The following is an 88,221-nucleotide window of genomic DNA, read 5'->3' on the forward strand; positions in this document are numbered from 1 at the left end:
TCGACGACGTCGCCCTCACCAACACCCAGACCACCCCGACCGCGCCCGCCGCCCCGACCGGCGTGACGGCGACGGCCGGGAACGCCTCCGCCACCGTGTCCTGGACCGCCCCGGCCAACGGCGGCTCCGGCATCAGCTCCTACGCCGTCACCCCGCACGCCGGCACCACCACCCTGGCCCCGGTCACCGTCACCGGCAACCCGCCCGCCACCAGCACCAACGTCACCGGGCTGGCCAACGGCACCGCCTACACCTTCACCGTCACCGCCACCAACGCCGTCGGCACCTCCCCGGCATCCGCCGCCTCGGCCCCCGTCACCCCCACCGCAACGGTGACCGCGCCCGCCGCCCCCACAGGGGTCACCGCGACGGCGGGGAACGCCTCCGCCACCGTGTCCTGGACCGCCCCGGCCAACGGCGGCTCCGGCATCACCTCCTACGCCGTCACCCCGCACGCCGGCACCACCACCCTGGCCCCGGTCACCGTCACCGGCAACCCGCCCGCCACCACGGCGAGCATCACCGGGCTGGCCAACGGCACCGCCTACACCTTCACCGTCACCGCGACCAACGCCGTCGGCACCTCCCCGGCATCGGCCGCCTCGGCAGCCGTCACCCCGACCGGAACAACCACCTCGACGATCACCAACGGCGGCTTCGAATCCGGGCTCAGCGCCTGGACCACCGGCGGCGTCAGGGCACCCGCGGCCTCCACCACCGCCCACACCGGCACCGGCTCCGCGCTCCTGGGCCTCGCGTCAGGGACCGAGCCGCTCGGCGACAGCAGCCTGTCCCAGACCATCACCGTCCCCGCCACCGGGACCACCACCCTGTCCTTCTGGTACCAGCCCCACAGCGCGGAAGACCCCTGCACCGGCAATGCCTGCCCGTACGACTGGATGGAAGCCCAGGTCCGCAGCACCAGCGGCACCACCCTGGCGAGCCTGCTCAAACTCTGCAACAACAACGGCACCTGGACCCAGTTCACCGCCGACCTCACCGCCTACAAAGGCCAGACCATCACCCTCTGGTTCAACGTCCACCTCGACGGCTCCACCCCCGCGGATGACACCTGGATGTACCTCGACGACGTCACCCTCACCACGAGGTAAAGAACCAGACGCCAAAAATCCCCGCCCTCTACTGAGGACGGGGATTTTTGAGTAAGCTCCTCCGACTGGACTTGAACCAGTAACCCTTCGATTAACAGTCGAATGCTCTGCCAATTGAGCTACGGAGGAATGAAGCGTGTACCAGCCTAACAAAGCCCCGGCGGGAAACGAAATCGACTCCGGGGAACGCCCTTAGCTATCCATGCGGAGAGCGCGGCGCTGCATTTCCAGCTGCATGAGTTCCCGGTTGAGGCGCTGGAACTCCTCCGGCTGGGCCGAGGCGTCCAGGCGCTGCAATTGGCCCATCTTGTCCGCTTTGACCCTGGTGATCTGCAGCTCGAAAAGTCGGGCCAAGATGTCGCGGCAATACCGCTGAAGCGCTTCGGGGGTGCTGGCCGGCAGTGGTACGACGGCAAGCTCGGAGACCAGGCCTTGGAGCGGTTCCGGAACCTCTTGGCGAATCCCTTCCACCCAGGCCACAGGGTCTCCCGCGTGTGCCAGCCCGGCAGCCCGGATGGCAGTGTGCACGGCTGAGTAGGCCGGAGTGACAAAATGGCAGGCCTCAAATCGTTCCCATGCTCCACTGTTAGGCACAGCTCCACCTGCAAGCGCAACTTCGCCACCGAGGACAGCGGGGTTCTGGATGACCACTTCGAGGGCCTGCCGCTCCATGGCTGCAATGGGATCCCGGGGATCCGGGCGCATGAAGGCGATGGGAGCGCTCGACGGCGGTGCTGCCGCCGGCTGTCCGGCCTGGCCCGGCAGTGTGCCCTGCCCGGCCCCCTGGGCTCCAGCGGATCCCGCAGCTCCTGAAGCGCCCGACATCCCCACTGCAGGCGCGCCGGAAGCAGCGCGCTTGGCGGCCAAGCCCACAGCCCGGCTCACTTCCTCAATCGGCATGCCAAGCCAGCCCGCCAGCTCGCGGACATACGCCGGACGGATGCCCGAATCACGGATCTGCGCCACCACAGGGGCCGATTCCCGCAGGGCGGCGACCCGGCCTTCCACGGTGTCCAGGTTATGGCGTTTGAGGGAAGCCCGGATGGCGAATTCGAAGAGGGGCCGGCGGGTGCCGATCAAGTCCCGGACGGCCGCGTCCCCCTTGAGTTGGCGCAAATCGCAGGGGTCGGCCCCGGTGGGTTCCACGGCCACGTACGTCTGCGCGGTAAAGCGCTGGTCTTCCTCAAAAGCGCGCAATGCGGCCTTCTGCCCGGCGGCGTCGCCGTCGAAGGTGAAGATGACTTCTCCCCCGGTGCCGTCGTCTGACAGCAAGCGGCGGGCGATCTTGATGTGTTCCGTGCCGAAGGCCGTACCGCATGTGGCCACGGCGGTACCGACTCCGGCAAGATGGCAGGCCATGACGTCCGTGTACCCCTCCACCACCACCAGTTGCCGGTCCTTGGCGATGTTCCGCTTGGCGAGGTCGATTCCGTAGAGGACCTGGGACTTCTTGTAGAGCACGGTCTCCGGAGTGTTCAGGTACTTCGGGCCCTGGTCGTCCTCGTAAAGCTTGCGGGCACCGAAGCCGATGGTGTCACCGGCGATGTCCCGGATGGGCCAGATGAGCCTGCCGCGGAAGCGGTCGTAAATTCTCTGCTGGTTCCCGGGTCCCCCGGCGGAAAACATCCCAGTCAGCTTCAGCTCCGCGTCCGTGAATCCGCGTCCGCGCAGGTGTTTCAGGAGTGAGTCCCAACCCTGCGGCGCGTAGCCCACGCCGAACTGTTCGGCTGCGGTCCGATCGAAACCGCGGCCATGGAGGAAGTTGCGGCCCTCGGCCGCCCCTGCCGTGAGCAATTGGGCACGGAAGAACTCGTCGGCGATCTTGTGGGCATCCAGCAGCCGCTGGCGCTTGCCGACCTCTTCGCGGTTGGGACCCGTGCCGCCGTCTTCATAGCGCAGTTCGTAGCCGATCCGGGCTGCAAGCTTTTCCACGGCTTCGTGGAAGGAGCTGTGGTCCATTTTCTGGACGAAGGAGATGGCATCGCCGTCTTCGCCGCAGCCGAAGCAATGGTAGCGGCCGACCTGCGGACGGACAGTGAATGACGGCGAGCGCTCGTCGTGGAAGGGACAGAGGCCTTTGTAGGTCCCCAGGCCGGCGCCCTTGAGGGTGACGTATCCGTCCACTACTTCCTTGATATCGGTGCGCTGGCGTACTTCGTCGATATCTTCACGTTTGATCAGGCCAGCCACGTCACCATCCTAGTCGCTCCACGGGGGCGCCCCTGAGCGAGCAGGCAACTCGCGCGCGGCCTACCAGAGCGACGGCAGGCTACCCACCAGGCGTTCGTACATCGCCAGCGCCGAAGCGTCCGTCAGGGACGCCACCTGGTCGATGACGACGCGAAGCCGGGCGCCGTCGTCGGGGGCGTCCCGCCAGTCCGCAGCGAACATGGGTTCCAGATGCCGGTCTCCGCTCGCGTTGAGTACGCCGACCAGGGCGTGCAGGACTTCGCGCTGGCGCTCATAGACGGGCTGCCGATGGTCGGTGGAGATCACGAACGTCGTGGCAAGGCCCTTCATGGCGGCGATCTCGGTGACGGTTTCCTCGGGGACCATGAGTTCCGCGGCGTACCGGGTGAGGTGGTCCGGGCCGAAGTGCGCCCTCGTGGTCTCCAAGGCACTCTGGCAGAACCGGCCGATCAACTGGCTGGTCATGTCCTTCAGCGCGGCCATCGACTTGCGGCTGCCGTCGGCCTCGCGGACCCACACGCTCGTGGCTTCGAGGCGGGCGAGGGCGGCGTCGATTTCAGCCGGATCGTTGTGGGGCAGGTACCACTGCTTGGTGTACCCCACCACGCGCGCCCGGTGATCAGGATTGTCCAGCCACTTCAACTGGAAATGGCCGGCAACGATGGCGTCCTCAACGTCGTGGACCGAGTAGGAGATATCGTCGGCCAGGTCCATCACCTGGGCCTCTATGCAGGAGCGGTTGCCCGGCGCGCCATCACGAAGCCAAGCAAACACGGGCAGATCGTCTTCATAGGCACCGAACTTGCTGCTCCGCTGTCCGTGGATGACGGGGGCATCGACGGCGGACCACGGGTATTTGGACGCGGCGTCGAGGCTGGCGCGGGTCAGGTTCAGGCCCGCAGGCCGGCCGTCGGCGGCAAGGACCTTGGGTTCAAGCCGGGTCAGCAGGCGCAGGGTCTGGGCGTTGCCTTCGAAGCCACCGATTCCGTGGGCCACCTCGTTGAGCGCGGATTCCCCGTTGTGCCCGAAAGGCGGGTGGCCAAGATCGTGGCTCAGGCACGCCGTGTCCACAACATCCGGATCGCAACCAAGCGCCCGGCCCAACTCGCGGCCCACCTGGGCCACTTCAAGGCTGTGGGTCAGCCGGGTGCGGACGAAGTCGTCGGTGTCCGGGGCCACCACTTGGGTCTTCGCCCCGAGCCGTCTGAGGGCTGAGGAATGCAGCACCCTTGCCCGGTCCCTTTCGAAGTCCGAGCGGTAGGTATTCTTGCGGGGTTCCTGGACCCAGCGCGCCGAGTCGGCCTCCACATAGCCTGGAATGCCCGTTGCGTTTTCGGCCGGGCGTGCTGCAGACATCGCTTCAGTTCCCATGGGTATCTGCCTCCTCCGCTTGCCGTGCACCGGCTTCTCTTCAGCCTGTGCCTATGCAGCCAGTTTTCCACGACTCGGGCCGTGCGCGTGCACGCGCCGGCCCGGGCGGCGCTTTAGCCGCCTGAGACGTCGAGTTCGGCGGCGGCGATATCGCGCGTCTGGTCCGCGTCCATCTGCCGGCTGAGCAGCCAGTCCTTCGGCAAGGCCGGCTTCTTGGGGGAACCTGCGCGTCCGCGCGGGCCCTCCGAATCGATACCCGGGTACGGCAGGTCCATGTCCAGCTGGTCCAGCAGTTCGCGCAGGACCTCCAGCGTCGGCACCGTGGCCAGTTTCGCGCGCAGTTCCCCGCCAACGACGTAGCCCTTGAAGTACCAGGCCATGTGCTTGCGGATCTCACGCAGCGCCTTGTACTCGTCGTTGCCGAAGGTTTCGATCATGAGCTCGGCGTGGCGGTAGACGCCGTCGGCCACCTCGCGCAAGCCCGGACGGTGGCGCTGGTCGCTGCCCTCAAAGGCGGCCTGGAGGTCCCCGAAGAGCCACGGGCGGCCTTGGCAGCCGCGGCCCACCACGACGCCGTCGATCCCGGTTTCGCGCACCATGCGGACTGCGTCTTCGGCGGACCAGATGTCCCCGTTGCCGAGGACGGGAATGTCCGGGAGGGCCTCGCGCAGGCGTGCGATGGCGGACCAGTCGGCCTGGCCGGAGTAGAACTGCGCGGCCGTGCGGCCGTGGAGCGCGACGGCGGCAACACCGGAGTCGCGGGCGATGCGGCCGGCGTCGAGGTACGTGAGGTGGTCCTCGTCAATGCCCTTGCGCATCTTGATGGTCAGCGGGATGTCGCCTTTGGAGGCTTCCTTGACAGCGGTCTGGACGATCGAGGTGAAGAGGTCGATCTTCCAGGGGAGGGCGGATCCGCCGCCGCGCCGGGTGACTTTGGGCACGGGGCAGCCGAAGTTGAGGTCGATATGGTCCGCCCGGTCTTCTTCGACGAGCATGCGTACGGCCTGGCCAACGGTGACGGGGTCCACGCCGTACAGCTGAACGGAACGGACTTTTTCGTCGTCGTCGTGGGAGATGATGCGCAACGACTCCGGGGTGCGCTCCACGAGGGCACGGGAGGTCACCATCTCCGCGACGTATAGACCGCCGCCGTATTCACGGCACAGCCGGCGGAAGGCCGAGTTGGTGATGCCGGCCATCGGGGCAAGGATCACGGGGGTGTCCACGGTGATCCGGCCGAGCTGCAGCGGGGGCAGTTCGAGCTTGGGCGAAGGGGGTGTTGCTACTACAGTCACCCGTCCATTGTCTCAAAGCGGGGCAAATCGACTGGACCGGCCGGTCGCGAGCCGGGCCGCTAGAGCAGCCAGCCGTTGTCTTCGGCGATCCGCACGGCCTCGGCGCGGGTCCGGCCGCCGGTCTTGGCCATCGCGGCGGACAAGTAGTTCCGCACGGTCCCTTCGGAGAGCATCGCCGACTTCGCGATATCGGCCACCGTTCCGCCGTCGGACGCTGCCTTGAGCACTTCCCCCTCACGTTCGGTCAGCGGGCTGTCTCCCGCGGTCAAGGATTCCGCGGCGAGCACCGGGTCCACCACCCTGAGCCCCTGATGCACGCGGCGCACCGCTTCGGCCAATTGCCGCGCCGGGGTGTCCTTGACGACGAATCCGGAGGCACCGGCCTGCATCGCGCGCTTGAGGTAGCCGGGCCGTCCGAAGGTGGTCACCATGAGGACCCGGCACTGGGGCGCGGCCCGCCGCACGGCGGCTGCCGCGCTGATCCCGTCCAGGCCGGGCATCTCGACGTCGAGCATTGCCACATCGGCGGAGTGCTCGACGACGGCGGCCGCCACCCCTGTCCCGTCGCCCAGTTCCGCGACGACCTCGATGTCCGGCTCCAGTCCCAGCAAAGCCGCAAGTGCACCGCGCACCAGGGCCTGGTCATCCGCGATCACCAATCGGATGCTCATACCTCTACCGCCAATCTGAACCCTCCCAGGTCGCTCGGGCCAATACTGACCGTTCCGCCCGCGGCACCCACGCGTTCGCGGATCCCGGCCAGTCCGTTCCCGGAACGGCCCCCGGAGGCCGGGCCGACGCCGTCGTCCTCCACCAGAACGCTCGACGCCGTCAACCGGACGCGGCAGCGCGCGGCGCCGGAGTGCCGCACAACGTTGGTGACGCCTTCGCGCAGCACCCAGCCGAAGAGCTCTCGGTGCCGCGCCGGAACCTGTTCGACGGTTCCCGGCAATTCGGCGTCGATCCCGGCCGATTCCAATGCCGTCCGGGCGACTGCGAGTTCCGCCAGGACGTTGACGCCGCGGTAGCCGGCCACGGTGGCGCGGACGTCGGCGAGCGCACCGCGGGCCAAGTCCTGCACCGCGGAGATCTCGGCGGCTGCCCGGTCGCGGGCAGGGTAATCGCCCGGGACGGTGTCCAGCATCCTGCCTGCCAATTCGGCCTTCACGGCGATGACCGTCAAGGAGTGCCCGAGGATGTCATGCATGTCCCGGGCCACGCGGCTGCGCTCAGCGGCGACGGCTGCGTCGGCCAGTTCAGTCTGCGCTTCCCGGAGCCGCGCGGTCTGCCGGATCAGCCGCGCGAAGGCGGACATCATGAGGCCGAGGGACAGGATGATCCCGGCCTGGAGCAGGGCCTGCTCCCCGTTGCCCGTCACCAGCTGGGTGGAGAACGAGGCGAGGGACAAGGCGACGATGAGGAAGAAATCCGTGCGCGGCGGAAGGGACGTCATGGCGATGGCGCAGGCGAGGAAAGTCCAGGTCCACAAGGCTTCCCTGCCGATGAGGAGGACGATCACACCGTTCAGCGCCAGCAGGATACCGGCGGACACAATGCCCGCCCGGACGCCCAGGCGCCAACTGATCTGGGGCAGGAAGACGTAGGCAGCGAAGAACACAATCAGGGACGCCGACGCCGCTACTTTCCAGGCCAGCGGCTCGTCCACGGACCACACGATGTTCCACGTCGGCCAGGCCCAGAGCAGGATGGAGAGTCCCGCCCCGATGAACCAGCCCCGTGGTCCGGGACCGCGGAACATGCTGCCGGTGAACAGCTGGCCGCTGAACGCGCTGCCGTTGAGCACATCCCTGAAAGAGCTTCCGCCTGCTTTGTTGGTCATGGTGCTCACCCTAGCGGCCTGTTCAGACACGTTTCGTGTCGCGGCGGAACGCCATCGCAGCCCCGGCCACGAAGATCACGAGCCAGATGAGCACGTTGACGATCCACGCCCAGTCGAACTCGCCTGTGATGGGGCTCCGGGCCAATTGCCCGATCCCGTAGGCGGGCGTGAACTTGGCGATGTTCCCGAAGGTCTCCCCCATGATTTCGATCGGCATGAACAGTCCACCGAGCATGGCAAGGATGGCAAGGGCCGGGCCGAGGATCTGCATGACATTCTGGCTCGGCATGAGGTATCCGACGAACAAGCCGAGCGCCGCGAAGACCAGGGAGCCCAGCCAGGCCACCAGCCCCGCCGTCAGCCAGGTCTGGGCATCCATGGTGACACCAGCCAGGGCACCGATGACGAACTGGGCCACGACGGCAACGAGGGACAGCGTCAGCGCAGCCATGGCTTTCACCGCGATGTACGCACCGGGCAGGAGGGGCGTGAGGCGAAGCTGGCGGCTCCAACCCTGGGCACGTTCCACTGCCACTTGGCTGCCGGCGCCCGTAGCAGCGGTCATCGCGGCATAGACCGTGAGGCTGATGAGGATGTACTGGCCGTAGCTGTGCCCGTTGGGCAGGAGCTTGTCCTTGTTGGACAAGCCGAAAATGAAGAAGAAAACGGCGGGCATGAATACCGTGAAAATGATGGTCCGGCGGTTCCGGAGCATCCGCTTGATTTCGATCCAGAGGAACGTGCGGTTGACCCCGCCGGCGGACGGTTTCCGTTCCTGGACGACTGTTGCCGTGCTCATACGAGGTCTCCTTCAAAAGTGATGCTCGTGGATTCCGGCACGGCATCGTCTCCGGTGAGGGCGACGAACGCCTCCTCGAGGTTGTTGGCCGCCACTTCGACGTCGTGGGCGCCCGTGTTGTTGAGCAGGTACCGCACGACGGCGTCCGAGTCGCCCGTGCGGACGGTGAGGCGGCCGCCGTCGTACTCGACACTTTCCGTCGGCGGCATCCCGGCCAAGAGCCCGCGCTCTGCCGCCGGAAGGGAAGCCTTGACGGTACGGCCCGAGGCAAGGTTCTTGATCTGGGCGGCGGTGCCGTCGGCGACGATGCTGCCTTGCCGGACCAGGACAATCCTGTCCGCGTAGGCGTCGGCTTCTTCGAGGTAATGGGTGGCGAAGATGACGGTCCGTCCGCGCTGGGCGTCGCTCCTGATGGCGGTCCAGAAGTCGCGCCGGCCCGCCACATCCATGCCGGTGGTGGGCTCGTCCAGGATGAGCAATCCGGGATCGGAGACGAGGGCCATGGCGAAGCGCAGCCGCTGCTGCTGGCCGCCGGAGCACTTTTCCACCTTGCGGTCGGCGATCTCCAGGATGCCCGCCCGCGCCAGGACTTCGTCCACGGGGCGGGAGGAATCGAACATGGCTGCGTTGAGCTGCACGGTCTCGCGGACGCTGATGTCCCGCAGCAAGCCGCCGGTCTGCATCACGGCTGCCACTTGGCCGCGGGCGATGGCTCCCCGGGGAGTGTGGCCGAAGATGGAAACGCTTCCCTGGTCCGGGGCGCTCAAGCCGAGGATCATGTCGATCGTGGTGGTCTTGCCGGCCCCGTTGGGACCGAGGAACGCCACCACTTCCCCCGGCTGCACGGTGAGGTCGAGGCCGCGTACGGCGTGGACCTTCCCGAAGCTCTTGTGCAGTCCGGCGGCGTGGACGGCCGGCACACTCGCTGTTGTCATGACTCTCCTTGGCTTTGGTTTACTCCACTACCCATCAAAGCCGGGATCCGCGTCCGGCGCCGGGGCGTGTGTCACCAATGAGGCATGACAAATGTCATGTCGGTTCTACTGTCCGCGTTCGGCTTCCCTGCGTGCCCGCCTGGTCATGACGACGGCGGCGAGCTCGCCCGTGTCGAACGATTCGAAGGCGTCGGCGGACCCGGCAGTTTCAAGCTCACGGACGTCGCCGTCGTCGTGGGCTGGTTCCGGATCCGCGGCAACGGCAGCCGCGAGCCGCCTCGGACCGGTCGCCTTCACCACCAGCACAGCAATCAAGGTGGTCACCGGGATGGCCAACACCAGGCCGATGGAGCCAACCAGCGTGCGGATGACTTCCTCGGACAACTCGGCACTGGTGAGGGCGTCGACCAGCGGGCGGTCGTACAGCATGACAATGATCAGGATGGGCAGTGCGGCACCGGCGTAGGCGAAGGCGATGGTGTAGACCGTGGAGGCGATGTGGTCCCGGCCGATCCTCATGGCCGAGGTGAACAGCTTCCGCGCGCCAGTCTCGGGTGCCAGTTCGTAGAGTTCCCACACTGCCGCGGACTGGGTGATGGTCACGTCGTTGAGGACCCCGAGCCCGGAGATGATGAGCCCGCAGAGGATGATCCCGGAAAGGGAGATCTTGTCCGACATGTTCACGAGCGTGGCGCCCTCGCTCGTGGCGATCCCGGTCAGGTTGGCCGCATCCGTGGCCCAGGCTGCCAGCAGTGCCGTAATGCCGAGCCCGAAGATCGTGCCCAGCAGCGCGGTGGAGGTCTTGGCCGAGAATCCGTGGGCGAAATAGAGGACCCCCATCATGATGGCCGTGGAGCCGACCAAAGCCACGAGCAGCGGCGGCTTGCCTTCCACCAATCCCGGAAGCATGAAGCTGACCATCACCACGTAGGCTCCGGCCAGCCCGAGGAGCGCCCTGAAGCCGCGCCAGCGCGCGACCGCAATGACCACCACGGCATACAGGATCGCCAGAAGGGCCATGGGAACGGTCCGCACGAAGTCCAGGAAAACGTACGACGGCGAGCCGTTGCCCGCCGCTGCGCCCTGCACCCCGGAGAGGTTCAGGTAACGGATGCTGTCCCCGACTTTGACGCCGTGGGACTTGGCGACATCCGGGTTGATGACTACTTTCACGGGGCTGCCGCCGTTATCCGGTTGCGTGGACGCTAAAGTGCATTGGGACCCCTGCGGCTGTGCGCCGCTACTCTGGTTCGTGCCGTTCGTACTCGGCGCCTGCGTCCCTTGCGTGCAGCTTTCCTGGGTGACGGCTTGGATCTTGCCGGTATCGAACGTCACCCCGGGAGCGGCCGTGTAGGGGCTCGCGAAGGTGATGCCTTCCTTGCTCCCCGACGGCCACATGACGAGCATGGCTACGATCGTGAGCACGGCAATCGGAGCCAGCACGGCCACGAGGAGCCAGTTGGCCCGCTTGCGTGCCGCGAGCGCCGTCGGGCTTGGCTCGACATGCTCTGTGTGTCCGTGTGAATGGCCGTGACCCATTAGCTGCAAAACCTCATGCCCACAAGCCTACGTGGGGCAGCGCTGCGTCCCACCCAACTAACTCGCAGTTGTTGTCGTTATGAGGGCTCAAAACGACACTTGCTGCTAGTCAGTTGGGCTCGCTTGATACCCGAGTGCTTAGGCGGGTTTGATGTTTTGGTTCACGTGGAAGAGGTTTCCTGGATCGTACTTGCCCTTGATGGCTTGCAGCCGCTCGTAGTTGACCCCGTAGTTCTCACTGATCCTGCCTTGGTCCTCCGCATCCATGAAGTTGATGTAGCCGCTCGCAGCAGAATGCGGACGGAGCGCCTCCGCGTAGTTGCGGGCCCAGGCTATGTTGGCTTCATTGTCCGCAGGGTCCGGCCATTGTGCTGCGATCACGGGGGCGAACTTCATCCCGCGGTTCGCGAAAGCTGTGTCCTGGGCTCCGACCCGGGCCGCCGCGCCGTCGATCGGGTAGACGTGGACCGCGGTGTTGAGGCTGGTGACCGTGGAACCAAATTCTGCATGCGCGTCGATGACGCCATCGTTGAGTTCACTGATGAAGTTGGCTTTCCAGTACCCTTGCAGGCCTTTGGGATTGAGCCCGTCAAACGCCACGTTGAGTGCCGGATAGGGCATCGGGGTGATCAGGGATCCGGCCACGGGTGCGGCTTCGAGGAACGGCTGCCAGCGGGCTTCGCCTTCTGCCATGTCTCCCGTCCACATCCCGACCACGACGCACACGGGCTTGCCGTGCCATTCTTCTGGAAGGAACGGCACGGGTGGGCCTTGATGGAATCCGAGGAACGCTCCGAACTCTTCGGGAGCGGAGTCAATGTAATCCCGGTAGAACTTCGCGACCGTCTCGGTGTTTTCCGCTCCATAGATGACAATCCCCACGTGGACCATGTCCACCGGGTGCAACTTGTATTCCAGTGACGTCACCACACCGAAATTGCCGCCGCCGCCCCGCAAGGCCCAGAAGAGATCCTCGTTCCGGGTTTCGTTTGCAGTCAGGAACTTGCCGTCGGCAGTCACCACGTCGGCGGAGATCAAGTTGTCACAGGACAGGCCGTGTTTGCGGGCAAGATAGCCGATGCCGCCACCCAGGGTCAGGCCCGCGATGCCGGTGGATCCCACAATCCCGCCGGTGGTGGCCAGCCCGAATGCATGGGTAGCGTGGTTGAAATCTGCCCAGGTTGTTCCCGCCTCGGCACGGGCCGTGCCGGCTTCGGGATCAACACGGACTCCGGTACGGTTGACGAAATCTATGACGAGGGCATCGTCCCAAGTCCCGAAGCCGGGTGCGCTGTGGCCGCCGCCGCGGATAGCCAATGGCAGGGAATTGTCCCGGGCGAAGTTCACGCTCGCGATGACGTCCGCCACCTGGGCCACCCGGACGACTCCTGCCGGACGTTTGTCGATCATCCCGTTAAAGACGGCACGGGCGGAATCATAGTCAGGATCACTTGGAGTGACGAGTTGCCCACGGAGCTGTTCACGCAGTCCGTCGAGGGCTGTTCCATTCATGGGTGTTACCGCCGATTCTCTTCATGAGACCGGATTCGTTCCACCCGCCGCTACCCCACCAGAGCAACGGCCGGGGCTTACGTCGTCATGCCTACACCCAGGGCAGCAGCGCCGTCAAGGCTTCCCTACGACTACCTCGCAGTTGTTGTCGTTATGAGGGCTCATAACGACAACAACTGCGAGTCACTTGGGCCAGCCGCCGGCTATTCGCTGACCACCAGGGTGTCCGCGCCGCGGAGCTTCGCTTTGCCCAGCTCCAGCAAGGGATCGACGACGGCACGGACGGCCGTCATCGAATCGTCCACCTCAAGGAGCACGGGGTGCTGGTAGGCAATGAGCGCGAGCAGGCCACGGACTGCCTCCCTCGCCTCGTCATCCTGCAAAAGCGGATCGTGGCCAAGGAACACCTCCGATGGCTCTTCCGAGCTGCCCTGGGCATAGCTGATGGCGAAGGCCTGCAGCTTGCCCTTGCGGGTGGCCGGAACGCCCGTACCAAAAGCACTGGCCTTCGGAGCACGCAGCACGACCGCTCCGTGCGCCCCCGTCAGATCGTCGAGGAAAAGCCGTTGCACCGTGGGGATGCCCAGCTCGCCGGGGTTGTCCCAGTGGTGTACGGCGGTGTAGTACCGGCCTACGACGTCGCTCAGTTCCACGGATCCCGTGGCGAGGTCTTCGACTTGCTCGGACGCCGCTTCTTCGGAGCCGTCTCCAAACACCGGCAGCCTGAGCGGCTCGGGATCCACCACCACAAGCCGGGAGCGCTGGATCGGTGTTAGTCCCGCCCACTCGGCGAAGGCGGCACCGGCCGTGCCGGGCTCCACTTTGCTGCGCAGCTTGATGACGCCCGACGGCGACTGCCCGGCTTCGCGCCGCAGCATGGTCAGGAGCGTGGCCCCTATCCCGCTGCGTCGGTGGTCCTTGGCAACCTCGATGTAGGCCCAGAGACGTTCCGCGTGCAGGGACGCCTCATGGACCACACCCGCGGCCACCGGGATGCCGACGCCGTCAACGACGTCTTCCGCCACGATGCACCGGCGCCAAGGCTGGCCTTGACCGCTGTTGCTCGACGGTGCCAGGGCTGCGCGGAATTGCTGGGCCGGCAGGGTCTCGGGCCCGCCCCACATTTCCAGGAGCGCGAGGTCGTCGCCCTCACGCCATTCGCGGTACTCGATGGTCACGCTTAGGCGCCGATCAGTCGTGCGGCCAGGTAGCCCTCCACCTTGTCCAGGGACACACGTTCCTGGCTCATGGTGTCGCGCTCACGGATGGTGACGGCCTGGTCATCAAGGGTGTCGAAGTCCACGGTGATGCAGAACGGAGTACCGATCTCGTCCTGGCGACGGTAGCGGCGGCCAATGGCGCCGGCGTCGTCGAAGTCGATATTCCAGTTCTTGCGCAGCTGGGTGCCCAAGTCCTTTGCCTTCGGGGACAGGTCCTCGTTGCGGCTCAGGGGCAGCACGGCTGCCTTGACCGGCGCCAGGCGCGGGTCAAGCTTCAGGACAGTGCGGACGTCGACGCCGCCCTTGGCGTTGGGTGCCTCGTCTTCGGTGTAGGCGTCCACGAGGAAGGCCATGAAGGAGCGAGTCAGGCCGGCGGCCGGTTCAATGACGTACGGCGTGTAGCGCTCGTTGGTGGCCTGGTTGAAGTAGCTGAGGTCCTGGCCGGAGGCCTTCGAGTGGGTGGAGAGGTCGAAGTCGGTGCGGTTGGCGATGCCCTCGAGCTCGCCCCACTCGGAGCCCTGGAAACCGAAGCGGTATTCGATGTCCGTGGTGCCCTTGGAGTAGTGGCTGAGCTTGTCCAACGGGTGCTCGAAGAAACGCAGGTTCTCCGGCCGGATGCCCAGGTCGGTGTACCAGGACATGCGTTCCTTCATCCAGTACTGGTGCCATTCTTCGTCCGTGCCCGGCTCGACGAAGAATTCCATCTCCATTTGTTCGAACTCGCGGGTGCGGAAGATGAAGTTGCCCGGCGTGATCTCGTTGCGGAAGGACTTGCCGATCTGGCCGATGCCGAACGGCGGCTTCTTGCGGGACGTGGTGAGCACGTTGCTGAAGTTGACGAAAATGCCCTGCGCGGTTTCCGGGCGGAGGTAGTGCAGGCCTTCTTCACTGGCCACCGGGCCGAGGAAGGTCTTGAGGAGGCCGGAGAACTCCTGCGGTTCGGTCCATTGGCCGCGGGTGCCGCAGTTGGCACAGGCGATGTCCTTGAGGCCGTTTTCGGCGGGACGGCCCTTCTTTTCCTCGTACTCTTCCTCGAGGTGGTCGGCGCGGTAACGCTTGTGGCAGGAAAGGCACTCGACCAGGGGGTCGGAGAACACCTCGACGTGGCCGGAAGCTTCCCATACCTGGCGGGGCAGGATCACGGAAGAATCCAGGCCCACTACATCTTCGCGGCCGCGGACAACGCTCTGCCACCACTGGCGCTTGATGTTTTCCTTGAGCTCGGCACCGAGGGGGCCGTAGTCCCATGCAGACCGGGAGCCACCATAGATTTCACCGGCCTGGAACACGAAGCCCCTCCGCTTGGAGAGGGAAATGACCTGGTCGAGGACGGATTTTGCTGCCATGGGTACTCCAATGTTCTACAGGGCCGCTGGGTGCGGTCCGTGGCTATGCTCTACGGGAACAGTCATTAAGGGGAAACGCTGTTTTGGGGAAGTGCTGTGCAGGAAGCTGCGTGTCCTAGCCTACCGGCCTTTGACCGCTGTCCTGCCTCCGGGACTGGCCCGAATGGCTCTTGGCGGGACGGCGGGAAGAGAGCGCGCCCTTCGGCCAAGGCAATGTGGCGACAATGATGGCGAACAGGGTCAGCAAGGTGCCAAGGATCGTGGGGAAGGCAACCACGGTTCCGGGAGCCGGCAGGACCAGGTCAAGTGCGAGGGATCCGAGCAGTTGCCCGGCGATCATCCCCAGCCCCGTCACGAGCACACCAAGGCTGCGGACCAACAAGGCCGCCAGGCCGATAAAGACGCAGCCCATCGGGCCGCCCACGTAATACCACCACTCAGCAGGCAGGGCGTGGCCGGGACCAACCACCAACACTTTGATGAGCCAGGCGATCCAGAGAATGACCGTTCCGGCCATGAAATTCACCAGCGTCGCGGCGATGGGGCTGCCGTAGTGCACGGTCGCGGTGCCGTTCATGGCCTGCTGGAAACTCATGAGGCAACCCGCCACGACCGGTAACAGGATCGGGAGCAGCAAGGACCCGACGTCGGCGGCCGCCCCGAGGCGCGGCGACCCGGCCCAGACGACGGCGGCGATCGTCAGGACGCTGCCGAGGATGCGGACCCCGGTGATCGTGCGTTTGCCGCCGGGACCGATGCCGAGCCGGTCCACGAAAAGGCCGCTCACGGTCTGCCCGGTGATCACGGCTACCGTGAACAACGCGACGCCAAGCAGGCCAATAGTGAACGATTGGGCAATCACGTAGAGGGCGCCGATCCCGCCGGCCACCACATAGAACCGCGGAAAGCTGCGCTCCTTTACGGCAGGCACTATCCGGCGCAAACCAGCGCGGCCTTTCGGCAGTGCAAGGCCGATCACGGCGATCAATACCAGCCCGGTAGTGAAGCTGACGACGGCGGCCGCGACGCCGTCGTCGAGCCTGGCCCCCAGCGCACTGTTGATCCGGCCTTGGACCGGAAGCAGGGTACCGTTCGCCACCGCAAGCAGCAGGCCGGTGAGCAAGGGAGGAGAAGTTCGCGGCATTTTCACCACCCTACTTCAGGCATCATTGCTTGTATGAGCAACCCGGAAATCGAAGAAATCCCCATCCGCGACGACATGATCCGACTCGGCCAGCTCCTGAAGCTCGCCAACCTGGTGGAGGACGGCGTGGAAGCCACGGAACTCATCAAGAACGGCCTGGTCAAAGTCAACGGCGAGATCGACGAACGGCGCGGTCGCCAGCTTCACGCAGGCGATACCGTGACCGTCAATGGACAGACCGTGCGGATCACTGCCGCTGCCTAGCAAACGCGGGGTCACTTACGGCCCATTACGCGCCCCAGGATGGGCCGTAAGTGACCCCGCGTTGCTAGGAGAGGACCTTGTGCTCCAAGAATTCGCCCACGTGGCCGATTTCCTGCTGGTTGATGCCGTGCCACATGCCTGTGTAGAGCACCTTGGTCAGATCCGTGTGCTTTCGGACCCAGTCCATGGTGTATTCGATCTTGTCCGGGGTGATAACAGGATCCTGCTGGTCCCGTCCCCAGAAGAGCGGCACGGAACCGTCCAGTTCGGCGTCGCGGAATGCGGGGTCCGCATCGGCGTCGACGGCGAAGCCTGAAAGCCCGACGACGGCGGCAAAGTCCGCCGGGCGCTGCCGCAACAGCGAGGTGGCCATCGCCATGCCCATGGAAAACCCGAGGAGCGTTACCGAGCTGTGGTTGGACTTGAACGAGTCCAACCAGGAAAACACGTACTCTGCTGCGTCCTTGACGGCGTCGAGCGAGTAGTCGATGGACGCCGTGAGCGGGAACCACGTGAAGCCCGGGCCCGTGGCGATCGGTGCGCGGAGCGAAGCGACGACGAAGTCCTGGGGCAACAGGCCGGCAAGGCTGAAGAGGTCCTGCTCGTTGGACCCGTAACCGTGCAGCAGGACCAGCAATGGCTTCCCAGCCCGCTCCTCCTCTTCGTGGGACCACAAAACGACCGGGGCAGGAAAGGCGGAAGCTTGACTCATGGGACTATTCTTACAGTTACCCATGAGTAACAAGCCACGGGCGCGTGGCGTTGCAGCAAGAGGCAGGATATCGACGTGAGTGACATTGATCCCACGGTGGGACCAAAGCCGGACGAACGGATTCATCCGTGGACCCGCTACGTGGCATTGGGTGATTCCTTTACCGAAGGGATCGGCGACCCCGAGCCCAACAACCCCGGGGGACATCGTGGCTGGGCCGACCGCGTAGCCGAGGAACTGAGCCGGGGGCACCGGGATTTCGCCTACGCCAACCTGGCCATCCGCGGGCGGCTCCTGCAGCAGATCCTCGACGAACAACTTAGCCCGTGCATGGACCTCAAGCCGGACCTCGTGAGCATCTCCGCAGGCGGCAACGACCTTATCCGTCCCGGCGGCGACCCCGACGCCTTGGCGGAGAAACTCGATGCCGCCGTGCAGACCTTGAGTTCCGAAGGCGCCACCGTGGTTCTCTTCAACGGCCCGGACACCGTGTCATCAGTACTCCGCCGGATCCGTGGCAAGGTGGCCATCTACAACGAAAACCTCCGCACCGTGGCCGCCCGCCACGATGCCGTGATTGCCGATATGTGGTCCTTGCGGCAACTTTCCAACTCCCAGATGTGGGACGAAGACCGCCTGCATTTTTCGCCGCTTGGCCATCACACCATCGCGGCAATGGTCCTCGATTCCCTCAATGTGCCGCACAACCTCGAGCCGCTGTTCCCGAAGCCGCTCCCCCAGCGCAGTTGGCGCGAAGCCCGCTCGGGCGACCTCGTATGGGCACGCGAGTATTTTGTCCCCTGGGTCATCCGCCGGATCCGGCACCAGTCCTCCGGCGACGGCATCCTGCCGAAACGCCCGACGCCGGGACCTGTCTTCGGTCCTGCCGACGCCATCCTGCCCCGGAGCTGACCGGGAACCACGAGGTGGGTCACAGGGAGCGGAGCTAAGCTGGTGAAAGACAGGGAGGCCCCCACCGTGAACAATTTGATCTTCTGGATCATCGTCTGCTCTTGGCTGATTCCCATGGGGATCCGCATGTACAACCGATCGCGCCAGCGCAGGCTCCGGGACTTCCCTCCGCAGAATTACCCCGCGCCGCCCTATCCTCCACAGAACTACCCCATCGGATACCCGGAGCAGCCTCCGCTAGTGCTCCCGGCTGAACCCCAACTCCCGGTGGCGACGCCCGCGCCGCAGGCCGCTCCGCCGTCGTCGGCTACTCCGCAAGCGAACAGCGCTCCCCAAGGCTACCGGGCACGGAAACTGGCCGAGCTGGACCAGGAGTACAGCGACGGGAAAATCGCGATGGAGGACTACATGAAGCTCCGCCAGGAAATCATGAACGGCTGATTCAGCCGAAGAAGGCCTCTCGCAGCTGGGGACCGAGCTGGCCGATCTCGGTGAGGAACCCGTCGTGCCCGATCGGCGCCTCGATCACGTGAACGGGAACCTCTCCGGGCAAGGCCTTGGCCAGCTCGTGGGATTGTTCCGGGAAGTAGAGCCGGTCCGAGTCCACCGAGGCAACGAAGAACTTCGCGGTTGCCACGGACAACGCATCCTCCAATGAGCCCCGGCCGCGGGTGATGTCGTGGCTCATGAGCGCCTCGGTGATGGCGATGTAGCTGTTGGCGTCGAAGCGCTGGACCAGCTTGCGTCCCTGATGGTCGAGATAGCTCTCCACCTGGTAGCGGCCCCGGTCCCCCAGCGCGGCAGCCTGGAGGGGCGCCTCGCCGCCCTGGGCGTTCCGGCCGAAGCGGAAGTCCAGTTCATCCGCCGAACGGTACGTGATGTGGGCGATCCGCCGGGCAAGGGCCAACCCCGCCTCGGGGGCGGACTGGCCATAGTAGTCGCCGCCGTTGAAGTCGGCGTCCTGCCGGATGGCGAGCGTCTGGGCCTGTGCAAACGCGATCTGCTCGGCAGTGCTGTACGCCCCGATCGAAATCACGGCGCATCGCTTGACGCGGTCCGGATAGCTGACGGCCCATTCCAATGCACGGGCACCGCCCATGGACCCGCCCACCACGGTATGCCAACTGCGGATCCCCAGGACGTCGGCCAGCCGGGCTTCGGCTACGGTGCTGTCCCGCAGGGTCACGAGCGGGAAGCGGGAGCCCCACGCCTTGCCGTCGGGAGCGCTCGACGACGGCCCGGTGCTGCCGTAGCAGCCTCCCACGATGTTGACGGAGACCACGAAGTAGCGGTCCGTGTCGATGGTGGCGCCGGGGCCGACGAGTTGCTCCCACCAGCCTTCTTCATCGCTCTCGCCGCGAGCCACATGGGTGCTTCCGGTCAGGGCGTGTTCCACCAGGACGGCGTTGGAAGAGTCTGCGTTGAGCCGCCCCCACGTCTCGTACGCAAGGACGACGTCCGGCAGGAAACCTCCGGCCTCCAGTTCGAGTCCACCCACGGAAACATACTTGAGGGTTCCGTCCTGGGTACCGGAAAGGGGTATGGCTGTTGCAGCAATTGTCATTCGTTGACACCTCACATCGCGCTTGCCCGTCGCCAATACAGCGAAGGGCCAGGTCTTCACCCGGGGCACCCCACCGCGAATGGAGGGTTGCCGGCCAGCAAGCCGGGGCTGTCGCTGGCACTCATGACCTATAGGAAGAGTCTAGGAAAACCGGACCCCTTCTGACGAAGATTATGACATCTTTGTGACACTTGACCGCGTTTTGTTCATGAAGTTGAAGCCCAGGAGGCCGGTCGGCGAAGATTCATCCTGCGTCGCCGGCCAGCCTCCTGGGCCATCCGGGGCAGTATTAGGCGCCCTTGGCTGCCCGGAATCCCGAGTCGAGGTCCGCGAGGATATCGTCGATGTGCTCGATCCCGACGGACAGCCGCACCAGGCCCGGAGTCACTCCGGCCACAGCCTGCTGTTCGGGCGTCAACTGGCTGTGCGTCGTGGACGCCGGGTGGATGACCAAGGAACGGACGTCGCCGATATTTGCCACGTGGGAATGCAACTCCAGGGCGTCCACGAAGCGTTTGCCGGCATCGATCCCGCCGCGGATGGTGAAGGACACCACCGCGCCGGTGCCCCGGGGTCCGTACTTCCGTCCGCGTTCGAACCACGGGCTGGAAGGCAGCCCCGCGTAGGCGACCGATTCGACGTCGTCGCGCCCTTCGAGCCATTGCGCCACCTTGGTGGCATTGTCCACGTGGCGTTCCACCCGCAGGCTGAGGGTTTCGATTCCTTGCGAGATCAGGAAAGCGTTGAACGGTGAAACGGCCGAGCCAAGGTCGCGCAGGAGCTGGACGCGGGCCTTGAGGATGTAGGAAAGGTTCGCGCCGAGGGCACCGTCCTTGCCGAGGTCGCGAGCATAGACCAGGCCGTTGTAGCTGGGGTCCGGGGTGTTGAAGTTGGGGAACCGCTCAGGGTCCTTGCCGAAATCGAAGTTGCCGGAGTCCACGATGACACCGGCAATAGCAGAACCGTGCCCACCCAGGTACTTGGTGGCCGAATGCACCACGATGTCCGCGCCCCACTCGATGGGCCTGATCAGGTAGGGCGTGGCGAGGGTGTTGTCCACGACGAGCGGGACTCCGGCCTCATGTGCGGTGCGGGAGACGCCCTCGATGTCCAAAACGTCTTGGCGGGGGTTGGAGACGACTTCGGCGAAGAACAGCTTGGTGTTCGGCTGCACGGCGTCGCGCCAGTGATCGAGGTTGTCCGGGTCTTCGACGAAGGTGACCGAGATTCCGAACTTCTTCAGCGTGTGCGCCAGCAGGTTGTAAGTCCCGCCGTAGAGGCTCGGGCTGGCGACCACGTGGTCACCGGCCTCGGCCACGTTGAGGATGGCGAACGTTTCCGCGGCCTGGCCGGAGCTCAGCAGGAGCGCCGCCAAGCCTCCTTCCAGGCTCGCTATGCGCTGTTCCACCGCATCCTGCGTGGGGTTGCCGATCCGGGTGTAGATGGGCGCCAATTCGGCCAGCGCAAAGCGGTTGGCCGCGCTTTCCGCACTGGGAAAGACGAATGAGGTGGTCTGGTAAATGGGGAGTGCCCGGGCGCCCGTGGCGGCGTCAGGCTCCTGGCCGGCGTGGATCTGGCGCGTTTCGAATGACCATCCTTGGGACATGCGGACTCCTGGTTGTCTGGGCGATTTGCCGTGCTTCAGCCTGCCGGCCTGCGGGATTAAGCCAGCCGGCGTTCGGTTGCCGCCAGTCTAGGGACGGCGTTGCGGGCTCCGGAAGCTTTGTGACGAACACGGTAGTTTTCGGTCCTGGCGCGTCCTGAAGTGACCCTGAGCTGCCTTTTCGATACATCCCACCTTAGTTAGGCTTGACTTAGCTGAGAGCTCCATCACAAAGTGCCAAGATGAAGCCATGCGCATGGATCACGTCTCTTACGCTTGTGAACGAGATGGCCTCTTGGCCACCACCGAGCGGATTTCCGCAGCATTGGGAGTGGACGCAGTCCGGGGCGGAGTGCACCCGCGCTTCGGTACCCGGAACATGATCATTCCCCTTGCTGACCACAAATACCTGGAGGTTGTCGAGGTCCTTGACCACCCGGCATCCGACAAGGCACCTTTTGGACAAGCCGTCCGTGCACGCTCCGCCGCGGGAGGTGGATGGATGGGCTGGTGCGTCGCTGTTGACGACCTGAGCCCGTTCGAACAGCGGCTCGGACGCGCCGCGGTCCCCGGCAACCGCAAGTTTCCGGACGGGCGCGAACTCGTCTGGTCGCAGATCGGAATCCTGGGACTCATCGCCGATCCCCAGGTTCCGTACTTGCTCCGTTGGGAGGGCGACCCCGCACTTCATCCGTCCCTCGTCTACCCGAGCGACGTCAAGATGTCCAGCCTCACGATCGCCGGCTCGGCGGAGCGCGTCACCGAGTGGCTCGGAGAACCCGTGGAGAAGCCGCTTGAGGACGTCGCCGTCCAATGGATGGCACCGCACGGAACGCCGGGAATCATGTCGGTAACGTTCGAAACCGCCAACGGAGCCGTCACCATCTGACGGACCCTCGCATCACCTTCTGAGGGACATCGGGCGAGGAGGCCCGGAAAACTTCGGCCGCCATATGCGGGTGCCAATGACGTCACCCAGCGATGGCGGCCGAAACCTTTTTAATGCACAACGCGGCGGGATTGTGGCATCCGGCAGCACGCGTCTAAGCGAGGAACGAGCGAGCATGCAGAGGATGGCGCACTCCCGTCGGCGCGCCTTACCCCAGCCCGATGGCCTTGCCGAAGACGCTGAAGCCGACGAACGCCACAATGTCCAGGAGTGCGTGCGCCACCACGAGCGGCATGACCCGTTTGGTCTTGGTGTAGATCCAGCCGAACACGAGGCCCATGACCGCATTGCCGATGAACGGTCCGAAGCCTTGGTACAGGTGGTAGCTGCCGCGAAGGAGCGCGCTGAGCACGATCGCCAACGGTGTGCTCCATTCGAACTTCGCGAAACGGTCGAGGAGGTAGCCCACCACGATGACTTCCTCGACGACGGCGTGCCGCACCGCGGACAGGACCAGAACGGGCACTGTCCACCAGTAGGAGTCCAGGCCGCTGGGGATGATCGCCGTCGTGATCCCCAGGGCGCGGCCGGCCGCATAGAGGCCCAGCGACGGGATCCCGATCAGCGCGGCGAGGCCCAGTCCTTGCAACGTGTCGCGGCCCGGGCGGGCGAAGTTGAAGCCCAGCCGGGTGAAACCCGATGGACTCTCCGCGGTCTGGCGGTGCAAGGACAGGAAGTAGAACACCAACACCACAGGGACCAGCGCGAACGCGATATCCAGCAGTTGGTAGGTGAGGTCGAAGTACTCTCGCGTGCTCTGCGAGCGGTTGAGGGTGGACGTCGCATGGGCCAAAGGCCCCTGGGTCATCTTGTCCAACAACTGCACCACGGAGTACACGGCCGATTGGCCCAGCGACAGGCCAAGGACAATCAGTACTTCGGCGCGCAACCGGCGCGTTGAGGCTAGGAGCATGCTCCTATCTTGCCTTCATTTCCCTGATGTTTTCCTTGAGCCGGGTCCCCGGAGTCCGCTTGCATGGGCCGGGCTGCTCCTGACCCTATGCTTGGTGGGATGAGCGCGCCCGCACGAATCTTCATGATCCGGCACGGCCAGTCCGCCGCCAACGCCGACACTTCCATCTACAACCGTGTGCCCGATTACCGCATCCCACTGACGGAGCTTGGCGTCGGGCAGGCACGGGCAGCGGGTGAGGTGCTGCGCAGGAAGCTCGCCGGCGAACCCGTATGCGTTTACGTCTCGCCGTACCTTCGGGCATACCAGACCCTCGAGGCACTGAATCTGGGCAGCCTCACGGAAAGGGTGATCGAGGAGCCCCGGCTGCGTGAACAGGACTGGGCCAACTTCCAGATTGCCGGAGACATCGGGGACCAGAAGGAGCTTCGCAACCTCTACGGACATTTCTTCTACCGGTTCCGCGAGGGCGAATCAGGCTCCGATGTCTACGACCGGATTTCGTCCTTCATGGAAACGCTGTACCGGCATTGGGAAAAGCCCGATTACGCGCCCAACACCCTGCTGGTAACCCATGGCCTCACCATGCGGCTCTTCTGCATGCGATGGTTCCACTGGTCGGTGGAGTACTTCGAGTCCCTCAACAACCCCGGCAACGCGGAGCTACGGACACTTATCCGCAACGACCAGGACAAGTACGATCTCGACACGCCGTTCAGCCAGTGGGTGCAGCGCAGCACGGACGAAACCGTGCTGAACGCTCCCCCGATGGTTTTCTAACGGCCACAACGCTGCTAGGCGTCCTTGGCCACGATCACTTCGGTTCCGCTGGCTTCAAATGCCGCCTTGTCCTCTGCCGTGATGCCCGAGTCCGTGATGAGCCTCCGGAAGTCGTATCCGGCCATCGCGGCGAAGGCACGCTTGCCGATCTTCGTGGAGTCGGCCAGGACATAGGAGTCCGTGGCGCGCCGGGCCATGACGGTGTTCACCATGGCTTCTCCCTCGTCGGTGATGGTGGGGCCGATCTTCGGATCGACTCCGTTGACGCCGATAAAGGCGATGTCCAAGGCAACCTTCTGCATGATGACATCGGTGTAGGGCCCCACAAGTTCGTAGGAACGCGGGTTCAGGATGCCACCGGTGACCATGATCTTGATGTTAGGGCGCACGGCAAGCTGGGCGGCGATGTTGATCGCGTTGGTGACCACAGTCAGCATTGGGCGGTTGGAGGGCGCGTTCAGGTCTTCGCGGGTGGACAGCACTTGGGCCAAGGCCGTGTTGGTGGTGCCGCCGCTCAGTCCGATCACGGCCCCGGGCATGATGAGCTCGGAGGCCGCCAAGGCAATCTGCTGCTTTGCCTCGGCGTGATCATCCCTGTTGTAGCGCCCCGGGAGTTCGTAGGCCACTGATCCCGTGGTTGCACCGCCACGGGTACGGCTCAGGAGCCGCTGCTTGGCGAGGCTGTCCAAGTCACGACGGGCCGTGGCTGGCGAGACTGCCAGGCGGGTCACGATATCCTCGACCTCGACATGCCCTGACTCGGCGAGGAGATCAAGGATGGCTGTCAGTCGATCGTTGCGGGTCATCACGAACCTTCCGGAAATTGGGACTAATTCACCTTCGCGAACAGCGTCAGCAGACGTGCGGTTTCCAACACCAGGGCGTCCCGTCCGGCCTTGATGTACTTGCGGGAGTCCACCACGGAAGGGTTGGCATCCAGGTACTCACGGACGGCGCGGGTGAAGAACCCGTTCAAGTGTGTGGATACGTTGATCTTAGTCATACCGGCCCGGATTGCCGCCACCAGCATTTCATCTGCTACTCCGGAGGACCCGTGAAGGACGAGCGGCAGCTGGACGGCCTGCTTGAGCCGGGTGATGAGGGCCAAGTCCAAGGCGGCACTGCGTTCGGTCATGGTGTGCGAGGAACCGACGGCGACGGCGAGGGCGTCAACGCCGGTGGCATCCACGAAGGAGCGGGCCTCCGCCGGATCCGTCCGGACTCCCGGAGCATGGGCACCGTCCTTGCCTCCCACCTTCCCAAGTTCGGCCTCGACGTAGACCCCGTGCTCCCGGGCGTATCTGGCGACCCGACGCGTGACGTCAACGTTCGAGCCATAAGGCAAGTGCGCGCCGTCGTACATGACGGAACCGAACCCGAGGTCGACGGCCTGCAGGGCCAGCTCTTCGGATTCGGCATGGTCCAGGTGCAGGGCCACGGGCACCGAGGAGTCCCGGGCGATGGACATGGCACCCCGGGCAATCGGCACGAGCCCGCCGTGGAAACGGACGCAGTTCTCCGAGATTTGCAGGATCAACGGGACGCCTGCCGCCTCCGCCCCGGCAACCAGGCCTTCCGCGGTTTCGAGGTGGATGACATTGAAGGCGCCCTGTCCGATGCCATTGGCCGCGGCGGTATCCATGAGTTCCCGTGTACTGACGAGCGTCACAGGGTCTCCTTCCAGCTGAGAATGAGTTGGTCTTCGAGGTCCGTATAAAGCGGCGAGATCTCACCGGCGGCAGGCATGAGCACTGCGGCGGCGGACCAGGCTGTTGCCCGGCGGAGGATCGTGGGGATGTCGGTGATGCCGGCGGCGAGCGCGACGGCGGCCGCCGCCACTCCGGCGTCGCCGGCTCCCGTGGGGTTGCCGCTGAGTGGTTCCGGGAGCCGGGCGCTCCAGTAGCCTCCGGGGGCGGCATGGTGGAACGCGAGCATGCCTTCGGCACCGGCGCTGACCAGGACTGTCCTGGCACCCAAAGCGATCAATCGCCGTGCCGCGACATCCAGGCTGCTTTCCCCTGTTGCTTCGAGGAGTTCGTGGTTGTTGGGCTTGAGGAGGTCCGCCCCGGCCCGCGCGGCGGCGATGATCCCGGGACCGGAGGTATCGACGACGGCGGGAATCCCGGCGTCGTGCGCCAGGCGCACCAGCGCCGGGTAGAAGTCGGCCGGCGCGCCGGGTGGCAGGCTGCCGGAACCGACGAGCACGCCCGCGCTTTGCCCGTCGAGGGCGTCGACGACGGCGGCTGCCAGCGCCTGCCATTCTGACGGTTGGAGGGGGCTCCCCTCTTCATTGAAGATGGACGTTTCGCCGCCCACCGTATCGACGAGGGCGATGCTGCGCCGTGTTTCCGCGGCGACCGGAATCAATCGGTGCGGTACGCCGCTGCTGAGCAGTTCGGCGGCGAATTCGGTGCCGGCCGTGCCGCCGGAGGGCGCGAGTGCCAGCACGGGATGGCCCAGCTGGTGGGCCACCCGCGCAACGTTGAGGCCTTTTCCGCCTGCGCGGCTGAGGGGTGCGGCAACCCGATGGCTTGCTCCGGGGGTGATCCCGGCGACGTGATAGCTGAGGTCGATGGCCGGGTTGGGCGTGACGGTGATGACCCGTTTCATGGCCTGATTCATCGTCCCGTCCCCGTGCCGGAGGCGGCCTTCGCGGCCGGGAGCAGGGCCCGGGCCCTCATGGCGGCGCCGAGCAAGCCTGCATCCTGGCCAAGTTGCGCGCGCATGATGATCGGCCGGCGTTGGAAGTCGAGGAGTTCGTCAAGGCGCGAACGGAGCGGCTGGAGGAGTCCTTCTCCCGCTTCGGCAAGGCCGCCGCCCACAACCACTGCTTCGGTGCCGATGATGCTGACGCATTGGCTGAGGCTGAAGGCGAGGGCGTCCACCGCGTCGGCCCAGATCCGGGCTGCAAGGGCATCGCCCGCTTGGGCCCGTTCGAGGACTTCACGGGCACCGGCGCGCGGAGTTCCGGCCTTGTCGCTGTAACGCCGGGCGATCGCTCCGGCGGAGCCGACGGCCTCGAGGATCGCGGTCCCGGGACCGTCCGGGTCCGGTACGAGGGCGTGGCCCAGTTCCCCGGCGAAGCCGCCTGCGCGCACCGGGTACCCGTCGGAGATGACGGCGGCGGCGATCCCGGTGCCGACCACCATCACCACGACGTTGCGAAAATCGCGGGCCGCTCCGAAACGGAATTCGGCTTCGGCCGCCGTGCTGACGTCATGCCCGAAGGAGACCGGCAGCCCGAGGCGCTGCGCGGCCTTTTCCCCGAAGGGAAAGTTCCGCCAACCCAGGTTCGCCGAATAGATCCCCACCCCGGTGTCTGAGTCAACGATTCCCGGAACAACAATGCACGCGGCTTTCGCCGGGTGGCCCGGGAACTCAGCGGCAAACTCAGCCGCCAATGCCGCAACGGCGTCCAGGATTGCCTCGCCCGGCCGCAAGGGATCATGCGGCGTAGCAGTGCGGCGCAAACCAAGGACATTCCCGGCCGTGTCGACAAGGCCTGCCTTCAGGTCCGTCCCGCCCACATCAAAGGCCAGGACTGCGGATTCAGCGGCTCCGAGAACCATGGGATTACCTAGGCCGTGGCGTTCAGGACGACAGAGCGCGTGAGGTTGCGCGGCAGGTCCGGGTTGAGGCCGCGCACGCGTGCCCGCTCCAGGGTGACCTTGTGGACCCGTGCCAGCTCGGCGAGCGGGTGCTTGCCGGTGTTGACGTAGAGGGCGCCTGTGCGCCCCATGTCGGCGTCCAGTCCCTCGGGCTGCGGGCCAAAGATCCACGTCACCCGGCCAGGTGCAGCAATGGAAATGGGACCGTGCCGGTATTCCATCGCCGGATAGGATTCGGTCCAGCCCTGCACTGCCTCACGCATCTTGAGCCCGGCTTCGTGGGCCAGCCCAACCGTCCAGCCCGTGCCGAGGAAGGTGAACTGTTCAGCGTCGAGCAGCTCCTGGGAGACAGGTTCGGTCACAGCGGTACGGGCGTCCTCGATTGCCGTGCCGAGTTCGATGCCCAGGCTCGTGAGGAGGTACACGAGGGCCGTCGTGGCGAAGCGGGTCTGGACCACCGATTTCTCGTCGGCGTAAGGGAGGCCGATCACGGCGTCGGCCAGGGTGGTGATAGGCGAATTCACGTCCCCGATCACCGCAACCGTACGGACTTTCCCGCGCAAGGCTTCCAACAACTCAAGAACCTCAGTGGTGGTGCCGGAGCGGGTGATGGCGATCACGGCGTCGTACTGGCGGCCCGCGCTGTTGTGATTGAGGAAGGCTTCGGACGCTGCGAACGCGTCCGTGACGCCCTTGCCCGCGGCTTCGCGGGCAGCGGCATAGCTTTGCGCCATGAACCATGAGGTACCGCAACCAACGACGGCGATCCGCTCACCGTCGGCGGGAAGCAGGTGCTCCGCCTTGGACTGCTCGATGGCCCGCTGCCAGACCTCGGGCTGCGAAACAAGCTCTTCTTCCATGAAGGCCCCGAGGGTGTTGTTACTCATCGCACTTACCATTCCTGTCCGCGCTTCGTCGACGCGCTCTTCAACACTCAATGATTTGACGTTTTATGATCCATATAAACACTAAACGATCATATTCAATCGCACAAGGATCGTGGGGGCGTCGCTAGAGTGCACAAGCAAAAGCAGGGCACCTCCGTCTGGAGAGACCCTGCTTGGTGCTGCGGGATTGAGTTGTTGGAGCGAGCGCACTCCGGCCCTCCACACCCCGAAAGTCAGCGGGATACCGGGCCGGAGCGCCAGTTGCAAGACTCACAACGCTCCGGGGCGGATCCATCGCTACTACTCACAGAAGCTCGTCAACTACCTTAATGATCCAACCTTCCTGGCTGAGGTCATTTCCGAGATGGGGCTACTTTCATCCGCAAACTCACCACAGGAAGTCAAAGTTACTCACGACGGTGACGCCATAGTCACGAAGACCAGCAACCAAGAAAATTCTTTTGCCCAGAGTGCTGAGAAGAATGCGAGGACGTTGGCAGCTGATCGAACGTTCGCTCGGGTTCTCAGTACACATACTCATTGATGGGTATCACGCTGACGCGAGTTCGTTTGGACATGAACTTCGCCTACAACGCGTCCCGGATTACCGCCGTCAACTCTTGCGTTCCGAGCCACACCAACTACTTCCCGCTTCGTGGAATGGCAGCCACGCCTTCGTCCTACCTCAGCGGAAACAACGGCGTTTGCCAGGCAACCTGGCAGATTGCCGTCGGCTGGGTCAACGGATTGAACCTAGGCCAGCGTGCCGCACTTCAGAAGGTAGTTCAAGGGCCCTGGGGTTTGGTGAGTGATACATTTGGCAACATCTGAGAGGGAGCCAATGTACTCGTCAATTTCAGCTGGTAATGACGTGCTCGCGCCTACGGGATACGAGGTCTTTGCAGCCATGCTTGCGTTGATCGCAATCGGCGTGTTTATCTCGGCCCTGGTATCGCTCGCCCGCGATGCAAAGGCCCTGACGAATCGGGAGACCGTCCTCTGGCTTCTGCTGGTCGTTTTCGTCCCCCTCGTCGGGCCCGCCGCTTGGCTCGTGACGAGTCGGAGGTATCGGAGAAAGCCTGCCGTCCAGTAGATTGTCGCGGGGACAGTGAACACAGTCCCCGCCGCGGCCCTAGACCGCGCGGACGCCTGCCCGCCACACCGCGAAAGTCAGCGGGATACCGGGACGGTACGCCAGGTGCGTCGCCGACGGCGCCTTGAGCATGTGCAGGTCGGCGCGGTGCCCGACGGCGATCGAACCCACCGCCCGTTCGCCGTCGACGTCGTTGCCCGACTCCCTGCCCAAAGCGAGCGCGCCGCCGTAGGTGGCCGCCCGGACGGCTTCGTGGACGCTCAAGTGCATCTGCAGCACCGCCGTGGTGACGCAGAAGGCGATGGAGCTCGTGTAGGAGGTGCCGGGATTGCAGTTCGCGGCCAAGGCGACCTGCACCCCCGCGTCGATCAACGCGCGGCCCGGCGCGAGCGGCTGCCGGGTGGAGAGATCGCAGGCAGGCAGGCACGTGGCCACCGTGCCGCGCGTGCCCGCTCCGGTGGAGGCATCCCAGCCGCTCCAGGTTCCGGCGAGCGCCTCGATATCGGCCGCTGAAAGGTAATTGACGTGGTCAACGCTGGCAGCACCGAACTCCACGGCCAACTGCACACCAGGTCCTTCACCCAATTGGTTGCCGTGCACACGCAGGCCCAGGCCCGCATCGCGGCAGGCGGTCAGGACGCGACGCGACTGTTCTTCAGTGAAAGCGCCGCGCTCGCAGAAGACATCGGCCCAGCTGACATACGGGCGGACGGCGTCGAGCATCGGACCGCAGACGAGGTCCGTGTATTCCTCGGCGTCGGCACCGGCCGGGACCAAGTGCGCGCCGAGGTAGGTGACTTCGTCCACGGTCGCTGCCGCGATGCGTGCGCTGCGGGCCTCGTTTTCAAGGTCCAGTCCGTAGCCGGTCTTGCTCTCAAGGTAGGTGGTGCCCTGGGAAACGGCTTCGGCCACGCGCCCGGCGGCGAGTCGCGTCAGTTCCTCGTCGCTCGCGGCGCGCGTGGCGCCGGTGGTGACGGCGATGCCGCCGGCGCTGTAGCTCTGGCCGGCCATCCTGGCCTCGAATTCGGCGGTGCGGTCCCCTGCGAAAATCAGGTGCGAGTGCGAGTCCACCCAGCCCGGGAGCACCGCGCGGCCTTCCGCGTCCACGTGCTCATCAGCCGACGGAGCCTCCGACGCCGGACCGATCCAGGAAATCCGCTCACCTTCGATCACCACGGCGGCGTCCTTGAGGACACGGTGCTCCGCGTCCTGGGTCATCAGTTCGCCGATGTTGCTGATCAGTGTGCTCGTCTGCCCGCTCATGAACCTATTGTTCAACGGCGGATGGACCAACGGGCCGCCGCCAGCTCCCTCGGTGTCCGGGATACCGGACTGATGCCGGATGTGTGGTCCAGGATTTCCGCGGCCGCGAGCTCGGCGATGGCGGAAGAGGTCTGGAAACCGTAGCCGCCTTGGCCTGCAAGCCAGAAAAAGCCCGGAGCCTCGGCGTCGAAACCCACCACGGGAACGCCGTCGGCGGCCTCGGTGCGCAACCCGGTCCAAGCCTTGGCCACGGAGCGTATGCCCAGCGACGTGATCGAGTTCAGCCGGACCACCAGCTCTTCCACGTCGCCGGGACGCGGCTGTGCGTCTTCGGGGCCGCTCGGCACCGTCTCCGACGGCGAAATGAGCACTTGCGCCCCCTCACGCCGGAAGTAGTAGGAGTCATCCGCCGCCGCCACCATGGGGCTGCCCACCGGAAGGGGGCGTTCGACGTCGACGATGGCCGCGGTGCGCCGGAACGGCTGCAAGCCCAGCTTCTCCACCCCGCTGAGCACCGCGAGTTCATCCGCCCAGGCACCGGCTGCGTTGACCACGACGGCGGACTGGAAGCCTTCCAGCCCGGCGCCCAGTTGCCAGCCGGAGCCGAGGCGTTGGGCCGAATGGACCCGGGCGCCGGTGATGATGTCCACTCCCCCGGCCTCGGCGCGCTGCCGGTGGTCTTCCAAGAGCACGGGTGCGTTGCAGGCGAATGACCCGGTATCCAGGCCCGCGGCCGTGAAGGACCCAGGGTTCAACGCCGGGCACAGCTCAAGGGCTTCGGCGTGCGTAATGTGGTGCATGTGCCCGCTGGCTTCTGCCTTGACGGTGGCTTCGTCGCCCACCAACATGAACGAGCGCGGTTCCAGTACCGGTACCGGCAACGCGGCGTCGCGGGCTCCCATCAGTTCCAGGGTGCGGACGGTGAGTTCCTGCACGACGGCGGGTCCGTAGCTTGGGATCAATTGCCGGGCCGAGCGGGAGGATGTGTGGTAGGCCAGTATCTGTTCGGCCTCCACGAGGGCCACCGAGCACCGGCCGGCCAGCGCCGAAGCCAGCGACAACCCGGCGATGCCTCCACCGACAATTACCACGTCATAGTTTGCAGCCATTCCTCCATCCTGTCAGCGCACACGCCCAGATGCGAGGGGGAGGTGGTGGGGCTAGTCCACCGCGGACCGCTTGATGCCCATGTAGGGGGTCCACCATGTGAGGGGCTCCGTGACGGTGAAGCGCCGCCCCGAGATCGAATCCGCTGGAACCCGCACGAAATGGTCTTTCTTGCCGGCTTCCCAAGGAAAGAGGGGCAGCGAGAACGAGTTGACGACGTCGTCGATCTGCTTGACCGGCGCCGCTTTGCCGTGGAGCACAACACTCCATGCGACGCCGGTGTCGGCGTCGACGCCGTCCACTTCCATGGCCACCGGGAATTCGCCCAAGGCCGCAGCAAGCTTTGTGCCCGCCCCGGTCCTGAAGACAACCGTCCCCTGGTCCACGGTGTAATTGATCGGAAAAATGTCAGGGTGGTCTCCGAGCCACACCGCCAGCCTGCCAACGGACACGCCCCTCAGGAGATTCCAGCATTGCTGCGAATCCAACACCTCGGTGACGGGTTGTGCTGCATCTTTGTCCATGTTGCAGATACTAGGCCTCCGATCCCCCTTGGGACAGGGTTGCCAGGAAGGGGACTCAGCGCAGGTACTGGAGCTCCTCGAAATGACGGATGTAGTCATCCAGTAGCGCTTCTGCCACCCTGACCGAGTCCACGAGCGGGTTCATCGCCATCGCCTTGTAGGCAGAGCTCCGGGAACCCGTGAGCGCAGCGTCGATCGTGGCTCGTTCCACCGCCTTGGCGTTGACGACAAGTCCCCGCGCGTAGTCCGGAAGAGACTTGGCGGGGAGCAAGCGGACTCCGCCGGCGTCCACGAGGCAGGGCGCCTCGATGACGGCGTCAGTATCGAGTTCTGGCAGCGTGCCCCCATTCGGGACGTTCAGGATCAGGCGGGCCGTTTCCCCCTGGCTGATGGCACGCATGATCGCCAAGGCAACAGCCTCGTAGCCACCGGATACTAGGTCCTCGGCGTCGCGTTCGAACGTACCGGCTGCCTCCCTGTTGCTCTGCATGTACGTCTCTTCGCGGTCGAGCTTGGTCTTCTCCCAGAGCCTGAGGGCCGACTTCGACGACGGGAACCCCGGGGCGGGCTCCGCACCGCCGTCGTTCGCTTCCGCCAGCCCGCTGTAGAAGGACGACTGCTGCCGCGCCAAGTAGGCGCCGCGGGTGGTTTGGGCGCGCCGGTCGGCGTCGAGTGCTTCCCGCCTGAAGTAGTAGTAGTGCAGATACTCGTTGGGAACCGCGCCGAGGGCTTTGATCCACGAAGCGCCGAACAGCCGGCCCTCTTCAAAGGACTCGATGGCGCGGTGGTCGGCCAGGAGCCGCGGCAGGACATCCTCGCCGTCGACCACCAGCCCGCGCAGCCAGCCCAGGTGGTTCAGGCCGATGTAGTCGATCTCCACGGAGCCGTCCCGAAAGGCCGCCCCGCCTCGGTGGATTCCGGCCGCGAGCAAGCATCGCCTGGCCAGCCCCACCGGCGAATCGCAGATCCCCACCACCTTGTTGCCAAGGACCCGCGTCATGACCTCGGTGATGACCCCGGCCGGATTGGTGAAGTTGATGAACCAAGCGTCCGGAGCATGCTTCTTCACCGCCTCGGCGATGTCCAGGACCACGGGAATGGTCCGCAAGGCATAGGAAATCCCGCCGGCACCGACGGTCTCCTGCCCGATGACACCGTGCGCCAGGGCAATCCGCTCATCGGCGGCGCGCCCCTCCAGGCCACCCACCCGGATGGCGGAGAAGATGAAGTCGGTGCCGGGCAAGGCGTCCGGCAGTTCCGTGAATATCCTCACCGCAGGTGCGTCGGGCACCCCCTCGGCCATGTCGGCGAGGACCCTGGCCACCACGCCCAGGCGTGCGGGGTCGGCGTCGAACAGCCTCAGTTCGGTGACCCTGCCGGGCCCATGGTCCGACAGCAGTGCTGAATAGACCAGGGGTACCCGGAATCCCCCGCCGCCCAGGATGGTGAGGATCATGGGAACTCAGAGCCCCGCGGCTGCGCGGCTCTTCACGAAGGCCTCGACACACGCCTCGACGTCCTCGGAGCTGTGTGCGGCCGAGAGCTGCACGCGGATCCGGGCAGCTCCCTTGGGCACCACGGGGTAGCTGAACGCCGTGACGAACACTCCATGGTGGAGCATCTCGTCGGCAACCTTCGCTGCCGCCACGGCGTCGCCGAACATCACCGGAATGATGGCGTGCTCGCCGTCGAGCAGTTCGAAGCCTTCCTCGCTCATGCGGCGCCGGAACAAGGCAGCGTTCTCGAAGAGCCTGGAGCGGAGCTCGCCCGAACCCTGGACCAGCTCAATGGCCTTGATGGTGGCTGCGACGATTGCCGGGGCCAGGGAGTTGGAGAACAGGTAAGGGCGGGCCTTCTGGCGCAGCATGGCGACGATTTCGCTGCGGCCGGAGACGTAGCCTCCGGAGGCGCCGCCAAGGGCCTTGCCGAACGTGCCGGTGTAGATGTCGATCCTGTCCGAAACACCCGCGTGTTCGGGGGTTCCGGCACCGGTGGCTCCCATGAAGCCTACGGCGTGGGAATCGTCCACCATGACCAGCGCGTCATGCTTTTCGGCGAGATCGCAGATGGCTTCGAGCGGCGCGAGGTAGCCGTCCATGGAGAAGACGCCGTCCGTCACGATGATCTTGCGCCGGGCCGGTGCCTCGCCGCTTGAGGCCTCGATCAGCTTGGCTTCGAGGTCAGCCATGTCCTGGTTGGCGTAGCGGAAGCGCTTGGCCTTGCTGAGCCGGATGCCGTCGATGATCGAGGCGTGGTTCAGGGAGTCGGAGATGATGGCGTCCTCGGCCCCGAACAGGGACTCGAAGACACCTCCGTTGGCGTCGAAGCAGCTGGAGAAGAGGATGGTGTCTTCGGTTCCGAGGAACTGTGAGACCCGGGCCTCGAGCTCAAGGTGGAGGTCCTGGGTGCCGCAGATGAAACGGACGGAGGCCATGCCGAAGCCGCGCTCGTCCATGGCGGACTTGGCGGCCGCGATGATGTCCGGGTGGTCTGCGAGGCCCAGGTAGTTGTTGGCGCAGAAGTTAAGGACGGTGTTCGCCGGCTGGCCGAGCTGGCCTGCGGCGATGTGGCTCGCTTGCGGCGAGTCGATGTGGCGTTCGGTCTTGAAGAGGCCTGCGGTCCGGATCTCTTCAAGTTCGCCTTGCAGCTGGTCTTTGATGCTTGAGTACATGGTGGCTCCTGGTACTGGGGTCTTGGGGAGGACTTTACGTTGTCTTAGATTTCGGCGTTCTAGAGTTCGGTCCAGTCGAGGACAACCTTGCCGCCAATGCCGGCGCGCGCGATTTCGAAGCCCTTTTCCCAATCGGTGGCGGACAGCTTGTCCGTGACGACGGCGGAAATGTGGCTGTGCAGCACGGGGTTGGAGGACAGCATGGCGCTCATGGCGTACCAGGTTTCGTACATCTCGCGGCCGTAGATGCCCTTGAGGGTCAGCATGTGCGTGACCACTTTGCCCCAGTCGATGTCGATGGACTGGCTGGGCAAGCCGAGCATGGCGATGCGTCCGCCGTGGTTCATGTTGTTGATCATCTCAGGCAGGGCCGTGGGATGCCCGGACATTTCCAGGCCGATGTCGAATCCTTCGCGCATGCCGAGCTCGAGCTGGGCGTCCTTGACGCGCATCTTCGACACGTCGACGGCAAGGTCCACACCCATCTTCCGGGCGAGTTCGAGGCGGGGAGCCGAGACGTCCGTGATGGCGATCTTGCGGGCACCGGCGTGGCGCGCGACGGCGATTGCCATGAGCCCGATGGGCCCGGCACCTGTGATGAGCACATCCTCGCCGACCAGGGGGAAGCTCAGGGCGGTGTGGACGGCGTTGCCGAAGGGGTCGAAGATGGCGCCAAGCTCCGGGGTGACGGAGGGATCGTGGTGGACCCAGACGTTGGTCTCCGGGATGACAACGTATTCGGCGAAGGCGCCGTCTCGCTGCACGCCCACGGACACCGTGTGGATGCACATCTGGCGGCGGCCTGCGCGGCAATTGCGGCAGATCCCGCAGACCACGTGGCCTTCACCGGAGACGCGGTCACCTACCTTGACGTCGCGGACGTCCTCGCCCACAGACACCACTTCGCCGTAGAACTCGTGTCCGGCGATCAAGGGAGTCTCGATGATGCTCTGCGCCCAGGCGTCCCAGGACTGGATGTGCAGGTCGGTTCCGCAGATGCCGGTGGTCATGACGCGGATCTTGACGTCGCTCGGACCTGCCTCCGGCTCGGGCCGTTCGACGAGTTCAAAACCAGCGTGGGGACCGGACTTGTAGAGAGCCTTCATGGGTCTTCCTAACTCAAGGGATTGGGCCGTTTGTGTGCCGTTTCACTTCATTGAAGCCCCACGGACGGTTTAGCACAACTAGGTTTTTCTCAATCAACGATTTAGCATTTGCTAAATGGAAGTACATCAGCTCCAAATGCTCAGGGAACTAGGAGATCTCGGCAGTGTCAAGGCCGTAGCCGAGACGCTCATGGTCACCCCCTCGGCCGTTTCCCAGCAGCTCGCACTCCTGCAGAAATCGGTGGACGTGCCCCTGACCCGAAAGGAAGGCCGCGCCCTGGTGCTCACCGATGCGGGCCGGGTCCTCGCCGACGCCGGAGCCGCCGTCGTGAATGCGCTCGCGGACGCCCAGGCGGCGATCGGCGCTTACCACGACTCCCCGGGCTCCACCGTGACCCTAAGCGCCTTCCACAGTGCGGGGCAGGCCTTGTTCGCTCCACTCGCGGCTTTATTGACGAGCGCGCGCAATGTCGGTCCGGAAAACAGCGTTCCGCGCGTGAAACTCGCCGACGAAGATGTTGCCCAGGAAGACTTTCCGGGCCTCGCCGCGCGCTACGACCTCGTGCTGGCGCACCGGATGGAGCACAGCCCCGGGTGGCCCACCGACAAAGTGGCCGTGATCCCGCTCGCCGACGAACCGCTCGACGTCGCGTTGCCTGCCGGGCACCCGCTCGCGGCGCGCCGCGAACTCAGCCCGGCCGACGTCGTCGGGCAGCCCTGGGTGACCAGCCGCGCCGGATACTCTCCCGCGGATGTGCTGGCCGCCGTCGTCGCCGTCAGCGGACGGCCCGCGGATGTCCTGCACCGCATCAACGACTATTCCACCGTTGCCTCGCTCGTGGCGGACGGCGGCGCGATAGGTTTGCTCCCGCGGTTCACCGCCCAGCGCGTGCTGGACGCCGGCGTGGTTCTGCGTCCGCTGGCGGGGGTGAATTCCGTGCGCAAAATCGACATCCTGGCGAGGCCGGAAACCCTGAAACGGAAATCGGTCATGACGGTCTGCGAAGCGCTGCAGACCGTCATGACCGAACTCGCCGGGGGTACATCACCTGGCGCCTCCCAGCCCAACTAGCTCGCATTTAATGTCGTTATGAGGCCTCAAAACGACAACAACTGCGAGCTACTTGGGGGCGCGGGCGCTAGAGTTCCCGGACCCGGGACGGTTGGCCTGCGTTGAAATACTCCACGAGCTCTTCGGGCAAGGCCGGAACGAGCTTCGCGCAACCGTCGCCGCGGAGGGACTCGGTGGCAAGCACTCCAGCGGCCACGGCCTCGCGGGCCGCGATCGGCGAGGTCGCCGTGGTTCCGCCATCCTTGGCGAAGCGCAGGAACTCAGCGATCAGCAAGGGGTCCGCACCGCCATGGCCGCCTTCTCCGTCGCGGACCAAGACCTTCTGGTCAGGCTCTGCGAAACCGGAGGTGGTCCTGGTGGTCCATACGTAGATCTGGTCGCCGGCCCCGTCACCGAAGTTCTCGATCCTGCCTTTGGTGCCGATCACCGTGTAGTTCCGCCAATAGTCCGGGGTGAAGTGGCACTGCTGGTACGAGGCGAGTACACCGTTGTCCAAGACCATGTTCATCATCGAGATGTCCTCGACGTCGATCGTCTCGGCGAGGTCCGTCTGTTCGGTGGGGGGCCAGTTGTCCACGGAGAACCAATCTCCCATCCGCCGCCCCGTGTTGTCGCGGCGGGAAGCGACGTCCCCGTACACGGCCAGCTCGCCGATCGCCTGGACCTTGGTGCTGTATCCCCCGGCGAGCCAGTGGATGACGTCGATATCGTGGGCGCCCTTTTGCAGCAGCAGCCCTGTGGTGTTGGCACGCTGGGCATGCCAATCCTTGAAATAGTAGTCCCCGCCGTTCCCCACGAAATGCCGGCACCAAACTGCTTTGACGTCACCGATGGTCCCGGCCTGGATGATGTCGCGCATCTGCACCACCACCGGCATGTGCCGCATGTTGTGGCCCACGTAGAGTCGCGTTCCGGTGTCGAAGGCCGTCTGGAGGATAACGTCGGCTGCTTCGAGCGTGACGTCGAGCGGTTTCTCGCAGAAGGTGGGGATGCCGGCTTTGAGCGTCCGGACGGCGACGGCGGCGTGCTGGTTGTCCGGCGTCAGGACCAGGACCGCGTCCAGACCGGAGTCCAACAGGACGTCCAAGTCGTCGGTGATGACCGCCGTCGGGATCTTCTCGGCCGCGTCTGCCCTGCCGCGCTCGCCCAGATCGCACACGACCGTGACTTCCGAACCGTGGCCGGGCTTGTGCGCGTGGCGCCACAGTGACGACCGCAAGCCGAATCCGACGATGCCTACTTTGAGGTCCATAAGTACTTTCCTAACTAGATAAGTTGATGCGCTGGCGTGTTTGACCCACGCGGTGCGCGACTCCTTGGTTGACCAGCTCGCGAACCCTTCGGTAGTGAAGGGGGTCGTAGCTGAAGCTGTCCATGGCGAGGCTCCCGCCCGAGCCGTCCGTATCGATGAGGGCGAGCACTTCCTCGCGGCCGGCCAGCTTGGCCAGGAGCGAGAGTGCCCGGTGGTCCCACATGGCCTGGGCGAACACCTTGTAACGGATCGATTCCCACGGAACCCCGTCCGGTCCCGGGTAGACCATGAAGGCATCGCCGCCCGGGAAGGCTCCCCCGGCACAGGTGTCCTTGAACGGGTCCACGGGCGCCAACGAATGGGCCGTGTTGTAGAAGTTGAATCCCCAATGCAGAAAGCCCGCGCATTCCAGGGCGAAGAGCTGGTGGCCCAACACCCGGTTTCGCACTGAAGGCATGGAAATGAACCGGTTCGCAACACCGGCGTCCTGGGCGACGCAGTAATAGACCCACAGGTCCTTCACTCCGGCCGCCAGGAACGGCGCCACGGCATCGCTTGCCACCACGGGATTCGATACTGCCCCGCTGCTGTAGAACTCGAAGTCGCTCAAGGCGTCAACCACCGTCAGCCCGTCGAGGAGATCCGCGACGGCGCCCTTTGCCCGTTGGTATCCGGCCAGGGCTTCGGCACCCTCCGGTTCATCCGAAATGTGGAAAATGACCCGGTCAAGCGACCAGTGCTCCGCCAGAAAGGACCGCAGCGCCGGCAGCAGCTCGGCCATGAGCTCCCGGTACGAGGACGACGTCGACGGCACGTCCCAGCCGAAGCGCCGATCCAGGCCTTCCGCGGTTTCGACATAGATCGCCGGAGTCGCTTTGGCGCCCCATTGTGTGAACAAGTGGGCGATTTCCAAGTACTGGATTCCATGTTTGGCGCAAAGGCCCACCCAGCGCAGCAGCTTGCTGAAATCAAAGTGGTAGCCGGAATCTTCGCGGATCCCGATCAGCTGGGTGGGCAGCCGCGTTCCGCCGACGGCCGTGTCCAGCGGAGGAGTCCACGTGGGTGTCAGCAGCGAGTTTGCTCCCATCCTTGCCGCGGACCCCATGAAGGCATCGATGATCGACCAATGCTCCTCGCTGAACACGCCGACGCCGTAATGGCTCGCCAGGCCGTCGCAGTGGAACCAGTGGGCGTTCACGATCTCCAGTTCCGGGGCTTGCGGGGGCACCACGGTGACGCAGATGTGGGTGCTGAAGAGCGTGTTGCCTTCCGCGTCCCGCACCGAGATCCCGAGTTCGTGATCGCCCGCGTGATCCACGGAAGGCACCACGAGGTCGATCCATGCCGCGGTCCATTGGCCATAGAGCGGATTGATCAGCCCATCCGGGGCAGGCCGCAAAAGGTCCGGATACAGTCCGGGAGTATCCCGGTCGTAACCGCCATCATGCTCCGGGAATGCCGCCAATGAACATGGCACCAGCTCAACCTGCGAAATGGAGGTGAATCCTGCCGCCGGACCATCGACTGCAACTTCCAACGCCCCGGACAGCCGAAAGTCGTGTTTCATGGGCGGCCGGAGCGCTACCTGGACCGAGGCGGTCTCGCCGGGGAAAACGGACATCGGAATGGTCCTGTCGAACGGCCGTGGTGGAACGTCCGGGTAGACCTTTTCCAGGGAGTCCACGAGCACGAACGACCAGCCGTCATCCGGTGCCGGCTTCTGTTCCGTCAAGGCTGTGATCCTTTCCTACGTGAGCTCTACTTGAGTCTCTACTTGGGCTCTACTTGAGCCCTACTTGAGTCCCGAGCGGCCGATGCCTGCCATGACGCGCTTCTGCATGAGCAGGAACATGATCAGGATCGGCGCCATGGCCATCAGGGATGCCGCCATGAGGATCGGGTAATTGTTGGCGTGCTCACCCTGGAGGTTCGAAAGCCCGACGCTCAACGGTGCGGCGTTCGCCGTCGACGTCACTACCAAAGGCCATAAGAGGTCGTTCCAGGACCACAGCACAGTGATGATGACGAGGGCCCACAGGCCGTTGGCCGCGAGTGGCAGCATGACCCGGAAGAAGATCTGGAACGGATTGGCGCCGTCGAGCCGTGCCGCATCTTCGAGTTCGTCCGGGAGCCCCATGAAAAACTGGCGCATCAGGAACAGGCCGAAAGCGCTGAAGATGCCCGGAGCCACGATGCCGGCAATGCTGTTCAGCCAACCCAGGTTTTGGATGATCTGGTACTGCGGGATCAGGAACAACTGGGACGGCACCATGATGATCGACAAGACGACGGCCAGGATGAGCCCTTTGAACCGGAACTGCATCCGCGCGAAGGCGTAGCCCGCCATCGAGCAGAGGAGCACTTGCCCGATCACCCGGATCACTGTGATTGCTACCGTCACCCAAAGCTGTGAACCGAAATTCATGGAGGTGAAGACGTCCGCGAAGTTGTGCCATTGGACGACACTCGGCCACAGGGTGGGCGGGGTGCTTTGGACTTCGGCGTTCGTCGAAAGCGACATGACGATCTGGTACAGGAGCGGGGAGATCATGGCCAACCCGCCAATGCTCAGAACACAGTGCGCCAGGACGTTCGCGCCCTGTTTGCCGCCTTTGGCGCCGTGGCTTTTGGCGCCCCGGCCCTTGGTCCCGCGGCCCGCGCCGTCGCGATCCGCGCCGTCACGATCCGAGGGTTTGCCCCCGGCGCGAGACGGCCCCGCGGTGGCCACCCCGCTCCGTCGCGATTCGACGCCGCTTTTTGTGGAGAGCATCGATTCAGACATAGTTGACCCACCTCTTCTGGATACGGAATTGGAAAGCGGTCAGAAGAGCGATGATGACCAGGATCAGGATGCCGATGGCGGCCGCGTAGCCCTTGTCGTTCTGCAGGAAGGCCTGGTTGTAGAAGATGTACACGAGGCTTTGCGTCTGCGGCATGGCCAGGTTGGCTTTCCCCATCATCACGTACAACAGATCGAACAGCTGGAAGCCGCTGATCACGGTGACGATCGTGACGAAGAAGATGCTGGGCGTCAATAACGGAACGGTAATGCTGAAGAATTGGCGGACCCGGCTGGCCCCGTCCATTTCCGCGGCTTCGAAGAGCTCCCGCGGAATCTCGCGCAGTCCCGCGCTGATGATGATGAGGTTGAATCCCAGCGACATCCAAAGCCCCACGGTAGCCACGGCGAGCAGCGCGAACCCCGGCGTCGATGTCCAGTAGGGGCCCTGGATCCCGAACAAGCCCAAGAACCAGTTGATGGGTCCGAAGTCACCGTTGTAGATCAGCCTCCATACGATCCCGACGGCGGCCGGCATGGTGATGTAGGGAATGAAGTACAGCGTCCGGTACAGGGCTGCGAAGCGCAGGCCGGGACGCTCGATCAAGGACGCAAGAATGACCGCGATGGGAATCCCCAGCAGCACGACGACCGTGTAGATCAGCGTATTGAGGATTGACTGCGGAATAGTGGAATCCGCGAACATCCGCACGTAGTTGTCCAAGCCGATGAACTTGGTTCCGCCGAAGACTCCCCACTTGGTGAAGCTGTAGTAGAACGTCTGGATGATCGGCCAAAGGTAGAACACACCGATGCCCGCAACGGTAGGCACCACGAACAACCATGGCCACCAGCCATCCGACTTCGATTTTCCTTTGCGGCGATCCCCCGCTGCTCGGGCGGCACGGACGCTTTTGGACGCCGGCGTCAGGGTCTGGGCTTTCATGATTCTTTGGCCAGCGCGGCATCCATCTGGCTGGCAAGGTCCTTGGCGACGTCGGCAACCGGCTTGGTCCCGGCGAAGGCCTGCGGCAGCAAGGTGTTCTCGAGTTCGTTCCAGGCGGCAGTGTTGGCAGACGCCGGGTAGGGAGAGGCATCCTTGGCCAGGTCAAGGAAGACGTTGAGGTCGACGGAGGGAACGGACTTGACCCAGGCATCCTGTGTGCCGTTGAAGGCCGGGATGACAGTTCCCGTTTCCGCCTGGATCTTGGCAGCATCCTGGGTCCCCAGGAAGGCGACGAACGCCTGCGCCGCGGCAGGGTTCTTCGCATTGGCGGGAATCACGTTGGCAAGTCCGTGGATCACGCTCTGGTTGCTCTTCGGCCCCTTCGGGAGGCTGACAATGCCCAGATCGTCACCGAGTGCCTTTTGGGCCGGCCCGACGGTCCAGGAGCCGTCCATGGTCATAGCCAATTTCCTGGACGTGAACATGTCGCTCGAGGAGGTGTCCGTCAATTGCTGCATCGAGGGCGATACGCCGGACTCGATCAGGTCGCGCCAGAACTGGAGGCCGGCGATCGAACCGGCGGAGTCGTAGCCCGACTTCTTGCCGTCGGCCGAAATGATGGTCCCGCCGGCTTCGATCATGGTGTTGTAGTAGCTGGTCTGGCCACCGGTGAGGTCCCCGGCATAACCGTAGATACCCTTGCCCTGGTAGAACTTGGACAGTTTCGCGCCAGCGGATTTCACGTCGTCCCATGTCCAGTTGGACGTCGGATCGGACACCCCGGCTTCCTTGAAGAGGGCCTTGTTGTAGAAGAGCGCACTGGTATCGAAGTCCTTGGGGACCCCGTAGAACGTCCCGTTGACGGTGTACAGATCCACCAGTGCCTTGGGGTAATTGGACGTATCCACTCCCTTGCCGGAGACCAGTCCGTCCAAAGGCAACAGCTGGTTGTTTTGCGCGTAAAGCTTGATGTGCGGACCATTCATCCAGAAAACGTCCGGCAGGGTGTTGCTGCTTGCCTGGGTTTGGATCTTCGTCCAGTAGGCCGAACCCTTCGACGGCGTGACGTCGATGGTGACCTTGATGTTCGGGTATTGCTTGTTGAACTCGGTCACGATCTTCTGCATCGCGGGCTTTTGTGCCGCGTCCCAGATGGCGTAGCTCAGCTCGGCGCTCAGGTCCTTCGCGGGAGCAGCGTAGGCGGCCTTGGCTGCGCTGCCCCCGGCGGCACTGTTCCCGCCGCAGGCAGCGAGCGAAACGACGGCGGCACCGGCGGCCGCAAAGGAAAGGAATGACCTGCGGGTCACGTTGTGGTTCATAAGAATTCTCCGATGTCTTGGTCAGAAGACCGACGGTCCTTCGGGGGCGGGCCCGCATTCGGCGAACAGCCAACCCAACTGATGTTGTGCAGTTGATCACATCATGTTAATCGTTTAAAGGCAAGATCCTGATTGATCTTTCCTTAACTTTTTCGGGCACAAAACGTCATCAAAGTGCAAAGGGGATGATTGCCTGATCATCGGGAACGTGCATCGACGTACCTCGGGGATAGCTCCCGGTTCGACCGAGGGCTCCCGGTTCACGCCGAGGGCGCTGAATCCCTCACAATGAGCTTCCAGGGGAATTCCAGAACGCTCGCGGGCCCATCGGGATTCTCTGCCCGGTCGAGCAGGAATGCAGCCAAGCCATCGAAAAAGCCCTCAGGACCAACGGTGGTCAACGACGGCGTCATGCGCTCGCCTTCGGTGGTGTTGCCGATACCGAGCACTTCCACGTCCTCGGGAATGCGGAGTTGCAGCCGTTGGGCCGCATGGATGGCTGCGATCGCGGCGAAATCGGTGGTCGCATAGATCGCGGTCGGACGGTCCGCCCGCTGCAGGAGCCGCAGCGCGGCATCGAACGCGCTGAGTCCGTCGCGGTCATACGTCTCGACGTAGTCGTCCCGGTAATCCAAACCAGCCTTGGCGAGGCCACGCGTGTATGCGCCCAAGCGGATGTCCAGGGTGCTCATCGAATGTGTCGACGAGATCAGGCAACCCACCCGGCGGTGCCGCCCGGTGAGGTGATCCACCGCCTGTTCGCAGGACGAACCGGCCAACGGGCGCACGACGTCGAATCCCTCAGGTTCCATGGTGTCGCTGAAAACCACCAAGCGCTGCAATCTCGCCGCCTGCGCCAGCAGTTCGGCATCCCCTGGCTCTTCGGCGCCGTCGATGAATGTCACGTCGGCGTTTTGCCGTTTCAGGGCCACCCGCCAGTCGGTATCGGCCAGAATCATGGGCGTAATGCCACGTTGGGCCGCAGCCGTACCAACAGCGCGGCTCACGTCCAGTGCCCATGGATCCGAGATCATGGTCAGCGACAGCATGAGTAGGTTCGTTCGTCCAGTGCGGATCGCCCTTGCCGATTGGTTGGGGCGATATCCGAGGGCCAGGGCAGCCTCTTGAACCCGGAGCACGGTAGCGGGGGCCACGCCGGAACCGCTCCTGCTGCCGTCTTTGCCGCTCCTGCCTGAAAGCACATAGGACACAGTCGCCGTCGAAACCCCGGCTGCCGCCGCCACGGACTTGATCGTGGGGCGCATTCGTCTCCTTCTTGGCTGAGCCGCCGAACCACGGGCGTGGTTCGGCGGTAGTAGCATCATAGCCAGACGAGCGGGCGCGGGTTCAGCTCAAACATGGTCAGGAAGAGACGCTCCCGTAGTCCAGCCGCCGTCCGCCATTACCGGGCGCAGCGGGCAAGGTACCCCCGATAATGCGCGTGGCCGTGACTGTGGTGCCGCTCTTCGTCCCGGAGACTTCGACAGTGTCGCCCGTCTTCAGGTCGGTGGCCTTGATGGTCTGGGGCGATGGCCGCCGGCCTTGCGTGCCCGCTCCGGAAGCGGGGAGCTTGACGATGGTGGTAGACGATGTGATCGCGTAGCTCTGAGTGAAGCCGTCATCGCTCTTCACGGAAATGCTCGCATCGCTGACGGACTGCACGGTGCCTCGCTGCGACACGAGGGTCGTATAGCTGCCGTCCTTGTTCTTGACCGTGAACTCACCGTGGATCCCCGGACCTGCGAAGCCGCGGGGAAGCACGGGGAACGGCCGGGCTTTGCCGGGCGACGGAGTGGCGGGCGAGGTGGCCCCCGGCGACGGCGTGGCGGGCGACGCCATACCTGTCGGCGTCGCGCTCACCACGTACTCGGGGATGATCTGGCCGGCAGCCCAGACTGCGGCCACACCACCGCCGCCGAGGACGACGGCGATACCGCCGGCGATGAGGGCCTTACGAACCCCCGGAGTCATGGTGGACATGGCCGAATCCTTTCTCCGCTCCTCCCCGGACCGGTAAGGGGCGGGCAGCAAAGAACTGATGACTCCATGATGAGCCCTGAAGCTGTGTGGGGGCTGTGGATCCAGACACAACCGGGTCGCAGTTGTTGTCGTTTTGACGGCTCAAAACGACGTTAACTGCGACCCAGTTGGGTGAGGCGCGGGTGGCGGGTGGGACTCAGCCTTCGACGCCGAGCCGCTCCAGGATCAGCTGCTTGACGCGTCCGGCGTCGGCCTGCCCGCGGGTGGCCTTCATGACTCCGCCGACGATCGCACCGATGGCCTGGAGCTTGCCGCCGCGGATCTTCTCCGCGACGTCGGGCTGGGCCGCCAGTGCGGCGTCGATCGCTTCAAGCAGGGGGCCGTCGTCGGACACGACGGCGAGGCCGCGCTTCCCGACGATCTCGGCCGGGGTGCCCTCGCCGGCGAGGACGCCGTCGAGCACCTGCGAAGCCATCTTGTTGTTGATCTTGCCGCCCTCGACGAGCTTGTTGAGCTCCACGATGGTTTCCGGTGTGACGCCGAGTTCGGAGGGATCGACGTCGGCGGTCTTGGCACGTCCGACGATCTCGCCCATCCACCACTTGCGGGCCACGGAGGCGCTGGCACCGGCGGTGATGGTCTCCTCGATGGAGTCCATGACGCCGGCGTTCACGACGTCGCGGAACTCGAGGTCCGAATAGCCCCAGTCGGCCTGGAGCCGCTTGCGGCGGGCCGCGGGCGGCTCGGGCAACGTGGCGCGGAGTTCTTCAACCCATTCACGGGACGCGAGGACCGGAACGAGGTCCGGCTCCGGGAAGTAGCGGTAGTCGTCGGCGTCGGACTTTGCCCGGCCCGACGTCGTCGTGCGCGTGTCTTCGTGCCAGTGGCGCGTTTCCTGGATGACCGGCTCACCGGAGTCTAGGACCGCGGCGTGACGCTGGATTTCGTAACGGACGGCGTGCTCGACGGCGCGCAGAGAGTTGACGTTCTTCGTCTCGGAACGGATGCCGAAACGTTCGCGGCCGTGCGGGCGCAGGGAGACGTTGGCATCGCAACGGACGTTGCCGCGTTCCATCTTGGCATCGGAAACGCCGAGGTTCTTGACGATTTCGCGCACTGCGGCGACGTAGGCCTTGGCGAGTTCGGGTGCGCGGCTGCCGGCGCCCTCGATCGGCTTGGTGACGATTTCCACGAGCGGAACACCGGAACGGTTGTAGTCCACCAGCGAGTAGTCGGCACCCTGGATGCGTCCGGTGGCGCCACCCATGTGGGTGAGCTTGCCGGCGTCCTCTTCCATATGTGCGCGCTCGATCTCGACGCGGAACACCGTTCCGTCCGAGAGCTCGATGTCCAGGTAGCCGTCATACGCGATGGGCTCGTCGTACTGGGACGTCTGGAAGTTCTTCGGGGTGTCCGGGTAGAAGTAGTTCTTCCGGGCGAAGCGGCACGACTCGGCGATCTTGCAGTTCAGGGCAAGGCCGATCTTGATGGAGGATTCCACTGCCGTCTTGTTCACCACGGGCAGGACGCCGGGCATGCCCAGGTCCACCTCGTTGACGTTGGTGTTCGGCTCGTCGCCGAAGACGTTCGGGGCGGAGGAGAACATCTTGGTCTTGGTGTTGAGCTCCACGTGGACCTCGAAGCCAAGGACGGGATCGTACTTCTCCATGGCCTCTTCGAAGCTGAGGATGGCGTCGGTAGACATCAGTTGGAACCTCCGGCGGTGTTGAATGCGGTACCGAGACCTGCGTTTTTCAATTCAGGTGCCTTCGCCAACAGCGGGCCGCCCCACTTCTCTTCGAGCAAGGATTCAAGGACAGCGCCCACGCGGTACAGGCGGGCGTCCTCGCGGGCGGGCGCCAGCAGCTGGATGCCTACGGGCAGGCCGTCTTCGTCGGCCAGGCCGCCAGGCAGGGACAATCCGGGGATACCGGCCATGTTCGCCGGGATGGTGGCGACGTCGTTGAGGTACATGGCCAGCGGATCGTCCAGCTTCTCCCCCAGCTTGAAGGCCGTCGTGGGAGCCGTCGGCGAAATCAGGACGTCGGCCTGCGCGAACGCGGCGTCGAAGTCGCGCTGGATGAGCGTGCGGACCTTCTGCGCCGAACCGTAGTAGGCGTCGTAGTAGCCGGCGCTCAGGGCGTAAGTGCCCAGGATGATGCGGCGCTTGACCTCATCGCCGAAACCGGCGGCGCGGGTAGCGGCCATGACGCGTTCGATCGTCATGGGACCGTCCTCGGGCAGGACGCGCAAGCCGTAGCGCACGCCGTCGAACTTCGCCAGGTTGCTGGAAACCTCGGAAGGCATGATCAGGTAGTAGGCGCCCAGCGCGTACTTGAAGTTGGGGCAGGAAACCTCGACGATTTCCGCACCAGCCTCCTTGAGCAGCTCAAGGGACTCGTTGAAACGGTTCTCGACGCCGGCCTGGTAGCCCTCGCCGTGGAGTTCCTTGACGATGCCGATCTTCATGCCCGTGACGTTGCCCGTCTTGGCTGCGGCAACGAGCGTGTCGAAGGGGTCCGTCAGCGAGGTGGAGTCGAAGGGGTCGTGGCCGCCGATGACTTCCTGCAGCAAGGCCGAGTCCAGCACGGTCCGCGAAACCGGACCGATCTGGTCCAGCGACGACGCCATGGCAATGGCACCGTAGCGGGAAACGGCACCATAGGTGGGCTTCATGCCGACCGTGCCGGTGACGGCGCCGGGCTGGCGGATGGATCCGCCGGTGTCCGTGCCAAGGGCCAGCGGAGCTTCGAAAGCGGCGACGGCGGCCGCGGAGCCACCGCCCGAGCCGCCGGGAATGCGGTCCAGGTCCCACGGGTTGCGGGTGGGGCCGTACGCCGAGTGTTCCGTGGAGGAACCCATGGCGAATTCGTCCAGGTTGGTCTTGCCCAGGATGGGCATCTTCGCAGCTCGCAGCTTCTTGATGACGGTGGCGTCATAGGGACTGTGCCAGCCCTCGAGGATCTTGGAACCGGCCGTGGTGGGCTGGCCAATGGTGACGATGAGGTCCTTGACGGCGATGGGCACGCCGGCGAGCTCGTGCAGCGCTTCTTCTTCGGCACCACCGGCGGCGCGGATCGCGTCCACCTCGGCGGCGACGGCGAGCGCCTCTTCAGCGTTGACGTGCAAAAAAGCATGGATGCCGTCGGCCCCGCCGTCTACAAGGGCAATGCGGTCCAGGTACGCCTGCGTGACCTCAACGGACGTGACCTCGCGCGCGGCCAGCTTGGCGGCCAACTGTGCTGCGGACAGGCGGATGAGTTCGGAGTTGTTCAATTCAGTCATCGCTTAGTCCTCATCCAGGATTGCCGGAACCTTGAAGCGGCCCTCGAAGGAATCCGGAGCCCCGGACAAAGCCTGCTCGGCCGTGAAGGTGTGGCCCACGACGTCCTCGCGGAACACGTTGTTCAACGGAATCGGGTGGGACGTTGCCGGGACATCGTCCCCGGCGGCTTCGCTGACGGACTTCACCGAATCGACGATGACGGCGAGCTCGCCCGCCATCCTGTCCAGCTCTTCGGCACTCATTTCAATGTGAGCCAGACGCGCAAGATGCGCGACGTCGTCACGGTTGATCGCAGCCATGGATCTCCCCTGCAAAGTTCAAATGGTTTTCCGGACTAGTCTACGTGGGTTGGACGACGAACAACGCGGGGTCACTTACGGCCCATCCGGAGGTCCCGAATGGGCCGTAAGTGACCCCGCGTTGCTGGTTGCTTTGCTACCCGATGCCGATGGCTCCCGTCAGCATGCCCACTGCGAGCATGACGGCGGAGATGACCGCCGTGCGCCACAGGACCTTCTTGTGGTGGTCTCCCAGTTCTACCTTGGCCAGGGACACCAGGAGCAGGATCGCGGGGACCAGGGGGCTCTGGAGGTGGAAGGGCTGGCCGGTGATGGAGGCTCGGGCCATTTCCGCGCCGCTGATGCCGTAGTGCGCGGCGGTTTCGCTCAGGACCGGCAGGACGCCGAAGTAGAAGGCGTCGTTGCTCATGAAGAAGGTCATCGGAATGCTGAGCAGCCCGGTGATGACGGCCATGAACGGACCCATCTCGGCGGGGATGATGTGGACCAGCCACGCGGACATTTCCTTGACCATGCCGGTGCCGTTGAGGACACCTGTGAGGACAGCAGCCGCCATGACCATGCTGACGACGGCCACGATGGACGGTGCGTGAGCCACCAGCTGCGCGCCCTGTTCCTTGACCTTGGGGAAGTTCACCAGCAGGGCAATCGCGGAGCCCACCATGAAGACGTAGGGCAGCGGCACGAGGTTGGCCACGAGCATGACCATCACAGCAACGGTCAGGCCGAGGTTGAACCAGAAGAGTTTCGGGCGCAGGGTCTTGCGGTTCGGATCGAGTGCGGTGTCGGTCAGGCCGGTATCGGCGAGGTCCACGACGGTTTCGGTGCGTTCCAGGACCACGACGCCGGTGCCGCCGCGGGTGACAGGCTTAGCGGCGGTGCGCCCCGGGCCGAAACCGCGGCGCGAGGAACCGGTGCCGGTACCGCCGCGGTTCGTGCCGCCGTCGAACACGTCCCCTGCGTTGGCGACGTCGCCCCAGATCTCGGGAGCGGTGGCGCGGAGGCGGTTGCGTTCCTGCAGGCCCAAGAGCCAGGAGAACACGAAGACGACGACGAGGCCAGCGATGAGGGACGGGACCATCGGAACAAACACGTCGTTGACGTCGATCTTGAGGGCGGTGGCCGCACGGGCCGTGGGGCCACCCCACGGCAGGATGTTCATGGTGCCGTTGGCCAGGCCGGCCACACAGGTCAGGACCACGGGGCTCATCTTCAAACGGAGGTAGACGGGCAGCATCGCCGCGGTGGTGAGGATGAAGGTGGTGGAGCCGTCGCCGTCGAGCGATACAGCGGCCGCGAGGATGGCGGTGCCCAGGACCACTTTGGCCGGGTCGTTGCCCAGCTTGCGGAGGATGAACTTCACCAGTGGGTCGAACAGTCCGACGTCGATCATGAGTCCGAAGTACACGATCGCGAACATCAGGAGTGCGGCCGTGGACGTCATGGACTTCATCGAATCCATGACCATTGGCCCGATGCCAAGACCGGCACCGGCAAACAGGCCGAATATGGTGGGAACGATGATCAGCGCCAGAACGGGCGTCAACTTCTTTGTCATGATCAGGATCATGAACACCGCAATCATTGCGAATCCAAGCAATACCAGCACAGCCGGCTCCTTACTACAGTGAACGGCATCACGTCGATGTGATGCGCGATACAGAACTTATAGTGGCGACGCTCACAGCAAGGCGTTTGTGGGATTTGATGGACATACTGCTGATTGAGAGCATTTTGCTCATTGTGCTCAATGCTTCAATGGAGAGGTAGACGTAGAAATACAGCGCCGCTGCTGCCCAGCTCCAGCCGGCCAATCCCAGCCGGAAGGAGGCAGGATGCCCAGGCTTGCCTTGCGGTTCTCGACGCAGACCCTGCTCCTGCAACTCGGGGTCGTCCTCTTGGTGGTGTTGCTCAGCGGCAGTGTGCATGCGTGGCTCGTCTATGGGCGGATCGGCGCCGAAGCGGAAAACCAAGCGCTGACTTTGGCACGCACCGTGGCTTCGGATCCGGTGATCCGTGCCCAGGTCCAAGCCATCAGCAACGAGCCGGGAACACCGCCTCCCGGAGTGCTCGCGACCGGCCCCATCCAAGCAGCCGCCGAGGCTGCCAGGAGCCGCACTGGTGCTTTGTTCGTGGTAGTCACGGACGAGACCGGTTTGCGGCTGGCTCACCCGGATCTCGTCCGGCTCGGCGAACGGGTCAGCACGGATCCCTCGGACGCCCTCTCCGGGAAGGAAGTCACCACCCGGAACACGGGCACTCTGGGACCATCCGCGGGCGCCAAGGTCCCGGTTTTCGCTCCGGGTTCCGTGGCGACGGTGGTTGGCGAAGTCAGTGTGGGCTATTCCATGGAGTCGCTCGGCCAAAGCCTTGCCGAGGACATCGTCCCGATTGCCCTGACCGCGGCGGGCTCCTTGATTGCCGGCGTCTTGGCGTCCTTCCTCCTGCGCCGCCGCCTGCAACGCCTGACGCTGGGCCTCGAACCAGAAGAAATCAGCACCCTCGTACATGACCAGGTGGCCGTGCTTCAAGGCGTGGACGACGGCGTGATCGGCATTTCCGCCGATGGCCGCATCACTGTCTTCAATGCCGCGGCGAGACGGCTGCTGGGCATCCCCCAAGCGTCGGACACTCCCGGCTCGCCCACCGCGGCCGGCTCGGACTGGTCCGGCGCCGACCTTGCCGGCACTGACTGGACAGGCACCGATTGGGAGAACGCAGCCGTCCCGGCGCAGCTCAAGGCCCTCACTCAACCCTCTGCGCACGATGCCGAAGCCGTGGAAATCGTTGCGGGCGGCCGGGTCTTGGTTGCCAACGCCCGCAAGGCGCTGCACCGCAAGGAGGATCTCGGCTGGGTGGTCATGCTCAGGGACCGCACCGAGCTGCAGCAGCTGACACGCCAGCTCGACGCCGTGGGCACCATGTCGGCAGCGCTCCGGGCCCAGCGCCACGAATTCGCGAATCAGCTCCATACGATCGCCGGCTTCCTGAGTATCGGCCAACACGGCCAGGCCAAGGACTATCTCGCCAGGATCTCCGCCACCGGTCCCCTGAAGTTTCCCGTGCAGCAAGCCGAGCTCCTGCAGGATCCTTATCTGCAAGCGTTCGTCGGCGCGAAGAGCGTGGAGGCGGACGAGCGAGGAGTGGCGTTGCGGATCGGCCCGGAGACACTAGTGAGGGAGCACGTCACCGAACCGCAGGACGTCACCACGGTGCTTGGCAACCTGATCGACAACGCCGTCAACGCCGCTGTCGCCGGCTCTTCGACCCAACGCTGGGTGGAGCTTGAGTTGCTCGACGAACCGGGGCCCGACGGCGGCACGCTGCACATCGTCGTCGCGGACTCCGGCGACGGCCTCGGCGGTGTCGAGCCCGAAAGGGTATTCGTGGAAGGATTCACGACGGCGGAGCCCGCCGAAAGCGGTATCGCCAAGGCAGGCGGGCAGGGACTCGGACTCGCACTGGTCCGGCAACTCGCCCGCCGTCGCGGTGGCGACGTGCGCGTCCTGGACCCGGGCTCGCCCGGCGGTCCAGGCGCCGTCTTCATGGCCACGATGCCAGGGGTTACCGGCTCGCCGGGGGATGCCCCGCCAGCTGGACCCTCCGGAGCCGCCGAACCCTCCGGAGCCGCCGAACCCTCCGCAGCAGCCGAACGCAAGGAAGGACACCAGTGAGCGAAGACTTCAGGGTGTTGATTGTGGATGACGACTTCCATGTCGCCAAGCTCCATGCAGCCTACGTGGACTCCGTGGCCGGTTTCCTCGCCCTGGCCCCGGTGGGATCCACGGCGCAGGCGCTGCAGTCCGTGCATAGCCTTCGGCCGGATCTCGTGTTGCTGGACGTTTATCTGCCGGACGGTTCGGGCCTGGATCTCCTGGGCCAACTCGATGTGGATGCCATGATGCTGACCGCGGCTTCCGATGCCGTGTCCATCAGGACAGCCCTCCGGCGCGGGGCCTTGGCGTATCTGCTGAAACCGTTCACGGCTGAATCACTGTCGCAGCAATTGCGTTCCTATGCCAGATACCGGCGAATCCTCGGGCGACAGCATGCGGTGGACCAGGACACGATCGAACGGGCCAAGCGGGCGCTCGTCGCGGGGGACGTCGCGCCGTCGGGAAAGCCGCGATCGGCCACCGAAGCATCGGTGCTGGAATCCTTGGCACCGGGGGAACAATACTCGGCCACGGAAGTAGCGGAACGGGTGGGCGTCTCGCGGGCCACGGCGCAACGGTACCTCTCCTCGCTCGCCGACGATGGCGCCGTCGAAATCCAACTGCGTTACGGCAGCACCGGCCGCCCGGAACACCGCTACGGCGTCCCCGCGCGAACTGGCAGCAAATGACCCTTCCCGCCGTTCTTGAGGGCATCTACTGCCAGCTCGCGCCAACCTTTGATAGTTCTTAGGCTCTTAGGCGCTCTTCTGGGCTACGAGTTCGATTTCGACCAGCATTTCCGGGTCGAGGAACGGCAGGACGTGGACCAGGGAAAGGGTGGGCCGGATCTCGCCGAAGACTTCGCCGTGCGCGCGGCCGGCGTCTTCCCACTTGCTGATGTCGGTCAGGTAGAGCTTGGACTGCACGACGTCCTCGTAGTCGAACCCGGCGTCAGCCAGGACGGCACCCAGCTTTTCGAGGATGTACTTGGTCTGCGAGTAGAAGTCGTCGCCGACGATGCCATCAGGTCCGGACGCCGCCGTAGCCGAAATGAAGAGTGTGTTGTCCACCTGGACCGCACGGGAGTATCCAAGGGTCTGCTCCCAGACCGAGCCCGTGCCGAATGTCTTGCGCATGCCGCGCCTTTCTCAGTTTCCGCACCCGGCCCGATGACCGGGGTTTACGAGGAAACTTTATGGCTGGCGGACATCCTGCCGGTAAACGAACAGCTTTATGTCGGTCCCGGGAACAAACCAATCACGCTCCGGCTCCCTCTCGAATCCGGTCTTGGCGTAGAGTGCATTGGCGCTTTCCCACGTCGCGCCTGTGGTGAGGGAAACGGCGTTGATTCCATCTATGGAGCGGGCTTGGTCGACGACCGCCTGTACGAGCGCGCGTCCCGCGCCGGAGCGCTGCACGTCCGGATCAACTACCAAGGTGCGCATCTCAAGTTCGTCCGGAAGGCCAATGTCCGAAAAGTCGCCTCCCGCCTTGGCCGAGGTGACGGAGCCGATAACCTGGCCATCACGTTCGGCGACGAAGACGTCGGCGTACCGCGCGCGGCCGGCCACATCGCGCAGCTTCTCCAGGTACGGGTGGTCCGGGCTGCCATAGTAGCCAGCGGTCACGTAAGACGCCATCGTGATACGGGCTACGGCGTCGTAGTCTTCGGGCAGGGCGGGACGGACGGTAATCTGCGAATGCACTGATCCATGGTAGTCGCGGCCGAGGTGCCGCGGGTGCCAAAGCGGTGTTTCCGTGACCGAACTATCACCCCGGACCCGACGCTCGCTCAGATACATGCCCCAATTCCTCGACGCTCGCTCAGCTATGAGTGAGCGCGCGTCGGCAGAATACCCCACATAGGTGAGCGAGCGTCTTAAAGTACGACGGCGGCGGGCGACTTTGCGTCGTCCCGCCTCGACGCTCGCTCAGATATCCACCCTGATCCCCCAACGCCCGCTCAGATACAAGGCCGTTCCGCCCAACGCCCGCTCAGATATAGGTGAGCGAGCGTCGGCGGAACACCCCATGTAGGTGAGCGAGCGTTGGGGCCGCTCAAACATTGCTTCGCGTGGCGCCAGATTGAGTCCGGTTTCCGGCTGTGAAGCCCGGTTTCCTGCTGTTGCGGGAAGGTTTCGCGATGCTGGCGCGGGGCGGGGTCCGCGTGGTTGATTGGCGGCCAGGACACAACGAAAGGAACCCCACATGAGTCCCCAGCAACGCACACTCCACCTCAACGCATTCCTCATGAGCACCGGACACCACGAGGCTTCGTGGCGGCTGGCTGAAAGCAACCCGCGCGCGAGCACCGACATCCGGCACTACCAAAACCTCGCACGGATTGCCGAGCGTGGCACGTTCGACTCCATCTTCTTCGCCGACTCCCCCGTGATCTTCGGCGACGTCGGACGCCGTCCCGCGGGCAAGCTGGAACCGACGGTGTTGCTCACCGCGATCGCGGCTGCCACCGAAAAGATCGGCCTCATCGCCACGGCGTCCACCACGTACAACGATCCCTTCAACCTGGCCAGGCGCTTCGCTTCGGTGGACTTCGTCAGCGGCGGGAGGGCCGGATGGAACGTGGTGACCACAGCCGGGCCGGAGGCCGCGCGGAACTTCGGCATCGACGACCAGCCCGCCCATGCCGCCCGCTATGAACGGGCCGCCGAGTTCCTAGAAGTGGCCGCCAAGCTCTGGGACAGCTGGGAGGACGACGCCGTCATCGCTGACAAGGAAGCCGGCGTCTGGGCAGACTCAGCCAAGGTCCGGCCCATCAACCACGTGGGCAAGCACTTCCGGGTCCGCGGGCCGCTCAATGTGCCGCGCTCTCCCCAAGGCCATCCCCTGATCGTCCAGGCGGGCTCCTCCGAAAATGGCAAGGGCCTGGCCGCCAGGTACGCCGAGGCCGTGTTCACGGCCCAGCAAACCCTTGAAGATGCCCAGGCGTTCTACGGAGACCTGAAGGCACGGACAGTCGCACTCGGCCGGACGGCTGAGAGCATCAAGATCCTGCCGGGAATTGTCCCGGTGATCGCCGCCACCCATGCCGAAGCGCTGCGCCTGGAACGTGAACTGGATGAGCTGATCCGCCCCGAATACGCGAGGGCCGAGCTGGCCAAGACGCTCCGCGTGAAGCCCGAGGACTTGCCCCTCGACCGCCAACTTCCCGCCGATCTTCCCAACGAGGACTCGATCGAAGGAGCGAAGAGCCGCTATACCCTCATTGTGGAGCTTGCCCGCCGCGAAAAGCTTACGGTACGCCAGCTGATCGGCAGGCTGGGCGGCGGCCGCGGCCATCTGACCTTCGCGGGAACGCCGGAACAAGTGGCCAACGCGATCCAGCTGTGGTTCGAAAACGGCGCGGCCGACGGCTTCAACATCATGCCGGCCGTTCTACCGTCGGGTCTCGAAACCTTTGTTGACCACGTGGTGCCGGTGCTGCGCCAACGGGGGCTGTTCCGCACCGAATACACGGGCAGCACGCTGCGGGACCACTACGGCTTGGAACGCCCGGCCAACCGCTTCTCGGAGATCGGGTCGCTCGCAAGGGTCTGACATCGGGAGCTCGGTGCACGAGTCAGCGGCGGGGCCATCTCCATGGCGGTCCTTCAAGTGCACCGAGGTCTTTGATCCTGGTCTCCCCCACGTCCTTGTACAGCTCGTGCTGATGCACGCGTCCGCTCTCCCGCAAGGCAGCGATCAGGGGCGCAGAATGGGAGACCACAATCAGCTGGCTGCGCTCGCCGGCTTGAACGATGAGCTGGGCCAGGGCCGGCATCAGATCCACATGCAGACTGGTTTCCGGCTCGTTGAGCACCATGAGTTCCGGCGGCCTCGGCGTCAGAAGTGCCGCAACCAACATGAGATACCGGAGTGTCCCATCGGACAGTTCAGCGGCCGCCATGGCACGAAGCATGCCCGGCTGTTGGAGCTCGACGCTGAAGCGACCGTCGACGACGGCGATCCGCAGCCTACTGCCGGGGAAAGCGTTGCCGATTGCGGCGTCGAGCAGACCGTCCTGACCGGTTTCGCGAAGCGTCTGCAAGGCTGCCGCAAGATCACTTCCAGAATGGTGGAGGACGGGAGTCCTGGTGCCGATTTGCGCCTGACGGGCCGGAGCCTCATGGTCAGTACGGAAGTGGTCGTAAAAGCGCCAGGACCGCACCATGTCCCGGACCCTGAGTACCTCCGGGGCCCTGTCCTGGTCGGAGACTTCCGTAAGCATGCTTTCGTAAGCGTGCAGGCGACGGGACAGCTCCACCCATTCGCCCTTCTCGCCCCTCAGGCGGGCAACGGCCCCGTTGCGGTCCACTAGCACCGCCCCCGGCCTGGCTACAGGGCCCGAAAACACCAGCTCGCGCTTGATCTCCGGATCCCTGTTGAACGCGGACGGCACGGGCCTGCCTATGTCGTCGCCAAAAGTGAAGCCGGAAACGGGCAGTCCAAGGTCGACCAGATAGCCGAAGTCATCTCCCGAGAAACCCAGTTTTAGGTTCACGGATTCCTTCCGGACTGTTCCCTGCACCGGCGCTTCACCCCGCCGCATGTCAACGCTGATGGTTTCCGGTCCGGCCCACAGTGTTGAGCTGAGCCCTCCATCGCGGGCCAAGGACCCCACAACGTTCCCGGAATCGCTCCCGGCACACTCCGACAAGAGCCGCAAAGCACGGTAAAGCGAGGATTTACCGCTGCCGTTGGAGCCTGTGACCAGGTCGAGGCCATGCAGCTCCATGGTCAGGTCCCGGATGGAGCGGTAGTTCGAAATCGCCAGTCCTGATCATCGAAGACTCCCGGGCCTTAGAGCGGGAACTTGCCCGAGAGCTCGAGGGTCCCCGCGCAGGTCCAAGCTTCCAAGCGGTCCGCATCCGTGGGGCCGCCGTCCAGCGGGCTGGTCAACCGTGGGCGGCGGACCCAGCAGCCGGCTTCCTCGGCGATCAAGGCACCCGCAGCGTAGTCGTGTTCGTTGAGCCCGCGTTCTCCGAAGGCGTCGTGGGTTCCATCAGCCACGAGGCAGAGATCCAACGCGGCGGAGCCAAGCCTGCGGAGATCGGCAAAGCCTTCCATGAGGTTCCCAAGCCCGGCGAACTGCTCTGCCCTCGTGGCGGGATCGTAGCTGAACCCGGAGGCCACAATCAGTCCCGTCCGGCCCATGAGTGGTCCAGTCAGCTGGGTGCGCTGCCCGTTTTCTTCAAGCCATGCTCCGTGGCCGCGTGCCGCAGAGTAGATCCGTCCCAGCGCGGGGGCGTTGACGACGCCGGCCAGCCAGACCCCGTCGGCATCCGCAACGGCCACGGACGTGGCGTAGTAGACGATATTCCGGATGAAGTTGGTAGTACCGTCCAGCGGGTCGATGGACCATCGGTAGCCACTGGGCTGCTCGGGCCGGGTGGTGCCATGCTCTTCGCCCGTGATGGTGTCATGCGGGCGGGTTGCCGTAATTGCGTCCCGCACAGCGTTCTCCGCCGCGACGTCGAAGGCCGTCACCCAGTCACCGGCGTCGCCTTTGTTCACGACGCCGAGGTTCCCCGCCGAGTTGGGGCCGGCAGGCCGGGCGGCGAGTACCTCCGCTCCTGCCGCGGCCGCCGCGTGGGCGACAGCGAGAAGCTCCAAAAGCTCGGCCGTCATTCGGAGGCTTCCGTTTCGGCCGCGGCAGCGCCGGCCAGAGCAACGGCTGCGTCCTCGTCATCCGGAGCCGTGCCGCCGGCGGGTTCCAGAACGCCGTCGAGCAATGCTTTGAAGCCGTCCTCGTCCAACACCCGGATACCAAGCTGCTCGGCCTTGTCCAGCTTGGAGCCTGCGTTCTCCCCGGCCACGACGTAACTGGTGTTCTTGGAAACCGAGCCGGCTGCCTTGCCGCCCCTGATGATGATGGCTTCCTTGGCTTCGTCCCGGCTCAGCGTGGGCAGGGAGCCCGTCACCACGATGGTGAGTCCTTCCAGGTTCCGCTGGATGCCGGCGTCGCGATCGTCAACCATGCGCACCCCGGCCGCGGCCCAGCTGTCCACGATTTCCTGGTGCCAGTCAACGGCAAACCATTCCTTGAGTGCTGCTGCAATGGTCGGCCCTACCCCGTCGACGTTGGCCAGCTCCTCCTCGGAGGCAGCCCGGATGGCTTCCATGCTCCCCAGTGCCGTGGCCAGGGCCCGGGACGCTGTGGGGCCGACGTGCCGGATGGACAGGGCAACCAGGACGCGCCAGAGGGGTTGGGTCTTGGCTTTCTCCAGTTCCTTGAAGAGTTTGTCCGTGGTGGCTGTAGGTTTCGAAGGGGTCTTGGCAGTGGCCTTGGAATAGAAATACGGCACCAGTTCGTACGTTCCCGTGCCCACGCCTTTGGAGCGCTTCTCACGGCGGATGCGGACCTCGGCGAGATCCTCCGGAGCGAGGTTGAACAGGGCCGCCTCACTGCGCAGGGGCGGAGTTTCCGGTTCCGCCGGCTGGGTGAGCGCGATGGCTGCTTCCCACCCCAGTGCCTCAATGTCGAAAGCGCCCCTGCTCGCCACGTGGAAGACACGCTCGCGCAGCTGGGACGGGCAGGACTTCGCGTTGGGACAGCGGATATCGACGTCGCCTTCCTTCGCCGGCGCCAAGGGCGTGTGGCAGGACGGGCATTCCGTGGGCATCACGAACTCACGCACGGGGGGATCCTGCTGATCGCGGAGCGCCAATACCGGCCCGACGATCTCAGGAATGACATCGCCGGCCTTCCGGAGAATCACGATGTCGCCGATCATGACGCCCTTGGCCTTGACCACGTCCTGGTTGTGCAGGGTGGCCATCTCCACGGTGGATCCGGCCACCTTGACCGGTTCCATCACCCCGTAGGGAGTGACGCGGCCGGTGCGGCCGACGTTGACCTGGATGTCCAGAAGCTTGGTGTGGACTTCCTCCGGCGGGTATTTGTAGGCAACGGCCCAGCGAGGCACCCGCGAGGTGTAACCGAGGGCACGCTGCGTGGCGAAGTCGTCGATTTTGACCACGATGCCGTCGATCTCGTGCAGGAGGTCGTGCCGGTGTTCGCCGAAGTGCTTGATGAAGTCGAGGACCTCCTCAAAGGAGTCCAGCACCTTCAAATAGGGGCTGACGGGCAGGCCCCATTCCTCCAGCAGCTTGTACGTTTCAGACTGGCTCGTGGAGTCTAGGCCTTCGCGGGCTCCGATGCCATGGACGAACATCCGCAACGGACGTTTGGCCGTTTCCGCGGGGTCCTTCTGGCGCAGGGAGCCCGCGGCGGCGTTGCGGGGGTTGGCCAACGGCGCTTTGCCGGCCTCGATCAGCGCTTCGTTGAATTCAGCGAATGCCTTGGACGGAATGAAGACTTCGCCCCGGATTTCCACCTCGGACGGATATCCGCTGCCGCTGAGCTGGCGCGGGATCTCCTTGATGGTGAGCACGTTGTGGGTGATGTCCTCGCCCGTGGTGCCGTCTCCGCGCGTGGCGGCACGCACAAGTTTGCCATCGCGGTAGAGCAGGTTCACTGCAAGGCCGTCGATCTTCAGCTCCGTCAGCCATGCAATCCGGGAAGCCGCCGTCCCCAGCTTTTCGACCGAAGCCTCGGCCTTGCGGACCCACGCTTCCAACTCGTCCAGCGAGAAGACATCCTCGAGGCTGTACATCCTCTGAAGGTGCTCGACGGCGGCAAAAGCAGCCGACACCTCGCCGCCCACCTCCTGCGTGGGCGAATCGTTGGACACGAGCTCGGGATGCAGCGCCTCTAGCTCCTCGAGGCGGCGGTACAGGGAGTCGAACTCGGCATCCGAAACCGTCGGCGCATCTTCCTGGTAGTACGCGTAGCGGTACTTGCGGACGAGGTCTGCGAGGTTTTCGTACTCTTCCCGTACGGCTTCCGTTGGAACTGCGGTTTCACTCTCTGCTGTGCTCACGTACCTATCTTGCCGCAAAGGCGCGACAAAATAGGGCCGCTGGGCGACAAGCAGGAATCACAAGCAGGAATCACAAGCAGGAATCAGTGCGTGAAGCGGTGGCGGCTCCACAACGCGAAGGCAATGCCGCCGGCCGCCACCAAAAGCACGCCGCCCATGATCGCAACTACGGCGAACATGTCCGAACCCGGCCCTTTGGCATTGCTCACCGAGGCAGCCTGGGTGGCCTTGAGCCCGTCCTGGATGGGGGTATTCCAATTGGACGACGCCGACGGCGAGGCGCTCGCCGTCGGGCTGTCCGACGGGGTCGCCGAGCTGGAGACCGCAGGAGCGTCCGACGGCGCCATGCTGGGTTCCGGTTCCACAGGCACCTGCGTCACGGGTGCGGGCGCGGCGGGCGCCACCGGGGCTGGTTGAACCGGCGCGGGTGCCGGCAGCACGACGGGTGGCTTGGAGGGCGCGGGATCCACCACCTTCGGCTGGGTCGGCTCAGGTGGTACAGGTGCCGGGTCCGGGGCGGGCGAGGTCGGCGAAACTTGTCCCTGCCCGGGAGCCGGGATGGTCTCCGCGTGGGCCGAAAGCAAGGGGAAGGCGCACATCGCCACAGCCATGGCAATGCCCGCGAGGGCAACGGAAAACGGACGTCGCACAGCGGCACGGGTCGCGCCGCCAGAACGCGCGGAGGAGCGTTGGGTCATGTTTACCTCTGCAGGACGGCACGGGCCGCCCGGAGTTGGGGTGGTATTGACCGGAATCTTCCTACATAGTCCGGGCGTGTCGCAAATCCCGTTCCCCAAAATCGCCGTCGACAGGAGCGGCTGCCGCTCCCCGCGTCGTCGTTCTACTCGATCCTGGCATCCACCACAATCGCGGTGACATTGTCCCGTCCGCCACTCACCAACGCCTCCTGGATGAGGGCATCCACCGCGCTTTGGGGCTTTTCCACCGCGCTCAGGATCCGGAGCATATGCTCGTCGCTCAGCTCCCCGGTGAGTCCATCCGAGCAGATCAGCATCCGGTCCCCGTCCTGGATGGGCAGCAACCAGAAGTCCGCTTCGTTTTCGCCGCCGGTGCCGAGTGCCCGGGTCACTACATGGCGGCGCGGATGCACCAAGGCTTCTTCACGCGTGATGCTACCGGCCTCCACGAGTTCCTGGACTTCCGAATGGTCCACGCTGATCTGCCTGAAATCGCCCCCGCTCAAGCGATACGTCCGCGAATCGCCGATGTTCATGACCAGCCAATACGGGACACCCATGTGCTCGGCGACAACGACGCCGGTGAGCGTAGTTCCGGCGCGGCCACCCGTGGCATTCCGGATCTGAGAGTCGGCGGCAAGGATGCACTCTTGCATGGCAACAGCGGTCGCCGAACGGACTCCCGACGCCAATTGCGGCATGCTGCCGAGGGTACGTACGCACAACCCGCTGGCAATCTCGCCTGCCTCATGCCCACCCATTCCGTCAGCCACTGCGAACACCGGATCCATTGCAATGAGCGAATCTTCGTTCAGTTCCCGACTGAGTCCACGGTCCGTCCCGTAGCCATAGCTCAAGGTGAATCCCGGCTCAGGGGCGGTCGCTGCGGACTGTGAATTCATCAGTCGAGAACCAGTCCCTTGCCAAGGCCGCGGGCAAGCCGGACAGGGAGGATTTCCCCGAAGCCACGAACGTTCTCGGCAGTCTGCGGAAGCAAGACGAAGCGTTCGTCCTGGCCCAGCGCTGCTGCCGTCATCTCGTCCACCAGGACCGTGCCGGGTTCGGCCAAAGCCGTAAGGCGGGCCGCCAGGTTGACCGTGGGGCCGTAGATATCGCCGAGACGGGAAAGGATGCGTCCCCAGACCATGGCCACACGGGCTTCCGGCAGGATTTCGTCTTCAGTGAAAGCCTGGGCGAGCGCCAAGGAGATCTCGGCACCCGCGGCCGGTGTCTCTGCAATGTAGAGGACTTCGTCGCCGACGGTCTTGACCAGGCGTCCTCCGCCGATGGAGATGATCTCCGCGCATTTGTTCTCGAAGCGCTGGACCAACTGGGCCAGGGTTTTCTCGTTCATGCGGCGTGACAGGCTCGTGTAGGAGACGAGGTCGGCAAAGCCCACGGCGCGCGCCAAGGGCAAGGGGGCATCGTCTTCGTCCCCTTCGCGGCCGGCCTCGCTGGCCTGCAAACCGGCTTCGGCACGGACGGCCAGGCGCTGCACACCGGCATTCATCTGGCGGCGCCACGAGTACAGCAGGATCTCTTCCATGGCATCCACGAGGTTGGGCAGTTCGTTGACCAACTGTTTGCGGGCAACGGCATCGGGAATGCCCTGCTGCACCACCATGTCTTCGATCAGGGCCTCGACTTGCCACACCACCATGCGGTCGGTCATCTGGCCAATGGCTCGCGTCACGGAAATGGCGGCTTCCTCAGTGAGCTTTCCGGCGCGGACAAGGTCAAGGATGGTGGAAAGCGCCGCGAGGTCGCGCTCAGTGAACGCCACGTCCTGGTCACCGAAATTGGGGAAACCCAGTGCCCGCCACAGTTTGCGGGCTGACAAGAGCGAGACGCCTGCGCCGGCCGCCACTTCACGTCGCCGGAGTTTGCGTTCCCCGCCCAAGAGCCTGCTTTCGAGTGCCTTGATGGCAAGCCGTTCTGCTGACAGGGCGCCGGTGGGCGGAGACACGACGGGGAGGACTCCCGTTGGCGCGTAGTCCACGGAAGGCTCGGGCACGGCGTCGGGCTCGTGGTCCACGTACTCAGGCTCCTGCTCGTCAACGCTCATCTCTTCCACCTTCTCTCATATCCCAGGGCAACGCGGCATCCGGGTAGTCAACTGGTCCAGCAAAACTGTCAAAATCGCCGGTCTCCGGCACAGCGCCGGGTCCGAACCTGACCCCCGTCGGAAGCTCGGCCATGGCTTCCAGGATGAAACTTCGAAACTTGCCCACCTCGGGAACGTCCGCAAGCACCGCGTCGCCGGGGCGCCCGGTATCCAAGGATATATTCCCGGAGCGCAATATCCGTTGGAGCAGCGATTGTTTGATCCCCACGCCGCGCACCGCGGCCAGCGGCACCTGCCAGTCGCCTCGGCGAAGCATTCCGAAGCGGGCAACTATCCGACCGCTTGTCAGGATGTACCGTATGCCGCGCCAGCGGATGAATCGCGGGAGGCTGTAGCCGAGCAGAACGATCGCTACGATGGCCAGGCACGCGGTCACCAACCATTGGGTCCAGTCGCTCGTGATGACTGGAAGCAGCTTGCCCGGCCCGCCCTTGACTATCCATGCACAGGCGAAGGCCGCCGCAGCGGGGACCAGTATGAATGCCAGGACGGGACCAAAGAGCATCCTGGGCTGCTGCCGCGTGATCACGATGACTTGCTCCCCACGCAGGAGCTCTTTACGCATAACCGCTTTCGGTAGCCCTCAGGTGGACGACGTCGCCGGCGGTCACGACGTGCTCGCGGCCGCCATGGTCCACCACCAAAAGGGAACCATACTCATCCAACCTGGACGCATGCCCCACCAATTCGTGGTCGCCCGGCAAATGCGCCTTCACTTCTCGTCCCAAGGTGACCATGACAGCTTCAACCCGCTTGTGCAGGGACGAGCCGCCGGCCAATCCCGCGGTGGGGTCGCCGTCGGCATTGCAGAAGCTGCGGTAGAGCGCCGCGAAACGTGACAGGTAGTTCTGCAGAAGGACCGTGCGGTCCGTGGTCGTGGCACCCTCAAGGAGGAGGGACGTGGCCGTCGGGACCGGCAATTCATCCTCGTTGAGCGTCACGTTGAGGCCGGTACCGAGGATCACGGCCGGAACGGATCCGTCCCCCATCGGCCCCATCTGGGCCAGGATGCCGGCAATCTTCTTGCCCCGGACTAGGACATCGTTGGGCCACTTGATCTCGGCAGGCAGGCCGGCGGTCTCCAGGAGGGTCTCGTGCAAGGCCAGCGCGCCCAGAAGGGACAGCCAGGAGTAGCTCTGGGTCGGTACCGGCAGCCCTTGGGAATTGACGGGTCGCAGGACGATCGAAACGGAAATCGCGGAACGTTCGGGAGATTCCCAGTGACGGTCGAGCCGTCCCCGCGCCGCCGTCTGGTGCTCGGCAGTGAGGACGGCGAGGTCGGCCCATTCCTTAGGCTCTGTGGTGACGGCGCGCAGCAAATCAGCGTTCGTGGAGCCTGTCGTCTCCACGATCTGCAATTGCGAAATAGCGGCAGCCGCGAGGAAGTCGGGGTGAAGCAGGGCATCACGGTCCAGGCCCAAGCGCGGGGCACGTGGTTCGCTGCTGGCAGGTTGTTCGACATCCATAGACAGAATCCTATCCAGCCTGGCTGGTCCCGGAAGAAGTTGTCCGCTTAGAGGAAGATATCCGGCACCAGCTTCTCCTCCGGTGCTCCCAGACTGTAGGGCCTGAAGTCTGAAACACCCGCTGCCCTCAGCACCTGTTCGTCCGTGTAGAAATTGCCCGTATTGCTTGCTGAACCGCCTGAGTCTGCAGACAGGTGCGCCCCGGTCAGCACAGCGTGGGCTGCATCCGCCATGATTTCCGGGCCCCTGGCGGCTTGGACGATCTGTTCCCCGCCGGGCATATTTCGAATGGCGGCGGTGTCGATCAGTGTGCAGGGCCAGAGCGAGTTGACCGACACGCCATCGTTCCTGAGTTCTTCGGCCAGGCCCAGTGTGGTGAGGCTCATGCCGTACTTGGCCATTGTGTACGCCAGATGCATCCCAGCCCACTTCGGGTCCAGGTTCAGCGGCGGCGAGAGAGTCAGGATATGGGCGTTGCTCGATTTCCGTAGGGCAGGCAGCGCGAGCTTGGACAGCAGGAAGGTGCCGCGGACGTTGATGTCCTGCATAAGGTCATAGCGTTTCATGTCAATCGCGTCAGTGCGGGAGAGGTCTATCGCCGAGGCGTTGTTGACCACGACGTCGATTCCGCCAAAGCGTTCGACGGCGGCGGCAACTGCCGCGGCAACGTCGCCGTCGCTGCGGACGTCCCCAACGAGCGGCAGCGCCTGGCCGCCGGCTGCTTCCAATTGTTCGGCGGCCGTGAAGACCGTTCCTTGCAGCTTGGGGTGGGGTTCTCCGGTCTTGGCCATGACGACGATATTGGCGCCGTCACGGGCCGCGCGGGTGGCGATTGCCAGGCCGATGCCGCGGCTGCCGCCGGACATCAGGATGGTGCGGCCCTTCAGTGATCCACGTGCCTGGTAGCGAAGGGCAGGGCTTGCAGAAGCATCGTTGCTTGAGGTCATGAGGACACTGTAGCCCAACTATGTTACTGGCGAGTAACATTGCTCGATGCTCGACTTGAAGTCGGAAAATTGTAGGGTTTCTACAGCGGTCTGTGGCTTTTGCGTCATTAGACTAGCCAACAGGGCCCGCACTTTGTACGGATGCTACTTAAGAGCGCATGCCTAACGAAGCAGTGCCAGCGTAAATCAGCTACAGAGCCGGAGACATTTGATGAGCCACGATCTGACAACGACAGCGGGAAAGATTGCCGACTTCCGCGACCGCCAGGCCCGTGCAGAACAACCTTCCGGCCCCGAAGCCATCGAAAAGCAACATGCACGCGGCAAGAACACCGCCCGCGAACGCATCGACATGCTCCTCGACGAAGACTCCTTCGTCGAGTTCGACGCTTTGGCCGTCCACCGCTCCACCGCGTTCGGCATGGAGAAGAAGAAGCCCCTCGGCGACGGCGTCGTCTCGGGCTACGGCACCGTCGACGGCCGCCTTGTGGCCATCTACAGCCAGGAATTCAGCGTCTACGGCGGCTCCCTGAGCCAGGTCAACGGCGAGAAGATCGTCAAGGTCCAGGAATTCGCGCTCCGCAACGGCTGCCCGATGGTGGGCATCAACGACGGCGGCGGCGCGCGTATCCAGGAAGGCGTCGCCTCGCTGGCGATGTTCGCTGACATCTTCCGCAACAACGTCCATTCTTCCGGCGTCGTCCCCCAGATTTCCCTCATCATGGGCCCGTGCGCCGGCGGCGCCGCCTACTCCCCCGCCCTCACCGACTACATCGTGATGGTGGACAAGACCTCCCACATGTTCATCACCGGCCCCGACGTCATCAAGACCGTCACCGGCGAAGACGTGGACATGGAAACCCTCGGCGGCGCTCGCCAGCACAACGCCACCACCGGTACGGCAACGTACCTCGCCAGCGACGAAGCCGACGCGATCGAGTTCGTCCGCGAACTCCTGGACTTCCTGCCGTCCAACAACCTCTCCGAGGCACCCGTCCTGGAGCACGAGCAGGAACCGGAGCTCGACGACGACGACCTCGCCCTGGACGCGCTCATCCCGGACTCGGCCAACCAGCCCTACGACATGCGCAAGGTCATCGAGCAGATCGTGGATGACGCCCATTTCCTCGAAATGCAGTCGCTCTACGCCCCCAACGTGATCATCGGCTACGGCCGGATTGAAGGCCACACTGTCGGTATCGTGGCCAACCAGCCCATGCAGTTCGCGGGCACGCTTGACATCTCCGCTTCGGAAAAGGCCGCCCGCTTCGTCCGCCACTGCGACGCCTTCAACGTTCCCATCATCACCTTGGTGGACGTCCCCGGCTTCCTGCCCGGCAAGGACCAGGAATTCCAGGGCATCATCCGCCGCGGAGCCAAGCTGCTTTACGCCTATGCCGAAGCCACCGTGCCCAAGCTGACCGTGATCACGCGCAAGGCCTACGGCGGAGCGTACATCGTGATGGGTTCCAAGAAGCTTGGAGCCGATCTCAACCTGGCCTGGCCCACGGCGCAGATCGGCGTCATGGGCGCCCAAGGTGCCGTCAACATCCTGTACCGCCGCGATCTTGCCGCGGTCGCCGAGGCTGGTGGCGACGTCGAAGCCAAGCGTGCCGAGATCATCCGCCAGTACGAGGAAGAACTCCTCAACCCCTACCAGGCAGCCGAGCTCGGCTACGTCGACGCCGTCATCGCGCCGTCGGAGACCCGCCTCCAGATCATCAAGGGCCTTCGCGCCCTCCGCGACAAGCGGGCCAGCCTGCCCACCAAGAAGCACGGAAACATCCCCCTGTGAGCGCCGAACAGAACCTCCCCGACTCCGGACCGGATTCCACGGACGCGGCACCGGCCGAGCCGTTGCTTTCTGTGGTCAAGGGAGACCCGACGCCGGAAGAACTCGCGGCGCTTGCCGCCGTCGTCGCCTCCCTTGGATCGCCCGAGGAAGCCGAAGCTCCAAAACCGAGCACGCGGCACTGGCTGCGACGCCAGCAGCTGCGCCTGGAACCCACGCCGGGTCCGGGCGCCTGGAAGCGCAGCCGGGGCTGAGTCCCGCGGTAACCCAACTGACTCGCATTTAATGCCGTTTTGAAGGCCCAGAACGACATTAAATGCGAGCTAGTTGGGTTGGCGGCCGGATCTTCTGCAACAACCCTTTCATAAGGGGCCCGGGCGCGGTTAGGCTCTTGGGGTGACTACTCCTAACACAGCTCCGGCACGCCTCCAGACTGCCATCGATGCGGTCGCCGACGCCTACACGGACACCCTCCTTGCCCTCAACCCGAGCCTCGCCACCACCCTCGGCCTGCCCGGACACGAAACCGAATACCAGGATTTCTCGCCTGCGGGCGCGGCGGCATTCGCCAAGGCAGCACGCCACACCCTCGACGAGCTAGCCGCCCTCGAACCCACGGACGCCTCCGACGTCGTTACCCTCGACGCGATGCGGGAACGGCTCGGCCTGGCCCTTGAGATCCACGAATCCGGCTGGGACGCCGCGGACCTGAACAATATCGAGTCTCCGGCCCAAACCATCCGCGCGATCTTCGACCTCATGCCTACCGACACGGCCGAACACTGGGAGCACATCGCCGGCCGCGCAGCCAACGTTGCGGAAGCGATCGACGGGTACATCGTTTCCCTTCGTTCGGCCAAGGAAGCGGGGAAAGTCTCCGCGGTCCGCCAAGTCAAGATCGTCGTCGAACAGACCAGCAAATACGCGGCCGAAGACGGCTTCTTCGCCAAGCTCGCCGCCGAAGCCTCCATCGGCGGCCAGCCGCTGCCGGCGGAACTGCAGGAAAAGCTCGACGCCGGTGCCGCCGTCGCGCGCTCCGCTTACTTGCGCCTAGCCGCCTTCCTCGAAGCGGAGCTTCTGCCCTTTGCGCCGGAAAAGGACGCCGTGGGCCGCGAACGCTACGCCCTGGCCTCGCGTTTGTTCCTCGGAGCAACCGTGGACCTGGAGGAAACGTACGCCTGGGGCGTGCAGGAACTCGACAGGCTCATTGCCGAACAGGAACGGGTGGCCGAGCAAATCAAGCCCGGCGCGTCCATCGAGGAGGCCAAAGCCATCCTCGACAACGATCCCGCACGGCAAATCAAGGGCACCGATGCCCTCAAGGCCTGGATGCAGGAACTCTCAGACCGCGCAGTATCCGAACTGGCCGACGTCCACTTCGACATCCCGGACATCATGAAGACCCTCGAATGCCGTATCGCGCCCACGGACGAAGGCGGCATCTACTACACGGGCCCGTCGGACGACTTCTCCCGGCCCGGCCGCATGTGGTGGTCCGTCCCTGCCGGCGAAGACACCTTCACCACTTGGGCCGAAACCACCACGGTCTTCCACGAGGGCGTCCCCGGCCACCACCTCCAGGTGGCCACCGCCGTCTACCGCCGCGAGCTCCTCAACAACTGGCGACGGAACGTCTGCTGGGTCTCCGGGCACGGCGAAGGCTGGGCCCTCTACGCCGAAAAGCTCATGCTGGAGCTCGGCTACCTCAAGGACCCTGGCGACCACATGGGCATGCTGGACATGCAGCGCATGCGTGCCGCCCGCGTCGTATTCGATATAGGCGTCCACCTTGAGCTGCAGGTGCCTGAACGTTGGGGCAGCGGCACGTGGACCTCGGAAAAGGGCTTCGAATTCCTCAAGGCCAACCTTCCCATCAGCGGAGGCCAGCTCCAGTTCGAATTCACCCGGTACCTCGGATGGCCGGGGCAGGCTCCGTCGTACAAGGTGGGGCAACGGCTATGGGAAGAAATCCGGGCTGAACTCGAACGCCGCGACGGATTCGACCTGAAGTCCTTCCACACGGATGCCCTGAACATCGGTTCGGTTGGTTTGGATACGCTCAAACGCGCTTTGCTGGGTTAGTCCGGCGTGTCGGTCGCCCTTGGCGACACGCATCCTCGGCGTGCTGCTCCCCGCGGGCCCCCTAGCCTCACAAGTTCGGCCAGGGAACCCTGCCGGTGTGGGCCCACTTCGTCGCTTTGACGCACGCTGCCGGATGCCTGTCGTCAAGGGCACGGTGCGGAAGGTGCCCATCACCTAGCCAAAACGCTGTTACATTCCCCACATTCCGTCCGGGAATAACTTCATAAATGGGTGGATTGGCGGCGAATTCATGGGCATTTTTGGTAGTGGGTCGAATGTGAGACCGTAACATTTCTCAACCTCGGGTCGCGGTGGTATTTGTCGGGGCCTAGTTTGTTCCGGTGAGCAATTCATCCAACACTCTGACTTCCGCCGGAAAGACGTCTTCCCGGCTTCCCAAGTGGGCAACGTCCTTCGGCGTCCAGATCATCGCGGCCTTGGTGATCGGCCTGGCCCTCGGCCTCCTGGCCAAAGCCACGGGTAGCACCACGAAGGCTCCCAACGGGCTCGGCGCCACGCTGCAGACCATCGGCTCGAGCTACGTGTCGCTGCTGCAGACCGCCGTCGTGCCCTTGATCTTCACCGCAGTGGTGAGCTCCATCGCGAACCTCCGCCAAGTGTCCAATGCGGCGAAACTTGCGTGGAACACCTTGCTCTGGTTCGCCATCACCTCGCTCATCGCCGTGACGATCGGCATCGGACTTGGAGTGCTCTTGCAGCCGGGCTCCGGCACCGGCATCACCAAGAAGGCCGAGTACGCCGGAAAGACCGGCGACTGGTGGGCGTTCCTCACCGGCCTCTTCCCCAAGAACTTCCTGGGCCTGGGCGCGAGCACCACTGTCACGGACGGAGTCGCCAGCACGTCGATCAGTTTCAATGTGCTGCAGATCCTGGTGATCGCCATCGCCGTCGGCGTCGCAGCCCTCAAGGTGGGCAAGCAGGCCGAACCGTTCCTGAACCTCAACGCTTCCACCCTGGCCGTCATCCAGAAGGTCCTTTGGTGGATCATCCGCATCGCCCCGCTCGGCACCATCGGGCTGATCGGCAATGCAGTGGCCGTCTACGGTTGGGACACCATCGGTTCGCTCGGCAAGTTCACGGTGGCCATCTACACAGGCCTCGCCCTGGTGCTGTTCGTCGTGTACCCCATCCTGGTGAAGACCCATGGACTGTCCGTCAAGCAATACTTCTCGGGCGTGTGGCCCGCCGTGCAGCTCGCGTTCGTCTCGCGCTCCTCGATCGGCACGCTGCCGCTCACGCAGCGCGTCACCGAGCGCAACCTCGGGGTTCCCCAGGGTTACGCATCCTTCGCCGTGCCGCTCGGCGCCACCACCAAGATGGACGGTTGCGCCGCCATCTACCCGGCCGTCGCTGCGATCTTCGTTGCCCAGTTCTTCGGCATCAACCTGGACTTCAGCCAGTACCTGCTCATCGTGGTGGTTTCGGTCCTTGGTTCGGCGGCAACGGCAGGCACCACGGGCGCCGTCGTCATGCTTACGCTGACCCTGTCCACGCTGGGACTGCCGCTCGCCGGCGTCGGGCTCCTCCTGGCGATCGACCCGGTCCTGGACATGGGCCGCACCGCCGTCAACGTGGCGGGACAGGCGCTGGTTCCGGCCATCGTCGCCAAGCGGCAGGGAATCCTGGACGAATCGCTCTACAACGCTCCCCGCAAGGGAACGGCGTTCGCGGCCGAGACTGCGTCTGCGGAGGCATCCGAGGAAACTCGGGAGCTCGCTGACGCCACGGCCTAGCGGTCACCCAGCGTCGCGCGGACAAATCCCCGGGGGAATGCCCTGGGGATTTGTCCTTTTAACAGTGGTGAATTCTGGATAGGCTCTGTCCATGCTGATAGTCACCTCAAACAAGATTCCGGGCCACAGGATCGACGCCGTCTTCGGGGAAGTCATGGGCCTCACCGTCCGATCGCGGGATATCGGCGCCCAAGTGATGGCCGGCTTCCGCTCCCTCGGCGGCGGCGAGCTGCCCGAAATGACCAAGGCGCTCTATGAAAGCCGCCAGGAAGTCATGGCGCGCATGGTCAACGAGGCACAACAGCGCGGCGCCAACGCAATCGTCGCCATGCGCTTCGACACATCCGAGATGGGCGGGAACTGGACCGAAGTGTGCGCCTACGGCACCGCGGTGTTCGCCATCCCCCTGGCCGAAGGCGAGCCAGGCGCGACAGGCCAGTCGATCTACCTGACGAGCGCCGCAGCCCGGCAATCCACGCAGCCCACGACGCCGGCGGCGCCCCAGGGACAAACGGCACCGCCGGCGCCCGGACAGTTCCCCGCTTCCCCGTCTCCCCAAGAGCCTTTCCACCAGTAAGGCGGACGACGACGGCCGGCGACGCACAAGCGTCGCCGGCCGTTCGTTTTGGCTGGCCTGGGGAGCTGGAGATTTAACTTGCCCTGAGTGCAAAGTTGCACTTAGTGTAAATACGTGAGCACTACCGACACCACGGCCCTCCCCTCGCGCCGCGAACAAAACAAACTGGCCACCCGCCAAGCGATCGCGGACGCAGCCCTCGCCATGCTGCGCAGCAGGGGCGTCGGCAATTTCACTGTGGAAGACATCGCGGAAGAGGCCGGCGTATCCCGGCGTACCTTCTTCAACTACTTCCCCAGCCTCGAAGCCGCCTTGGCCTCCGTGACCGAAGGCTTCCTGGACCATGCCCTTGAACAATTCCGATTGCGCCCCTCGGACGAACCCATCCTCGATTCCGCCCGGGCCGCCCTCATGGCGCTGGCTGACCCGATGACGGTCTCCCCCATGGCCGAGCTCTTCAGTCTCACCCACGACAACCGCGCCCTGGTGCGTTCCGAACTCGAAGCCTGGGACCACTGCACCACGCAGATCATCGACGCTGCCCGTCGTCGCCTCGGCCCGGATGTCAACGAGCTCTATCTGCGGGCCTTGGCCGGGTCCATCATTTCGTGCGGCAAGGCAGCCATGAGCGTCTGGTTCGAACAACACGGCCCGGATCTTTCCGCAGAATCCCTCGCGAGCTTGCGGCAGCACTTGATCGACGCAATTGGCCTGCTCGGTTCGGGCTTCACGGCACCCGCCCCTCAAACCCCGTCGGCGCACAGCCCTCAGCCCGCGGCTGACCCTCAATACTCGGCATAACCACACACCGACAGATCGGTTCCGACATGGCACTCCTGCTCTACCGTCTTGGCAAGTTCTCCTATCGTCACCGCTGGCTGGTGATCTCCCTCTGGCTGGCCGTGCTCATGGCCGTCGGCGGCTCCGCGGCCGCCTTCCATGGCACCATGTCCAACAACTTCCAGATCCCCGGCACTGAGACCCAGCAGATGCTGGACAAGCTCAAGAAGGACCTTCCTGCCTCCTCGGGCGGTTCCGCAGGGATCGTCTTCGAAGCCGGCGACGCCGGGTTCAACCAAGCGGGCAAGGACGCCATTGCGTCGGCCCTCGCCCGGCTGGAAAAGCTGCCTGATGTGCAGTCAACGGTCAACCCCTTCACAACCCAAGCCACCTTGGACAAAGCACCGTCCGACCTTGCTGCCGGGGAACAGAAAGCAGCTGCCGGGCAGGCTGAGTTGGACAAGGCCCGGGCCACGCTCGATGCAGGGGATGCCCGGCTCAAGGCTGCGGAACAGCAAATGGCCGCTGCCGGGATGCCGGCTGCGCAGATCCAAGCGCAACTTGCCCCGCAGGAGGCCGAACTCCTGGCCGGGCGCCAAAAGCTCGATGCTGGCCAGAAGCAAGCCACGGACGGCGCTGCAGCCCTTGCGTTGGCAAAACGCCAGCTGACGGCTTCCCAAGGCATGCGTTTCGTCTCCGAAGACGGTAAGGCGGCAATCGCCCAGGTCCAGTTCAAGACCTCCATCAACGGCCTGACCCCTGCCGTCCGGCAGCAAGTTCAGGACATCGTCCACGGAGTCTCGTCAGCTGGCGTCACAGCCCTGGCCAGCAAGGAAATCACCGAGGACGTCTCGCAGTTGTTCGGTGTCTCGGAAATTATCGGCATTGCGGTGGCGGCGATCGCCCTCATCGTGATGCTGGGGACGCTCGTCGCCGCTGGCCTGCCCCTCCTGATGGCGATCATTGGCGTGGCCGTGGGTGTCGGCGGAACGTTTGCCCTCACCGGCGTCATTGATATGAGTTCCATCTCCCCGATGCTCGCGCTCATGCTGGGCCTCGCCGTCGGAATCGACTACTCGCTCTTCATCGTCAACCGGCACCGCGGGCAATTGCTTTCGGGGATGGACGCGGAGGAATCAGTGGCTCTTGCCACTGGAACCTCGGGTAACGCCGTTCTTTTCGCCGGCCTCACTGTTGTCATCGCGCTTGCCGCATTGGTCGTGCCGGGGCTCCCGTTCCTGGCCGTCATGGGCCTGTCGGCCGCCGCGACGGTGGCAGTCGCCGTCGTCGTCTCCCTCACTCTGACTCCGGCAGTCCTCTCGCTGGTGGGCCGCAAACTGATCTCGAAGCGGGCGTGGGCCAAGGCAGAACGCCACAACGCCGAGCCGGACCACGCCTCGGCGGACCGCGCGGCGGACCAGCGGCGGAGCAGCCGTGGTTGGGGTGGGCTCGTGACCCGGCATCCGGTGGTCTCGCTGCTTGCCGGCGTCGTGCTGCTCGGCGTGCTGGCCCTCCCGGCCTCCCAGCTGCGCCTCGCTTTGCCCGACGGCGGTTCGGAGCCGGTCGATTCGCAAGCGTTCAAGGCGTACGACCTCACCCGGACGAGCTTCGGCGAGGGCATGACCGGCCCCATCGTGGTTGTCGGCACCTTCCCGGACGGGCTCAGCGACGACCAGGCCAAGACCAAGCAGTTCGACGTCGCGGACAAGCTGCGCAGCGTCGACAACGTCGTGGCAGCCGTACCGGTAGCCCTCAGCCCGGATCACCGCACGGCCGTTTTCCAGGTCATCCCCAAGGACGGGCCCGCGAGCGCCAGCACCGTCCAGGTGGTCTCGGAACTGCGGGCCAAGGGTTCCGAAATCCAGCAGGCCACAGGCGCCACCATCGGATTGACGGGGCAGACGGCCGGCAATATCGACGTCTCTGCGAAGCTCGGTGCCGCCTTGCCGCCGTACTTGGCGATCGTCGTCGGGCTCTCGCTGGTCCTCCTGCTGCTGGTGTTCCGTTCGATCGTGGTCCCGCTGCTCGCCACCGGCGGCTTCCTGCTCTCGCTCGCGGCAGCTTTCGGCGCCGTCGTGGCCGTATACCAGTGGGGCTGGCTCGGATCCGTGTTCGACGTCGCCAATCCCGGAGCCGTGCTGAGCTTCCTGCCGATCATCCTGATTGGTGTGCTGTTCGGCCTGGCCATGGACTACCAGGTATTCATCACCTCTGGCATGCGTGAATCGTTCATGCATGGAGAGAACGCGAAGCAGGCGGTCCGAAGCGGCTTCAGCCATGCCTCAGCTGTGGTCACGGCCGCCGCCATCATCATGGTCAGCGTGTTTGCCGGCTTTATCTTCAGCCACTTGACCATGGTCCGGCCGCTCGGTTTCGCGATGGCGTTCGGCGTGCTCGTGGATGCGTTCGTGGTGCGGATGACCATTGTTCCGGCCGCGATGTACCTGTTGGGCGAGAAGGCCTGGTGGCTACCGCGGTGGCTGTCCCGCGTCCTACCCGACGTCGACGTCGAAGGCGCCAAGCTGCAGCGCACGACGGCGGCAGACGGGGCCAAGGAGCTGGTCCACTAAGCGTCTGGTTGCCTTTCAGCGGGCGTCGGTTCTGTGTCCGGAACCGACGCCCGCTCACCTATAACGCCCTTCCCCTAAACGCTCGATCACCTATAACGCCCTTCCCCCAAACGCTCGCCCACCTGAATTCAAGGAACATGTCCACCTTGGGATATATCTGAAGGAGCGTTTCCCGATTTGGCCACATAAGTGAGCGAGCGTCCGGCCCAACCCCCATATAAGTGAGCGAGCGTCCGGCCCAACCCCCAGATAAGTGAGCGAGCGTCGGGCCCAACCCCCATATAAGTGAGCGAGCGTCGGGGGGCGGCGCCGCGTACTACGCTTGAGCCGTGACCCGATTGATCCTGGCCTCCCAGTCCCCCGCCCGCACCAAGCTCCTTAGGGAGGCCGGCATCCACCACGAGGTACTCGTCTCGGACGTGGACGAGGACGCCGTGCAAGCCCGGTACGGTGTGACCGATGCGCACGACACCGCTCTCCTCCTGGCCCGCGCCAAGGCCGAGGCCGTCGCTTCCCTGCCCGACGCCGAGGGGGCCCTGGTCATCGGCTGCGATTCCGTGTTCGAGTTCGACGGCGAATCGCACGGTAAGCCGTACACAGTAGACATTGCCAAGGAACGGATGCTGCGCATGAGCGGCTCCAAGGGCGTCCTCCACACCGGGCACTGGCTGGTGGACTGTCGCGAAACCGCGGCGGACGTGAACGACGGCGAGACGGCCTTTGGCACCGGAGCAACAGTCGGTGCCGTGTCCAGCGCGGAGGTCCACTTTGCGGAGATGAGCGAGAAGGACATCGACGCCTACATCGCAACCGGCGAGCCCCTGCACTGCGCCGGTTCCTTCACGATCGACGGCTTGGGCGGGGCCTTCATCCGCAAGGTCGACGGCGACCCGCACGCCGTCGTCGGGCTCTCCATCTCGACCCTCCGCGATCTACTCGGCCAGGCGAATGTTGGAATCACCGAACTCTGGACCCAAAACGGCTCCGAAGCCGGCAGCGAATAGCGGCGGTCCAGGTCGCCAGCGCGGCGGCCAATTTCCGGCCTTTGTAGCAACCCTACAAAGACAGGCCGTCTCACACACGGAATCCCCCATCAATATGGGCGGAACCCTCAAAATCACGCTAGGCTCCCTGAAGGACAGAAGGAGTCAACTTGTCAGCTAATCCGGCGCAGCCCATTTCCAGCCCTCTCACCAAGGTCTTGATCGCCAACCGAGGCGAAATCGCGGTCCGCATCATCCGCGCAGCCCGGGACGAAAGCATCGCTTCCGTGGCCGTCTATGCGGACCCCGACCGCGACGCACTGCACGTCCGGCTGGCAGATGAGGCCTATGCGCTGGGCGGCAACACCGCCGCTGAGTCGTACCTCGTGATGGACAAGTTGATCGACGTCGCCAAGCAGTCGGGCGCGGACGCCATCCACCCCGGTTATGGCTTCCTCGCCGAGAACGCCGAGTTTGCCGCCAAGGTCATCGACGCCGGCATCACCTGGATCGGCCCCTCCCCGGACGCCATCTCTGCGTTGGGTGACAAAGTGCAGGCCCGCCACATCGCCGAGAAGGTCGGCGCTCCCCTGGTTCCCGGCACTGCCGACCCGGTGGAGTCCGCTGACGAGATCCTGGCCTTTGCCAAGGAGTTCGGTCTCCCGATCGCCATCAAGGCTGCCTACGGTGGCGGCGGCCGCGGCATCAAGGTGGCCCGCACCATCGAGGAAATCCCTGAGCTTTTCGAGTCTGCAGTGCGCGAGGCTGTTGCCGCCTTCGGGCGCGGCGAGTGCTTCATCGAGCGCTTCCTGGATTCCCCGCGCCACGTCGAGACCCAGTGCCTCGCCGATGCCTACGGAAACGTTGTTGTCGTCTCTACCCGCGACTGCTCCCTCCAGCGCCGCAACCAGAAGCTGGTGGAAGAAGCCCCGGCACCGTTCCTGAGCCCCGAGCAGAACGAACGACTGTACGAGTCCTCCAAGGCCATCCTGAAAGAGGCCGGCTACCTGGGCGCGGGAACGTGCGAATTCCTGGTTGGCCAGGACGGGATCATCTCCTTCCTTGAGGTCAACACCCGACTTCAGGTGGAGCACTGCGTTTCGGAGGAAGTCACGGGCCTCGACCTGGTCCGCGAGCAGTTCCGCATCGCCCGAGGCGAAAAGCTCGGCTACGGCGATCCCGAGGTCCGCGGCCACTCCTTCGAATTCCGCATCACCGGCGAAGACCCGGGCCGCAACTTCATGCCCGCACCGGGAACCGTCAGCACCCTGAAGAACCCGACGGGTCCGGGCGTCCGCATCGACTCCGGCATCGAGCAGGGCGACGTCATCAGCGGGAACTTCGATTCCATGCTGTCCAAGCTGATCGTCACCGGTGCCAGCCGCGAACAGGCCCTCCAGCGTTCCCGCCGCGCCCTTGAGGAAATGGTGGTTGAAGGCATCCCCACCGTCATTCCTTTCGACCTCGCAGTGGTGACCGATCCGGCGTTCGCTCCGGCCGAAGGCCCGTTCAAGGTGCACACGCGCTGGATCGAGACCGAGTTCGTCAACAACATCCCCGCGTGGACGCCCACCGGAACCGGAACAGAAGCCGCCGACGCCGGTGAGCGGCAGCGCGTCGTCGTCGAGGTTGGCGGCAAGCGCCTGGAAGTTGTCCTTCCCTCGACTCTTGGCTCGGTTTCCTCGGTTGCCAGCGCGGGCGCCAAGGGCGCGAAGGTCAAGAAGCGTTCCCGCTCGGCGGGCGCTACGGCTGCCGTGGCGGGCGGCAACGCCCTCACTTCGCCGATGCAGGGCACCATCGTCAAGGTGGCAGTTGCCGCGGGCGATGTGGTTGCCGAAGGCGATCTGATCGTGGTCCTCGAAGCCATGAAGATGGAACAGCCCCTCACCGCCCACAAGGCCGGCACCATCCACGGCCTGGTGGCCAAGGCAGGCGAAACCGTCTCCGCAGGCGCCGTCATCGCGACGATCGAAGACTGAGCAGCGCTTAAATGGCTCCGGCCCCGCACCATTGGTGCGGGGCCGGAGCCATTTAACGCGGGCCTGCTAATACGGGGTCAGGCTACGTTGTTCTCGTAGTCCGTGTCCTTGGTTTCCTTGGACAGGAACAGGGCCACGAGCGTCAACACCGCCATGGCGCTGAGGTAGACACCCACCAGGACCGTGCTTCCCTTGGCCGATTCCCAGAGCCAGACCGCGATGAACGGAGCCACTGCCGCGCCGAGGATGCTGGACAGGTTGTAGCTGACTGCGGATCCGGTGTAGCGGACGTTGGTGGGGAACAGTTCCGGAAGCAGTGCACCCATAGGGCCGAAGGTGAGCCCCATCAGTGTGAAGCCGATGATCAGCAACGCCATGGTCCCTACGAAGCCGCCACTGAACAACGGCACGAAGAGCAGGCCGAATACCAGGATTCCAGCCGTGACGGCCAGGAGCATCTTGCGACGGCCGTACTTTTCGGCCAGCGGACCGGCCACCAGTGTGAAAATACCGAAGAAGACGACGCCGGCAATCAGCATCCAGAGGAAGTCGTTCCGGCTGAAGCCCAAGCCCGGGACGAACGCCGCGGCGGCCGCGTCGGTCATGGGCTTTCCCGCCTTGATAGCAGCAGCTTGAGCGCCTGCCAGGGTGGGTTTGGTGCCGTAGGTCAGCGTGAACGTGGTCATCAGGTAGAACAGCACGTACGTCGCAAGCATGATGAAGGTGCCGAGGATCAGCGGGCGCCAGCTCTTCTTGAACACGCGTCCGATGGGCAGCTTGGCCACTTCGTTGGACTCCAGCACCTTGGTGAATGCAGGAGTTTCAATGAGCTTGAGGCGCACATAGAGGCCGAGGATCACCATGACGGCGCTGAGTAGGAACGGCACGCGCCAGCCCCACGCGGCGAAAGCCTCGGGGGTCAAGGTGTAGCTGAAGACCAGGAAGATGATGTTGGCCAGGATGAAGCCGATCGGCGCACCCATCTGCGGGAATGTTCCATAGACGGCGCGTTTGTTGGCCGGCGCGTTCTCCGTTGCGAGCAGCGCGGCACCGCTCCACTCACCACCGAGGGCCAGGCCTTGGGCGAAACGCAGGACTACCAGCAACGTGGGGGCCAGGAAGGTCCAGCCCGGGACCTGTGCCGTGGGGAGGCAACCGATCAGGAACGTGGCAATACCCATGGTCAGGAGGGACGCAACCAGGGTTCCCTTGCGACCGAACTTGTCACCGAAGTGGCCGAAAATGATGGAGCCGAGCGGCCGGGCGACGAAGGCGACGCCGAACACCGCGAAGGAGCTCAGCAGCTGGGTGGTCTCGTCCGCCGTCGGGAAGAAGAGTTTGGGGAAGACGAGCACGGCTGCCGTGGCATAAACGTAGAAATCGTAGAACTCGATGGACGTACCAATGAGGCTGGCGAAAATCACCCGTCCCCGCGAGTTGACCGGCTTGACTGACTCGCTTTCCTTGGATTCAGCGATGGAAGACATGTAGTGGATGCTTTCGTTCACGCCGGCCCGGCGTCGCTGAGCCTGCCGGCAAAGATTATTGAGAGTTCAATAATAGTTCCCGGTATCCACCAAATGGACAATCAAGTCCAAGATGCGGACGCCCGGAAAAGTCTCACTCTGTGGTCCGCGCCACAACAACCTCACCATCGCCTCACGCAGTGGTGACCCCCTCCGATAGGTGAATGTCACAGCACGTTTACAAACCGCGACGGTCCGCGAAACGCGCCGTACCTAACGTGTAAGTACAACGTCCCCACAAAGGAGGCACTCCGTGACAGTTGACCGAAGCACCGAAATCCTCACCAACGAGCAGGCGCCCACCGCCCTCGTCCCCGAGCTTGAACACCGTCCTGGCCGCTGGATTGCCAACTGGGACGCAGAGAACAAAGATCAGTGGGAAGCCGCCGGCCGTTCCATCGCCAAGCGCAACCTGTACTGGTCCATCTTCGCCGAGTTCCTCGGCTTCGTCGTCTGGCAGCTCTGGTCGATCGTCGTCGTCCAGCTCCCGGCCGCAGGCTTCAAGTTCGACACCAACCAGATCTTCTGGCTCATCTCGATCCCCAGCCTGGTCGGTGCCACACTGCGCATCCCCTACACCTTCATGGTTCCAAGGTTCGGTGGCCGCAACTGGACCATCGTCTCGGCCCTCCTGCTGCTGATCCCGACGGCGGGCCTTGCCTTGTGCGTCTCAAACCCCGGCACCCCCTTCGGCGTCATGCTACTGGTAGCGGGACTTGCAGGCTTCGGCGGCGGCAACTTCGCGAGCTCGATGGCAAACATCACCTTCTTCTACCCTGCCCGCGAAAAGGGCTGGGCGCTGGGCTTGAACGCCGCGGGCGGAAACCTTGGTGCCGCCGTCGCGCAGCTCGTCGTCCCGATCGCCGTCACCCTCCTGGCCGCCGGTACCGTCAACCTGCCCATGGCCGGCCTTATCTGGATTCCGCTCATCCTTATCGCTGCCTTCGGCGCTTGGAAGTACATGAACAACCTCACGAGCGCCAAGGGTGACGTTGCAGGCTCCATCGCCGCACTCAAGGAACCGCACTTGTGGATCATGGCCTTCCTGTACATCGGTACGTTCGGCTCGTTCATCGGCTTCTCCGGGGTCTTCCCCAAGCTCATCAAGGACTACTTCCCGGCATTCTCCTCCATGCACCTCGGCGCGGTTGTCCTCTCGCTCGCCTTCCTCGGCCCGCTGGTCGGCTCCCTCGCCCGTCCCTACGGTGGACGCATGGCTGACCGCATGGGCGGAGCCCGGATGACCGTTACGGCGTTCGCAGCGATGGCCGTTATCACCTTGACCATGATCTGGACCCTTCCGCTCAAGAACTTCTGGCTCTTCCTGGTCCTGTTCCTGTTCCTCTTCACGGCAAGCGGCTTCGGAAACGGCGCCACCTACCGCATGATTCCGGTCATCTTCGCCACTTCCAGCCGTGCAGCCCGCTCGGGGGCGAGCGCCGCCAGCACGGCACGCCTCGCGTCTTCCTCCCTCGGCCTGATCTCGGCGATTGGCGCCTACGGCGGATTCGTCATCCCCCAGGTACTCAACGCATCCAGCGCTTCCGGCTCCTACACCCCCGCGTTCTATGGCTTCGTCGGCGCCTACGTGCTGATGCTCATCGTCTGCTGGGTCTGCTACCTCCGGAAGGCCAACCGTAACGCGATGGGACACATCTAATATGCCCAATGGCGCCAACACCCACTGCCCGTATTGTGCGCTGCAGTGCGCCATGACCCTGACCCCGGCGGCGCCCTCGGCGCAGCCGGGGTCAGACCCCGCTCCCGCGGCAAGGGCACTTCCGCTCCTGGAAGTGTCCGGCCGCGATTTCCCCACCAACCGGGGCGGGCTGTGCCGCAAGGGCTGGACATCGCCGTCGTTGTTGAACCACACCGGACGCGTAACGGAACCCATGCTCAAAGGGTCCGATGGCGTCCACCGGCCCGTCACGTGGGACCAAGCACTCATGCTGGTCACCGGAGCCGTCAAGCAGACCCGCGAGCAGTACGGGCCCGACGCCGTCGGCGTGTTCGGGGGCGGCGGACTCACCAATGAGAAGGCCTACCAGTTGGGCAAGTTCGCCCGCTTGGCGCTGGGAACCTCGCGCATCGATTACAACGGACGTTTCTGCATGTCCTCTGCCGCGGCAGCCGGAAACCGCGCGTTCGGCGTGGACCGCGGCCTCCCGTTCCCCGTGGAAGACCTTGATTCGGCGAGCGTCATCTTCCTTCTCGGCTCCAACGTTGCCGAGACCATGCCGCCGTTCGTCCAGCACCTGCAAGGCGCGCGCGATTCCGGCGGGTTGATCGTGGCCGATCCCCGTCGTTCCGCGACGGCCGCATTCACCGGCGACGGCGGCGGCATCCACTTGCAGCCGACCCCCGGAACGGACCTCGCCCTGCTGTTGGGTATCTCCCACGTAGTGGTCCACGAAGGCCTCGCCGATGCCGAATACCTCCAGAACCGAACCACCGGGTACCCAGCGATCGCTCGCAGCCTCGCCGCGTTCTGGCCTGAGCGCGTCCAGTCGATCACCGGCGTACCCGCCACGCTCATCCGCGAAACCGCCCGGCGCCTCGCAGAGGGCGCCCGGCGCGGCGGCAGCTACATCCTCACCGGCCGCGGAGTCGAGCAGCACGTCGACGGCACTGACACCGCCACAGCCGCGATCAACCTCAGCCTCCTCCTCGGCCTCCCGGGATCCGCCCGCAGCGGCTACGGCACCCTGACCGGCCAGGGAAACGGCCAGGGCGGTCGCGAGCACGGCCAAAAGTCCGACCAGCTCCCCGGCTACCGCAAGATCACCGATCCCGCCGCCCGCGCACACGTCGCCAAAGTGTGGGGCGTCGACGAATCCCTCATCCCCGGCCCCGGCCTTCCGGCCGTGGAGTTGTTGAAGTCTTTGGGACAGCCCGACGGCGTCCGTTGCCTTTTCGTGCACGGCGCCAATGTGGCGGTGTCAGCCCCCGACGCCGGCGCGGTGATCGAGGGCCTGCGCCGCCTGGACTTCCTGGTTGTCTGCGATTTCTTCATGTCCGAGACCGCGCTGGAAGCCGATCTGGTCCTCCCGGTCACCCAATGGGCCGAGGAAGAAGGTACCCTGACCAACCTCGAGGGCCGCGTGCTCCGCCGTCGTAAGGCGCTCACCCCTCCCCCGGGCGTCCGCAGCGAATTGTGGCTCATGGCCCGGCTCGCCGAATCGCTCGACGCTCCGTCCACGTTCAGCGACGATCCCGAGACCGTCTTCGAGGAGCTCCGGCTCGCCTCGGAAGGTGGCCTGGCAGACTACTCCGGAATCGACTACGCCATGCTGGATCGAGGAGAGGCCGCCTACTGGCCCTATCCCACCGGCAGCTCGGGAACGCCGCGACTCTTCCTCGACAGCTTCGCGCACGCCGACGGTCGCGCGGTCATGGTCCCGGTGGCACCGCGGAAGCGGTCCCGGCGCTCCGCCGTCGTCGGCTCTGATCCCGATCCGCTGACGCTCGTCACCGGACGGCTCCTGGAACACTACCAATCGGGCGCCCAGACCCGCCGCGTGGCCGAACTCGCGGCCGCGCAGCCGGAGCCGCTCTTGCAGATCCACCCCGCGACGGCGGCCGTCAGGGACATCTCCAGCGGCGACTTTGTCCGGGTCTCCAACGAGCGGGGAGAGGTCCTGTGCAGGGTGGAGCTCAGCAACAGCATCCGGACGGACACCGTCTTCCTGCCTTTCCATTTCCCTGGACTGGGCAGCGCCAACCTGCTCACTGAGGCGGTCACGGATCCTATTTCGGGCATGCCGGAGTTCAAGACGAGCACGGTCTGGGTCCGGAAGGCCGTACTGGCAAACGTCGAATCGGAGTTGGCTGCCCAGCTGGCATTGCCAGCGGCGGCCAGCGTATCAATGCAGGTCAGCTTGTCTATGCAGGTCAAGGAGGCATCGTGAGCGAGCGAATTGTGGTGGTCGGATTCGGACCGGTCGCAGCCCGGCTGGTGGACGAGTTGTTGCCCGCCGTGCGCGGCGGCCTTGTCCAACTGCTCGTCGTCGGGCAGGAAACCGAAGCCGCGTACAACCGCGTCATGGTGGCGGAACTCGGCGTTGGGCGGACCACCGCGGAGGCACTCGCGATGGCGGACGCTGCCGCTTTGGCGGCCGACGGCGTCGAGGTCCGGCTGGGCGTCACCGTCAAACGCATCGACCGTGCACGCCAGCAGCTTGTCCTTTCGGACGGGACAACGCCCGGCTACGACCGCCTGGTGTTCGCCACGGGCTCGCGGCCCGTCATTCCGAACCTCACGGGTATCAACCCCGACCCTTCACACCCTGTACTCCCTCCAGGCGTGACTGCCCTCCGTGACCTCCGAGATGCCGCGCAACTGCGCGACGCCGTAGCTGCCGGCAAGCGCGTGATCGTCCTCGGTGGCGGTGTACTCGGCCTTGAAACGGCATTGGCCGCAGCTGAAGAAGGTGCCCTGACCACGGTGGTGCACAACGGCTCCTTCCCGCTGGGCCGCAATATCGACCGCGGCGGCGGGGCCGTTCTCGCGACGAGCTTGCGCAACAGCGGGATCACGATGGTGGGCAACGCCCGTTCCACGGCAGTGGAGCACAACGGCCCCGACGGCATGTTTTCCGCCCTGGTGCTCAACGACGGGTCACGGATCGAAGGCGACCTTCTTGTCCTTTCCTGTGGCGTTCGCCCCCGGATCGAATTGGCCGAAGGCTGCGGGTTGCCTGCCGCTACCGGCATCCTGGTGGATCACCGCCTGCGGACTTACCACGAGCCGCACATGTTCGCGATCGGCGACTGCGCCGAAGTCCGCTGCGCCGATGCCGAGTGCGCCGAATGCCGCACCGCATTGGGTCCATCAGGCCTGGTGGGGCCGGGCTGGCGGCAGGCCGAATGGCTTGCCGAGTATCTGATCCTCCTCGCCGAAGGCGGCCAAGACGCAGCCGACACCTTGGCGCCCCTGCCGCAGGAGAAGCCCGGCGTCGTGGTGCTGAAGGCACGCGGCATCAACATGGCCGTCGCTGGCGACAACAGCGCCGAACCGTGGGATGACGAGCTGTTGTCCGTCGGTGTCTCCGAGGGAATGCCCCGGCGCCAGGTCGCCCAGTGGGCCGATCCCGAACACGGCCGCTACGCCAAAATGACGACGCGGGGCGGCGCGCTCGAAGGACTCGTGACCGTAGGCATGCCGCGCACGGCCGCGGAGCTCGTGATGCTGTTCGAACGCGGCTCCGAGCTGCCCGCCGATCGTTCACTCCTGCTGCGCCTGGACGGCCCGGACCAACTGGGTCCGTCTGCTTCGAATGATGATCCGCAGCGCACCGTGTGCCGCTGTGCGGGAGTCAGCGGTGCGAGCATCGAGGAAGCCGTGCTGGATGGCTGCTCTTCCGTGCCCGAAGTTTCGAAGGCTACGCGGGCCGGCACTGGGTGTGGTGGGTGCCATGGTGACATCAAGGGGATTATCGAGAAGCACTTTCAGGGGGTTGCGGCGTAGCTCGTGATGAGTTGCGGAAGCGGATCGTTACTCAGAAGCAACTCAATATGTAGTTACTCATGGGCACTCCAGACGCAAGTAGCAAACACTCGCGTTCGAGCTGTGAGTGCCGGTGTAGCATCCAAGGGCTTTGCCGTCAGGGACTCGTCCCGTATGTCCGGGGGGACTTTCGCAAGCTACATCAGGAGGATCTACATGAAACGCTGGCTCGCACCCATCACCGTTTCCGTCGCGGCCGTACTCGCCGCAAGCGCCAGTCCGGCTGTCGCCGCGCCGCCCGCGCCGGCCGACGGAACAATCTATTGGCCCTGTCCGAACTTCACCAACCCTGTCAGGCTGGACGTTACCGGTCGCTCGAAGACGATCGACCTTCCTGGCGGACGTCAGATACTTGCCTCCCCGAACCTCAGGGTGACAGTGACCGCCCCCAACGGGCATTCCGCAAGCTACCTCATCACAGGAGCAACCCACGTCACCTACCTTCCGGATGCAATCCATCCGACCAGCCTCGAGTTGGCTTCCACAGGGTTGAACCTCCTACTCATCCCTGCAGCCAACGGGCACCCGGCCGGGCTAGCCCTGACAACGGGCAATGTCAACTACGCCATCACTCCAACAGGGGAAGAACTAAGGCCCTTCTCCGGCTCAGGAAAGGTCCTCGACGTCTGCCTCGCACTCGGTTAGACCCCTCAAGTCACGGAGCGCCCTTGCATTTGTGGGGGCGCTTTGTGCATAGATCCGGGCCGTCGGTGGGTGGTACCCCGCGAGCGCGTAGTCGCCCTCCACAGCCGATCAGTCTCCCGGCACATCACACTCTCAACGCACGTCACACCGAAGAGCGTGGTCACACGTGGAAGTAGTGGTTTTTGCGTGGTTTTTGCCGTGGGTCGATGTGGGGTGGCGGGATGAACCAAGGCACGCCTGCTTGGACCTGGATGTGCCACTCTTCCTTGTGGATCAGATGGTGGTGGTGGCTGCACAGAAGCGTGCCGTTCTCGACGCTGCTCGGTCCACCCCGGGACCAGTAGGTGATGTGGTGGGCTTCGCACCACGGGGCCGGCATCGTGCACGAAGGAAACGCGCAGCCTTTGTCCCTGGCGGTGATGGCTTTACGGATGTGGGTCGGGAAGATCCGGGAGGACCGGCCGATGTCCAGGACCTGGCCTTCGCCGCCGAGAACGACGGGAATGATGTCGGCGTCGCAGGCGATTTTCCGCAGCGTGGCCGCCGGGACCGGACCGGTGAACGTGAAGCTCCCCGTGCCCCGTTGCGACCCGCCGGAGCGCCCGGGTTGTCCAGATTGCCCGAGGAACGTGAGCTGCCCGGCTTCCTTCAGCGCTGCCAGGAGGTCCCGGTGGTCGATCGTGGCCATGATCTGGGGGCGCTGGCCTCCAGCCGCTGGCAGCGCACCTGCGGCGAGGGCGATCTTGCAGGCGCCCAGCAACCCGTCCAGGAGTTTCTGCGCCCTCGTGCGGCGGTCCAGGGACGCGGCATCATCACCTGAACCACCCGGCAGATCATCTGCCCGGCCGTCAGCCGGAGCGTTTGCCGGCCCGCCCCCGCCGTCCCCGCCGCCCGCGTCCACCGCATGGTCCCCGGACCCGGGGTCCCCGGACACGCGGGTCCGAGGATTGGTGGCGGTGTTCATGACGGTGAGCAGGTGCTCGTACTGGTCCTGGGTGGCGAAGATCTCCAGATGCTGCAGCCCGTGTTTGGGCCGCCGCAGGAAGGCGCCCTGGAGGTGGCGGAGGGATTCCTCGCGGGGCTCGGCACCGTCCTGATCGATCGCGTCGGTCCAGCGGCGGGCGATCCTGGCCAGGAAATCGGCGTCGTTCCCGGCCGCCGTCAGGGTCAGTGCGTGTTCCATGTCCGCGGCTGTCTCGGTGCTGCACAGGGGCCGGACGCGTTCCAGAGCCATGGTGATGGTGGTGGCCGGCCGGGACGCGATGCTCCCGCAGGCCAGGGCCGCGGCCACTTCCCCATACCGCGGCTGGATCCGTTGCCCCGTGAGGGAGCGGCCCGGCAGCAGGTCCTCGGCCAGGGCCAGGCGGCGCCGGGCCTCCGCCGCGCCGATCCGCAGCAGCGAGCGCAGGTGCTCACCCGTGTTCCGGAACTCCCGGAACCCGGCGAGAGCGTCACCCGCAGCGAGACCGCCGCACCCGGCACCGTCCCCGGCACCGGCTGCTCCGCCTTCAGTTTCGGGGCTGCCGGGGCCATCGCTGGAACCGCCCTCCCGGGCTTCGGCTCCCCAGCCCGTCGTCCAGCCGGTCCCGCCGATCGGCTCCTGCTGCCGGACCCGGTGCAACTGCCCCGCGGCGACGAGCTGCAAGTAGTCCAGGGTGCGGGAGAGTTCCTCCACGCCGGAGGCGAACGCGGCGGAATCCTGCATCCCCAGAGGCCCGACGTCGTCCACCGCGGTCCGTGCCAGGGAGCGCAACGCTCCAAGAGCACCCTCCAGAACCTGCTGCGGACCACCGTCGCCGCCGTGATCGCCCATGCGGTCCTCGCGCGGATCCAGCAGGGCGAGCCGGCGCAGCCCACGCATTTGACCCGTCCCTTGACCGGCCGCAGTCGCCCTCCGAGGTTCCCGCGCCTTATGGAACACGACGAACCCGCCGCCGGGCGCAGTGCCCTGGCTACTGGTGAAGTGTCCGATCGCTTCCATGGCAATACTCTGCCAGCAGGCACCGACAGTAATGATGGAATTGGTTGTGTTGCGGTGTGACTCTGGGTCCGACTGACGC

At 64.9% G+C, this 88,221-nt stretch carries 76 protein-coding genes, 1 tRNA gene and 1 riboswitch; of the genes, 25 read left to right on the plus strand and 52 right to left on the minus strand.

Annotated features, from left to right (window positions below; genetic code table 11):
* Nucleotides 1–1,112, plus strand: a 1,112-nt coding sequence (locus tag QRN52_RS03190) for a fibronectin type III domain-containing protein (protein ID WP_284751332.1), incomplete at its 5' end; no start/stop codon positions are given.
* Between the two features lie 56 nt (nt 1,113–1,168).
* Here QRN52_RS03190 and QRN52_RS03195 read toward each other — a convergent pair.
* The 13 genes from QRN52_RS03195 to QRN52_RS03255 form a co-directional block, all read right to left on the minus strand.
* Nucleotides 1,169–1,241: transfer RNA gene (locus tag QRN52_RS03195), tRNA-Asn, on the minus strand.
* Between the two features lie 63 nt (nt 1,242–1,304).
* Nucleotides 1,305–3,302: a DNA primase gene (gene dnaG, locus QRN52_RS03200; RefSeq protein ID WP_284751333.1), complete on the minus strand. Its 1,998-nt coding sequence runs from the start codon at nt 3,300–3,302 to the stop codon at nt 1,305–1,307.
* A 60-nt stretch (nt 3,303–3,362) separates the two neighbouring features.
* On the minus strand, nt 3,363–4,673 hold the full coding sequence (locus QRN52_RS03205; protein WP_502869683.1) for a deoxyguanosinetriphosphate triphosphohydrolase: 1,311 nt from the start codon (nt 4,671–4,673) through the stop codon (nt 3,363–3,365).
* Between the two features lie 113 nt (nt 4,674–4,786).
* Nucleotides 4,787–5,968, minus strand: a complete 1,182-nt coding sequence (gene dusB, locus QRN52_RS03210) for a tRNA dihydrouridine synthase DusB (protein ID WP_284751334.1) — start codon at nt 5,966–5,968, stop codon at nt 4,787–4,789.
* Between the two features lie 59 nt (nt 5,969–6,027).
* Nucleotides 6,028–6,639: a response regulator transcription factor gene (locus tag QRN52_RS03215; protein WP_284751335.1), complete on the minus strand. Its 612-nt coding sequence runs from the start codon at nt 6,637–6,639 to the stop codon at nt 6,028–6,030.
* The gene (locus QRN52_RS03220) at nt 6,636–7,808 is read right to left on the minus strand and encodes a sensor histidine kinase (protein WP_284751336.1); all 1,173 of its coding nucleotides are present in this window, start codon (nt 7,806–7,808) and stop codon (nt 6,636–6,638) included. The genes QRN52_RS03215 and QRN52_RS03220 overlap by 4 nt, the downstream gene beginning before the upstream one ends.
* A 22-nt stretch (nt 7,809–7,830) precedes the next feature.
* Complete coding sequence (locus QRN52_RS03225) at nt 7,831–8,607, minus strand: ABC transporter permease (RefSeq protein ID WP_284751337.1); 777 nt, start codon at nt 8,605–8,607, stop codon at nt 7,831–7,833.
* A complete protein-coding gene (locus tag QRN52_RS03230; protein WP_284751338.1) occupies nt 8,604–9,542 on the minus strand; it encodes an ABC transporter ATP-binding protein in 939 nt (312 codons plus the stop codon). The genes QRN52_RS03225 and QRN52_RS03230 overlap by 4 nt, the downstream gene beginning before the upstream one ends.
* Before the next feature lie 105 nt (nt 9,543–9,647).
* Nucleotides 9,648–11,081, minus strand: coding sequence for a YibE/F family protein (locus QRN52_RS03235; RefSeq protein ID WP_284751339.1), 1,434 nt, complete (start codon nt 11,079–11,081; stop codon nt 9,648–9,650).
* Between the two features lie 138 nt (nt 11,082–11,219).
* Entirely contained in the window at nt 11,220–12,593 is a 1,374-nt protein-coding gene (locus tag QRN52_RS03240) for an FAD-binding oxidoreductase (protein ID WP_284751340.1), read from the minus strand.
* Between the two features lie 203 nt (nt 12,594–12,796).
* Nucleotides 12,797–13,771 carry a GNAT family N-acetyltransferase gene (locus QRN52_RS03245; protein ID WP_284751341.1) on the minus strand — a complete coding sequence of 325 codons (975 nt, stop codon included), beginning with the start codon at nt 13,769–13,771 and terminating at the stop codon, nt 12,797–12,799.
* A 2-nt stretch (nt 13,772–13,773) separates the two neighbouring features.
* Nucleotides 13,774–15,159, minus strand: coding sequence for a glycine--tRNA ligase (locus QRN52_RS03250; protein ID WP_284751342.1), 1,386 nt, complete (start codon nt 15,157–15,159; stop codon nt 13,774–13,776).
* A 115-nt stretch (nt 15,160–15,274) separates the two neighbouring features.
* The gene (locus tag QRN52_RS03255) at nt 15,275–16,303 is read right to left on the minus strand and encodes a DMT family transporter (protein ID WP_284751343.1); all 1,029 of its coding nucleotides are present in this window, start codon (nt 16,301–16,303) and stop codon (nt 15,275–15,277) included.
* A 33-nt stretch (nt 16,304–16,336) separates the two neighbouring features.
* Here QRN52_RS03255 and QRN52_RS03260 point away from each other — a divergent pair, with 33 nt between their 5' ends.
* Nucleotides 16,337–16,567 carry an RNA-binding S4 domain-containing protein gene (locus tag QRN52_RS03260; protein WP_284751344.1) on the plus strand — a complete coding sequence of 77 codons (231 nt, stop codon included), beginning with the start codon at nt 16,337–16,339 and terminating at the stop codon, nt 16,565–16,567.
* 64 nt (nt 16,568–16,631) lie between these two features.
* On the opposite strand, the gene QRN52_RS03265 is transcribed toward QRN52_RS03260, so the two are convergent.
* Nucleotides 16,632–17,279, minus strand: coding sequence for an alpha/beta hydrolase (locus QRN52_RS03265; RefSeq protein ID WP_059387869.1), 648 nt, complete (start codon nt 17,277–17,279; stop codon nt 16,632–16,634).
* A gap of 75 nt (nt 17,280–17,354) precedes the next feature.
* Between QRN52_RS03265 and QRN52_RS03270 the strand changes: the two genes are divergently transcribed.
* Nucleotides 17,355–18,191 carry an SGNH/GDSL hydrolase family protein gene (locus QRN52_RS03270; protein ID WP_284751345.1) on the plus strand — a complete coding sequence of 279 codons (837 nt, stop codon included), beginning with the start codon at nt 17,355–17,357 and terminating at the stop codon, nt 18,189–18,191.
* Between the two features lie 66 nt (nt 18,192–18,257).
* A complete protein-coding gene (locus QRN52_RS03275; protein WP_284751346.1) occupies nt 18,258–18,632 on the plus strand; it encodes a hypothetical protein in 375 nt (124 codons plus the stop codon).
* Nucleotide 18,633: 1 nt separating this feature from the next.
* On the opposite strand, the gene metX is transcribed toward QRN52_RS03275, so the two are convergent.
* Nucleotides 18,634–19,755, minus strand: coding sequence for a homoserine O-acetyltransferase MetX (metX, locus tag QRN52_RS03280; RefSeq protein ID WP_284751347.1), 1,122 nt, complete (start codon nt 19,753–19,755; stop codon nt 18,634–18,636).
* A gap of 13 nt (nt 19,756–19,768) precedes the next feature.
* Nucleotides 19,769–19,884, minus strand: a riboswitch (SAM riboswitch).
* Nucleotides 19,885–20,044: 160 nt separating this feature from the next.
* Complete coding sequence (locus QRN52_RS03285; protein WP_284751348.1) at nt 20,045–21,361, minus strand: bifunctional o-acetylhomoserine/o-acetylserine sulfhydrylase; 1,317 nt, start codon at nt 21,359–21,361, stop codon at nt 20,045–20,047.
* Nucleotides 21,362–21,608: 247 nt separating this feature from the next.
* On the opposite strand from QRN52_RS03285, the gene QRN52_RS03290 reads away from it, so the two are divergent.
* Entirely contained in the window at nt 21,609–22,247 is a 639-nt protein-coding gene (locus QRN52_RS03290) for a VOC family protein (protein WP_028266517.1), read from the plus strand.
* A 208-nt stretch (nt 22,248–22,455) separates the two neighbouring features.
* Here the strand turns inward: QRN52_RS03290 and QRN52_RS03295 are convergent, their stop codons facing one another.
* Nucleotides 22,456–23,220, minus strand: a complete 765-nt coding sequence (locus tag QRN52_RS03295) for a CPBP family intramembrane glutamic endopeptidase (RefSeq protein ID WP_284751349.1) — start codon at nt 23,218–23,220, stop codon at nt 22,456–22,458.
* A 99-nt stretch (nt 23,221–23,319) separates the two neighbouring features.
* Here QRN52_RS03295 and QRN52_RS03300 point away from each other — a divergent pair, with 99 nt between their 5' ends.
* Nucleotides 23,320–24,000 carry a histidine phosphatase family protein gene (locus QRN52_RS03300; protein ID WP_284751350.1) on the plus strand — a complete coding sequence of 227 codons (681 nt, stop codon included), beginning with the start codon at nt 23,320–23,322 and terminating at the stop codon, nt 23,998–24,000.
* 14 nt (nt 24,001–24,014) lie between these two features.
* Here the strand turns inward: QRN52_RS03300 and QRN52_RS03305 are convergent, their stop codons facing one another.
* From QRN52_RS03305 to QRN52_RS03325, 5 genes are read right to left on the minus strand one after another with little or no spacing between them, the layout of a single operon-like run.
* On the minus strand, nt 24,015–24,806 hold the full coding sequence (locus QRN52_RS03305; RefSeq protein WP_234750768.1) for a DeoR/GlpR family DNA-binding transcription regulator: 792 nt from the start codon (nt 24,804–24,806) through the stop codon (nt 24,015–24,017).
* 23 nt (nt 24,807–24,829) lie between these two features.
* Complete coding sequence (locus QRN52_RS03310) at nt 24,830–25,669, minus strand: class II fructose-bisphosphate aldolase (protein ID WP_284751351.1); 840 nt, start codon at nt 25,667–25,669, stop codon at nt 24,830–24,832.
* Nucleotides 25,666–26,610, minus strand: a complete 945-nt coding sequence (locus QRN52_RS03315) for a 1-phosphofructokinase family hexose kinase (RefSeq protein WP_502869685.1) — start codon at nt 26,608–26,610, stop codon at nt 25,666–25,668. Before QRN52_RS03315 ends, QRN52_RS03310 begins: the two co-directional genes overlap by 4 nt.
* An 8-nt stretch (nt 26,611–26,618) precedes the next feature.
* Nucleotides 26,619–27,569, minus strand: a complete 951-nt coding sequence (locus tag QRN52_RS03320) for an ROK family protein (RefSeq protein ID WP_284751353.1) — start codon at nt 27,567–27,569, stop codon at nt 26,619–26,621.
* A gap of 8 nt (nt 27,570–27,577) precedes the next feature.
* A complete protein-coding gene (locus QRN52_RS03325) occupies nt 27,578–28,495 on the minus strand; it encodes an SIS domain-containing protein (protein ID WP_284751354.1) in 918 nt (305 codons plus the stop codon).
* Nucleotides 28,496–29,038: 543 nt separating this feature from the next.
* Between QRN52_RS03325 and QRN52_RS03330 the strand changes: the two genes are divergently transcribed.
* Nucleotides 29,039–29,326, plus strand: coding sequence for a hypothetical protein (locus QRN52_RS03330; RefSeq protein ID WP_284751355.1), 288 nt, complete (start codon nt 29,039–29,041; stop codon nt 29,324–29,326).
* A 10-nt stretch (nt 29,327–29,336) separates the two neighbouring features.
* Nucleotides 29,337–29,588 carry a PLDc N-terminal domain-containing protein gene (locus tag QRN52_RS03335; RefSeq protein ID WP_284751356.1) on the plus strand — a complete coding sequence of 84 codons (252 nt, stop codon included), beginning with the start codon at nt 29,337–29,339 and terminating at the stop codon, nt 29,586–29,588.
* A 39-nt stretch (nt 29,589–29,627) separates the two neighbouring features.
* Here QRN52_RS03335 and hutI read toward each other — a convergent pair whose 3' ends face one another.
* From hutI to tdh, 6 genes are read right to left on the minus strand one after another with little or no spacing between them, the layout of a single operon-like run.
* A complete protein-coding gene (gene hutI / locus QRN52_RS03340; RefSeq protein ID WP_284751357.1) occupies nt 29,628–30,851 on the minus strand; it encodes an imidazolonepropionase in 1,224 nt (407 codons plus the stop codon).
* Between the two features lie 11 nt (nt 30,852–30,862).
* The gene (locus QRN52_RS03345; RefSeq protein ID WP_284751358.1) at nt 30,863–31,960 is read right to left on the minus strand and encodes an NAD(P)/FAD-dependent oxidoreductase; all 1,098 of its coding nucleotides are present in this window, start codon (nt 31,958–31,960) and stop codon (nt 30,863–30,865) included.
* Between the two features lie 51 nt (nt 31,961–32,011).
* Complete coding sequence (locus tag QRN52_RS03350; protein WP_284751359.1) at nt 32,012–32,482, minus strand: pyridoxamine 5'-phosphate oxidase family protein; 471 nt, start codon at nt 32,480–32,482, stop codon at nt 32,012–32,014.
* 55 nt (nt 32,483–32,537) lie between these two features.
* Nucleotides 32,538–33,938 (minus strand): 6-phospho-beta-glucosidase, encoded by a 1,401-nt coding sequence (locus tag QRN52_RS03355; RefSeq protein WP_284751360.1) that lies wholly within the window; start codon nt 33,936–33,938, stop codon nt 32,538–32,540.
* Between the two features lie 6 nt (nt 33,939–33,944).
* A complete protein-coding gene (locus QRN52_RS03360; protein WP_284751361.1) occupies nt 33,945–35,153 on the minus strand; it encodes a glycine C-acetyltransferase in 1,209 nt (402 codons plus the stop codon).
* Nucleotides 35,154–35,212: 59 nt separating this feature from the next.
* Nucleotides 35,213–36,259: an L-threonine 3-dehydrogenase gene (gene tdh / locus QRN52_RS03365; protein WP_284751362.1), complete on the minus strand. Its 1,047-nt coding sequence runs from the start codon at nt 36,257–36,259 to the stop codon at nt 35,213–35,215.
* 115 nt (nt 36,260–36,374) lie between these two features.
* Between tdh and QRN52_RS03370 the strand changes: the two genes are divergently transcribed.
* Nucleotides 36,375–37,331: a LysR family transcriptional regulator gene (locus QRN52_RS03370; RefSeq protein WP_284751363.1), complete on the plus strand. Its 957-nt coding sequence runs from the start codon at nt 36,375–36,377 to the stop codon at nt 37,329–37,331.
* Nucleotides 37,332–37,398: 67 nt separating this feature from the next.
* Here QRN52_RS03370 and QRN52_RS03375 read toward each other — a convergent pair whose 3' ends face one another.
* The 11 genes from QRN52_RS03375 to QRN52_RS03425 form a co-directional block, all read right to left on the minus strand.
* Nucleotides 37,399–38,583: a Gfo/Idh/MocA family protein gene (locus QRN52_RS03375; RefSeq protein WP_284751364.1), complete on the minus strand. Its 1,185-nt coding sequence runs from the start codon at nt 38,581–38,583 to the stop codon at nt 37,399–37,401.
* A gap of 10 nt (nt 38,584–38,593) precedes the next feature.
* On the minus strand, nt 38,594–40,315 hold the full coding sequence (locus QRN52_RS03380) for a DUF4091 domain-containing protein (RefSeq protein WP_284751365.1): 1,722 nt from the start codon (nt 40,313–40,315) through the stop codon (nt 38,594–38,596).
* 60 nt (nt 40,316–40,375) lie between these two features.
* Nucleotides 40,376–41,365, minus strand: coding sequence for a carbohydrate ABC transporter permease (locus QRN52_RS03385; protein WP_284751366.1), 990 nt, complete (start codon nt 41,363–41,365; stop codon nt 40,376–40,378).
* The gene (locus QRN52_RS03390; RefSeq protein WP_284751367.1) at nt 41,358–42,308 is read right to left on the minus strand and encodes a carbohydrate ABC transporter permease; all 951 of its coding nucleotides are present in this window, start codon (nt 42,306–42,308) and stop codon (nt 41,358–41,360) included. The genes QRN52_RS03385 and QRN52_RS03390 overlap by 8 nt, the downstream gene beginning before the upstream one ends.
* Nucleotides 42,305–43,627: an extracellular solute-binding protein gene (locus QRN52_RS03395; RefSeq protein WP_284751368.1), complete on the minus strand. Its 1,323-nt coding sequence runs from the start codon at nt 43,625–43,627 to the stop codon at nt 42,305–42,307. The genes QRN52_RS03390 and QRN52_RS03395 overlap by 4 nt, the downstream gene beginning before the upstream one ends.
* Before the next feature lie 260 nt (nt 43,628–43,887).
* Nucleotides 43,888–44,892 carry a LacI family DNA-binding transcriptional regulator gene (locus QRN52_RS03400; protein ID WP_284751369.1) on the minus strand — a complete coding sequence of 335 codons (1,005 nt, stop codon included), beginning with the start codon at nt 44,890–44,892 and terminating at the stop codon, nt 43,888–43,890.
* Nucleotides 44,893–44,989: 97 nt separating this feature from the next.
* Nucleotides 44,990–45,607, minus strand: coding sequence for a DUF5666 domain-containing protein (locus QRN52_RS03405; protein WP_284751370.1), 618 nt, complete (start codon nt 45,605–45,607; stop codon nt 44,990–44,992).
* Nucleotides 45,608–45,803: 196 nt separating this feature from the next.
* On the minus strand, nt 45,804–47,312 hold the full coding sequence (gatB, locus tag QRN52_RS03410) for an Asp-tRNA(Asn)/Glu-tRNA(Gln) amidotransferase subunit GatB (protein ID WP_284751371.1): 1,509 nt from the start codon (nt 47,310–47,312) through the stop codon (nt 45,804–45,806).
* Nucleotides 47,312–48,892 carry an Asp-tRNA(Asn)/Glu-tRNA(Gln) amidotransferase subunit GatA gene (gene gatA / locus QRN52_RS03415; protein ID WP_284751372.1) on the minus strand — a complete coding sequence of 527 codons (1,581 nt, stop codon included), beginning with the start codon at nt 48,890–48,892 and terminating at the stop codon, nt 47,312–47,314. Before gatA ends, gatB begins: the two co-directional genes overlap by 1 nt.
* Nucleotides 48,893–48,895: 3 nt before the next feature.
* Nucleotides 48,896–49,192 (minus strand): Asp-tRNA(Asn)/Glu-tRNA(Gln) amidotransferase subunit GatC, encoded by a 297-nt coding sequence (gatC, locus tag QRN52_RS03420; RefSeq protein ID WP_184736130.1) that lies wholly within the window; start codon nt 49,190–49,192, stop codon nt 48,896–48,898.
* A gap of 136 nt (nt 49,193–49,328) precedes the next feature.
* A complete protein-coding gene (locus QRN52_RS03425) occupies nt 49,329–50,801 on the minus strand; it encodes a CitMHS family transporter (protein ID WP_284751373.1) in 1,473 nt (490 codons plus the stop codon).
* Nucleotides 50,802–51,027: 226 nt separating this feature from the next.
* Between QRN52_RS03425 and QRN52_RS03430 the strand changes: the two genes are divergently transcribed.
* Both QRN52_RS03430 and QRN52_RS03435 read left to right on the plus strand, forming a co-directional pair.
* A complete protein-coding gene (locus tag QRN52_RS03430; RefSeq protein ID WP_284751374.1) occupies nt 51,028–52,866 on the plus strand; it encodes a sensor histidine kinase in 1,839 nt (612 codons plus the stop codon).
* Nucleotides 52,863–53,537: a response regulator gene (locus QRN52_RS03435; RefSeq protein WP_284751375.1), complete on the plus strand. Its 675-nt coding sequence runs from the start codon at nt 52,863–52,865 to the stop codon at nt 53,535–53,537. The genes QRN52_RS03430 and QRN52_RS03435 overlap by 4 nt, the downstream gene beginning before the upstream one ends.
* A 66-nt stretch (nt 53,538–53,603) precedes the next feature.
* Here QRN52_RS03435 and QRN52_RS03440 read toward each other — a convergent pair whose 3' ends face one another.
* Together QRN52_RS03440 and QRN52_RS03445 are read right to left on the minus strand one after the other, a co-directional pair.
* Nucleotides 53,604–53,984, minus strand: coding sequence for a RidA family protein (locus tag QRN52_RS03440; RefSeq protein ID WP_078105825.1), 381 nt, complete (start codon nt 53,982–53,984; stop codon nt 53,604–53,606).
* Between the two features lie 57 nt (nt 53,985–54,041).
* Complete coding sequence (locus QRN52_RS03445; RefSeq protein WP_284751376.1) at nt 54,042–54,554, minus strand: GNAT family N-acetyltransferase; 513 nt, start codon at nt 54,552–54,554, stop codon at nt 54,042–54,044.
* A gap of 502 nt (nt 54,555–55,056) precedes the next feature.
* Here QRN52_RS03445 and QRN52_RS03450 point away from each other — a divergent pair.
* A complete protein-coding gene (locus QRN52_RS03450) occupies nt 55,057–56,406 on the plus strand; it encodes an LLM class flavin-dependent oxidoreductase (RefSeq protein WP_284751377.1) in 1,350 nt (449 codons plus the stop codon).
* 22 nt (nt 56,407–56,428) lie between these two features.
* On the opposite strand, the gene QRN52_RS03455 is transcribed toward QRN52_RS03450, so the two are convergent.
* From QRN52_RS03455 to QRN52_RS03495, 9 genes are all read right to left on the minus strand, one after another.
* Nucleotides 56,429–57,622, minus strand: a complete 1,194-nt coding sequence (locus tag QRN52_RS03455) for an AAA family ATPase (RefSeq protein WP_284751397.1) — start codon at nt 57,620–57,622, stop codon at nt 56,429–56,431.
* Nucleotides 57,623–57,648: 26 nt separating this feature from the next.
* On the minus strand, nt 57,649–58,476 hold the full coding sequence (locus tag QRN52_RS03460; protein WP_284751378.1) for an inositol monophosphatase family protein: 828 nt from the start codon (nt 58,474–58,476) through the stop codon (nt 57,649–57,651).
* Entirely contained in the window at nt 58,473–60,731 is a 2,259-nt protein-coding gene (gene ligA / locus QRN52_RS03465) for an NAD-dependent DNA ligase LigA (RefSeq protein ID WP_390282992.1), read from the minus strand. The genes QRN52_RS03460 and ligA overlap by 4 nt, the downstream gene beginning before the upstream one ends.
* 83 nt (nt 60,732–60,814) lie before the next feature.
* A complete protein-coding gene (locus QRN52_RS03470; protein WP_284751379.1) occupies nt 60,815–61,429 on the minus strand; it encodes a hypothetical protein in 615 nt (204 codons plus the stop codon).
* A 143-nt stretch (nt 61,430–61,572) separates the two neighbouring features.
* On the minus strand, nt 61,573–62,331 hold the full coding sequence (locus QRN52_RS03475; protein ID WP_502869686.1) for a PP2C family protein-serine/threonine phosphatase: 759 nt from the start codon (nt 62,329–62,331) through the stop codon (nt 61,573–61,575).
* Nucleotides 62,331–63,494: an adenylate/guanylate cyclase domain-containing protein gene (locus QRN52_RS03480; protein WP_284751380.1), complete on the minus strand. Its 1,164-nt coding sequence runs from the start codon at nt 63,492–63,494 to the stop codon at nt 62,331–62,333. The genes QRN52_RS03475 and QRN52_RS03480 overlap by 1 nt, the downstream gene beginning before the upstream one ends.
* Complete coding sequence (locus QRN52_RS03485) at nt 63,484–64,119, minus strand: PH domain-containing protein (RefSeq protein ID WP_284751381.1); 636 nt, start codon at nt 64,117–64,119, stop codon at nt 63,484–63,486. Before QRN52_RS03485 ends, QRN52_RS03480 begins: the two co-directional genes overlap by 11 nt.
* Complete coding sequence (locus QRN52_RS03490; protein WP_284751382.1) at nt 64,112–65,020, minus strand: biotin--[acetyl-CoA-carboxylase] ligase; 909 nt, start codon at nt 65,018–65,020, stop codon at nt 64,112–64,114. Before QRN52_RS03490 ends, QRN52_RS03485 begins: the two co-directional genes overlap by 8 nt.
* A gap of 47 nt (nt 65,021–65,067) precedes the next feature.
* Nucleotides 65,068–65,967, minus strand: coding sequence for an SDR family oxidoreductase (locus tag QRN52_RS03495; RefSeq protein ID WP_284751383.1), 900 nt, complete (start codon nt 65,965–65,967; stop codon nt 65,068–65,070).
* A gap of 211 nt (nt 65,968–66,178) precedes the next feature.
* Between QRN52_RS03495 and QRN52_RS03500 the strand changes: the two genes are divergently transcribed.
* The 9 genes from QRN52_RS03500 (at nt 66,179) to QRN52_RS03540 (ending at nt 78,484) form a co-directional block, all read left to right on the plus strand.
* On the plus strand, nt 66,179–67,762 hold the full coding sequence (locus QRN52_RS03500; protein WP_284751384.1) for an acyl-CoA carboxylase subunit beta: 1,584 nt from the start codon (nt 66,179–66,181) through the stop codon (nt 67,760–67,762).
* A complete protein-coding gene (locus QRN52_RS03505) occupies nt 67,759–68,013 on the plus strand; it encodes an acyl-CoA carboxylase epsilon subunit (protein ID WP_284751385.1) in 255 nt (84 codons plus the stop codon). Before QRN52_RS03500 ends, QRN52_RS03505 begins: the two co-directional genes overlap by 4 nt.
* Nucleotides 68,014–68,155: 142 nt before the next feature.
* Nucleotides 68,156–69,841, plus strand: a complete 1,686-nt coding sequence (locus tag QRN52_RS03510; protein WP_284751386.1) for a DUF885 domain-containing protein — start codon at nt 68,156–68,158, stop codon at nt 69,839–69,841.
* Between the two features lie 341 nt (nt 69,842–70,182).
* Nucleotides 70,183–71,595, plus strand: coding sequence for a dicarboxylate/amino acid:cation symporter (locus tag QRN52_RS03515; RefSeq protein WP_284751387.1), 1,413 nt, complete (start codon nt 70,183–70,185; stop codon nt 71,593–71,595).
* Nucleotides 71,596–71,686: 91 nt separating this feature from the next.
* Nucleotides 71,687–72,172 carry a YbjQ family protein gene (locus QRN52_RS03520; RefSeq protein WP_284751388.1) on the plus strand — a complete coding sequence of 162 codons (486 nt, stop codon included), beginning with the start codon at nt 71,687–71,689 and terminating at the stop codon, nt 72,170–72,172.
* A gap of 114 nt (nt 72,173–72,286) precedes the next feature.
* A complete protein-coding gene (locus tag QRN52_RS03525) occupies nt 72,287–72,973 on the plus strand; it encodes a TetR/AcrR family transcriptional regulator (protein ID WP_284751389.1) in 687 nt (228 codons plus the stop codon).
* A gap of 26 nt (nt 72,974–72,999) precedes the next feature.
* Nucleotides 73,000–75,522: an MMPL family transporter gene (locus QRN52_RS03530; protein WP_284751390.1), complete on the plus strand. Its 2,523-nt coding sequence runs from the start codon at nt 73,000–73,002 to the stop codon at nt 75,520–75,522.
* Nucleotides 75,523–75,851: 329 nt separating this feature from the next.
* A complete protein-coding gene (locus tag QRN52_RS03535) occupies nt 75,852–76,526 on the plus strand; it encodes a Maf family protein (protein WP_284751391.1) in 675 nt (224 codons plus the stop codon).
* 149 nt (nt 76,527–76,675) lie between these two features.
* Nucleotides 76,676–78,484, plus strand: a complete 1,809-nt coding sequence (locus tag QRN52_RS03540; protein WP_284751392.1) for an acetyl/propionyl/methylcrotonyl-CoA carboxylase subunit alpha — start codon at nt 76,676–76,678, stop codon at nt 78,482–78,484.
* A 77-nt stretch (nt 78,485–78,561) separates the two neighbouring features.
* Here the strand turns inward: QRN52_RS03540 and QRN52_RS03545 are convergent, their stop codons facing one another.
* Nucleotides 78,562–79,971, minus strand: coding sequence for an MFS transporter (locus QRN52_RS03545; protein ID WP_284751393.1), 1,410 nt, complete (start codon nt 79,969–79,971; stop codon nt 78,562–78,564).
* Between the two features lie 292 nt (nt 79,972–80,263).
* On the opposite strand from QRN52_RS03545, the gene QRN52_RS03550 reads away from it, so the two are divergent.
* The 4 genes from QRN52_RS03550 (at nt 80,264) to QRN52_RS03565 (ending at nt 86,161) form a co-directional block, all read left to right on the plus strand.
* A complete protein-coding gene (locus tag QRN52_RS03550; protein WP_390279735.1) occupies nt 80,264–81,670 on the plus strand; it encodes an MFS transporter in 1,407 nt (468 codons plus the stop codon).
* A 1-nt stretch (nt 81,671) separates the two neighbouring features.
* A complete protein-coding gene (locus QRN52_RS03555; protein ID WP_284751394.1) occupies nt 81,672–83,918 on the plus strand; it encodes a molybdopterin oxidoreductase family protein in 2,247 nt (748 codons plus the stop codon).
* A complete protein-coding gene (locus QRN52_RS03560) occupies nt 83,915–85,477 on the plus strand; it encodes an FAD-dependent oxidoreductase (protein ID WP_284751395.1) in 1,563 nt (520 codons plus the stop codon). Before QRN52_RS03555 ends, QRN52_RS03560 begins: the two co-directional genes overlap by 4 nt.
* Before the next feature lie 195 nt (nt 85,478–85,672).
* Nucleotides 85,673–86,161 carry a hypothetical protein gene (locus tag QRN52_RS03565; protein ID WP_284751396.1) on the plus strand — a complete coding sequence of 163 codons (489 nt, stop codon included), beginning with the start codon at nt 85,673–85,675 and terminating at the stop codon, nt 86,159–86,161.
* A 160-nt stretch (nt 86,162–86,321) separates the two neighbouring features.
* On the opposite strand, the gene QRN52_RS03570 is transcribed toward QRN52_RS03565, so the two are convergent.
* Entirely contained in the window at nt 86,322–88,142 is a 1,821-nt protein-coding gene (locus QRN52_RS03570; RefSeq protein ID WP_284751399.1) for an HNH endonuclease signature motif containing protein, read from the minus strand.
* Nucleotides 88,143–88,221 lie beyond the last annotated feature (79 nt).

Source organism: Arthrobacter sp. efr-133-R2A-120 (genome assembly GCF_030209835.1).
GTDB lineage: Bacteria > Actinomycetota > Actinomycetes > Actinomycetales > Micrococcaceae > Arthrobacter.

Excerpts from the sequence above, each read along its gene's own strand:
- QRN52_RS03460 (WP_284751378.1), bottom strand. The coding sequence starts at position 58,476 with ATGACGGCCGAGCTTTTGGAGCTTCTCGCTGTCGCCCACGCGGCGGCC.
- QRN52_RS03345 (WP_284751358.1), bottom strand. The coding sequence starts at position 31,960 with ATGGCTGCAAACTATGACGTGGTAATTGTCGGTGGAGGCATCGCCGGG.
- QRN52_RS03235 (WP_284751339.1), bottom strand. The coding sequence starts at position 11,081 with ATGGGTCACGGCCATTCACACGGACACACAGAGCATGTCGAGCCAAGC.
- QRN52_RS03555 (WP_284751394.1), top strand. The coding sequence starts at position 81,672 with ATGCCCAATGGCGCCAACACCCACTGCCCGTATTGTGCGCTGCAGTGC.
- QRN52_RS03300 (WP_284751350.1), top strand. The coding sequence starts at position 23,320 with ATGAGCGCGCCCGCACGAATCTTCATGATCCGGCACGGCCAGTCCGCC.
- gatC (WP_184736130.1), bottom strand. The coding sequence starts at position 49,192 with ATGGCTGCGATCAACCGTGACGACGTCGCGCATCTTGCGCGTCTGGCT.
- QRN52_RS03490 (WP_284751382.1), bottom strand. The coding sequence starts at position 65,020 with ATGGATGTCGAACAACCTGCCAGCAGCGAACCACGTGCCCCGCGCTTG.
- QRN52_RS03255 (WP_284751343.1), bottom strand. The coding sequence starts at position 16,303 with ATGCCGCGAACTTCTCCTCCCTTGCTCACCGGCCTGCTGCTTGCGGTG.
- QRN52_RS03350 (WP_284751359.1), bottom strand. The coding sequence starts at position 32,482 with ATGGACAAAGATGCAGCACAACCCGTCACCGAGGTGTTGGATTCGCAG.
- gatA (WP_284751372.1), bottom strand. The coding sequence starts at position 48,892 with ATGACTGAATTGAACAACTCCGAACTCATCCGCCTGTCCGCAGCACAG.
- QRN52_RS03475 (WP_502869686.1), bottom strand. The coding sequence starts at position 62,331 with ATGAATTCACAGTCCGCAGCGACCGCCCCTGAGCCGGGATTCACCTTG.
- QRN52_RS03250 (WP_284751342.1), bottom strand. The coding sequence starts at position 15,159 with ATGGCAGCAAAATCCGTCCTCGACCAGGTCATTTCCCTCTCCAAGCGG.
- QRN52_RS03545 (WP_284751393.1), bottom strand. The coding sequence starts at position 79,971 with ATGTCTTCCATCGCTGAATCCAAGGAAAGCGAGTCAGTCAAGCCGGTC.
- QRN52_RS03315 (WP_502869685.1), bottom strand. The coding sequence starts at position 26,610 with ATGAAACGGGTCATCACCGTCACGCCCAACCCGGCCATCGACCTCAGC.
- QRN52_RS03330 (WP_284751355.1), top strand. The coding sequence starts at position 29,039 with ATGGGTATCACGCTGACGCGAGTTCGTTTGGACATGAACTTCGCCTAC.
- QRN52_RS03205 (WP_502869683.1), bottom strand. The coding sequence starts at position 4,673 with ATGGGAACTGAAGCGATGTCTGCAGCACGCCCGGCCGAAAACGCAACG.
- tdh (WP_284751362.1), bottom strand. The coding sequence starts at position 36,259 with ATGAAGGCTCTCTACAAGTCCGGTCCCCACGCTGGTTTTGAACTCGTC.
- hutI (WP_284751357.1), bottom strand. The coding sequence starts at position 30,851 with ATGAGCGGGCAGACGAGCACACTGATCAGCAACATCGGCGAACTGATG.
- QRN52_RS03225 (WP_284751337.1), bottom strand. The coding sequence starts at position 8,607 with ATGAGCACGGCAACAGTCGTCCAGGAACGGAAACCGTCCGCCGGCGGG.
- QRN52_RS03430 (WP_284751374.1), top strand. The coding sequence starts at position 51,028 with ATGCCCAGGCTTGCCTTGCGGTTCTCGACGCAGACCCTGCTCCTGCAA.
- QRN52_RS03520 (WP_284751388.1), top strand. The coding sequence starts at position 71,687 with ATGCTGATAGTCACCTCAAACAAGATTCCGGGCCACAGGATCGACGCC.
- QRN52_RS03295 (WP_284751349.1), bottom strand. The coding sequence starts at position 23,220 with ATGCTCCTAGCCTCAACGCGCCGGTTGCGCGCCGAAGTACTGATTGTC.
- QRN52_RS03360 (WP_284751361.1), bottom strand. The coding sequence starts at position 35,153 with ATGTACTCAAGCATCAAAGACCAGCTGCAAGGCGAACTTGAAGAGATC.
- QRN52_RS03470 (WP_284751379.1), bottom strand. The coding sequence starts at position 61,429 with ATGACCCAACGCTCCTCCGCGCGTTCTGGCGGCGCGACCCGTGCCGCT.
- QRN52_RS03385 (WP_284751366.1), bottom strand. The coding sequence starts at position 41,365 with ATGTCTGAATCGATGCTCTCCACAAAAAGCGGCGTCGAATCGCGACGG.
- QRN52_RS03370 (WP_284751363.1), top strand. The coding sequence starts at position 36,375 with ATGGAAGTACATCAGCTCCAAATGCTCAGGGAACTAGGAGATCTCGGC.
- QRN52_RS03450 (WP_284751377.1), top strand. The coding sequence starts at position 55,057 with ATGAGTCCCCAGCAACGCACACTCCACCTCAACGCATTCCTCATGAGC.
- QRN52_RS03335 (WP_284751356.1), top strand. The coding sequence starts at position 29,337 with ATGTACTCGTCAATTTCAGCTGGTAATGACGTGCTCGCGCCTACGGGA.
- QRN52_RS03230 (WP_284751338.1), bottom strand. The coding sequence starts at position 9,542 with ATGACAACAGCGAGTGTGCCGGCCGTCCACGCCGCCGGACTGCACAAG.
- QRN52_RS03495 (WP_284751383.1), bottom strand. The coding sequence starts at position 65,967 with ATGACCTCAAGCAACGATGCTTCTGCAAGCCCTGCCCTTCGCTACCAG.
- QRN52_RS03355 (WP_284751360.1), bottom strand. The coding sequence starts at position 33,938 with ATGATCCTCACCATCCTGGGCGGCGGGGGATTCCGGGTACCCCTGGTC.
- QRN52_RS03395 (WP_284751368.1), bottom strand. The coding sequence starts at position 43,627 with ATGAACCACAACGTGACCCGCAGGTCATTCCTTTCCTTTGCGGCCGCC.
- QRN52_RS03400 (WP_284751369.1), bottom strand. The coding sequence starts at position 44,892 with ATGCGCCCCACGATCAAGTCCGTGGCGGCGGCAGCCGGGGTTTCGACG.
- QRN52_RS03390 (WP_284751367.1), bottom strand. The coding sequence starts at position 42,308 with ATGAAAGCCCAGACCCTGACGCCGGCGTCCAAAAGCGTCCGTGCCGCC.
- QRN52_RS03480 (WP_284751380.1), bottom strand. The coding sequence starts at position 63,494 with ATGAGCGTTGACGAGCAGGAGCCTGAGTACGTGGACCACGAGCCCGAC.
- QRN52_RS03320 (WP_284751353.1), bottom strand. The coding sequence starts at position 27,569 with ATGGTTCTCGGAGCCGCTGAATCCGCAGTCCTGGCCTTTGATGTGGGC.
- QRN52_RS03290 (WP_028266517.1), top strand. The coding sequence starts at position 21,609 with ATGCGCATGGATCACGTCTCTTACGCTTGTGAACGAGATGGCCTCTTG.
- QRN52_RS03565 (WP_284751396.1), top strand. The coding sequence starts at position 85,673 with ATGAAACGCTGGCTCGCACCCATCACCGTTTCCGTCGCGGCCGTACTC.
- QRN52_RS03305 (WP_234750768.1), bottom strand. The coding sequence starts at position 24,806 with ATGACCCGCAACGATCGACTGACAGCCATCCTTGATCTCCTCGCCGAG.
- QRN52_RS03570 (WP_284751399.1), bottom strand. The coding sequence starts at position 88,142 with ATGGAAGCGATCGGACACTTCACCAGTAGCCAGGGCACTGCGCCCGGC.
- QRN52_RS03530 (WP_284751390.1), top strand. The coding sequence starts at position 73,000 with ATGGCACTCCTGCTCTACCGTCTTGGCAAGTTCTCCTATCGTCACCGC.
- QRN52_RS03215 (WP_284751335.1), bottom strand. The coding sequence starts at position 6,639 with ATGAGCATCCGATTGGTGATCGCGGATGACCAGGCCCTGGTGCGCGGT.
- QRN52_RS03260 (WP_284751344.1), top strand. The coding sequence starts at position 16,337 with ATGAGCAACCCGGAAATCGAAGAAATCCCCATCCGCGACGACATGATC.
- QRN52_RS03325 (WP_284751354.1), bottom strand. The coding sequence starts at position 28,495 with ATGAGTAACAACACCCTCGGGGCCTTCATGGAAGAAGAGCTTGTTTCG.
- QRN52_RS03240 (WP_284751340.1), bottom strand. The coding sequence starts at position 12,593 with ATGAATGGAACAGCCCTCGACGGACTGCGTGAACAGCTCCGTGGGCAA.
- QRN52_RS03500 (WP_284751384.1), top strand. The coding sequence starts at position 66,179 with ATGAGCCACGATCTGACAACGACAGCGGGAAAGATTGCCGACTTCCGC.
- QRN52_RS03485 (WP_284751381.1), bottom strand. The coding sequence starts at position 64,119 with ATGCGTAAAGAGCTCCTGCGTGGGGAGCAAGTCATCGTGATCACGCGG.
- QRN52_RS03405 (WP_284751370.1), bottom strand. The coding sequence starts at position 45,607 with ATGTCCACCATGACTCCGGGGGTTCGTAAGGCCCTCATCGCCGGCGGT.
- gatB (WP_284751371.1), bottom strand. The coding sequence starts at position 47,312 with ATGTCTACCGACGCCATCCTCAGCTTCGAAGAGGCCATGGAGAAGTAC.
- metX (WP_284751347.1), bottom strand. The coding sequence starts at position 19,755 with ATGACAATTGCTGCAACAGCCATACCCCTTTCCGGTACCCAGGACGGA.
- QRN52_RS03285 (WP_284751348.1), bottom strand. The coding sequence starts at position 21,361 with ATGTCCCAAGGATGGTCATTCGAAACGCGCCAGATCCACGCCGGCCAG.
- QRN52_RS03440 (WP_078105825.1), bottom strand. The coding sequence starts at position 53,984 with ATGCGCAAGACATTCGGCACGGGCTCGGTCTGGGAGCAGACCCTTGGA.
- QRN52_RS03375 (WP_284751364.1), bottom strand. The coding sequence starts at position 38,583 with ATGGACCTCAAAGTAGGCATCGTCGGATTCGGCTTGCGGTCGTCACTG.
- QRN52_RS03220 (WP_284751336.1), bottom strand. The coding sequence starts at position 7,808 with ATGACCAACAAAGCAGGCGGAAGCTCTTTCAGGGATGTGCTCAACGGC.
- QRN52_RS03265 (WP_059387869.1), bottom strand. The coding sequence starts at position 17,279 with ATGAGTCAAGCTTCCGCCTTTCCTGCCCCGGTCGTTTTGTGGTCCCAC.